The sequence below is a fragment of the Paenibacillus sp. MABNR03 genome (assembly GCF_050455445.1).
GTDB lineage: Bacteria > Bacillota > Bacilli > Paenibacillales > Paenibacillaceae > Paenibacillus > Paenibacillus xylanilyticus.
This window is the reverse complement of record NZ_JBCIYR010000006.1, coordinates 115343-230685: the sequence shown is the minus strand read 5'-3', so window position 1 is coordinate 230685 and position 115343 is coordinate 115343. Positions and strand designations below refer to the sequence as shown.

Here is a 115343-nt window from a genome sequence, read left to right as displayed (position 1 = left end):
AACCGTATCCCACAGCCTGTAACCTGCAAATTGCCACATGTTGCAAATAATGAGCTTACACGCCACTCACATGACCAAGCGTTCAGGTGCAACAATTTACCAAGTTGTCCCGTCTGTAAGAATGAGCGCAGCCCTAATTAGGAGTTTACCGCGATATAACCAAGATTAGAAGGGATGATCAACAATGAACAACAACATGAAAAAAGTAAGTGCCCTAATGGTCCTGTCCTTGGCCCTGAGCGGAGGAGCAGCATACGCAGCAACACTCGACACGACACAGTCTGGTAACCAAACTTCCGTAACAACGGATAGTTCATTATCCGCAGCTGTAAAAGTGTCCGTGAACGGCACATCGATAGCTGATGGCTATTGGAATAAAGATGGCAAGGAAGCCATGATCGCACTGCGTGATCTTACGGATGCACTTGGCATTGAGTTGAAATGGAACAAAGAAAACAAGTCGGCCGAGCTGACAAAAGGCACCCTATGGACACTCGTCACAACAGACAAGGATCAGTATTCCATCAATAAAATGCTGCTTACCCTGGGAACTGCCCCTCAAATCACCGATGGCAAACTGTTCGTACCCGCTTCTTTTGCAGAAAAGGTACTACATACCCAAGTAAACACAACGGGTAACCAAGTCACGATTACAAATGAAGAGGACGTGAAAAACGTTACGGAGCGTGGTGTCATTACTGGAATCAACCCGGATCCGAAGTATCCATCCATTCATATCGGGGGTACAGGCACCGAGGGTCTGGTACTTAACCTTGGCGAGGATACGGTCATCAAGTCTGCAGATGGCAAGGAGATCGCACTTGCCGATCTGACCATTGGCATGACTGTGGAAGCTGTACATGCACCAATCATGACGATGAGCCTCCCACCGCAAACACCAACCTACCAAGTTACTGTTCTGGATACCGTTTCTGCAGATGCTGAGGCACAACCCAAAGAAGTCCTCGGTACTTCCGGTACGATTGAAAATGTAAGAACAACAGAAGATCAGGTGACCCAAATCGAGATTTCTGGCACTCGTTTAACCGAAACAGCACCTGACCACGTCATCCTCAATATTTCGGAAGATACCAAGCTGGTAAATCAGAATGGTAAGGCCATCAAAGCAGAGGAACTGACGAAAGATGCAAAAGTCATCGGATTCTATAGTCCTATGTTGACTCGCAGTCTGCCTCCAATCGGAAATGCCTGGAAAGTCGTTTTACAAACTTCCGATGCAGAGGTTGTACCATTTCAATAAGCTAAGCAACATAAGTAGTTAAGTGAACGGTTCATTATACAGTTCATCATGCAAAAATAACCTGATCCAGTCTGTTCTAGTGCAGGCAGTGGATCAGGTTATTTTTTCCGTTCTTCATTCTCCTTCAGAATCCGTTTCAATCATGGCTTCTACCTCAATCTCGACCATTAGCAAAGGATCAATAAGTGCACTCACCTCAACCATAGTGGCCACAGGCTGGATCTGGCCAAAAAATTCGCCATGAGCCCTGCCTACTTCCTCCCAACGGGAGATGTCGGTCACAAACATGCGGGTTCTTATCACATGTGACAAATCTGCGCCGAGTTCATTTAATGCCTTTTCAATCGTTTGCAAAACAAATCTTGTCTGGGCATAAGGATCTCCCGCACCGACAACAACACCATCCTGCATGGCTGTTGTCCCTGCCACCTCGATCCGGTTCCCGATCCGGATGGCACGACAGTAACCTACAAGTGGTTCCCACGGAGAACCGGTAAATACCTGCTGTTTGCTCATTGAGGCCACCCTTTCTCTACTTGTCATTTTCGTGGATAATCTCTGCATTATAACAAGCAGGGAGTATTTCGCATACCAAAATTTGGGTTATCGATCGTTATGTAGACAAAAAAAGCCTCGTGCATAAACCAACTGCTCAGCAAGTGGTAACATGCACGGGACTTATCACGCAGATGCAGGCGTCAACACATGAAACGTTCTGCCTACAGTTTAATATTAGCCTCATCAAAGTATTCCTCAAGTGTCAATCCGCTCTTCACAATGTCCGGTGCCAGATCGGTTCCGACATACCGAATGTGCCAAGGCTCATAGACGTAACCCGTTATATCCTCCTCACCTTTGAGATAACGGATGACGAAGCCGTACTCTGCAGCGTGTTCTGCCAGCCACTGGCCTTCTTTCGAGGTTCCGAATACTTCTTCCAGCGCGTTACCTACACTCGGACTGGATACATCGATCGCCAGACCGGTCTGATGTTCGCTTCTGCCCGGCTTAGAACTCACACGGTCCGTGTATTCTTGACCTTTGGTTTTGACATTGTTGTTGTAGATGGAAACCTGACGCTCGTATGAACGGTAACCGGATACGGCGCGCAGTTCAATGCCGTCCGCCTCGGCCCCGGCAAACAGCTTCTCCAGCGCTTCTGCGGCTTCCTTCCGCATATGGCGCTTCTCATGAGGACCGTCGAAGGAAAACGGCACATTCGGCTCTACCAGATCACTTGGTTCATAGCCTTCAGGCAGGCTGCGCTGCTTGTTCACAATGACAGTCATCGCTTCTGCATTGGTTACGACGGATTGGCTGTCAATCGTATTTTGCATAGCGCTGACGCTGCGCTGCTCCATCAGGGAGTCGTCCGTTGCCGTTTCATTGCCAGCATCCGCAGAACCCTGCTCTTCATCCGTTGAAGCACTGCCGGAATCCTCGCTGTCACCAGATGGTGAACTGTCAGCTTCACCGTCTGTCTTGGCACCATCATCTCCAGTGTCCTCGGTTAAATGAACGGTCGTCCCGTCCGCCTCCTGTTGTGTACCGCCTGCCGCATTCAGATTCTGATTCTCCTCTGAACCCGAGCCATCCTGGCAAGCGGACAGCAATGCTCCGCATATCATCAGTGAGGACAGCAATACCGCAATGTGGCGCTGTCTTCCTGTTCGTGATTTCATATAAAAAACTCCTATCGCAAAATAATCATAACAAAAATTGAGTACGCTCTGGGGCATTTCTTCCCCTGCGACAGTATAACATCAAATTGCATTGAAGCTCCACCTCTACAGACCTCACTGGCAGGGAATGACCCTCGCGTGAAGGAGGGTGTGCGGGCTATACGTCCGTTTTTCGGACGATTAGAGCTTCATCCCCATCTTTAATCAACAGATCCAGAATAACATTTTGGATAGATATCCTTTTCAAAACATGCTTATGCAGATGCCACACCACAAACAAGCGAGGGTGATCTAAGATCTCCCCCGCTTCGATGCGTGCATCATTTGGTTGCCGGGCTGTCCTTCTTCTTCTGGACAGCCTGCCAGATCCGCGCGGCTACACGCTCGCGGATCATTGTCAGCCCGGCTGCTACGGGTACTCCCGGCAGCAGCGCGGCCAGTTCCGGCGTTGCCGGGGGCTTGCCCGGCTGCGCCAAACGCACTTTCACGGCGCCGAAGCCAGGCCCCGGCTGGTGCATCGCGCCGTCTGCGGCCGCCTCGGCGATCCATTCGCCGACGGCTGCGCCGCCTTCGCCGCCCCGCGCCTGCGGGCGGCCGGCTGTCTCCGCTGCGCGGCCCGCGCCGCTTGGATCATGGGCCAGCTCCTCTGCCCATGATCCAAGCACGCCGGCGAGCAGCGCTTCGCGCGGCAGGCCGGCGTGCGCCAGCTGCAGCAGCGGCTCGGCCGCGAAGCGCGCAGCGATGGCCTGCTCCGCGGCCGCAGCATGCGCGCAGTCCTCGCGGCCGCAAGTGCACGCCGCAGCGGTCGCAGCCGCAGGCAGCAGCCCCGCAAGCTCCGCCGGTGCGGGGCCACCGCGCAGCAGCGCGTACAGTGCCAGCGGCCGCTTGCGCAGCTGGGCCAGCATGGCCTCGCGTGCGGCTTCGCTGAGCTGCGGCAGCGTACCGGTTACCGTGAACAGGCTAGCTGCTGTTCCGGCCCGATCCACGTCTGCTGACACATGTTGACGTGCTTCAGCAGACTCACTTACCTCTGCTGTCCATCCATCGGGGGACATATGCAGCTCTACATTCCATTTTTCGCTCATAACCTTCCCCCTTCCCGTTTATCGCCCACCATTGTATTCATCAAGCTTATAACCACGTCTCACCCTGAAGTGAAATAAGTCCGCGCAGTTCGTCATCCGACATTTCGGTCAGCCAGTTTTCACCGGAACCAACCACCTGCTCGGAGAGTGCCTTTTTGCTCTCAATTAATTCATCTATGCGTTCTTCCAGCGTACCCTGACAGATCAGTTTGTGCACCTGCACATTGCGGTTCTGTCCAATTCGGAACACCCGGTCCGTTGCCTGATTCTCCACCGCCGGATTCCACCAGCGATCATAGTGAATGACATGACTGGCACGAGTCAGATTCAGACCCACACCGCCAGCCCGGAGTGATAAAACGAACAAAGATGGACCCTCGCCCTTTTGGAACGTCTCCACCATCTCGTCCCTCTGGGTCTTGGACACGCCGCCATGGAGGAAATAGGGCTCTTCCTCATAACGCTGTTTAAGACGTGATACCAACAACTCCCCCATCGCTACATACTGAGTGAAAATGAGTGCCGATTCCCCGTTGTCCCGGATGGCATCAACCAACTCCAGCAGGCGCTCCATTTTGCCGGATGCCTCCACCTTCGCATGATCCTTGCGGCTGCTGTCAGCCAGTACCGGATGATCGCAGATTTGCTTCAGTTTGGTGAGCGACGATAATACAATGCCTTTGCGGGCAATGCCGTTTCTGCCGTCAAGTCCACCCATCAGATCATCGACCACACGTTGGTATAGAATGGTTTGCTCTGGTGTTAACGAGCAGTACGATTTCAGCTCCAGCTTCTCTGGCAAATCCTTGCGGATGTCCGGATCACTTTTGAGCCTCCGCAGCATAAATGGCGAGACTAGTCGGTGAAGCTCCCGCAGTGACGCGCTGTTTTCTTCGGATGTCCCCATTCCTGTATAACGCTGACGGAACGATGAAGCTGTTCCGAGATACCCCGGATTGAGGAATTGGAAAATCGACCACAGCTCACTCAGCCGGTTCTCGACCGGCGTACCGGTCATGGCAATCCGATGAGGAGCCGATAAGCGCATTACACTTTGCGCCTGCTTGGTGCGATAATTTTTAATATATTGCGCTTCATCAAGGACCACTGTAGACCAATGCAATGATGCAAGATCCGGTCCGTCCCGGCCAGCCAGATGATACGTCGTCAGTACGATATCATGGGCCTGTGCCTCGTCTTGAAATGCGCTCCCATGCAGTCGTTGTCCCCCATGATGGATGTACAGCGACAGATTCGGGGCGAATCTTTTCAGCTCGCGCTGCCAGTTTCCGAGCAGAGAAGTCGGGCAAACAATAAGTGCAGGCAGGTGTACATCCTGTGAAGGGATATCCTCGCCAATCTCCAATGGATGGTCTGCCCCGTACCTCTCATTTTCTCGCGCCTCTTCAGCCGCCGCCTGCTGCTCCTCATGTTTCAGGTCCAGCAGGCAAGTAATCACCTGAATCGTCTTCCCGAGACCCATATCATCTGCAAGACATACGCCGAATCCAAGCTCGCGCATTGCAGACAACCATTGATAACCCCGCTCCTGATATGGCCGGAGCTCCCCGTGCAGCTCTGCGGGCACCTGTCGGGGCTCGATACTGCGAAGCACCTGTCCGTCCAGCAGGAAGGACAGCAAGCCTTCGGATTCCGCCCCAAAAACAGACAGCCCTTTCCAGGCTGCATCTTCACCTTCCTCTGCAGCCAGATGCAGCCATTCGGATAACGGCATATATTGTTCTTCTTCTTTTTTCATATAACGCAGAACCTGGCGAATCTCTTTGGTATCCACTTCGATCCATTCGCCGCGGAACATGACATAAGGTACGGTCGCTTCTGCCAACGCAGCAAGTTCCTCTGCTGTAACGGGTTTACCGTCCAGCATCGGCTCTGCCTTAAAGGCTACCAGCTGTTCCATCCCCAATGCATTCGGAGCACCAGGCGCCCGTTCAGTCCCACGATTCAGCATTTGCAACCGCAGCCCGGCACGCCGTTTTCCGGCACGACTCCAGCGGGATGGCATCAGCACAGTTATCCCTGCCTTCTGCAACCGAGGCACCGCATGTGTCAAAAATTCAAAAAACGGCTGCTGCTCCAGCTTCATTCCTTCCGGGCGTGGTTGAAGCAGGGCGATTTCCAGTTCAGGTGCCAATTCACTGGCTTGACCCAGTGCCATCAACAGCTGCTCCGCCGCAGATACGTACCGTACCTTTCCCCGATCCAGGTCACGTTCGGGGTGGGCCCAGATGGTGCGTGCAGGCAATCTCAGTCCAGACTCCTGCGCACTATCTGCCCAGAAGGTTATTCCCCATAATGATTCGTGTTCACCAAGAGGGGGCTCAAGCCGCAGCACCAGTTTCAGCTCGCCTTCCGTGGGAGCTGTCTCCTCACTGCCCACGACCGGCATCTTCGTGCCCCCTGCTTCTTGCAATGTTTCGATAAGTTCTGCCATTTCCTCCGTCGGGCCCTGCACAGTCACGGGACGGAACATGGAAATCAGACTATTCCACCACAACTCGGCTACAGGAGAAGATCCACGCCGAAATTGAGTACGGTACCGGGACAAGTCGCTATCCATACTTTCAAGTTCCCCTGTTACAACAGCGTGAATCATGCCACTCATGAATGAAAATAAGACAGCAGCGCCAGCCTCCTCCCGCGATTCCGGCTCAGAGGAAGCATACGCACCAGGGGCAGACAAACCGATCGGCGGCATTGCTTCCGCCAGCTCGCGAAAACGCTCTACATCGGCTTCCTGCGACAGACGAGGGCGCCAAGTTCCTGTAAGCGTCTCTTGACCCGTACGCCGCCGCGCACCGGTTTTGGCCGCGAACTCAGCAGAAGGAGCAATCTCCCCGCGCAGCAGCAGTTCCTGTGTGAACTGTGCTGCTTTTATCCAGTAGCGGATCTCCTCCCCTGCCTGAATCCCTGCGGCCTTCAGTATGCTGTCATCCCAATGGAGCAGCAGTTTAAATGTATCTTTGGGTGAGATCGCCAATCCTTCCAGCGTCCGTCCAAGCAATTGGCGCCGCTTCGTACCCTTGGCTTCCGCAGCATTACGCATCGGATTGGGCCAGCGCAGCTCCGCAAGACGCAGAGCGGCAGGCTGAAACAGACGACCCCCGTCGCCAAAATTCAGCCTCCTTACCACGTGGGTCCAAGCATCTACACGTGGTTCCGATGTTTCACCGGAAAAACAAAAAAATACGTCACCAAGCCATACTCCATACAGCGATTGCATCATTACAGTCTCCCGTCATCCCTTCGCATTGTTACTCTCCATCATATACGAAAATGCCCGGATTTAAAAACCTTTACGCACAAAAATTGCTTTAACCTTCTCCTGATACTCTCCTTACAGGAGGAATCCGCATAAAAAAATGTCCCTTCTCCCCTATAAGGGATTAGGAACATTATGATTTTAGGCAGGGTGTCCTCTGCCATTGCATTAAAAATGAAATTGCTTATACGCCTCAGCTCGTCAGCATGCCCAACAGTACATCCAGATTCAAAATACCCGCAGTATGATCTTCGGCATGTCCAATCTCCCTAAATACGCCTGTCATAAAACGCTTATGCTCTTCCGCAGGTTCTTCGAATCGGTCGTACGTCACCACAGAATCTACCGTATCCACAATCAGAGGCACAAAACCTCCTTTGTATGGTACGACAATGATACGCGTAGAAGCATCATCTTCCCGATCGGGCATTCCCAGCAAAACCCGCAGACTAACGACGGAAACCACCTTGCCGTATAAAGATCCAAAACCTCTGATTTCCGGGCTGCCGAACGGGACGGTGGTTACGGGAATCATCCTGATAATTTCATGAACTTCCTCAATGCGAAGCGCGAAAAACTGATCTCCGACCGTAAAATTAATGTATTGAACTTGAGCTTCCTCATTCATAGTTGTCTCCATACCCTCTCACTTTTAAAGTGTTACTTGGTGTATCGGCTATTTTCCATGAAATATTTAGAGCTTCGTCCATTTTGGCAAGCTGCAGCAATGATTTCAGTACTCTAAAAAAACTTGATAGAAAATTCATATCGAGGTCGATTCGATTAGAAAGGACAGTCTTTCTTTTTTATAGTTCAATTTTCCTATAATCACTCTATAAAAAACGCGAAAAATGTCGATATACACTATACGTTCTTTTCGAATCAACACCTTCTGTAACGAACCTATTAAGAAATGAGGAAAAACATGACACTTAAAACCAAAGTCATCGTCATCGTCACCACCATTTGTATTTTGCTCGCAGCTCCATTAAGTTATATCGCTCTCCTCGTGATTGAGAAGCAAGCTACGGAGTCCGTGGACAACGAGCTGCAGAGCACAGTTCAGCTCGCAGTTTCTGAAGTAAACGGGTGGGCCACTGCCCAAGCCAAAGTTATTGAAACTCTCGGGAAGGTCATTGAAGACACGGTACCTCTGAATGAGATCGGGATGGACCATCTGCAGGCATTTCAAATGCCGTCCAACAAAGAAGATATCGCCACCATATATTTCGGCCTTGAAGACGGAACCTATATGGATGGAGCAGGCTTTATGCCCGATGCGACCTTCGATGCTCGCGAACGGCCCTGGTACGTGGAGACCAAAGCCTCCAATCAGCTTACATTTAGTGATGCTTACGTAACGAAGGCAGGTATCCAGTCCATTTTTATTGGCGTGCCTCTGCATGACACAGACGGAAACTTCCAAGGAGTCATCGCCGAAAATATCTCGCTGGATTCCATCAAGGATGAAATTAACTCCATCCAAACCGACAACGGTTTTACCTTTTTGCTGGATCAGACCGGGGTCGTGCTATCCCACCCCAATCAGGAGTTGCTGAATACCCCGCTTGCCGATCAGAGTGACTACACTGATATCGTGGGCACGATGCTTACGGAACCAAGTGGATTATCCGAATATACGTACAATAACGATCGTCAGTTAATCTATTATGAGAAAATTCCAAACACGAACTGGATTGTTGCTACATCTATCTCCAAGGCAGCAGCCCTGGCTGAATTTACGAAGACAAGACAGTTGTATCTTGCATTTATCGTGGTGTTCACAGTGATCCTGGCGGCTCTTGCTTATTTCTTTGCCATAAGAACAATCAAGCCTTTGCTTGACATGAAAAATAGTGCCAAGCAGCTGGCGGCCGGGGATCTTACCGTGCATGTGGCTGTAAAGGGCAAAGACGAAATTGTACAGCTGGGCTCATCATTTAATGAAATGTCTTCCTCACTACGCAGTTTGATTCGACAAGTCGACCAATCGGCACAGCAGGTCCAATCTTCGTCCCAGACCATGTTCAAAGATGCTTCCAGCAGTAACGAAATTGCTGGGCAGATCTCGACGGTAATTGAGGAAATTGCCAAAGGTGCGGGAGAACAAGCCGAATCGATTCAAGCCGGAGCTGAATTGGTGTCCGGAATTAACGGAATCATTGATCAGATTACAGACGAAGCCCGGCAGGCTTCCGAAACGATATTGGACGTTAATCACGCGATGGAGAGCGGCAAAGACGCCATTGCCCGTCAGACAGATCTTTCCCAGGCAGGACAGGAATCCACCAGTCGGGTTGAAACATCCAATGAGCTGCTGCTCAGCAAAATTGGCGAAATATCCGCCATTACAGGCAGTATTCAGAACATTGCAGCACAAACCAACCTGTTGGCCCTTAATGCATCAATCGAAGCTGCACGCGCCGGAGAGCATGGCAGAGGATTTGCCGTTGTGGCAGGAGAGGTGCGTAAGCTTGCAGAACAATCTTCGCATTCCGTGGCTGAAATCGATCAGTTGTTGAACGATTTGAATGCAGCAGGTCAACAAAGCGCAGCAGAACTGGAGCAATTCCGCCTGAATAGCTCAGCTCAGTCAGAGTCCATGGTCGAGACATCGGCATCCTTTGACCTGATCCGTCAGTCTGTAGATGAGATTATACACAAAATCAGCTCCATTACTTCGGGCATGACGGAGATCAAAACAGGTGCAGCCCAAGTATCTGACGTGATCACAGGGCTCGCAGCTGTGGCAGAGGAGAGCGCTGCTTCAACCGAGGAAGCTGCATCTTCCACGATGGAACAATCCCTGTCCATTCGCAACATCTCGGAAGCAGCCAAAGCTTTATCCGATCATGCAGATCAGCTGCTGCGTGAAGTCAGCCGTTTTAATACGAAAAACAAATAAACTAAACTCATACACCCCATATGAAAAAAGACCAAAGGGTTGGCAGTATGCCAAATCTTTGGTCCTTTTTCATCCTAATATCTGTGGATAACTTTTATATTTCAATAATTAGAGTGAATTTCCACAGTGAAAGTACAAGTTATACCCCTTTTGTGGATAAGTTGTGCACATATTGCACACAGTTTGTGGATAAATACGTATTTCTATGTGGATATACAATAATTTAATGTGGACATGTTGTGTATTTGTTTGCAAATCTCACGTAAAATCTTAAATGCCCACTCCAATTATCCCTCACTGTGGACATACTGTGGATTGCAGAATCCACCGTTTCCATCAGTCCCGTTATTCAACCAACTCGCCTCTGCGCATAATCAGCCTGTCATCGATATAAACATCCGGCTTTTGCACAACCGCATCAATATGTACCCCCGCCGCAATCGTTCCACCGAACGTGTTATTGCTGCCGAAGGCAACATGAATGGTTCCATACACCTTCTCATCTTCCAGAACAACTCCCGTAATTCGAGCCTTATTGTTGGTGCCAATGCCGAATTCACCGAGGTAACGACCATCCTCTTCACCCAGCATCGCCAGCAATTGCTGTCCGTTCGGGCCTTCTGCTGAAACCAGCCGTCCTTCTTGTACTGTTAGAGTCATCGGTTCACGGAGTGCACCGATTCCGGCTACAGATCCATCTACAACAATGATGCCTTCACCTTGGCCTTCAACCGGAGCAATGTACGCTTCACCCGAAGGCAAATTTCCCGATTCGCCAGGATTCAAATACATTCCCGTACTGGGCACTCCACTTCGATCCTTGATGGAGAACGCCAGGCTGTGTCCGTCCTTTTCGATCCGAACCTGGCTGCCGGCAGTTAGTAAAGCTGTCACCTTCTCGGTCAACGCCTTCACCTGTGGGTATTCGGCTGTGATGGCACCATTCATGAACATATCTTCCGTCATGCCGGGCATGGTGGCCACTCGTGTTCCTGATGCAGCCGCTTGTTTCCGGGCCTGTGTATGGGTTAATGAATATCTCGTCACACATACGGCAACATCGGCTTGCATCATGGCTTGTGCAACCGCTGCTGGCGGTTCTTCTCCGGATCTGCTCCGTTCCTCCATGATCATCAGTACAGATTCTGCACCAAGTGCTTTACCCGCCTCATAAATGGATTCAGCCAATTCCCGTTTGGCATCATCCGCCACGACGACGAGATTCTCTCCCTCACGCAGCCCCAGACATTCAGTTAGTACATTTTTACTGATTTCCACACGTTGCTGATTCATTTCACTATCTCTCCTGTCTTTGGTTGAACTCAGTTGGACTCCTTAACCCTCGACTTGACCCTTTCGACAATCCGGATGGAATTCCTGCACGCCCCAACTTGGACAGGAATTTGAACTCATCTCATCGTAGCGGACCATTCTGCGAGAATTGCAGCCGTTTTCCGGTATTGAAAGACTGGAAAGTAATGACCATAAGGCACATCTATCCGGTTAAACTGTGGATTCAAATCCTCTGGGTAGTGATATTCCGGATCTTCCTTGGCCCATACTACTAATGTATTGTTAGCTTGATCGACTCGGTACCACATTCTCCCCCATGATGATGTAGTACCCTTTATTTTGCCGGAGTGAATCCACCGCAACAAGTCGGTATGCGCTCCCGCTATCCGCGGGGATTGCAGACTGGACTGGATTCTCTTAGCCAGTACAGCCTCCGTAAGACTGCCTTCTTCTCGGACGCTGGATGTACTTAACATATGCCGCCAACTCTTCTCCGACCTTCGACTAAGAAGGGTGCGCATAATGCCTCTTGGCAAACGGGAAACCCACCGCAGCATATTGGGATCTGTATTGTCAGCGACCGGCTGAAGCAAACCAAGCCGGATATCCTTCCTCCCACTGCGCAGCATCGCCGCAGATGCAATCGCAGCACCTATGGAGTGACCTACCAGCTTCATCGGACCTTCAAACTCTGCTATGGCCGTAAGCAACGTATCAACCTGACCTTCAAAAGTTTCATCCCCCTGATGTACAGGGGAACGTCCGAACCCTGCCAGATCCACAAGCCAAACCGGGTTACCTGTCAGCACATGCAGCTGCTCTCCCAGAGGTAACATTTCATCAGCACAATTCAGCAGACCATGCACGATCAGCCATGGTTCTCCTTTCCCTTCCCAGCCAAGCGCCGCCAAGTTCCCAATGCGGGTTCTGGTCCAACCGGAAGGCCTTTTTTCATAAGGTTTATGGATTAGGCGATAATCCAGATCGGCTGTCACAAACGGAAGCTGCTCCCGGATATCCGGCCATGATTGTCCCATGCGTTTAAATAAATCTTCCGTCTCATCCACATGAAATATTCTGTCTGTAATAAAAGAAACGGATTCGGCCGGCACACCGCTGACCCGTGCCCCGCCTGATCTCATTGCAAACTGCATCCATGATAACGGAACAGCCCCGTTGGGCTTCGGCACATCCAGCTGTTGCGCAAGAAGTTGGAGCAACTCCTTCATGTTGGGACTGTTTTCTTTGCGTGCCAGGAGCGGATAGGTTCCGCCTGACGGAGTTGATTCTTTGGTCAGGAAAACCAGCGTCCGCGCAACCACATCATTCTCAACTAACGGCAACCAATAAGATGATCCTCCGGGCACAACCGGTATGAGCCGTTTTTGCATCGCCTGAATGAGCAGGCCGATACCACCTGTTTGCTCGGTCTCACCCGTTGGACGCGGTCCAACCACTGTGCTCGGGTTCACAACAGACAATGGATATTGATGCTTTTCTGCATGCTCACGGAGGTATAAATCAGCATGAAACTTCATTTCTTCATATGCGCTTTCATTCGAAGCCATTTTGTCGATTGGCATGACCTCGCCCTTTTCGTTACGCAGCCCATAAGGACTCATGAATCCAACCACATGGATAACATGTCTCAGGCCATGCACGCGCTGAATCTCCTCAGCCAACACGGCTACTTCCTTTGCCCCATTCATAAATATCTGCTCCGCAACTTTGCGCTCCAGAGTTACGTCCATTGTCCCGCCCGCATGAATGATGACATCCGCTCCCAGAGCACGTTCCCGATCCGCTGTCGTGAGTCCAAGTCCCTTCACCGACAAGTCTCCTTGTAGAAATGTGATTTTGCTAAAATCTGTTATGCCATAAGAATCCAAGGCACTCCTGGCTTTGGATTCAGAACGGACAAGCAGTACTAATCGTACGTTTTCTTCCACCAATTGCTTTACGGACTCCTTTCCGATAAATCCAGTACTGCCTGTCATAAAGACAACGCCCGATGCCTCTGAGTCCACCTTGTTTGTATGTTTCGAGTCGTTTGCTGCTATGTATGTAGAATTTACGTTCATGACTCCACTCCCCTAATTAGTACCATTTAGTACTAAACATATTTAAAAAAAGAGCTTCGCTTTAACGAAGCATCTGGCAAAACGTACGTGCGGACTGTTCGATAATCCTGGTATCCTTAGCGGTCTCCGCCAAAACCAATGAACCTTCCAGTGCGGCTACAAAGAGCGAAGCAGCAGCTCCTGGATCAATAGTTTGACGGAATTCGGCACGATCCAGTCCCTGCTGAAACAACTTCTCGATCATTGGCTGCAGCTCACGGAAAAATCGGGATATGCTGGCCTTCACCTCGGGCGCACTGGCGGGTGTCTGCATATAAAGAGTTATAAAAGGACAGCTTCCTTCATAATTACGATCCTCAATTCCAGCAGACAACGACGATATAAACGTGTTAATGCGTTCTTCAACGCTTCTTTCTCGCTGACTGAGCAACAGGTATACCTGTGACTCGTACTGGGCGATCCAGTATTGTACAACCGCTTGAAGCAGTTCCTCCTTATTTTTGAAATGATAATAAATATTGGACTTGGACACCCCGCTCGCCCGCACGACTTCATCCATGCTGACATAGCTGTATCCCTGACGCAAAAATAATTGTGCCGCTACTTCGACTGCCTTGGTCCGGTTAACCGGATTGGAACTTCTGGATTTAGCTGAATTAGAGCTTGATGTTGGTTTTGTCATAAATAGAACTATACAGTACTAAATATACATATACAAGTTTTTCGGCTAACAAAGATGAGAATCTCCACATGAAATCCTCACACTTGTCCACATTTAGAACCGTATACACACAGGATATCCACATATAGTGTTAGCCTGGTGTTAAACATGTCAATGAGCCATCTAATACTCCCGGGTTATCCACATTTCAGGAGCGGCTTTTCGTTTTATTGGCTTCAAAGTGCAATAATTGAGTCAACACACAAAAATAGGCCAACCAGAACGCAATTCTGGCTGACCTATTTGAGCTGACAATAGATTTAAACTTTTCCGAAGGGCTGCAGTTCCTGTGGATACCCCTTTTATGTGGATAACCTCTCAAGGGTGAGAAAGAATGCTCCTATTTTACGAATGTGGTGAATTGTTGATGGGTTTACTTTTTCAGACTATCCCAGTTTTGCTGCAAGGCATCAAGCAATCCGGCTTTATCCGATTTGCCTGCCACATATGCCTGAATCGTGCTGCCGTATTCCTGTGGGACACCTTCCGGGAAGCGGTTGAAGTTCCAGCTCAATGTTTTATTTTCCTGACTGTACTTCATGATCTCTGTTGCCAGATCTCCCAGATCCTCTTCCGACGCCTGGATCGAGCTGAACGCCGGGATAAACTTGAATTCTTTGGTCATGTACTGTTTCCCGATGTCAGATGTCACGAGCCATTCCAGGAATTCCTTCGCTTCCGGCTTCACTTGCGAATTTTTGTTCACAACCCAGTAGTTCGGTACACCGACAAACAATTTGTCATTTGGTTCATTCGTGATTGGCATTGGCAACATACCAAGATTCAGATCCGGATTAATTCCATCAATCTGCACCTGTGTCCAGTTCCCTTGCTGCATCATTGCTGCTTCCCCACTGGCAAACAGGGTTACCTGCGTATTGTAGTCCGTTGTAAGCGGGTTTTTGTTGCTGTATTTCAGCGTTAGGTCAAGCAGGTTCATCCAGTCCGTAAACACTTGATTGCCCGGGATTTTCTCTGTACCTTCGTTAAGACCCTGAATGAACTTCACCGGGTCTGCCTGATTCGCAAACGCCACGTTTACATTATGATTGCCGAGCACCCACCATTCCTGATATCCGTTCGAAAATGGCGTAATGCCTGCAGCCTCAAGTTTCTGTGCAGCCTGATCCAATTGTTCCAGTGTTGTTGGAATTTCGGTGATGCCTGCTTTTTCGAAAAGGTCCTTGTTATAAATGAAACCATAGCCTTCCAGTGCCAAAGGCTGTCCGTACAGCTTTCCGTCTTTGGTCATCGGCTCTTTGGCTACTTCAAGCACGTCCTTCGTCCAAGCTTCACCCGACAGATCTTCCAGATATTCAAGCCAGGTATCCAGTTCACGATAACCACCAACGTTGAAAATATCCGGTTGTTCGCCAGCCGCGAACTTGGCTTTCAATGCAGCGCCGTAGTCACTGCCGCCGCCAACAGTTTGAATGTCCAGCTTGATGCCTGGATGGGACGATTCATATTCCGCTTTGAGGCGGTTAAGCGCTTCCGCAATTTCGACTTTGAATTGAAAGATCTTAATGGTTTTGTCCCCTGCAGCAGCCTCTCCGCCAGTTTGAGCATCCGTATTGACCGGACTGCCGCTTTTGTCCCCGTTGCCACAACCTGCGAGCATTACCGAAAAAGCAATCAGCATAAGCAACGTCAACTTTGTCATTCTTTTCATACATACACTCTCCCTATAGTAGTTTCAGTATAACAACTTGTTGGCTATATTCAGCCACTGGGGTGCAGGCGGCGATTGATTCACAACCGATCCTGCCCCGGTGCGCCCGCCCTTGCATACCTCTTTCTCTTACAGATTCTGGTTTTACATCTTTTAGTTTTGGTATTTTTTCTCCAGGAGTCAGGCCCAGATCATGAGGGTATGACTCCCTTTCCACCCTCTATGCGAGTGGGAGCGGAGGGTTCATGGTGCACTGGAGAAGCGGAGCGTTCGCCTTTGATACCCGGTGGCTTCCTCTACTCCAATTATTCGGCCACCGGGGAGCAACAGCGATCGGAAGTGCACATGATCCCGGAGCGACCCGCCCCTCGCACCTACCCTTTAACGGAGCCAGCCGTAATCCCCTGAATGATGTACTTCTGCATTAGCAGGAAAAAGATAATGATTGGCATGATGCCTAGCACGAGAGCAGGCAGTGCCAAATCCCATTGCTTCGTATATTGACCGAATAGCGCAAAGGTCGCAATCGGGATCGTACGCAAGTTTGAGCTTTGCAAAATCAGGGATGGCAGCAGGTAGTCATTCCAGATCCAGAGCGTGTTCAGGATAATGACCGTAACATACATCGGCTTCATGAGCGGGAATACAATCCGGAAGAACACTCCGTAAACGGAACTGCCATCCACTCGTGCCGCTTCCTCGATCTCAACCGGGACCGATTTAACGAACCCGTGGAACAGGAACACCGACATGGGTGCACCAAATCCGAGATAACAGATGATTAGTCCGCCAAGACTGTCGATCAGGCCAAGATTACTGGTTACCGTAACGAGCGGAATCATGATAGACTGGAACGGAATCACCATCGCGGCAATGAACATGCCGAACAGAATCCGGTTGAAGCGGGTATCACTGCGAACCATCCGGTAGGCAGCCATGGAGCTGATCAACACGAGCAGCAGGTTGCTGACCACCGTGACGATAAGCGAGTTCATCAGTGCCGAAGGAAATTTTATTTTCTCCCAGGCGTTTGCATAGTTGCCCCACTGAAACACTTCCGGCCAGGCAGCCGAGTTCGTAAGCAGGTCACCAAACGTTTTGACCGAATTGACAAACAGGAAGTAGAACGGAACCAGGAACAGGAGTCCAATCAGCACCATAATAATCTCGGTTATGATCGTACTGAAGCGGTAGTTTTTTGTCGTTTCCATCTATGCCTCTACCTCCTTGCTCTTCGTCAGACGTACCTGGATCATCGTAATGATCGCAACAATCACGAAGAAAATGAGTGCTTTCGCCGTACCAATACCGTAGCGGTTATTCACAAATGCCTCGTTGTAAATGTTGAGTGCTACGGACTCCGTCGATCCAAACGGCCCACCTTTGGTCAGGGACAGATTGAGATCGAACATTTTGAATGACCAGGAGATCGCCAAGAAGAGGCAGATCGTTACCCCCGGCATAATGAGCGGTAGAATGATGCTCCGCAGTACCTGCCAGCGGCTTGCTCCATCAATCTCAGCGGCTTCCAGCAGATCCGGTGATACATTGGTCAAGGAAGAGATGTAGATTACCATCAGATATCCTGCCGTCTGCCAGACAAATACAATCACGATTCCCCAGAAGGCGGTCGGTTCGTCTCCCAGCCAAGGGAGGTTGAAGAAGGACCACCCGGTTACATCGCCAACTGCTGAAAACCCTTTCACAAATATAAACTGCCAGATAAAGCCGAGCAACAGTCCACCGATCACGTTAGGCATAAAAAAGATCGTGCGCAGAATGTTTCTCGTCTTAAGCGGTTTGGTCAGAAAGTACGCCAGGAAAAAACCAATGACATTGGTTAATACCACACCAACCACCGTGAAACGTACCGTGAACCAAAACGCCGTTTGGAACTTGGGATCATTCGCAAAAATATGCAGGAAGTTGTCGAACCCTACCCAATTAATATTCTCCGACACCCCGTTCCAGTCTGTAAAGGAGTAATACATTCCCAGCAGGAAAGGGACCACGATGATGAGAATAAAAAACACGATGGAGGGACCCACGAACACGAGCTGCTGTAACAGCTGTGAAGATTTGCGATGCTTCATATCGTTCTCCCCTTCTATAGATGGATGGAATTGGTCTCTTTTTCTATTAAACCCCAATCTTGCCCTGGGAAACACCGACCCTTGTGAACAGTTGGGTGTAAAATATTGTCCTTTCTTAACCTGCAACCAGAAGGGGTGTCCTGATGTCAAAATACTACAGCATACGCACCAAGTTAATCGCTTTTATGCTCATTGCAACCACACTTCCACTGCTGGCCTCCATCAGCATGACGTTCATTCAGACCAAAACAGCCCTGCGCGAACAGGCCGTTGCCGAGAACAAACGCCTCATCTACCAGGCATCCACCAATCTCAACAACTATGTGGATAATGTGGCACGTGCTTCGCTGGCGGTATACAGTGACCCCAACTTTTTGCGCAACTTGGCGAAAATCCCTGGGGATTACCGCGCGGTGGCCGAGGTGTATACAACGCTGCAGACCATCCGCTCAGCTGTACCGGATGTGTTCCAGCTATACTTGCACTCGTTCGCAGCCAACCAATCCACGCTGATTATGAGCCCTTTTCCGAAGCGCGAGGAACGCAAACAGGCTTATTCCGACTCCCTTCATGGAAAAACAGGCGGTGAAAGCCCGGATATATGGGTTGAATCAGCACATATGAGTCACACTTATGGATTCAAGGCTGCTTCCGCTGATGACCCTGCAAGAACAGTAATCACCTTGCATCGTGTAATCAAGGATGTTCCATCCACCGAGCGTCTGGGTGTGCTCGCCATTGACCTCAACATGGATACGATTGCAGCGATCTGCAGCAGACTGTACGATCCGGAGAAGGAACAAATCTATGTCGTGGATGGTCAGAACCAGATCATATACCAGGGACATTCTGAAATCAGTGGAACAGACCAATTACGACAGGAAGCAACCGCCAAGCTGAACATAGCCCGCACTGGTGCCGGTACAGGTACGCGTCCAACCGCTGCAGGAGATTTTGAACAGGAGCATTCCATGTATGTTTACCAGCAGATGGGCAGTACTTTTGCCGATTGGACCATTGTTAAACAGATTCCGAATGAAACGCTCTATGCCAGGGCTAACACCCTGACATGGAATAACGCCATGATTGCCATCGCTGCTCTGCTGCTCGTGATCGTGGCCACCCTGTTCATCTCGATCCGCATCACCGGGCCACTCAAGCAATTAATGAGATATATGAATCAGATTCAGGCGGGTCGTCTGCATGTGGATATTCGGCTAACGAGCCGGGATGAGATCGGTGTACTTGCCCGTCATTTCCGGGATATGATGGATACGGTAAACAATCTGATTTTAAGGGAATACCGACTGGAAATTGCGAATAAAACCAATCAGCTTAAGGCGCTGCAGGCACAGATCCATCCACATTTTCTGTACAATACGCTGCAATCCATAGGTACACTCGCCCTCCAGCATCAAGGGCAGCGAGTGTATGTGCTCCTCTCTTCCCTGTCCAAAATGCTGCGTTACAGCATGCGGGATCAAACCTGTGTAACCTTGCGGGAGGAAGCCGAGCATGCACGGCTGTATCTGGAACTTCAACAGGAGCGGTTTGGTGACCGCCTTGAAGTACAGCTGGATTTTGCGGACGATACGTTACGTACTGAAATGCCGAGGATGACCCTGCAGCCATTAATTGAGAACTACTTCAAACATGGGGCGGACGTTCAGCCTGGTAAAGGTTACATTCGTATAAGCAGCCGCAAAACATCAGATCACTGGGTTGAAATTCAGCTTGAGAATAACGGCCCACCCATTCCGGAGGATAAACTATCCGAAATTCAGGGATGGCTGAGCATGGTTCATACCTCTTCCGGTTTTCCTACTCATGATCCGGTCGAATCAGAGTCCATCGGCCTTCGGAATGTGATGCGCAGGCTTCAACTGAACTCGCCGCCGGATCATATGGCTATCCTGGAGATCCGCAATTTGGAGACGAGTGGTGTCATCATCAAGCTTAAAATTTACGCGGGGGAGTGAACAACATGAAAGCACTTATAGTCGATGATGAAAAGCACGTCCGCGATGCCATCCGCCTGCTTGGGCACTGGGATGAACTAGGGATTGATACCCTTCTTGAAGCAGCAGACGGTCATGAAGCCGCCACAGCAATCTCTTACCATCAACCGGAAATTGTCCTCAGTGATATGCGCATGCCTGGTCAGGATGGCATGGCCCTGCTGGAATGGATATCGGTTCATGCTCCGCATAGCAAGGTACTGGTGATCAGCGGATACGATGATTTTGAGCTTGTCAGGCATGCCATTCGATACGGGGGCATGGATTATCTGCTCAAGCCAGTGGAAGCGGATGAACTGAATGCTTCCTTGTCCAAAGCGGTGAACGCCTGGCAGGAAGAAGAATCCGTCCGTTTGCAGGCAACACGCCAGTCTATTGTGGTCAACCGCATGCGCCCCCATTATCACGACAGGCTGCTTACAGAGCTTGTGGTTGGACGTGGCAATAGCCATGCCCAGATTCAGCGGCTGCGGGATGAGCTGAATCTTCCTTTAAAGGCTGGAAGATGCAATATTGCAGTCACCAGCCTGTCTCATTTGGACGCGGATTGTCTGGCAAAATACCGCAGTCATCCGGATCTGCTTGTATTCTCTGTACTGAATATCTGTGCCGAGATGTTATCCACACCTGAAGAAGGCGTGGCCTTCCGCCATTTGGATCAGACCGATGAAGTGGTACTGCTGCATTGGGGAAATTGTTCCGCTCTTCAGCCCCTGCTGGAAAAGGTAAACGATGGATTACAGCAAACCATTCAGCGCCGTCTTCATTTTGGCATCTCTGCCTGTGAAACGTATCCCTCGGGAATCGCGGCTGCCTATCAGGAGGCAAGCCTCCGGTTATGGCGGCGCAATGTTCTCCAGAACGCTCCAAGATTCCATGATTCATTGGAAACGTTGTCCGGGAACAAGGGCATGCGTTTAACCACTTTTGTAGAACCCATGCGGCTCGCTGCGATGAGCGGGCGTGTCTCCAGTGTAGCCGCTGCTGTAGCAGAATGGATCGATCCCATCACGCAGCTTCAGGTCGTCACTGCGGAACAGGTTCATCAGTGGATGGAAGAAATGGAATGGATGCTTGGGCGCTGGCTTGATGATGCAGCCGACTCTCCGCCAGCGAATGAAGAAGATGTAGCGGAGGAACATTCCTTCCCGTTTGCCGAGCTGCCATTTGACTCCGAAGGACTGTTGTCCTTGTCTCTCCTTCGGTCGTTGCTGGAACAGCGTTTACTCGCAGCCGGGAAAGCTCTCACATTCACTCCTCACGCCAGCCCTGATCCGATGACTGACATCGCACGTTATACGGATGCCCATTATCAGGAGGATCTGTCCCTGCAGCAGATCGCTGCACGCTTTTATCTCAGTCGTGAATATATATCACGTAAATTTAAACAGCAATTCGGGTTGAACTGGTCGGAATATCTGGGAAAACTGCGAATTAACAATGCCAAACTGCTCCTGCAGAACCCTTCACTGCGAATCGTCAAAATCTCGGAGATGGTCGGATACCAGGATGAGAAATATTTCAGTAAGGTGTTTAAAAAGATGGAAGGCATAACACCCGGTGAATACCGTAAATCGTTAACGGAGGCGAATTCCTAGCAAAATGAAAAGGGTTATTCTGATTACAGGCATGTCGGGCACAGGGAAATCAACGGCTCTGACTGAACTGGCCCGGAAAGGGCATCGTGTGGTGGATACCGATTACGGGGAATGGAGTGAAAACTTAGATGGCACCGGTTGGTTATGGAATGAAGATCGGATCATGGCACTTCTTATGGGGCATAACGAAGGGACGCTATTCCTTTCCGGCACCGTATCCAACCAAGGAAAGTTTTATTCCATGTTTGATGCAATTGTCTTATTAAGTGCACCACTTGACGTTATTTTGGAACGAGTCTCTTCCCGTCACAACAATCCTTACGGAAAGACTCAGGCTGAACGGGAAGAGATTATTCATTATGTGCATACGGTAGAGCCGCTGCTGCGTGCCGGATCGACGTTTGAGATCGACACGCGCAAATCCATCGAGGAAGTGACCCGCGAACTTGAACAGATAGCTACCTCTCCATATTAACGGAGTATTTCCCTGAATCATATCTCATGTATCTCTCATGAAGAATGATGGCACCAAACGAATGTAGATCAACTCCCCTGCCAATTCGACAATGGTTTGGGTTACGATGGCTGCGGCAGCTATTGTAGCCCATTCTCCAGGGAGCGCAAGGGCAAGCGGCAGCACAACGAGTGAATTGCGGGTTGCCGAGCTGAAGATCAGAGCACGTCCAGCACCGATGTCCAGTCGGAACAGAAGCGCAACCAACCGAGACAGAAAAGGCATCAATATAAGAAAAGCCACGTAAATGGGAATCACTTTTACAATAATTGCAAAGTCTGAATAGACCTTGCCGATCTGCGACGCAACCACCACCATTAAAGCAATCGCCATCATCGGAACGGGCAGCCAGGCCGTTGCATTCATTAACTGTTCTCCTCCAGCTATTCCCCTCGACATGACTTGTGTAAGGATTGCCAGCAGCAGCGGTATAACAATAAGAAACAGGAAGGCCTCCGCAAAGGGTCCCACCCTCATCAACTCTGCTGCTTCCTTTCCGGTCATTAACCATAGATAAACCGGCAGTAGTACCATCTGTACAACGAACAGAATTGGCGTTACAGCCAGCATGAGTTTTTCATTCCCCCGGCCAAGCTGCGTAAACACAATAACATAATCAATGCACGGGGTTAGCAACACCAGATAAACGCCGATTAGAACCGCCGGTGATTGCGGAAATAGCCATGTCAGTAACCATACGACCACAGGCACAATGATAAAATTGGCTGTCAGTACAGCTCCAATAAATCTTACGTTGGACCAGGATTGTTTCAACTGCAAAAAAGGAATCTGAGCAAACATGCTGTATAGCAGAATGGCCAGCACAGGTGAAACGGTATAATGCAGCGCAGACCCCCATTCAGCGTTTCCCAGCCCGATTGCGGCACCTATAAAAAGCGCTGCGACATAAAACCATGTTTGTTGCTTCTCCATCGTTTCTCTTGTAAACAATCCTCATCCTCCTTATGGGGTATATTCCTCTTTCCTTCAGCGTACATTGGACAGAATGTGAATCCGGTAGCGGAAAGCGCAGAAACATACAACGTATCCTGTGAATTTTTTGCGGTCCCTTATTAGAATGTGGAAGAACTGGGTATATTCATTGTAGACTGACCCGTGGTTCATTCATTTTTTTGTAAACCAAGGAGGATGTGCAATGTCTCGTAACAATCCGTACAAATGGCTCAATGCGATTGGTTTTATCGCCGTTATTGTCGTGAACTATCTGTCGAATTCGCTACCCATCGGCGGGAGAACCAACAAGGAAGTATCCGATATGTACCCCGTGCTGCTTACACCCTCAGGGTACGCTTTCTCCATCTGGGGATTAATCTATCTGCTGCTCGCAGGCTTTGTGGTCTATCAGTTTCTTCCGTCATCGTGGAAAAGGGATTCCATCACCCGGCTCGGTTACTGGTTTCTTGCAAGCTGCGCCTTTAACGTAGCATGGATATTCGCTTTTCAGAACCTCCAGATCGGTCTCGCCCTGCTTATCATTGTATTGCTTCTGTTGTCCCTCATTATGCTGTATCTCAAAACACGGGCCATCACCCTCCCGACTACAGCAGAGATTTGGCTGGTTAAGCTGCCGTTTAGCATCTATCTGGGCTGGGTCAGTGTGGCAACCATTATTAATGCGGCTGTTCTATTATACAAAATCGGGTGGGATGGTTTTGGTATCAGCGAACCGGCCTGGACCGTGATCATGCTAATTGTAGGTCTTGTGCTGGCGGTATTGGTCAGTTTCCCTTATCGGGACAGCATCTACCCACTTGTGTTTACGTGGGCATACATCGCTATCGCACTCAAGCAGAAGGATGTTTCCTCCGTCTATTATACGGCGATTATCATTGCGATTGTACTGGCGATCTATGCTGTATGGCTCTTCTTTGCCCGCAATCAGGACCGGGATTAACTCGAAACATACTCTCGCTAACATAAGAAAAAAGCCGATCCCGGTCGTATGACTTGGAATCGGCTTTTATGTATTTTACCCCTTAAAGAATTCTACTTCAGGGCAATAACTTCGATCTCCACGAGTGCATCCTTCGGGAGACGAGCCACTTCAACCGCACTGCGTGCCGGATAAGGCTGTTCGAAAAATGTGCTGTACACTTCATTCACAGGCACAAAGTCGTTCATGTCTTTCAGGAAAACCGTCGTTTTTACGACTTTATCCATACTGGTGCCTGCTGCTTCCAGAATCGCTTTTACGTTACTTAAGGACAAACGAGTCTGTTCCTGTACATCTGCGCCGAACTCTCCCGTTTGGGGATTCAGGCCAAGCTGACCGGACGTGTAGATGAAATCGCCTGCAGCAACAGCCTGGCTATATGGACCTATAGCGCCTGGAGCCTGATCTGTAGAGATTGGTTTTTTCATGGGCTGGTTCTCCTTCATGTTCTCAAGTTTTGAAGCCTATTATACCATGATCCCCTACTGGCAAGAAACTGTTCAAGAATCCTCGGTGCCAAGGACATGAATCACTTCATTGGAGTAAACATGGTTACCTTTGGTTCTTACAAGTGCCATGTTAATCATTGCACGTGCGATGGTTGAAGCATGGATGGCACGATACTTGGCAGCTCTGCCCCTCATCCATCGATCCAGGAACTTCATGAGGTGAGCGGCAAGCTGTTCTCCAATACGTGTCTCGCTGCGGTCACCAAGAATCAGGGAAGGCCTAAAGATATGCAAAGAACGAAAACCAATCGAGGATAGAGCTTCCTCCAACTCCCCTTTGGTTCGACTATAGAACACTCGCGAGCTCGGACTTGCACCCATGGAGGAAATGACGAGCATTTGTGTTACCCCCTGATGAATCGCAAGTTTTGCTGCCTCTACAGGATAGTGATAATCGACTTTGCGGAAATTTTCCTGACTACCTGCCTTTTTGATCGTTGTCCCCAAACAGCAGTACAAGTCATCCATCCCCCTAAACAAATCTTTGGCATCCTCCAGTCGGTCCCAATCCACAAGATGTTGTTCAAGCTTCGGATGCTCAAGCTCCAGCTGCTGCCTGACGAAAATACGAACCAATCCATATTCTGGTTGGCGCAGCAAGCTGTGAACGAGTATGCTGCCAACCAGGCCAGTGGCCCCGATCACGATGGCTTTTCGTTCGAGAATTCCCATACTCATCCCTCCATTTCACTTCTCCCATCACGATCTTAGAAGCACACGCCGTCCAAGTGTAAAAGCAAGAAGCAGCATGGCGATACCTATACCTACCTGAAACCCATAGGTAGCCATCCATGTCATTGCTTCCGGCCATTTCTCCATTTCCTCATATAACCAACCGCCAATCAGCGGTCCGAGGAATGAGGTCACCCCAGTTAAGGCCGAGTACACAGCAACAAACATAGGCCTTTCACTTTTCGGTGTATCCCCGATGGTAAAGTTAAAGGCGAGTTGGTTAAACCCTCCGACACCTATACCAAGAAAGATATGAGACAAAAAGAGCGCTATCAAAACGGGCATAAACGACATCAAGCCCCAGGACAGGCAGGAGAGTGCGATAATCGGCAGTGTCCAAAATAATAAGGTTTTGTTACTGAATCGTGCATTTAAATTACCCCAGATATAGAATCCGGCCATCATGACAATAGTCTGCACCACCGTTATTAAAGAAACCATCTGATAATTAATGTTAAGCAAGTCGAGCATCACGTAAGAATAGAGTGGAACAATCAAGGTTTGAATCAGTAACCAAGCCGCGAGGAATAGTGCAGCCTTCAGAAAAGATCGATCCTGGAACGGCTTCTTCAGCATCCGCCAAAAAACCGTCTCGGTCGAACGTTCAAATGGAACATCCGGATAAAAGAAATAGATGACGATATTCGCTATTGCACAGATCCACACCGGAATGAATAGAAGCAGGAAACCCATTTCACCCGGGAAGCGGTCCAAAACAATTCCTCCCACAAACAGGCATACGCTTCCAAGCGCATTCAGGATCGTGTTTCGAATGCCGAAATACCGTCCCCTTACCTTGGCATGTACGAGGTCCCCAATCAGGGAAGTCCAGATCATGCCCCCGATGGTGTTCGATATAAATGCAACCGTGTACATTCCAATGTAAACGCCTACCCACCACTCCTTGGGAAACAGGAACGGAATTAGCCCTGTTGCGCTCCACAAGATGCGATGTAGCCCGACGAATAGCAGCAGCATCCGTTTCCGGCTGCGAATACGCTGCATCCAGAAGGCTGCACCAATCTGGGCAATATTTACGAACGTTGTTATGGCGAGCACAAAACCAATATGTCTTGACCCGGCCCCAAGATAGAGCAGAAATCCCGTTAAGAATGGTCCACCCAGCAATGTTTGCAATATAATTGCCGGTACACCCTCCCATGTTGCGATCGATAAATTGATGCGTTGTGTCGAACCCTTGCGCCTTGGTTTGCCAGCAAACGAGGGAGGGTTAACTTTGACCATCTTCTGTATGGGGATACACTCCTTAGACCGGGATTTGAATGCCGGCCGATGCTAGTTATCACCCCAAATTCTACTCACAGCAAGATGGTTGTCAACTCATTTTTTCATGGTTCAGCGGAAGGTACAGCCGGAAGGTACTTCCCTTGCCTTCAGCACTTTCCAGTTGGATCGACCCATCCAGCAAACGTGCCAAATCCCGGCTGATGGAGAGACCCAGTCCTGTGCCCCCAAATTGGCGGCTGATCGACCCGTCGGCTTGTTGAAAAGCTTCAAAAATGGAGTGGTGTTTGTCCTCCGGAATCCCGATTCCTGTGTCTTTAACCGAGAAAACCAGCCATTTCCCCAAATTTCCGGGCTCGTCCGACTTTTCGGTGCTCACCGTTAATTGCACGGCCCCTTTATGCGTAAATTTGATGGCGTTGGACATTAGATTGCGCAATATCTGCTGCACGCGTTGGGAATCAGACCACATAGTCTCCGGTGCGTTAGGGTTCTTATGCATAAACAGCTGTATTCCCTTTTTCTCAGCCACCAGCTGGAAGTGGCTCATTACGTCCTCGGCAAGCTGCATCACACTGATTTCCTCAAATGCGATTTCCAGCCGGCCAGCCTCCACTTTCGACAAGTCAAGAATATCATTAATCAGGGTAAGCAGTTCCTGACCGGAATGGTCAATCATCGTTGCGAACCGAACAATATCCTCCTGTTCCATCGTGTCACTGTTTTCACTAATCATCTGTGCAAAGTTAATCACACTGTTCAGCGGTGTACGCAGCTCATGCGACATGTTGGCCAGAAATTCGGACTTGTACTGTGAAGCCAGCATCAGCTGCTTGGCTCGCTCCTCCAATACAATTTGAGCCTTCTGCAGCTCTTCTTTCTGCACGGACAATAATCGGTTCGTACTTTGAATAAGCAGAATCCGATTCTGTTCATTTTGAAAATCCCTTAAAATAAACGCAAAAATAAGGCTAAGTACAATGCCTAACGGAAGCGTATAGGGCATAATATGGGCAAAAAAGTACGTTGGAGGAAAGACACCAAGCAGAGCAATATTGACACTGTTGACAACATTCACGATGACTGTAACGAGCACGACCTTGATAACAAGTCTGTAGTCACTGCGTCTCATCCATATATTTAATCCCGCACATAATACACCCAGGATTGCCATATTCCCCAGTCCCGCTAGCGTAGCTTCATTAATCCCAAAGGTTAATCGCAACAACCCAATCCCGATACCAATAATCACCAAACTATAAGACTGCCTGAAGGTCAGAACGGCAATAATTAATGGAACAAATCGAAGATCGAAAATGACTTCATCCGTTAGCTGAAAACCAAATACCGTACTAACCCAGCCCGCAAAAATAAGGACCAGCACGGAGCTCCATTGTTTAAATCGGGTGGAAGTACGTATCACAATATATTTATAGAACACACTAGCCAGATAGGCTAAGGTTATAAGCATACCCATATTTAATACGAACATCTTAGAAAATTGCATTCACTCACTCCTGTTGTCCCGGCTTTGTTCGCAGACACATCATTAGTCGTATGTACGTCTATCATATCATGCCCATACAATCTTCGACATTCCTCGCTCGTCAAAAAAATACACAAAAATACACAAATCCGGATTCAATTTGTGTTAAAAACATAGTAGAATATAGTGTTGTTTAATTTTATTGCTGTGATCCACTTCCTTGACGGGTGTGGGTGAAAGGAGAAACGTTGTTGTGCATTCGTTAAAAAGTAAATCCTATTGGCTGTCATTAAGCTTGATGCTTTCTCTGGCTGTCATGGGACTGTTATATGATGTTCTTAACAGCCCTGAGCGCGGATTCGCCGTCCTCAATTCACCAATCGACCGGCTTATCCCTTTCGTACCCGGCATGTCCCTTCCTTACCTGGGCTGGTATCCGTTTGTATTTGGCGTGCTCGCGTACCTCTGTGCCAAAGACAGACTTACCTATTATCGTGTACTGTTGTCCATGAACATCTGTGTCTGGATCTGCTACCTGATTTATTTCAACTTCCAAACTTCTGTTCCTCGACCGGAAATCACGGGTACAGGAATTGGTGCGTCCGTCCTAGGATGGCTCTACAGCCAGGATCGCCCTTATAATTGCTTCCCGAGCATTCATGCACTCCATTCCTATCTCGTTATGCGTGCGGTCCTCTCGGTACAGAGCATCCGCCGTTATGTCAAATGGCTCGTAGCCGCTGGGGCAACGCTGATTGTGCTGTCCACCCTGCTGATTAAACAGCATGTGATCTATGATGCTCTGGGTGCTATCATCCTCGGTGAATGCATCTTCACCATCATCACCGGACTGTCCTTACACCGGCGGCGCCGGAAAGGTTCGAAGTGGACAGAGGGGATCAACTGACCCCTCGCTCCGATGAACCGTGGAGATGTTCTCTCCTTCTCCACTCCTCTATAAACAAGCCTGCAAAATAAGGGTCCCACTGGGTCCCTTTTCCTTCTTCCAGGATGGATAGCGCTTTCTCATGACTCATGCCGTTTCGGTACGGACGATCGGATGTCATGGCGTCGAAGGCGTCAGCCACTGCAATGATACGTCCAAAGAGGGGAATATCCATACCTGCCTTGCCATCGGGATATCCTTTCCCATCATATCGTTCATGATGAGACCTCACTCCTGGCAAAAAGTCAGCCATGGCATCCATGGGTTCAACCTGTAATAAAATGCTCTCGCCCAGAACCGGATGAGTCTGAATAATTGCAAATTCTTCCTCACTAAGTTTACCGTCCTTGAACAAAACCTCATCGGGTACCCCGATTTTACCAATGTCATGCAAAAGTGCAGATTTATACAGCAAATCAGCTTGTTCCTCACTCATGCCACTCAGTTTGCCAATCATCAGGGAATACTCGGCCACACGCATCGAATGCCCGGCAGTGTACTTATCCCTCGCGTCCAGTGCAGCAGCCAGTGTGGAAAAATAGCTCTGCAGCAGCTGCCGATTGCGTTCCTGCCTCATCTCAAGCCGGTTAATCATCATATTAAAACCGGATATCAGTGCAGAGAACTCATCCGCATAGAGGTCAGGAGCTCTCCTTCCAAGATCCCCCTCCTGAATTCGGTTCATCTCCTTGGTTAGCTCCGCTACCGGATCACGCACATCACGGATCAGCAGCCAGCTGCCTACAAGGGCAAACCCAGCCCCCAACACGACAACGATGATGCCCCACAGGATATACTCTTTCGCAAACTCATGATCCATATACTGAAGCCGGATAAATGTAGCCAGGAAGAACAAAAACAGCGGGAATAATCCGATTAGAGCTGTACTCAGCTGAAATTTTCGCTGAATCGATACCAACACGCGCCCTCCCAGTGATGGCTCGGTGCCATGCTGCTGTTTGCCTCTGCGGCGGGCCTCCATCAGTAGCGGCCTAACTGCCCGAACGGTCAGGAAATATTCAATTAGCGCATGCATGATGGCGATCAGGATGGCACAGGCAGCTGCCACGGCGACATAGTTGGATGGGAACTCCAACCAACCTGCCGATATCATCCACAGCGTCAGCCCTGCAGCGGGTATCGAAAATCCCAACAGATGCGGCCCCATAATCCGGTAGATGGTCCGTCCAGGAAAACGATGAATATTCTCATACATTTGGCTCAATTCAGCCCGTTCGTGACGCTCTTGAGCGAAAAATTTCCTGATTGGCCCTAACTGCCTCCGCAAGGCAATTCCTTCGGCTGCAAGCATAAACAGAAGGGAAACAACCACAATCAGAATCAGAAGTACAAATTGAATATTCGGTATTTGCAGGGTTGCTACCATCATCACTGTGCCGATAACAAACACGGCTGAGAGTGAACCGACCAGATAATTGCGCACCAGACGAAAGATAAATGAACGGTATATTTCCACCCAAACCCCTCACTCTCTATGTGCAACCAGTTCTCCCGATTAATTGTAAGGGGGAGACTAAGGGTATTGCCTTTATTTTTTATCGGTTAACCTGTGTAAAAAAATTAATGAACTTCTTCATCATCCATCTCGGGCATATTACAATATGTGCATATCTCCATTTATAGTCGTATTGCAAAACAAAAAGACTGCCCCCAGAGGAACAGTCTCATGTATAGAGCTTTGATTAACCTTTAATCTTGGCAGCCAGAATCATCTTCCCTCGCGGCTGGTCGCCCATCGCGTCCCGCTCCAACGTTATGGCTACAGTATCATAGTCATTGACCGAGTACAGTGTATAGTACACAGCTCCGGTGCCATTATGACTCAGGAAGGTTCCCGCATTTTGAGGGGTATCCCCCTTGTCAGGCTTACAATGAAGCAGCTCCAGAAGCTGCTCTCCGATATTGGATTTGCAGCCGGACGTGGGAAGGGAGGGCATACATCCATGATGGAACGACATGAGGAGTGGTCTAATCTGGCACCGATGTATGTGCTAGGCGGACTGGAAGGAGAGGAAGTGGATGCATTTGAGCCCACATGGCTACATGTGAAGCTTGTCCCCAGGAAGTGAAGGAATTGCAGGAAGTCACTGACTTCCCTACGCAAAATCATTTGAAGTGGATTCCCTTCTAGAAGAAAAAATATGAAGGCCTTTCGCAAATTGTTTTATAAAAACCTTTGGCCTTCCTTTATCTTGCAAAAACTTACAGACTGTGGTATACTCTTAAAGTTGGTATTAAACCTCAACTGATTTTCTATCTTCTTTTAACCCCGGAATATTTTCTTCATGCTGCGACCGCAGCGAATATGTACAACTAACCTATGGAGATTGAAGAACCTGATTCACATTGACCCGGTATACAGAGTTTCACAAGATTTTCCCATTCACACTGGCGCGGTCATCGGAGCCGCAAGGACAAAAGAGAGGTAGGGCTTTTGTTGTTTTGGAAGTCACTTATTCTTGAGAAGATTGAAAACATACACAAACCAAGCACCCGGAATTGGGTTCCGGGTGCTTTTCCATGTTTGCATACATATTATTTTTTCGAACAACTCCAGAACTTGCCGGAATGCCTTTTTTAGATAAACATTGTTTTGGAGATAATGACAAGCAGGATGAACAGAACCAGAATGGTGCCCATCGATCCCCAGCTTCCGCCACCGTGACCATAAGACGTTCCACAACCCTGTTGGTAACCATGCATGACCGGAGCCTGATTTGCGTGATGTCCGTATCCGTACCCGTATCCAACCGGCATTGTTCCGCAGCCATAACCGTACATTTCGTGACCTGTGTATTGATAACCATACATGTGATCTTGACCTCCCATATGTCCGTATACGTGTCCCTGTCCGTTCGGTGAATTCGGTTTAACTTCGCTCATTGTTCATTCCTCCTTAGCATTTGCCTACACCCCTAAGCTATGTACTTTGCCTACTTCTGGACCGGGCTATGGCCCTCATTTGGATAAAATGGGCGAATCCCCGATAATATCTGACGTGATCGTTCGCCTCCATACTCTCCTTTGGTCTCTGTATTTGGTGTCTGCCCGAGCTATGCTTCCAGCTTGTCCATAACCTAAAAAAACCCCGCCGGGTAACCGGCAGAGTTCGCTATATTATACCCAGAAAGATTTAGTGATGATTACGAGAAGAATGAACAGAACCAAGATGGCTCCAGTCGATGTCCATCCGCCGTATCCTGCGCCTCCGACTTCGCTCATGGAGAACCCTCCTTTACAGAGTATTTCGCATTTGGGGGCTCAATAATTCTATTAAACCCAGAAAGATTTAGTGATGATGACCAACAGGATGAAGAGAACCAAAATGGCACCAGTCGATGTCCATGCACCGCCGTATCCACCTACAACTCCACTCATGTAAAACCCTCCTTTGATTTGAGGTACAGTTCACTATATGCAGAAGTCTTTTCCCAGACCGGGCTCTGAACAAAAATGGGCAGCTGTATACTCGCTTAAAAAGCGATTTCTTTATTCAAGGTAACCATATTGATGAAACAGTGTTTTATCCGTGCAGTTTCAGGCTTCTGAATTGCGTACTTCTATAAACAAATAGTTCTTTTGACATATACTTCTCTGATACTCAATGATCTATCTACATTGACGATAAGTACAATTTTAAAAAACGATGCTTAAAAATTACCATAATGGTATTGTTTACAGGTTAATCGTTTTGTTATCCGTTTCAAAGTTACCTTTTCGGTAATTAAGTATTCTCGTTTATTGAGTAATGTTATTATTTTACTATTCAAGCGGAAAGGAGTCTCTATGCCTACTTTGGGTGAGCGTATTAAACAGTTAAGAGAAATGAAGGGGTATTCACAGAAGGAATTGTCAGAAAGGACGAATCTCACAATAGTTCAATTGTCCCGGTATGAAACTAATCACAGAAAACCTGATCCCGAGGCTTTATGTCGTTTGGCGAACAATCTTGGGACAAGCGCTGATTATCTTATCGGTCTAAGTTCTGAGCCATTACAGTCTCCAGTTAGGGAGCTGGATCAGGAATTTTCTTCATATCTGGAACATCCCATTCACGGAGTATTCCTAAGGAACTTCTTTAATGCACCCGATCAACTCAAGAACGAAACGCTGCAATTTTTCAACTTCGTTATGAGGAACTATGATAGTTCAGATCTGGAGTAGGGGCACACGATGACTTAAGAAAAAATCCCAACCGATGGGAAGCACACTAGGAGATATTAGAAATTATGAAGAAACTAATTACGATTTTGGCATTAACTGCATTGCTCAGTGCTTGCGGTAACTCAGAAACAACCAAGACAGTCGATACACAAACTTCAGAGACAACAAACGGAACTGAAAATGTCTCTGCCGAGTCAAAAGCCACAAAATACACTACATACAGTGGAGAGGGTTTCACGTTCTCATATCCAGATCACTGGAAGAGCGTAGATACAAGTCAAATGAACGAAGCAGTTAAAGCAGCTTTTTCAGATCAGTCGACATCAGCGCAATTTGCAGATAACATTAATTTTACTATTGAAGCTAATCCTTCGGGCTCCATTGATCCTGAAGAGTTTGCTAATAACGTCGTGGACTATTACACACAAAACGGTGCATCTATCGGCATCTCCAATTACAAGAAAATCAGTTATACAAACAAACCCTACAAAGATTATAATGCGGGTGTTTTGGAAGGAAACTATACACATTCTTCCGGCACGGATATAGTTCTGGTTCAATATATGCTTCCGACAAACTCTCAACTCTACACCATGACAATAACTTACGCTAAAGATTCCTATAATCAAGATACAGCCAACGAAATACTTAATTCCTTGAGTATCTCTGCTCCCTTGGAACAAACAGCCGGAAGTACGGTTGCTGAAAGTACAGCTGCCGATTTCTTCAATGATTTAACACCGCTTATCACATCTAACACTGCTGTATTGGATCAGACTTCTTATGATTTCTTTGCCAATAATAGCGATCTATTTCCTGCCAATACTGCGGACCTTCGCAAAAAGGCAAAAGGCCTTGTTGACTCCAAAGTTACCACCCGACATCTGAATAAAAATGTGGCTAACTATTTTGAAGATTTCGTAAACGTTAGTGGACAAGTAATTCAGGTTGAAGAAGATAACTCTCTAGGATCGACTTTCTCAATCGTTCTCGTTATGGATGATAATGGAAATTATATTACGGCGATATACCCCTCAACAACCGGTGATCTTCTTGATGGAGACTACGCAACCGTGATTGGTGCCCCTATTGCCAACTACTCTTTCCAAAATGTCGGAGGCGGTTTTACGAATTCCACTTTGATTGGCGCCTCATTGGTTATCGCTGAATAATTCCCCTTGCGCAAATAAGAACTCAACCTTAGTAGGTTGAGTTCTTTGCATTTTCCCGGTCACTTTTGGTTAGCACAAGTACGAAAGCACATAGTCCCCTCGTCATACTTACACTTTGGATAGTACAAATCATTCGAACCAATTTTGCATCCCGATTATATATTTCAGTTTATTTATAAGCTTAACTTGCCATGTTAAAGCGTAAACATTTGATTCGTAAGAAGCAAAAAAATAATAGCTTTCACCCGTGTCAATCATCCCTGATTAGGGTATTATTCTCAGGTATAACACAATTACATAGGAGTTGATGATAAAGGTGAAAATGAAAAAAGTTATTATTGCTTTATCCATAGGTATGTTGGTTGGTTCTTCTTCTATGGCCGTAGCTGCTACATCCAAAAAGGTTCAAGCTACTTTAGCGAACTTTAAAGTGATCGTAAACGGTCAATCCAAATCTGTAACTTCAGATCAATTGCTTTATAAAGGCAATACATACTTACAACTTCGTGAAGCTGCCAAAATTCTTGGCTATGAAGTGAATTACGCAAGTGCGACCCGCTCCATCGAGTTTTCTGCAAAAAGCCAATCTCAAGCAGATTGGATTACCCTAATTGATTTATCCGCCTCCAATGGATATGACGTTGCTCTCAAAGGAGACTCTGCGGATGTTTACAACGTTTCAAAAGATCTAAAAACCATCCTCAGTGTTAATGCAAATGGTCTTAAGGAAAACGAAGAAAAAGTGGTAGCCGATCCATCGGGTAAAACAATCCGGTACAAGAAATTGCAAGGTTCCCTGGTATTGAATCGTGGAGATCTCAAAAAAGCTGGTCTGATTAAATAATCCACATAAATAAAAGGCCTCGTTGGAAGTCATTCCAGCGAGGCTTTTTCCCGTGTTATACTTTTGCCAGAAGAACAACAGTCAAGTTTCCCGAAATAAAAAGAAAAGTTTCACTTTTGTAAACCACTTGAATAATCCCTTAATTCGGACGCGCCTCACGGGACGCCAGCTTTTCCTGAACGGATTGCAGTTTCTGTATGCTGGAAGCATCCGGTTTGTCCCGCCGATCGTCAATCTTGACGGATGTGGAGACTCGCTGGGCTCCCGATAGAAACGGAGCTTCATGCAGAGCCGCAATGGCTGTGAATACCTCATTCAGCGGACCTTCGATAATGGTGCTCATTGAAGTCAGCTGATATGTAATACCGCGCTGGTTTTCCAAAACGTTTTGCATATCTGCCACGTAACTGCTAAGACTGGTTGTCCCCGTTCCGATTGGAATTACGGTTACTTCTGCTATTGCCATCCCGCTCCTCCTCCCTTGGCTCCGTGAATTACCGTTGCCGCTCATATTTAGTGCAAATTTGGCTATTTTTATTTTACCAGTTGAAGGCGTCACAATTCAAACTGACGTGAAGACGTCATTCACTTCGAACGAAAATTTTTTTTGAATAATCTTCAAATCTTCCAGTCCTTTTCCTTTGCGGATTCATGGCGTAAATGGTATACTCGGAATTACGTTTTAGTGTGCTGAACCTGTTTACAAACACAAGATGTTGGGTTAGAGTATGGTAACAGCAACAAAATGTAGTGACAAAGCGTTTCCCCACTTCTGAAAGTCATCTTCTGTAATCTCGCGAAAAACAGGATGGAATCACCTCCAAAGGCACGTCCCTGTAGGTGTAAATCGCTTTCTCGAAACAGAACTGACGCCGAGGCCAACGGGGCTGTTTGGACTGCACCCGGTTGCCTCTATGACAGTCGCAACTAGATATGGACACACAACCTTACATAATAGCACCTTTCGGTCGACATCTTATACCTGCGACTGTCAGGAAGCCAAGGCATTCATGGGCATTTTCAGGCCGTCAGGCGGAGAGTGCTTTTTATATGATCATGTTCTTAGCTGCTCCTATGTTACGGGGTCTTTCCGTGCGCAAACTGTTACCACCGCAGTCCATCGTATGTATTTGTACTTTACTCACCGTAAGAAGACACTCAATTCTTTATATAAGAATTTCTCCAATTAATCTCTTAAACATGCGAAAGCGAGGAATATTCATGCCACAAGTTGTGATCAAGCCGAACAACCGCCAGCTTGCCTTTGACGATATGCGTATCTCGGTATATGCCGACCGTATTCTGGATGGACTGGACATGCTGGACAAGGAGCGTTTGGTACGCGGGGTTAACAGCAAACTTCGCCGTGACGAAGTAACCGGAGACGAGATCAGTAACGCTTTTATGATGAGCGCCCTAGAACTGGTAACCAAAGAGGAGCCGAACTGGAAATTTGCAGCGGCACGTTCCCTGCTCACTTCCCTTTACAAAAAAGCGGCGACTAACCGCAGATATAAATCGTACCCGGACGAGCCTTATGGTGCATTCCATCCTCTCCTTGTCGATCTGGTGAAAAAAGGCATCTACCGTGAAGAATTGCTGGAATGCTACACCAAAGAACAGATTGATGAACTGGCAGAATGTATTGATTACCGCAACGATCTGCTCTTTGACTACATCGGCTTGCTTACACTGGCAGAACGCTACCTCGCACACGACTTTGATGGAAAAGTAATGGAGCTGCCTCAAGAGCGTTACATGGTTATTGCCATGTACCTGATGCACCAGGAGCCTGAAGAGAACCGGATGCATTTGGTCAAGGAAGCCTATTGGGCAATGAGCAACATGTATATGACTGCTGCAACACCAACGATGTCCAATGCGGGCAAAAAGGTAGCCGGACAACTCTCCAGCTGCTTCATTGATACCGTGGATGACTCGCTGGAAGGCATCTTCGATTCCAATACGGATGTAGCCAGACTGAGCAAAATGGGCGGCGGTATCGGCGTTTACCTCGGTAAAGTCAGAGCCCGTGGTTCGGATATCCGTGGTCACAAAAACACAAGTTCCGGCGTTATCCCTTGGATCCGCCAACTGAATAATACAGCCGTTAGCGTAGACCAGCTTGGAACACGTAAAGGTGCGATTGCTGTATATCTGGACGTCTTCCACAAAGACATTCTGGCCTTCCTGGATCTGAAGCTGAACAATGGTGACGAGCGGATGCGTGCGCATGACGTATTCCACGGCGTTTGTCTGCCTGACCTGTTCATGGAACGCGTAGCCAGCCGTGGTGAGTGGAGCCTGTTCTGTCCGCACGAAACGAAAAAAGTAATGGGCTGGAAAGATGAAAACGGCCGTCCACTCGGACTGGAAGACTTCTATGATGAGTCCTTCGGTGAAGGCACGTTCCGCGAGAAATATGAAGAGGCTGTGAACCACCCACTGCTGTCCCGAATTACGGTACAAGCCATCGACATAATGAAACGCGTAATGAAATCCCAGCTGGAAACAGGTACGCCTTATATGTTCTATCGCGATACGGTTAACCGTTCGAACCCGAACAGTGCTCATGGTATGGTGTACTCTTCCAATCTCTGTACCGAAATTATGCAGAACCAATCTGCTACAGTAGTCGAAAAAGAAGAGCTCGTAACCAAAGATGGACAAACACGTATCGTGATTTCCAAAGTGCCTGGCGACTTCGTTGTCTGCAACCTGAACTCCATTCACTTGGCGCGTGCTGTGCCTCATAACGTACTGGAACGTCTGGTACCGATTCAGGTGCGCATGCTGGACAACGTTATTGACATCAACAACATTGAAGTACTGCAAGCCCAATATACCAACAGCCAGTATCGTGCCGTAGGTTTGGGTACATTCGGACTTCACCATCTGCTTGCCCTTGAAGGCATTCGTTGGGAGTCCGATGAAGCGGTAACCTATAACGATAACCTGTACGAAAAAATCAACTACCTGCTTGTGAAAGCCAGCATGGAACTGTCCAAGGAAAAAGGACACTATCCGAAGTTCAAAGGTTCCGACTGGGAAAGCGGTAAATACTTCGAGCAGCGGGATTACACCACGGGTGAGCGCGTAGGCGAATTCGTAACTACCGAACAATGGAAAGAGCTGCAAGCCGAAGTTCAGCAAAATGGTGTGCGTAACGCCTGGTTGTTCGCGATCGCTCCAAATGGATCAACATCCATCATTGCCGGTTCTACAGCTAGTATCGACCCGCTCTACGAGTTGTTGTCCTATGAAGAGAAAACAACATACAAGATTGCTAACCCGGCACCGGATCTGTCGGACAAAACAATCTGGTACTACAAAACGGCCTTCCTGGTGGACCAGCATGCTTCCATCAACATGGCTGCTGCCCGCCAACGTCACGTCGATCAGGGACAAAGCTTCAACCTGTACGTTCGTCCTGATATCAAGGCAACGGAGTTCCTGGAACTACACCTGCACGCTTGGAGGGCAGGTCTGAAATCGACTTATTACGTTCGCAGCCGTGCATTGACCATTGAAGAATGTGACTCCTGCGCAAGCTGATCGATAGATTACTAGTTTCACGATGACCACCAGGGCATCCTGTTTTGATTGCAAAATGGCGCTGCCCTGGTACTTTTTTGCCCAAAATACGATCACAGCATCCAACCGATGTTGATATAGATGCCTTATGACTTCACCTGACATAAAAAGTTTTAATTTAAGGAGTGAACGGAATATGCAAGTACAGAAAATTTTCAATACCGAAGCGCCTAACCAATCCACCCGAATTATTGAAGGTGAATGCTCCGGGATCCTGAACTGGAATGACATTCGCATGCCTCATATGTACAAGCTTTACAAAGTGCTACTGCTCAACCACTGGATCGCTGATGAAATTCCAATGTCGAAGGATGCATCCCAATTCGCCCAACTGGATCCGGAAGAACAGCGTACATTCAAAATCAACATCTCCCTGCTGGCCGTACTTGATTCCATGCAAACGATGTTTGTGGGTGACGTAAAACGTTACTTTACCGATTCTTCGCTCGAAGCAATCTCGGCGATCATTGGACAACAGGAAGTGGTTCATAACCAATCGTATTCTTACGTTCTGTCCTCCATCGTGTCTGATCGGGAGCAAAAAGAGATCTTTGAATATTGGAAACATGATCCTGTACTGCTCGACCGTAACCGGTTCATCGCTGATATCTATCAAAGCTTCCGGGATGAGCCATCACCACAGACATTCTTCCAGGCCATGGTAGCCGATCTGGTGCTCGAAGGTATTTTCTTCTACAGCACATTCGCCTTCTTCTACAACCTGGCCCGTGACCAGAAGATGATGGCAACCAGCCAAATGATCTCTTATATCCAGCGTGACGAGAATCAGCACTGCTACTTCTTCGCTGAAGTGTTCAAACAGCTGCTTGTTGATTTCCCAGAGCTGAACACACCTGAGAACATGGACTATGTCTACAAAACCATCGACCGTGCCGTGGAGCTGGAAACTAACTGGGCACATTACACACTCAGTAATGTCCGTGGTATCGATCTGAACGAGCTGGAAGATTACATCAAGTACATCGCCAACAAACGCCTGCGTCTGATGGGCATGGATAAAGCATACGAAGGTGTGGATGTTAACTGCATGCCTTGGATCAAACCTTTCTCCGATGAAGCACTCAATGCTACCAAAACAGACTTCTTCGAAGCTAAGTCCCGCAACTATGGTAAAGTCGGCGACGACAACGGATTTGACGATTTGTAAGTTTAATCATACGGTACAGAAAACAGCATATCTTCATACAACACTCCCTGCATGGGAGTGTTTTTGTTACGTTTTGTACCCTCTGCCCCATTGCTGAAACTTCTAGGATATAATGGAAGAGGTTCATATTTTCCTATTGAAATGAGGCATCGTATGGAACAAGAACTGTTGGATCAATTGAACTCCTGGCATGAGCAGGATCAGTTCGGTCTCATTGTTGAACGTATTGAACAGATTCCCGTATCTGATCGGGATTACGACCTGACAGGTCATCTTGCGAGAGCATATAACAATAGAGCACTTTACCGTGAGGCCACCCAGCAGCTCCAATCCATTGAAGAGCAAGGCAAATGGGATCCCCTGTGGCAGTTTCGACTGGGTTATGCCTATTATCATATGGCCTTGTATGATCTGGCATTGCAAGCCTTTGAACAGGCTGATCGGCTTCAGCCTTATGACGAATCAACACTCGATTTTTTGAAGTGGACGCGTCCCAAAGCTGCAAAAATGCAGCGTGATCGGCAGCGCCATCAAGAAAAACTGGCTGAGTGGGAACAAAGCGGGATGCAGAACCATCTTAGAGCTGCTTCAGGCTCCTATCATCCCTCCACATTTTGGGAGCAGAGTGACTATGCGCTGAGCAGTTATGTATCCCCGCCTTTTGATGAGAACGAAATTGTCTCTACCGAGCAGGAACTGGGCTACAAATTGCCTGCTTCCTATATTCAATTAATGAACACTCAAAACGGCGGTGTTCCTGCACGTACCGTTTTCCCTACAGAGGAAGCCACTTCGTGGGCAGAGGATCATATTGCCATTACTAGCATTCTAGGCATTGGAAATGTGAAGTCCTATTCTCTTACTGGAGACATGGGAAGTCGCTTTATGATTGAGGATTGGGGATACCCTGATCTGGGCATTGTGATCTGTGATTGTCCATCTGCGGGTCATGACGTCGTTATGCTTGATTATCGTTTCTGTGGTCCGCCAGGCGAGCCATGCGTTGTACATGTTGACCAGGAGGATGATTATGAGATAACCTACCTGGCACCCAACTTTGAAGCATTTATCCGTGGACTGGTAGATGAGGAAGCGTTCGACCTGGAAGAAGAGGATGAGGACTAAAAACGCAGGAGGCCCTTATGACAACCCGAATTTATTTTGCAACCAACAAACTTGGCGACGTTGCATTCTCTTCACTGCAGGAGGCACTACATGAATTCGACCTGGGAACCCTTGAGGAGTATAAACGAACCGACGAGGGAGTAATGGGACAGACACTGCTTGTCCGCACTTCTCAAGGGGAATACATTCTGAAAGGCAATCCATTGTATGTTGGACAGCTTCTGGAAGAACAATTTTTCGTCGAACAGCTATCGGAGCACACCACTATTCCTGTCCCCGTCCCCTACCTGCTGCAAAAAGACACGGACTTGCTGGGTTGGAGCTACGCGATCATGCCTCGTTTACCAGGAAAACACCTGTATGATCCGGCAGTCCAGACTGCACTCGGACAGGATGAGCACGAAGAGATTGCCACCATGCTCGCACATAGCCTGATTGAACTGCATCGATGGAAAGTGCCGGATGCTGGTGAATATGACCCTGTAGCGGAACGGATCGTTCCATTTGCCGGAACCTATCTTGACTGGCTGTACGGAACCATCCGTCACTGGCTGCTGGACGCGCAGAAGTACTCTGTCATCACGGATGAGGATATCGAGTGGGTGGATAAGCAGCTCATGAATGCAGAAACCGCGTTCCAGGCCATGCCTGTTCCTGGATTTGTTATGGGAGATTTCAAGGTAGAGAACTTTGTTATTCAAAAGGAAGGCGATCATGCCTGCGATTGGCGAATTAGCGGCCTGTTTGATTTTACTACCTCGTATTTTGGAGACGGTACAGCAGATCTCACCAAAATGACAGCCATGTACATACAAAAAAATCAGCCTGAACTTGCTAAACGCTTTCTATTCAGCTACCGGGAAGTGGTCTGCGCAAACGATGAGGAACGATGTAAACAATTTGCTGCCCGCCTAGGGATACATCTGCTGTATCAGCGTATCTTGTTATGGGGCGAAGCCAAAGCAACCAACCGGGTCACGTGGGAAGCAGATTTGCCTTTTGCGGCCTGGGCACAGCAATATGTGGACTCGGTGCTTGAGCTGCTCGAATAAAAGCACACGTATCTCAGCACAATGAAAATCCATGACACCAAAAAAACGGCCGAATGGGAGAGATCTCTCTCTCATTCGGCCGTTTTGTTTTCATTTCGATTCCATTAAACTGGTTCTTTATCAAACGTTTAAGCTTGAGGAACCGCTGCTTCCTGATGCTTTTGCAAAAATTCCAGCATTCGCCGATAAACCAGAACCTCATTCGCTCTTCTGGAGAAGCCATGTCCCTCATCATCCAGAACGATATATTCCACATCAACGCCTTTGTCCTGCAGCGCCGCCACAATCTGATCCGATTCAGCTTTTACGACCCGTGGATCATTCGCTCCTTGAATAACCAGCATCGGGTTCACCATCTGGTCGAGATAAGTGATCGGTGAATCTTTCGTTAGCCGCTCACGGTCGCGGACCGGGTCCCCCAGCCAGTTATCCATCATCGGTTTCCAATCCTCCGGTACTGATTCCAGAAACGTAAACAGGTTGCTTGGCCCAAAGATATCGACTGCTGCACGGAACAATTCCGGATGACGACCTGCAAGCAGTAGAGTCATATACCCGCCGTAACTGCCTCCCACGACAAACAGGCGATCTGCCGAAGAGATGCCCTGATCAAACAGCCAGTGAATTCCGGCAACACAGTCGAGCCTTGGTCCCTCGCCCCAGTCTCTCTCCACCATTTTCACAAACTCGGCACCATACCCTGTGCTGCCTCGGAAGTTTGGTGCGAAGATATGGTAGCCCTGGGCCAGCATCAGCTGGAACATGGGGCGGAAAAACTTCGCTTCCGAAGCCTGTGGCCCGCCATGCGGCCAAAACACTGTGTAACCATTGGCTTGATCCGGCTTGGCCTTGAAGAAGAGAGCCTCGATTTCCAGCCCGTCATATGACTTGTACCGAATCACTTCAGGATAAACCAAATCACTCGGATCAAGCCCGGTTACCCGGTTGGCAGTCAGGGCTTCCCAGGAATCGCCGCCAGCAGGCAGACGATAAATATTATGCGGCTGAATTGCTCCCCGACCAAGGATGTACACATTACCAGCTTTGGTTAAGTGCGTGTGTTCTACCGTGTCCAATGGCATATCCAGACGACGCGGTTGCTCCGCATCTTTGCCCAGCATATACATCCGATTCTCCGTACCAGTGAGCGTCCAGAAATACAGCGTCTCCGATGCCTCATGCCAGCGGATCATCTCCACATCCTCGCCATCGATTTTGCACAAAGGTTGGAACTCGCGGGTATCCATTCGGTACTCGGCCACATAGGAATAAGCTTCATTATCATTGGTAACCATCAGAAGCCGATCATCATCTGCAAACAGGACATCCGTCACCTGACTCTGACGCCTCGAGACGGGCAGAATCAGCTCCACCTCACCATCCCGATGCAGATGTGCCGTCTGATACGTATTGGAATACACTTTCAAAATAACAAAGCTCTTCTCATTGGGACTTACCGCCATCAAGTGGCTTGTTACCTCTTCCCCGCTGTATAAAAGCACATCTTCACCCGTCTCCAGGTCAATTCGGCGTGAATTCAGATAATTTAGGTTACCCGCACTGGTCACATAATAAAGGCGCTGTCCGTCCTTGGACAACTCAGAGAAATAACAGCGGTCATTCGGCTCTGCCGATACGATCTGCAGCGGCACGCCGCCTTCCGGTTTAAGCGCATATAGGTGATAATTTTCGTCGCCGTCCCGATCAAACGCCGTAAGGATGTGACGTCCTTTCGGGTCGGGTTTGATAAACTGACTGCTCTGGTTCAAATACGTCAATGGATACGGGTATCCACCTGGTAAATCCATAGCCCAGATATTTGGTTCACCGTTCAGATTGCTGTCAAAAAATAAACGTTTCTCGTCAGCCGATACAGCAAAGTGCGAAATTCGATACGTTTGGAAATATTGCTCTACATCCGGTTTGGGAAACTGAATCATGACAAACCTCCTTGAGAATGAACAAAAGTATTTAACAATGGTAAATTAAGGGCCCATTTGTCCATATTACAGGAAATTCCAGTGTTTACACAATGGTTATGTCAGGTTTCCCAATACAGGTTCTAACATGTTACGTATAAAAGGTCATGTGAGGTTTATCTTCACGATAATAATCCAGCCTTTGCTTCATGGTACCTGTGTGCAGTTCAAACAGATGACCATCGGGATCGCTAAAATAAACCGAGCGTGCATCTCTAGGATCGCGTGCTCTGCCAGGAAGAATATCCGCCCCGGCAGCTCGCAGCTGCTGTACAGATGCGTCGAACTCCTCTTCTTTTACCGTGAATGCAATATGTGTATAGGTTCGTTCCGTATAATTGCGAATAACATCCTCCTCCTGATTCAAAGCAATCCAGAGACCTGCCAGATCGAAATACGCGAGCTTGCGTCCCTTCACCTGAATTCGGGCACCGAGAGCCTGTTCATAGAAGGTAATGGACCGTTCCAGATTGGATACGGAAAAGCACAGATGATTGATTCCTTGAATATTCATTGGACTCCTGACACCTCCATTATTTTGTTCACCCACATCCTTATTATGGTATATTTCCTATTCAAAAAACAAATGACTTCTTTCCTCAGCCGCACGTTCTTCTGGGCGAATGCATAGTTTAGGCGTATCAATGAATGTTCGAGGAGGATGTAAAGCGAATGAATCCTGTCTACCCTTTTTACGGTGAAAAGACGGTCTGCAAAGAGCAAAAACTGGCATTCCCACCCCAGCATCAGGACCAGCAGCCAGGTCTGGAAACGCTCATGGTGCCTGAACCCATCAGTGAGGACCCCGCCTATATCGGCAGCTGCAAACTGGACGGCAAAGTGGCCATCATCACTGGCGGGGACAGCGGAATCGGCAGAGCAGCAGCTATTGCTTATGCCAAGGAAGGTGCCGATGTTGTCATTGCTTATCTATATGAACGGACAGACGCCGAGTGGACTCGTAATCGCATTGTAGAGCTGGGACAGCGCTGTCTGCTCATCGAGATTGATCTTCGGCTGAAGAAAAACTGTGATGCTGTCATCCGTACGACGATGGAGACCTTCGGGAAAATTGATATTCTGGTCAATAATCACGCAGTGCAGTATGTGCAGCCAAGTATTGTCGACATTACGGAGGAACAGCTCTACCATACGTTTCAGACGAATGTATTTTCCTATTTTTTTCTGATCCAGTCTGCTCTCCCGCATATGTGCAAAGGGGCTTCCATCATCAACACCGCTTCCATTACAGCCTATAAAGGCAATGTGCAGCTGATCGACTACTCCTCCACCAAAGGGGCTGTTGTCTCGCTGACTCGTGTACTCGCCAAATCGCTCGCATCTCAGGGAATCCGGGTCAATTGCGTAGCTCCCGGACCCATCTGGACGCCGCTCATTCCCTCCAGCTTCTCTGCCGAAGATGTACAGGTATTCGGAACAGAAACGCCGATGGGGCGTGCAGGCCAGCCGTATGAACTGGCTGCCGCCTATGTCTATCTCGCCTCGCGCGACTCCTCTTATGTAACCGGTGAATGCATTCATGTAAACGGCGGCGATATGGTGACCACCTAACAGAACGCGTGGTGATTAAGCAATCGGGCACCAAAATAATGTGTCCATCCCGCTTGTTCGCTTATGTCAGGTTGGATTTGGCAGGTTCAGCAGGAGATTGGCTGCCTCGTTCCGAATGAGGGTTAGGAGTATACGAACCGGTCAAACCGGAACCTGACATCTTGGGACAAGGAGCTGAGCCGTCTGATGAACTACGATCCACTCTATCAACCGTACCCTTCTTATCGCGTGCCTGTTTATGCCAAAAAGGGCGTCGTCGCCACTTCGCAGCCTCTCGCAGCACAAGCCGGTCTGGATGTGTTAAAAAAGGGCGGCAATGCCATTGATGCCGCCATTGCAACCGCTGCTGCACTCACCGTGCTGGAGCCAACGTCCAATGGCATAGGGGGCGATGCCTTTGCCCTCGTCTGGACCGGGGGCAAGCTGCACGGCCTGAATGCCAGCGGTCCTGCGCCTCAGGGCATATCCATTGAGGCGCTCAAGGCGGCAGGCCATTCGGAGATGCCGAAGCTTGGGGTCATCCCGGTGACGGTGCCTGGCGCACCGGCAGGTTGGGCTGAGCTGAGCCGCCGCTTCGGGCGGCTCACGCTGGCGGAAGCACTGGAACCGGCTGTCCGCTACGCGGAGGAAGGTTATCCGCTTGCGCCGGGGCTGGCCCGCCACTGGGCACGGGCAGCGGACATTTATGCACGCCAGGGCGATGCAGCTGCCGGGCGTGCGTGGTTTGAGACATTCGCTCCAGACGGGCGTGTCCCAGCCGCGGGCGAGATGTGGCGTTCGCCGGATCACGCGGCTACGCTGCGCCGAATCGGCGAGAGCAGCGCGCGCGACTTTTACGAAGGAGAGCTGGCAGAGCGCATTCATTCGTTTATGGCAGAGCATGGCGGCTACCTGACCAAAGACGATCTGGCAGCATTTCAGCCCGAATGGGTCGATCCGATCTCGGTCTCCTATCGCGGCTATGATGTCTGGGAGATTCCGCCGAACGGTCAGGGCCTCATTGCCCTGGCAGCGCTCAATCTGCTAAAGGGCTTTGATTTTGAAGAAAAGGAATCCGTAATCGCCTACCACAGACAGATGGAAGCAATGAAGCTCGCATTTGCCGACGGAGAGAAGTATATTACCGAGGAGCGAAAGATGGGCGTTACCGTAGAGGATCTCCTGTCCGAAGCGTATGCGGAAGAGCGGCGCAAGCTCATTGGTGATGCAGCACGTTCCCCTGAGGCAGGAGATCCGCGGGGAAGTGGAACCGTCTATCTGGCGACGGCAGACGGGGAAGGCAATATGGTTTCCTTCATTCAAAGTAATTATATGGGCTTCGGCTCCGGGCTGGTTGTCCCCGGAACAGGCATCGCTCTGCAGAATCGGGGTCATAATTTCTCGCTTGATCCGGACCAGGCGAACGCGCTGGAGCCAGGCAAACGGACATATCATACGATCATTCCGGGATTTCTTACGCGCGGAGATGAGGCAGTCGGGCCATTTGGGGTCATGGGTGGTTTCATGCAGCCGCAAGGCCATGTGCAGGTCGTCATGAATACGGTGGACTTTCACTTGAATCCCCAGGCAGCACTGGATTCTCCGCGTTGGCAATGGACAAAAAGCAAAACAATACTGGTGGAGACCGGCTTCCCGCAGCATATTGCACAAGCACTTGCCCGTAAAGGGCATGATATTCAGGTTGCTCTCGACCCATCCATGTTTGGGCGCGGCCAAATTATATGGCGTGACCCAGGCAGCGGAGTATTATGCGCAGGCACCGAAAGCCGGACAGACGGATCGGTGGCTGCATGGTGATCCAGTAAAACGGGGTTTGGGCAGTGTGCGGACAGAAGCAATCACATGCTGTTCATGTGCTTCGGCAGGCAGGAGTAACCGTTGATATATAGAGGATGGCGGAGCATCCAGAAATCGCTGCTGTCCTCACCTTATATTTTAATCATACAAAACAGGCAAAGAAGAGATCCTCACATGGATCATTTCTTTGCCTGTTTTGGTTAGGAGATCTGTATTGGATACGGCACACATTGCTCTGAATTCCACCAGCATTTGTAACAACAATGTATAATTCATGAAATCAATTAAGATTTTCGTAAATTTTCATCATTAACCATAATACCGACCCTTCTTCTGGCCGATATAAATATAGGGCAAAAGGCTCACCTCACACATCACTACTTATATAGAAATGAGGGTATTACACATGAAAACAAAAAGGGGCACTCAAGTTGTATTGACCGTGATTTTGGTTTTAATGGTTTTGATGCTGGGAGCATGTTCATCCACAGAAAACGAAACTCCAGCTGACCAGCGGACCAAAGTGGGCATTGTTCTTACCGAGGTCGGCCTTGGCGACCGTTCATTTAATGATGCTGCTTTTGAAGGACTGGTTCAGGCCAGAAATGAGAACACGATTTTGTTTGACTATAAGGAACCCGGGGACGACTTAACCGCCCAAACTGCATTTGAGCAATTCGCACAACAGGGTGTGGATTTGATTATCGGCCTTAGCGACACCCTTCTGCCTGACCTGGAGAAGGTCGCTCAGAAATATCCGGATCAGCAATTCCTTATTGTCGATGGTCACTCAGAGCTGCCCAACGTGACTTCCATGTCATTCCGCAGTGAAGAAGGCAGCTATCTTGCTGGTATGATTGCCGGCTTTGCGACCAAAGACGATCACGTAGGCTTTTTGGGTGGAATGGAGATTCCCCTTCTTCGCGATTTTCAGCAGGGCTTTGAACAGGGAGTTCATGCCGTTAATCCCGATGCAACTGTTCATGTCGTTTACGCTGGAGACTTTGGGAATTCAAAGCTCGGTGAGGAACTGGCCGCACAGATGATTCAGGAACAAGGTACGGATGTCATTTATGTTGCAGCAGGCCTCACTGGGGTAGGCTCACTTACAGAAATTCAGAAATTAGGAAAATACGCCATTGGCGTGGATACCGATCAGTTCTTTTTGGCGGAAAAAGCAATCCTCACGTCCATGCTGAAAAATGTCAATGTATCCATCTATAACGCCGTTAACACGTTCACTAAAAATAATCACTCTTTCCCGGAGAAAAACATGATTGAGGGACTGGCTGAAGATGCCGTAGGTCTGACCGCTCTACATAACATCACACTCAGTGAGGAACAGCAGCAAACCTTCGAAGACTTGAAAGCACAGATCATATCTAGCAAAACCAAAATTACGCTTGAACCATAATTCAACGGATCAGAGGAGATACGCTTATGAAATTGCAAGGCAAACTGATCATTAATGCGTTAATTTCATTACTTTTATGTCTCGTACTGGTAGCCTATATCATTTATCAGCTGTTGGGCATTAATGCCAAAAATCAAAACCTGGTACCTGCCATGCTTAAGGTCAGTGAACTTAAAGCCAATCAAATTCAGACCCAGCAGGCGCTGGATGTGTTCTCTTTCTCCATGACGGCAGGCAATCAGGATGCCGTACTCCGTTTATTGGACGAAGGAAAAACGATGATTCAGCAGCTTACCGAAGGCTTGCTGGAAACCGATAAACAGCTTCAGCTGATCGGGTCCATCCAAACGAAACTGACTGCCCTGGACCAGGGTGCCACTGAAGCAATGACGGCCCTGGACAGTTCGGAAGCCAAGCGATACAGCACACGTGTTCAAGGCATTCAGAATGATATTTACATGCTCGATGAAATAACCAAGGAACGATATGACCAGTACACGATCCATCTGGAGCAGGATATCCAGCAGACCTGGCAAATTGCGCTGGGCGGCGCTGCCTTCCTGCTCGTCGCAGCCATGCTGTTCAATATGTATACTTCACGGAAGTTAGCCAAACGTATCCGGGTGCTGAAGGAAGCTGCCGGACAGATCGCAGACGGTGACCTTACCCAGCAGCTGCCCGAAACCCGGGGCAAGGATGAACTGGATGAGCTGAACCGCTCCTTCCGTCTCATGACAAATAACATCCGTAACATCATTCAATCGATTGACCACGCCGGAAAACGGGTAGATGGAATGGCTCAGGACATCGATCGTGGCAATGACACCATGCAAGCCATTGTGCAGCAAGTCTCCCGGACGACAGAAGAGCTGTCGATTGGCAGCCAGAAAATTGCGGAGGACTTGAGTGAAACCGTTATGGTCGTGGACAAAATGCAGCAGACCTTCGAGAGTAACCTTCATGCCACCTCCCAATCAGCGATTCATGGCAATGAGGTTTTGAACACGGTTCAAGAAGGACACACAGCCATTCAAGAGCAGCTGCGTCTGGCTGAAGTGAATCGGACAGCCATGTCGGAGGTTGAACAAACGGTGCTGGAGCTGGAGGAAAGCGCGGCCCGCATTACAACCATGACCGGCTATGTGTCGGAGATCGCCAAGCAGACAACGCTACTGTCCCTGAACGCTTCCATTGAAGCGGCTCGAGCGGGAGAAGCCGGACGAGGTTTTGCCGTTGTGGCAGGAGAAGTCAACAAGCTCGCAGAACAGTCCGCACAATCCGTCCAGCACATCTATGCAGCCGTAGGTGAGATCACAAGCGCCATGGATAAGGTGAAAGGTTCTGTGGCACAGAGCATGCAGCTCTTCGCGGAACAAGAGCAGGCGACTGGGCAAACCCGGGACTCCTTCTCTGCCATTCGTGACAGCGTGGAACAAATTAGCACAGGCATCAACCAGCTTGCTGAAGACATGCAGCAATCAAGCCAGCTGAGTACCCAAGTACAGCAGGCCATCGAAAACATAAGTGCCATTACGGAACAGTCGGCAGCCAGCAGTGAAGAGATTACGGCTTCAACGGCTGAGCAGCAGCGTTCATTCGAAGAGGCCAGCAGCAAGGTTAAATCGCTGCGAGATATCAGTGAGGAAATGCATCAGGAGCTGCAGCGTTTCCGTCTATAACTGATGGGACGAACATTTCAGAGCATAAGAAACCTCCATTTCTCTTGTTATGAGAGAAACGGAGGTTTTTTGATAACGGAGCGTATTGACCGGGCTTATCCTTCATAGGATAAAATTCTCGACAGAACCCCGTTAGAGCGCGTCGATGATGTCTCCCGCCAGCAGGGACGCCGGATCTCCACGCCGCAGCGCAGCCTGCTCTGCCGCCTGGCCGTGCAGATATACACCAAACGCGGCGGCTTGCTCCGCGCTGAGTCCTTGGGCGAGCAGACCGGCGATGATGCCGGTCAAGACGTCTCCGGCACCGCCAGTCGCCATGCCGGCGTGCCCGGTGGTGTTGATGTACGCCTCGCCGGAAGGCGTTGCGATGACCGTTCGTGCTCCCTTGAGCACAAGGGTCACGCCCTGCTCGCGGGCGTATCGTGCAGCGTGTCCAATCCGGTCACGCTGCACTTCGGGGGTCGGCATGCCCAGCAGCCGGCCCATCTCTCCGGGGTGCGGCGTCAGGATGGTCGCCGCACTTCGCTGGCCCCAGTCGCGAGGCCCGGCTCTGCCAGCGTCTGCGAGCATGTTGAGGGCGTCCGCATCGATAACGAGCGGACGATCCGTCTGCTGCCACAGGCGGCGCAGCCAGCCGGTGTCGCCCTCGAAGCGGCCGAGGCCCGGTCCGGTCGCGATGACGTCGCGGCTCTCCGCGAGACGCAGTACGGCGTCCGCGGATGCCGCGTTCCACTCGCCGCTGTCCCCATCTGCAGCGACAGCGAGCATGAGCTCGGGCACGCTGCCGATGACATGCGGCAGCAGTGCCGCGGGCAGCGCCCATGTCGCGAGCCCGCAGCCGGCGCGCAGCGCGGCCTTAGCCGAGAGCAGGCCAGCGCCGCTCATCGGCAGACTGCCTGCAGCCAGCAGTACGTGGCCGTAGGTTCCCTTGTGGCCGTCCGGTGCCCGGAGGCGGTCTGTGTCCACGTGCAGGGAGCTGCGCAGCACTTCCTCAGTCAGCAGCCGGACGGAGGGACCATGCTCTGGCGCAAGCCGCGCAGGAATGCCGATGGAGCGCACCACGATGCGCCCCGCGGCTGACGCGCCCGGGTACTGCACAAGCCCGCGCTTCAACAGCGCAAGGCATACAGTCACCCGGGCCTGAATGCAGGGCTCGTATACCTCCCCGGTGTCGGCATTCAGCCCGCTTGGCACATCCGCGGACACGACCGGCTTGCCGCTGTCGTTCGCCGCTTCAATCAGCGCCGCGTACGCTCCCCGCGGCGCCCCCCGCGAGCCGGTGCCCAGCAGCGCATCCACGATGCCTGTGCACCGGCTGAAGTCCACGGCTTCACGCCCGTGGACCAGGGCAGGGATGCCGAGCTGCGCAGCGGCATCCCGCTGCACTGCGGCTTCGCCCCGCAGTGACTCGGGCCCCTCGGCGTAGACCAACGTCACGCCGAGCCCCGCCTCAAGCAAATGGCGGGCCGCAACCAGCCCGTCACCGCCATTATTGCCCTTCCCGATCAGCATGTACCAATGCTGATCTCCGGGGCGCGCCATCACCAGCGCCGGATCGGCGATGATGTCGCCCCCATAACCTTGCAGATCACCGGGCCCGGTGTGTGCCCGTTCAGCTTTTCCCGGCTCCCGATGTCCCTTCCGGTCAGCAGCCTTGCTGCCCATTCCCTCTTCCCGGCACAAGGCGATGACTTCCTCCGCTATGGCCCTGCCCGCGTTCTCCATCAGGCTCGCAGCAGGAATACCCAGCTTGTGGATGGTGTGCTCATCTACTGCCCTCATCTGTTCAGCGGTGACGATAAACAACGTCTATCCCTCCCCAGTGTTCGTTCCAGTTCAGCTTGTTGCATCACTCGATTCTTCTGGCTCGAGGTAAAATGTTCCCTTAATAGGCTACCGTAAAACGCGAACCAATAAATTGCGGATCATCCAGTTCGTCCACCAATGCTGCGGCAAAGTCACCCACCGAAATCGTGCTCTCTCCCAGATCATCTGTCACCAAACGGTTCATGCCGATACGGAAATGGCCTGTCCGCGGTCCAGAAGTGATCGTTGCAGCAGGACTCATATACGTCCAATGAATATCCGATTCCTCAATCAAACCATAGGCATCCAGATGGGCCTTAGCGAGTGTTCTGACTTCTTCCGGGAACCCCGGTGTATCCATCAGCATCTCACCGGAATCGGTTAGCAAACTGCCGGCTCCGCCAACGACAACCAGACGGCTCGCTTTGCCGCGGCGAACACCCTCAATAAGCGAACGTGTAACTTCCAGCAGTTCTTCCTCTTCCCCGAATTTCGGTCCATAGGCACTCACAACAGCTTCCTGACCCGCTGTAAAATCAGCCACTTGATCCGGATTCAGCAAATCTCCCTTTTCCACACGCAAACGTTCGTGAACCATTTCAACTTTGGACGGATCCCGCACAATCGCTGTCACTTCATGCCCACGGTCCATCAGCTCCCAAAGTATCGTCTTTCCAATTGCTCCGGTTGCTCCAAAAATCGCTACTTTCATATGCAATCCCTCTTTTCAGTAGATGTCATCCAGTCAATATACCGTTATTGTAATACTTAATCCCATTGTTATATACCTTAAACGGCTCACGCCATCTTAAACCGTATGTGACCACTTGTAAACCAATCGTGGTAAGCAGACACGAATCTTCCAAACTTATGTTTGGATTTGAACCCATTTCTAAATCATAACGTTGGTTACACAGCAAAAAGCCGCTATCGCGGCCATAAGGGTTGAATGACGTATTTATTCCAGCCCATTCTCCCCTTGTCTCCACCACATGCCTTCTGATTTCGGACCAGTATAAACGAAGCCAAATTGGGAGTATAAGCGATCTGCAGGAACATCAGCGAGCAGACTAACCAGACCACGAGCAGGCACATGTCTACGTAAATAATCCATAATCTCGCCCATGATTAATTTGCCATACCCCCTGCCCTGGTATTCGGGGTGTACAGCGATATCCACCACCTGAAAGAAGCAGCCGCCATCGCCAATGACCCGGCCCATTCCTACAAGCCCCTTCTCTTCCCGCAAACATACAGCAAACAGGCTGTTCGGCAGCCCAATCTCTGCCCCCTGTCTGCTCATCGGACTAAGGCCTGCAGTGTGCCGCAAGGCAAGATACTCCTCTGCTGCAGGTGGTGTGTGTTCAATATTTACATGCTCCATTGAATTGTGCCCCTTTCTGCTTGAATTCATCTACTTCCTGTGTAATAGTGAGAGAAAGCTTACGTGAAGCGTGTTTCAAAGATACGTCAAGTTCGCGCAAAGGAGGAACAAGTGTGTTTCCACGTTGGATGGAAGATCTAGCATCTCGCCCAGGCGCTGAAACTGTGCTGCTTGGAGTCTTGGCTTTGCTCCTGGTCATTTACATATGGTCTGCCACTGAAGTTCGTCGCAGCCATGAAAGGCGAATGCACAGGATACGAGATACATTATACATAAGCACAACCCTTTTGGGACAACTTACCATTCATGAAAATCGAAAATATGAATGGTCAGAAAACGAACATAATGATCTGTTAACTGCCATGTTGGCCTGCAAATCGGCAGCTTGCCTCTCCTCTCCGTTACAGGATCAGATCCGGGACTGCATCAAGGACCATGATCCTGCCAGACTCGCACTGATGCACAAAGCAATGGAACGAGAGTGTACAGCGTTATCAGATGAACTCGGCCAAAATACCCAAGCGGATCATTGGGGCAAAGCCATCTGGACGATCCTTCGGCCTGCAGCCGAACCGGCCGCACTGGCAGCTACATGGTTTCTGCTCGCTGATCTCATGTTCCGTCAGCGACTGTTGGACGTTTCCGTCGAATCATGGGAGAACACGCTGCCGTGGTTACGTGTGATTTCCCTGATGATCACCATAATGTATGGTTATCTGCTCTGGGCCAGCCCGCGCCGGGGTACACGAGGTACAGTAACCAGAATGCTCTCCTTGCTGATTGCACTTTGCTCGCTGCTCCATCTGATTGGACTTGAGGCTGCTCCCTATGCCTTGGGATTACAGCTCGTCCTGTTCATTTCGGGTTTCAGGCTTACCGGAACCCGCCCTCGAAGTGATCGCCCTTACGCAGGACATGCCGAGATCGAAACAACGAAGGAACTCTCTACGGAGATTGAAGTGAAGCCATTACGTAAATCTGGTGCCTATACTGGCGAATAACTTACGCATATCGCATGCAAAAAGTGCTGAACTACAACGTAGTTCAGCACTTTATTTTATTTTGCTACAACATGTGCAATGATACGATCCCTTTCGTAAGTGATTTGAACGTCATAACCATCCGCAGTTACTTGATCGAATTCACCTTGGATTGCATTAGCCGTAATCAATGTGATATCTTTGGAGCCTTTATAGTTGGACAAGTCCAGCTTGAGACTTCCTCCATCGAGATACAGCTTTTTGCCAACATGAATTTGACTGTGATCATCGTCCATAACCAGTTCCAACGTTCCACTGTCCATGGTAAAATTTCTATTTAATTTTAATGCGCCATCTGCATTAACGACAACCGTTCCATTTTCCACATAAAGATCACCCTGACCAAAGGCAGCTGCAGACTCAGCCACCAGTGTTCCTGCTTGCAGCAAAGTTCCGCCTGTGTAACTGTTGTTCCCTGTCATTGTAAGTGTTCCTGTTCCCTTTTTCGTCAGCATTCCACTGCCGGAGATGTCGTTTCTCCACCAATCCTCTGCATTAAAGCGCCCTTTGGAAGCATCCATATCCACGGTTACGTTGTCCAGGAATGCACCGTAGCCATCCGCTGCCGTCACTAAATCCAGTCTGCCCCAACCTTTTGATTCGTCCAGTACCGGATAACCGGAGTCAATGGATGTGGTATACAATACTTCTCTGCGCTGCTCATCGGTCAAATAAGGCTGACGTGTTTTTAATAGAGCCTCTGCACCTTGCGGTACCACGGGAGCTAAACCTTTGATTCCTGTTTGCGGCAGACCATACGTGAGCTTTTCTCTGTAGAAGGCTTTATTCGCGTCATGATCTTCCCATTTCTTTTCATCATAAGCACTTTTGAACGTATAATCCTCTGTTACCGTGTGTGCATATTCGTACAAACTCATATTTTCTTCCTGTGCTAGTGCTCCAAATACCTCTCCAGCATTTTCATATGCCTTTTCCATCAATTCCTGGTTCTCTTCCTTATTGAATGCATAGGCAGTCATGGCTGTAGCCTGTATTCTTGCACCGATCACATCAAGCGGCGAGTGCATCCCCGTTACAATTCGATTTTCACCCATTTGGGCTGCTCTCGTTAAGAATTCAGAGAATCGTTCTGGTGTAGCGTAGGCAAAAGGAAGTACGGACAAGTACGAAGCACTTGTATGTCCGCTTGGATATGCTCCATCCTTTCCTCGTCCATCCTCCGCTATTCTTCTTACATAACTTAATGCTGGAATAATTTCAACGTTACTTTCGTATTGTTGGAAATGCTTTTCTCCTGTTGTTTTGGTTCCTCCTGAAGCCAAAGGCTCTTCTGTCACTTCACCTTTACCTAAAGTTTCCCACACGGCCAAACCATTCTCATCGACTACCTCTTTCACCTCTCCGTTTGAATTCATTCTCCATGGTCTTGGAGACGAGTAGAAGTATTTTGAGGGATTGGAGGAGGAAGGGATTTTGAATCGAACCAAATCCACCAGAGCTACCATGTCTGCAAGCTCTGTCTTCGCCCAATCACTTCCAATTCCCTGGCTTTGGTCTTCCGCCGTTTCTTCCGTCAATACAACATCCATCTCATTGATATCTCTTTCGACACTTGTCGTTGGCTTGACGATATCTACATAAGTGTTAGCCAGCGGCCCGAAAGCTTCCATCATACTGTAGATCTTATCTCTTTGATCATCATAATAGGCGGCTAACGCTTCTTCATCCGTGCGATTTTGCGTAACATCTTCTACATATTTGATATTAGCCACCCAAGTCGCCTTATTACGGATTTCTTCGTTCGCGAATGTTTTCTGGTCTGCGACGGCTGTTTTTGGATCATTTTTAAAGCCATCATAATAAGGGGTCGGTCCATCTCCATACTTGGCAGCCTCTCCCTTTGCTCCCGGCTTCGCTGCTGCTGTCCCATCTCTCCAATCCGATTGGTTCATGGACCAAACTTGTTCAAAACCGTCCAAAATATCAATAAACGGATTCGTTGCCGCGATATTTTTCAACGTGCCGTCTTCCGCATTGGCTCCATCCTTGACTGCAGATAAACGTGCCTCTTCGGCAGGGGCTTCAACATTCAGCACGCTTGTTGTTCCCTTTGGCTTAGATGGTTTAGCATCCGTATTGGCGTCCATTTCCAGAGCATTCACAAGTGCACTTACGGCTTCTGCACGAGTGATCGATTGAAGAGGTTTGAAGCTTCCATCTGCATATCCAGCTATAATTTCTGCCGCTGCAGCTCCACCTACAGCTCCTTTGCTCCATTCCGCAATAGAAGAAGAATCACTGAAGGCATTCGCAGCTTCCTCATTCAGTTCCAGGTTGAGAATTTCAACTATAATCTTTGCCGCTTCTTGACGTGTGATCGGATTTTGAGGCTTCATCGTTTGATCCGCATAGCCATCCATATATCCAGCCGCATTAGCTGCGGAAACAGTCTGGTAATACCATGCATTCTCAGAAACATCGTTAAAGTTAATTGTAGCTTGTCCTGTATATCCAAAAGCACCATTCACCAAATTCATAAATTCTGCTCTCGTAATGAAGTTGTTCGGTTTGAAGGAACGATCCAAATAACCTTGAATCAGTCCTTTATCACCCCAAGCCTGAATGTTTGCTTCTGCCCAGTGTCCCTTAATATCAGAGAACTGAATATTCGAATTGGCTGCATAACTCTGATCGGCAAACGTCGGGCTCACCATAGACAACATTAGAAGTAATGCGAGTGATTTTTTTAGTGGTTTTCTCATAGCCTGCAAGACACGCTCCCATATCGTTAATTATTTTTTCGATTGCACCAGCTTTTCGACTGCACCAGCAACTGATGAGATAGTCTCCATCCAGATGTCTGATCTGCCGTTACTGTAGCATTCGGGGGAGTCCGGTATCTATAGAACAAATTCCGTTTTATATCAAAATCGTACGATTCGAAGCTCTTATTCCAAGAAAAATAGAGTGAATATCACATTCGTCATCTAGACTGTAGTTGTTTGTAAATTTTCATTAACTGAAGGTAAATTTTCAGGACTGATTTTGTTAAATTTCGATCAATATGATTTCTCGTTCTTGGCCTATTATATAATGATGAAGTTGTCCAGAAACTTATTGTGAAGGAGGAAAAGGGATGCGCCAATACTTCCAGTCCGTGAGATTTAGGATGGTTCTTTCCTATCTTGCCATCGTCCTCGTGATCGCGCTTCTTTTCGGTTCAATCCTGTATCTCTTCTTCTCCAATCAATACAGCAAAGAGATTAGAAACGCCAAGCAGCTTTCGCTCAAAAATACCGTCAATTACATAGAAAGTTCCGTCATCCAGAAGGTGAATCAGGTCTATCTGTCCCTGGCATTGGGCAGCTCTGTCAATATTGATCTGGATCGATTACAAGGAAACCATGGCAAAATTCTGGACATTGAGCAGTTACTCAAAAAACAGGTCCAAAATTATTCCGACCTGATCCAAGCCATTCATTTGTACGATACGGAGAATCATTTCATGATCTCATCTGTATACGGACTCCTGCTCTATGAGAGTTCATCCTCCAGTGAGGCTAATATGGCCGATTGGATTGTTGCGATGAAAGAGACCGAAGGGAATTCTTTATGGATGCAGACTCGCATGGTTCCTCAGGATGTTTATATCCAATCACCTGAACCAAACAACATGAACTCTCTAATCTCCTATGTCCACAGTTACCCATTTCAATCTTCAGGACAAGACAGTAAGGTCATGATTGCCATTGATATCAAAGAATCTGCGATAAGTCAGATCATTAAAAATATGCTTCCTGCTGACTATGAAAGTACATTTATCATCGATCGGGATGGAATCGTTATTTCTGCAGCGGATAAATCCTTGCTGGGCAGCTCGAATACAGAGAATCTGGTTCAGTCGCTGCTTTCTGATCATTCTTCGGACGGGAGCTTTTCGCCTATAATTGACCATGGCTCTTATGTCATCTCCCAAGATCAATTTAAAGGCACTGGATGGAGGATTTACACGACTACACCCAATAAAAACTTCTATTATAAACTGGACAGCTTGAAGGAGGTCTCGGTCATTCTTTGCTTACTCGCTGTTGCGGTCGGGATTGCCATGTCGTCCATCTTTACAGCTGCCAACTATAGCCCTTTGAAGCGACTCCTGAACAATATTAAGAGCCGGATGGATAGCCCAACCAGCTTAAAGCAGGACGAATACCGGTTTATCGATACAGCGATCAACAGTCTGTCCAGTAAAGTCGATAGTCTTGAGGAAACCCTGCAGGCCAATCACAGAATGATTAAGCACAGTATCATGCTGAATATGTTACATAACCGATTCACACCGGAGGAGCTTGCTGAGCAGCTGCAATCGGTTCAAATTTCAATGGCATACTCCCGCTTCCGCTGTATCGTCATTGACCCCGTGAGTGAAAAGTGGAAAAAACTTCAGCCGCGACAGCTGCAGCATACGTTGTACACGATCATCCAGCAGCTGGAGATAACAAATATCGATGAAACTAGGCTGCTGGCAGAGGAATTGCAGGATCATAAAATAGCGGTGATCATCTGTACCAATCAACCTGGGGAACCTCTCACCGATCACATTGTGGGATCTATTCACGCTGAGGCGAAAAGCCAATTCGATCTTGAATTTGCATTATCATTAGGCGGTTGGGTAGACCATTTCACGAAGATTCATACAAGCTACCATGAGGCCAACATCCTAATTAAATACAGCTATTTCTTTCCGGCTCTGTCTGCCATACAGGATCTTGATCTTCTGAACCGGGAAACCAGCACCTTGGAAATACCAGACTCGTACCTTGCAAACGTTGAAAAGAAATTGCAGTCCCGTGATGTGGATGGTACGATCCTGGCCATTCAGGACGTGGTATCAACCATCAAGGAAGGCATGTATTCAGCCGAGTACAGTCACATTATTTTGTTAAAAATGATTTCCATCTACGCTGACTGCATCAGTCAGGTGCGTTGGCAGCCCGCTGAGGCCAGCTCAATGAATTTGTACAAGCAGTATTCATCGCTCTACAATATCGACCGGTATTCGGAATGGCTGATTCATCTCGTAACCGAGTTTGTTACGCATATGGAGAAGCGAAGCGAGGTAAGGAGCGTTGACACGATCTCGGCCGTTAAAACCTATATCCGCGAGCATCTTTCGGGTGACCTCACCCTGGATCATGTGTCTGAACAAGTGTTTATCAGCCCCAAATATCTCAGTAAGATTTTCAAGGAAGAAACCGGTATCACCTATTCCGAATATGTTACGAATCAGAGAATGGAACGTGCACGGGAACTCATTGCACAACGAGAATTTACCATCGAACAGGTCGCGAGTACAGTCGGTTACCGTACGCCCGCTTATTTCATCAAGAAGTTCAAAGAAATTCACGGCTGCACGCCGAAAAACTTCATGCGCAGCCTGATGCATTGATGCGCCGATAAGTCATCACGTCATTGGACATTATCCAGAAATCCAAAAATGAGAAGGAGCTGCTATGAACCCCAACCTTTCGAGAGCTCTATGTCTATTTATTACATCCCTTGTCCTCATCGTATTCATAAGCGGCTGTGCCGATATAGGGGAACAAGGTCCACAAGTACAGCTGCCGAATCATGTGGAGAACTCTGAGAAGGAGACCGAGCCACGTTACACCATGTCCTGGACAATGCATCAAAATGCGCCTGTTCCTGAGGATGCAGAGATGATTGCATATATTGAGGATCTTTTTGATGTCAATCTGGAAGTGTGGAACCTTGAGAACAAGCGCTATGAGGATCTGTTGGACCTAGAGCTTGCTCAAGGGAACATACCGGATCTGTTCCGGATCAGGCAGCCACAAGATTTGCTTAAATATCAAATGCAAGGGGTGTTAGCAGAAATTCCCCAGGACGTACTTGAAGAACATGCACCTAACATTGTAAAGCGAATCCGTGATTATGATTCACGTTACTTGGAGTACGGAAAAATAGACGGTGCCTTATATGGAGTTCCGGTCGTCAATCAGACCAACATCTACCGGACCCCTGTCGTATATCGAAAAGACTGGCTGGAGCAACTCGGACTGGATATTCCGACAACATTAGAGGAATTCGAAACGGTCATGTATGCTTTTGCCAAAGGTGACCCTGACGGAAATGGGAAAGAGGATACGTATGGGTTATCCAAAGAGGGTTTGAATGTCGTGTTTGGCGCCTTTGGACAGTCCGTTTTTACCGAACAGCTGTATTTTAATGAAAAAGATAACCAACTCGTGATCGGCGCTTTGGAGCCTGAGATGAAGCAAGCCTTGGCTTATCTGCAAAAGTGGTATCAGGACGGGATTATCGACCCTGAGTTTATAACTGGAGAAAATAAAGGGGGCTATAAGCATTTGTCTCATGCTTTTATTAAAGGCAAAATTGGGATGACCTCCATGGGGAATTATTATCATTGGACTCAAGACGGAGATTATAGCATCCTCAATGAAAGGGGCGAAGAAATCCCCGTAGGAGCCATGTTCAACGTTCATGAACTCCTACAGAAGAACGCATCCGCAAGCATTGAATTCGGTCCTCCTGTTACAGGGCCTGATGGACTCAGCGGCTCAAAAGGTTACAATCTGCTGATGAGTTTTATTACGATTGGAGCGGATGCGGCGAACGAGCCTGGTAAACTGGAAAAAATTCTTGAAATACTCGACTATGTCAGTGCCAACTCCGATCCGCTGGAGCAGATCCAAATGGAGCATGGACTTCAAGGCAAGCACTGGGACTGGAGCACTGCATCTTCAGGGGAGTTTCATATTCTCCCCCCATATAACCGTATGGAGAATTACACCAATATGATCGGCTCCAATATTGGCATGACTGTTCCAGGTGTACCCTCCGGCAAACGGGAGCAGTGGGCTGCATCTGAGGGACTGACGGAAAACGGTATTTATAATCAGCTGCAGGTAGCAACCCCTGCACTGATTCAATATTCAACGGAGTTAATCAGCATGAGAGACAGGGCATACATTTCCATCATCACCGGCGATCAGCCTGTCGGGAGTTTTGATACCTTCGTGAAGGACTTCCTCGAAGCAGGTGGTGAACAGGTGCTGACTGAAGGAAATGAATGGTATAACGGCCATATGGAGACAAGTCCCGCGCAATAGGTTGGCGGTATTATAAGCATGAACTTCCCATGGTTTTCTGAAAGCGTACGTTTGTGTTTCGGAAAATATATGGGTAATTCACACCAAGACATTCTCTGTCACCATCCCTGCTCCCTGATCCCGCCTCACTCTCTACCCCTTGGCGTTCGCATTGGATCCGCGCAAAGAACGGGGTGAGGTACTTCGTGGAGTGCTGCCGGATTTGGAGGCGCTGCCAGAGGGCGTGTTTTCAAATCGCTTGCGTTCCGTCCGCTCCATCTGCACAATCTGACCTTCATGTACAACGATGTGAAGCGAGCCAAACTCCATGTCATTCAGTTGTCCGGCAATTCGATCCATCCAAACCTCATCCACTTTTAACGGCTTAGCCATATTGAGCCGCCTCCTCTTCCCGGGCTGCTGCCCACTATAATATTAACACTTCATCATTCGTTCGATTATAATTCATTCTTATCCAACCTATATACTTGGTTTATACATTAGCAGGGCTTCCAGTAGCTGTCAATCTGTATTTCCAAGAAACCTAACTGAATTTTCAAGACCTCAGCAGCTCGCCCGAAAAAGTTGGATTGGCTCCCGTTTTCAAGCTCTCGGTCACTTCTCTGAAACTGTTCTATGTCCCAGCCAGCTCTTGAGCAGCAACGTAGCCAAAGCCAGGATCAGCAGCAGGGAGGCGACAGCAAATGATGCCGAGAACTGATACTCGTTATACAAAATCTCGACATGGAGCGGCAATGTATTCGTCTCTCCGCGAATATGTCCCGAGACCACAGATACGGCTCCGAACTCGCCCATCGCACGGGCATTACACAGAATGATGCCATACAGCAGACCCCATTTGATGTTGGGCAATGTGACATTCCAGAAGATTCGCCAGCCGGAAGCTCCGAGTGTAACGGCTGCTTCCTCCTCCCGCGTACCCTGATCCTCCATTAACGGAATGAGTTCCCTCGCAACGAAGGGAAAGGTAATAAACAACGTCGCAATCACAATGCCGGGCAAGGCAAAAATAATTTTGATATCATGCTCTGCAAGCCACGGTCCAAACCAGCCATTTGAACCAAATACCAGCACAAAGATCAACCCGCCCACAACAGGCGAGATCGAAAAGGGTAGATCAATCAGCGTGATCATGAGTCCCTTTCCCTTGAACTGGAACTTGGTAATGACCCACGCAGCAGCTACACCAAATATCGTATTCAGCGGTACGGTAATTGCCGCAACCAGCAGTGTGAGCTTCAACGCCGACATGGCATCCGGTTCAGTAAGAGCTGCGATGTACACGCCCCACCCCTGTTTCAGTGCTTCCATCATCACCATAATTAATGGCAAAATGAGAAGCCAAAGCAGCACCAGACTTGCCAGTCCAATCAGAAGCCATTTGACCCATGGAGCCTCCGTAGTTGCCCGGTTTCTCTCCGGCCCGCTTCGCACGCGGGGGGCAGGCGTTAATGGAACGGAACCCGCCATAATCTGTTCCTCCTTTTGGTTTATATAGGTTAGCCTACGATAATCTAGGCCCGGCCTGCCTTCCTGCTCCATCGCTGAAGAGAGTTGATCACCAGCAGCAGGACAAAAGAAACCAGGAGCAGCAGCAGAGCTACAGCCGTGGCTCCCGCGTAATCGAACTGCTCCAGCTTCGCCATAATCAGCAGAGGTGCAATCTCCGTTTTCATCGGCATGTTGCCCGAAATAAACACGACCGAACCATATTCACCTATACCTCGGGCGAACGCCAGCGCAAATCCGGTCAGCAGCGGCGGGATCAGGTCGGGAAGCAAAATGGTCCGAAAGATTCGCCACCTTCCCGCTCCCAGCGTAGCCGCAGCCTCTTCCACCTCTGCCTCCAGCTCCTCCAAAACCGGCTGCACCGTACGTACAACAAACGGGATGCCGATAAACATCAGCGCCAGGGTAATACCTGCCTGCGAATAGGCCAGCTTGATGCCCAGGGGCTCCACAAGCTGCCCAATCCAGCCATTCCCTGCATACAGTGCCGTAAGAGCAACACCCGCCACTGCAGTAGGCAATGCAAATGGCAGGTCAATTACCGCGTCAAACAGACGCTTGCCTGGAAACTCATACCGGACCAGCACCCAAGCCAGGAGCAGCCCAAGGACCAGATTAATCAAGGCAGCCGTGCCTGCAGTCAGGAAGCTGACCTTGAAAGAAGCAATCACCCGAGGGTTACTTGCCGTTTCAATCAGCGTGGCCCACGTCAGTCCCGTGGAGTTGAAGATCAGTGCTGCCAGTGGAATAAGTACAACCAGGCTCAGGTAGAACACACTGTACCCCATGGTTAATCCAAAACCCGGCAGTGTGCGTCTTCGGGCCACCATCAACTTGCTCATGGACGTTCATCCTCTCTGCCTTCAGCCGGTAGGGCTGGTTGGCCGCTTACATGGTCGTGCGCTTTGTTTGTATCAAGCATTAGCTGCCTGGAACGTAAATCTGATCAAAAATCCCACCGTCATTAAAATGTTTGGCCTGGGTATCCCGCCATGTGCCGAATACATCCTTCAGGGTAAACAATTCAACCTCCGGGAACTGGTCTTTGAATTTCTCCTTCACACTATCCAGCGTTGGGCGATAATAATTCTCCGCGGCAATCGTCTGCCCCTCTTCGCTATACAGGTATTTCAGATAGGCGTCTGCCACTTCACGGCTGCCCTTTTTGTCTGCATTTTTGTCCACAATCGCAACCGGAGGTTCAGCCAAAATACTAACGGAAGGCACAACAATATCGAATTTGTCCGGACCCAGTTCTTTTACCGACAAGAAAGCTTCATTCTCCCAGGCAAGCAGCACATCACCGATCCCACGCTCTACAAACGTTGTCGTAGACCCGCGTGCCCCGGAATCAAGTACAGGCGCATGCTTGAAGAGTTCACCAACGAATTCCTTTGCCTTCTCCTCGTCATTGTTGTTCTTCTTCAGCGCATATCCCCATGCCGCCAGGTAGTTCCAACGTGCTCCGCCGGAGGTCTTCGGGTTCGGAGTAATAACCTGGGTATCCCCCTTGATAAGATCATCCCAGTCCTTGATGCCTTTCGGGTTGCCCTTGCGCACCAAGAATACGATGGTTGAGGTATACGGGGAGCTGTTATGCTCATATTTATCCTGCCAACCCGCATTAATCAGCCCTTTATCTTCGATTGCATCGATATCATATCCCAATGCCAGCGTAACGATATCCGCATCCAAACCGTCAATCACGGAACGACTCTGTTTGCCTGAGCCGCCGTGCGACTGCTTGATCGTCACTTCCTGGCCTTTCTCTTTTTGCCAATACGCCGCAAACGCCTTGTTATACTGCTCATACAGCTCCCGCGTCGGATCATAGGACACATTCAGCAGCTCGATGGCTTTTGCACCTTCTTTACCACTGTCCTGCCCTCCTGATGTTCCAGCCGCATTGGAGCCACCACTTTCTGCCCCGCATGCCGCCAGTACCCCTGTTAACACCAGTGCCAGACCAACCAGAATACCCTTATGAATTCTCTTTTTCATAAACAACACTCCCCCCAGAATAGATCTGCAATGACTACCTCAGGCAGGCTGAACAGCATGGAACGCACCGAAAAAAAAACAAAAGACGGAGGAACCACCCGCACACTTCTCCCTCACAAAGTCATGCCGACACTCGGTCGTGCATGCTTCATCCAGAGATGATGTGCTGCGGTGTTCCTCCGTCCATACGGTTAGAACGTTATTCTGTTCAGGTTGCTCTCATCTGACTGTAAATGACCGCTTCCGCAATGGTTAAAGCAATCATTTTTATTATTCCTACCTGTTTAGTAAGTTATATGCATATCATAAGGGCAGCCCATTGGCCTGTCAAACGTTTTTTCCGATTTCTACCGAATTCACAGACGATTTGCAGTAGGCAAAAAAGAAGAACAACAGACGAATGCCGTTGTCCTCCCTGTCAGCAGAATAACTTATCTTGAATAGCTACCTGCCCTGCCCTTCCGTGCCTGCCATGGATCACTCTTTTCTCCTATCTGCCTGCATAATGAATATTGGGTGCCGGAGGTGTACTCATGCCCTCTCCCAAATAAAAACCAGTGTGCGGCGGTTGGTTGTATGCCACATTTTGCCAAGCAATACCCAGCCGGTACACCGGGTCATGCATCAGGGTGTAGATGCGTTTATCCGTAACCGCCGTTGTGGTGTAGATCCGCAGAGCAGAGCTATCATTAGTACGCCAAACCACTTCCTCTCTCCAATCCCCGAACAGGTCAGCCTGCAGATTCGGTGTAGACTTCGTTCCATTATTGGAGGAAACACCTGAGGCCGTCAGCAGATTAACGGTTTTACTGTTCGCATAGTCCCATTTGTCGATTCGGTTGCTGTCCAGCAGCTCCCGCAGCAGATCCCCATCCCACCAGATGCCAAAATTCGTGGATGAAGGCAAGGTTGTCCCAATCTTCTGTCCTTTGGCCGTATACAATCCGCCGTCTGCCCAAACTTCGGCACCTTTGTACCTTGGATCAATATCCGCTGCCATGCCGCGTCCGATATCCTTCGTTGTTGGTATGCCCCAGATCAGCTGCCCTGTACGTGCATCACGGAATTCAACTCCCGCATTGGATGGTGTCTCATGGACCTGGAATACTTCAAGCCCCGCACGATCCGGGTCCAGATCACTCAGATGCATCGCGTCCCCATGTTTGAGTCCTGTCGTGTATAATCCCTTTCCGTTATCATCCACTGCCATTGCACCGTAAATGATCTCATCTTTGCCATCGCCATCCACGTCTGCCACACTCAGATTATGGTTGCCCTGCCCGGCATAACCCGAGTTCCCGGACGTGTTGGAATCAAATGTCCACTGCTTCGTCAGCTGCCCGTTCCGCCAGTTGTAGGCGACGAGCACCGTACGCGTGTAATATCCACGTGCCATAACCAGACTTGGACGTTCTCCATCCAAATAGGCAATCGCTGCAAGAAAACGATCTACCCGGTTGCCATAATTGTCTCCCCAATCGGAAACATTTCCACGCGCCGGTTCATAGTTCACCGTGGAGAGGGCTTTACCCGTCTGACCATTGAAGATGGTCAGGAACTCGGGCCCGGATAAAACATAACCGCTTGAGTTGCGGTAATCCTTGCTGGCATCGCCGATAACCGCGCCCGTACCATCCTTGCTGCCATCAGCCGTTTTCATCGCCACCTCGGCTTTACCGTCTCCATCCAGGTCATACACCATGAACTGGGTGTAATGAGCACCAGCGCGGATATTTTTGCCGAGACTGATCCGCCATAAGCGTGTCCCGTTCAATTTATAGGCATCGATAAATACTTCCCCGGTATAGCCGCTCTGGGAATTATCCTTGGCGTTGGAAGGGTCCCACTTCACGATCAATTCATACTCACCGTCTCCGTCGAGATCGCCTGCACTGGCATCATTGGCGCTATACGTGTACGCTACTCCATCCGGTGTAGTCCCTCCAACCGGTACACTGAGGGGTACAGACAGGTAGTTGTTACCCCAAACGCTGGCTGCCGCCGAAGCAGCTTGTTCGGTTCCGTTTACTACGGCTCGAACCGTATATTTGGAACTGCTTGTCCCGCTTGCATCCTGAAGATTCGTGCTGTTGGTTACGGGTGATGCGTTTACTTTGGTTCCATCCCTATACACATTGAACGAAACGTTGGATCCTTCCGTACCCAGAAGACGCCAACTGACAAATACACCTGTGCCCGTCTTCACCGCAACCACCCCACGGTCCAGAAACTCCATCTGACGCGTACCCGCCGCCTGAGTTACAGGGGCATTACCCAACCCAAACGAAGTAATCAACATCGCTGAGCTCAGCAGGGATATTCCCGCAGTCCGTAAGGCACGTCTCCATGATCGATTTAACATAGAATAGAAGCCTCCCCAAATAGATTGGTAAGCCCGTTGTCCCATTAGCGTCATCTTTATGTAAGCGCTTTAATACATTTATTTTAAATTAAACATATAATCCCATCTATAGGTCTAAATTAGTAATTTTAAAATACAGATCAGAAATTCCTTTAGGATGTTTCCATTTAAAAAATGGCAAGGCCATGCAGGAATCGGATCCATGCATGACCTAGAGGTTAATCCTTTTCATATCAAACTAATCTTCCATGCTGTGTTTATACCACAGGGGTAATACATACCGGACGGGACACTTCAAGCTTGAATCCATTGTGCGTCAGACGCCCATCTTCCTCATTGATCTGGAACGCAACAATGTTGTTGCTATCCTGATTCGCCACGAGCAGGATGCCACCTGGCAGCAAATTGAAGTTACGAGGTGTCTGACCGATCGTCGAAGTCCACTCCACGGCTTCCAATTTCCCGGATTCCTGATCTATATGATACAGCACGATACTGTCATCGCCGCGGTTCGAAGCATACAGGAAGCGGCCACAAGGGGATACCCGAATATCTGCAGCCGTTCCTTCTCCCGAATGCCCTTCAGGCAGTGTGGAGATATGCTGCAGCGTATTGAACTCGCCTCTCCGCTCATCATACATGAATGCGGAAACCGTGTTGTTCAGCTCGTTAACGACATATGCCCACTTCCCGCTTGGATGGAAAACCAAATGTCTCGGGCCGGAACCAGGAGGCTGATTCGTCTCACGGTGTGTCACCAGACGTCCTTCTTCCATCCGGTAAACGATGATCTGATCCAGACCAAGGTCACATACGACGGCATACTGTCCGGACGGGTCCGGCTGTATGGAATGAGCATGAGGTCCTTCCTGACGATCATCATTCTTCCCTCTACCGGTATGTTCAACGAGTGCGCTCATCTCTTCAAGCGTTCCTTGATCCCCTACCGGGAAGACGTTCACACTTCCGCTGCTGTAGTTCGAAGTCAGAACCCATTTACCATCATTCGTGACCGATACATAGCAGGGAGAAGCCCCTTTGGTCAGCTTGCGATCCATCAGATGCAGTTCACTCGTTGCCGCATCCCTGCGATATACCAATACCTCTCCCTCATCGGTCTCACTCGCGGCGTACAAGCAGTTAGCATCCGGACATAATGCGAGATACGATGGATTGTCCACACCCTCTGTGTGACTGACGATCCTCATCTCGCCTGTATCTGCATCCAGCGCACACAGAACGATACCTGGTTGATCCGCTGACGCATAAGTTCCTGTATAGAAAAATGTTTCATTGGTTACTGTTGCTTCCATATCTCTCATCTCTCCTTCATCTCATATAATTCTATGTCTATCTTGCTTCATGATTCGACGCACACTCTAGATTGTCCGCTTCACTATGATGTACTTACCCAATTCATCGGCTTCTGCTTCACTCGATTATACGCTGCACCATGAATACCATGATGATTTTGTGAACGCTTGCATATCAGTCATTGACTCGCCCATCCTCCCTCACCATAATACAAGTATGAGACCTTACAAGCGAACAACCACACTGCGCAAATCCGTTGGATTCCCTATGCAAAAACTCCTTGTACTGCCTGATCCTCTACTTGCAGAAGCCGCAAGGTACCCTGTCACTTCAGGGCTGTATGTTACCGATATCGGATATTTTCATGAAGCGGATCACCACTACCGGGATCGGCCTGAAGGATGTGCCTCCCATATTCTGATGTATTGCGTTCAAGGAACCGGATGGTACGAATTAGATGGCAGCAAACCCCATGTTGTACATGCAGGTGACCTGGTTATATTGCCTGCACATATGCCCCATGTATACGGGGCTAATGCGGCTGAACCCTGGAGCATCTATTGGATTCATCTGCGCGGTGAACACGCGCTCACATACATCGAACCGCTGATGTCGAGCAAAATTTCGGCCATCCCCCCTTCCAAGGCCCCCAAATGGCTGGAGCTGTTCCATGAATGTTATGATGCACTGGAAACCGGGTACTCCCTGCAAGCCATGACATATGCCTCACAGATTATGGGCTATATGCTCGGAATGCTGGCCTATGGTCAGAGCACAGGTGTCATCATGGTCAGCAGCAAACGGGCGGCAGAACAGTCTGTCCAGTATATGCTGGAGCACCTGGAGCGCGCAGTGACTTTGAAAGAGCTTGCCGCACAGGCCCAATTATCGGCACCCCATTATTCACAGTTGTTCAAACAGGCAACCGGACATTCACCCATCGATTATTTTCTGCGACTCAAAATCCAGCATTCCTGCCGTTATCTTGATTTTACCGATTGGACCGTTAAACAAATCAGTTCGGAGCTGGGGTTCAAGGATCCCTACTATTTCTCTCGCTTGTTCAGCAAAATGATGGGACGTTCGCCCACAGAATATCGCAACAAAACCAAAGGTTAGATCGGCAGCCCCTGTTACCTGAGATTCAATCTAAATTCATTGGAAAATTGAAGCAACCTTTTGAAGATAGGGGTCGTCTATAGGGGCAAATAGCTTTTATACAAAGGGAAATCCCCTGGAAAAGTGAGGCGACTCCAACATGAACAAAAATATGATAGCCACTTTAACTGCCGGAGCACTGCTCACTCTCTCTCTGAGTGCTGGCCCGATTAGCGCTGCTCAAGCTGGATTTACTGACATTCAGGGTATTGCGGGGGGCGACAAAATAGAAGCCCTGCATCAGGACGGATTGATCAAGGGAGTGAGCCAAAGCTTGTTCAAGCCGGAACAGCAATTAAATACCGCGCAAGGAGTACAGCTTATTGCAGATGGACTCGATCTGAACCTGGATGCAATCCGTTTTGTCAAACAGCCGCTCCCGAGTGATACCTTCAGCAACGTCAAGGACGGCGTATGGTACAGTGATGCCTTCGTTCGTGCCCAGTATAATGGAATTCAAATGGCTGAGGACATTGATCCAGCCAAGGAACTGACGCGTGAACAATTCACCCTCTTCCTGATGCAGGGCATTGAAGCCAAAGGCGGTCTGCCGATGATTAACATCAAACCGGTGGATATTACAGATGAACAGGAGCTTACTCCTGAATATCAGGGCGCCATTCAGCGTTCTTTGGTACTAAAAATCAATACGCTCGATGCGGACGGCAGCTTCAATCCGAAGAAAACCATTACCCGTGCAGAAGCTGCGGTCATGATGTACAACGCCATTGAGTATATGGAAAATTTTAACGCACCGAAGATCCCGGAAACACCTGAAAAGTAGAACATAAAGTCAACGGAAAGCATTGAAGATTGCTCGCCTGAGCCATGAAACCCTTCCTCGCCTTCCATAGCAAACAGCCGCATGCTCCCCGAAGGAACATGCGGCTGTTTATATTAAGTCTATACCTTAGACGAATACAAGATTATTCTTTTTAGAAAGAGCCTCTAACCACTACGTCAGACAACGGGAAACGACCCGCCGGACGAGCTGGTTGTGCTGCTTTACCTACCGTGATTAACAATGTAGGTATGTAGCGTGCAGGAATGTTGAATGTTTCGATCAGTTGCTGCGGGTTATAACCACCCATTGGGCATGTATCATAGCCAAGGGAACGTGCAGCCAGCATAATGTTTTGCGAAGCAAAAGAAGCGTTGCGGATGGCTTCATCACGAGCTATTTGCGGGCTTTGATAAGCACCGTTGATTTGGCCAACCAATGCGTCGCGAATTTCAGGCTTTAAGTGGCCTGCTTCGACAGCCTGATCATAGATCACGGCATTGCGATTGGCTTCGAGGTCTCCGAGTACGGCGATCGTAACGGAGCTGTCTGTGATTTGACTTTGGCCATAGGCGATTGGCAGCAATTTTGCCTTATCCGCCTCGGATTCAATCACGAGGAATTTCCAGTGCTGCAGGTTCCATGCCGACGGCGCTTCGGAAGCTGCAGTCAGGATTGCTGTGAGATCCTCCTCTGGCATAACAAAACCGGCTTCGTATTTCTTGACTGAATGACGTTCGTTAATCACGCGCAGTGTTTCATTGTTTTCAATACTGGACATTCATTCCACTCCCCAAATGTTTTTTTATTATATCTTGCCATTCCTATGATTTCATTTTATGTTCGCAAGGCCATATCAAGTGATCTCTACGAGGTACCCACCTTCCGAAAATAACATCAGCGCAGACGATCGCACCCATCTGTGTTCACGTTATGCCCGGAATCTTCTGAAACATCCATGAATCTCATTTCACCGGGACAACGTCCATGCCAATTAACCGTTCGACGACAATTCATTCTTGGACGAAGAGCATGCTCCCCCATCTCCGATACGATGCTTCACATCCTCAATCGATATACTGTCGAAATAGGAAGTCAGCGCTTCCTCACCGCCATCGTAAATGCTCCCCATGACATCCTGCATGTTAGAGGAGACGATACAATTGGAGCCCGACTCTCCGGAACACCAATTGGGGCCAAGCGAGCCGCCTGCAACCAATCGGTACAGTTCCCCAAGCTTAATCTCATCGCTCGGCCGACTGAGCAAGTATCCGCCGTGAGCGCCTTCCTTCGTGGTCAGATAACCATTCTTCCGCAGCACACTAAGGACCTTGCGTACTCTCGCCGGATGTGTACCCACACTCTGGGACAAGTCTTCACTGTTCGCCATGCATTCATCCTTCATGGACAGAAAGACAAGACAATGGACGGCAATGGTAAATTCACTGTTCATCACTTACTCCCTTTCCCGGCAGCAATCACCGATGTGCTTCAACCAAGGTAAGTTCAACTGTTATTATAGGAATAACAGTTATGTTTGTCAACTTCTGCTCTTCAGGACTTCTATAGCCTGATTTCCCTGCTACATCAGTACTTGTGGACTTGAAAAGAACAAGGTCATTATACGAAACCCTTCGTGTTTCTATTCAAAATGAACAAAAAAGTGAGCCAATCGCAATCGCGAATGGCTCCAAAAAAGATAGACATATGAAAGGGCTTACGTCATCATTATAATCGGTAATCATCATTTTGAAAACGCTTTTTTTGTAAAGAAGTGCATTCCCTCAATTTTTTTTATTTTCCCAAAGATCTTGCAAAAACTAATCCCATTAGTTATATTACTAATACCATTAGTTTTCAGGAGGTTTTTTCGATGAGATTAACCCGTGAGCATGACGTTATTCAAATTTCATTCCTTCCTCGTCTCTTCCCTGTGAACGTTTATCTCGTGGAAGAGGAAGAGGAAGAGGGTTTAACCCTTATTGATGCAGGGATGCCGTTTAGTCTGAAAGGAATTTTGGCTGCCGCCGAATCCATTGGCAAACCGATCACCAGAATCATTTTGACCCACGCCCACGGGGACCATGTTGGTGCTTTGGATGGCCTTAAGGATGCTTTGCCCTCAGCAGAGGTCATCATCTCCAAGCGTGATGCCAAGCTGCTCATGGGAGATGCCACCCTGCTTCCGGGGGAACCACAGACTCCGGTACGCGGCAGTGTGCCCAAAGGAATCCGCACCCGTCCGGACCGGCTGCTGGAAGACGGCGATCGCATCGGCTCCCTGATCGCCATAGCCACTCCAGGCCATACGCCAGGGCACATGGCCTTCATGGATACGCGCAGCCGCGTGCTTATCGCAGGCGACGCGTATCAGCTGCATGGCGGCCTCGCCGTGTCCGGCCGCGTGCGCCCGCTCTTTCCGTTCCCCGCGCTGGCGACGTGGAACCGTGAACTTGCTCTGACCAGCGCGAAACGCCTGGCCGAGCTGGAACCGTCCGTGCTGGCTGTAGGCCACGGACGGATGCTGCGCCAGCCCGCGACCGCCATGCGTGCGGCGGCGGCTGACGCGGAGCAGCGGCTGCGCCCTGCCGGAGGGCACCTGTGAGCCCGCGGCAGGGGCTGGATCGCGGCGCACTGCTGAGCGCCGCGGCCCAGCTTGCTGACAGCGACGGCTTCCAGGCGCTCACGCTGGCGGCACTCGCCCAGCGGCTGGATGTGCGCTCTCCGTCGCTGTACAACCACATCAGCGGTCTCCCCGGGCTTCGCCAGGAGCTGGCGCTGATGTCTGTCGAGCAGCTCAGCCAGGCACTAGCCTCGGCTGCCGCTGAACACACTGGCGACGAGGCCATTCAGGCCATCGCCGCAGCTTATATCGGCTTTGTCCGCCAGCATCCGGGGCTGTACGAAGCCTCCTTCCACGCTCCGGATCGCGATGAACCGGAGCTCGCAGCTGCCAGCACAGCTACACTTGAGATTCTGTTGCGGGCATTACAGCCATACCCGCTCTCCGAAGCCGAAGCCCTGCATGCGGTACGCGGTTTAAGAAGTCTGTGCCATGGCTTCGCATCCATTGAAGCGCAAGGCGGGTTCAACATGGACTTCGAACCCCATGAAAGCCTGCGCCTGACCGTTAAAGCCTTCATTCATGGGCTTCAACATCTGCATCAAGACTGATCCGCCTACTATCATACGAAAAAAGGGAATACAGCTCATTGCTGCATTCCCTTTTTACCTCCAACCGTTCCTTCAGAACGGTTTTTCTCTATGGCCAGACAAGTTCTTCGGCTTGAACCTCCTCCAGAATCTGTTTCATAACAGGCACATACACCTTCCAGTAAAACATATCCGGTATTCCTTTCTGATTCGGTGTAAGCCATCCCTTGATAACATCCCACCCCTTGATTCTGCGCCAGAACGAGTAATGCTCCAGCTCTCCGAATGAACCTGTCATATAGTAAGCCCGATAATTCATGTCATTACGCACGATAGCCGGAAAATCACTCGGGATACCCGCATTGACGAGCTTCTGCCGACCTTCCTCGGTCAGATCGACTTTGTACCTCGCCAGTACAGCATCCGGTTGATCCGGCACAACGACATCGAACCAGCTGCTGTACCGAATCTCCTGATGAATTCCGCTCCACTGTCTGCCTATCTCAGTAAAGGACAGCCTGAGCTCACCCGACCGTACATCCTTCCCGCCACGCAGCACAATAACCCGGCCATCTTCATGAACAAGCAGAATGCCTTGTCCGTAGTAGGGCCACTCCTGTCCCGCAATGCGCTCATAATCAATGCGTACCTGTTCAGGCACTTCAATCCGACTTTGCAGGTTGGATACATATTTTCCCCGCCAACCACTGCTCTTCAAGCCCAGGATGGGGTAGAGCTGCTCCCTGACATTATTGGATGTCCAGAGGGACTGTGCATTGTATTCCGCAACAACCGTTACCCCTCTGTCGGCTGCTTCCCGAATTTTATGGGCATCATATATCGTTAGCCCTTCATCCCCCTCGTTTTTAGACTGTTTGGGACTAACATCCGGTCCAAGGTTGATTCTCGATGAGGTCAAGTAGATCAGATCCGTTTCGGCTATCTCATCCTGGGGTGTTCCTGTTACAGGAGAAACACCATTCACCGTGCTATCCTCGTCATTATTTTCGTCATAGAAGTACCGTTCTCCGGTCCTCTGCACAATTTTCTGCTGATTCAGCAGCCATACCAAGCCTTTATATCCCGGATAAGGTGCTTTCGGACTCGTTTTGTCGATAATCATGATGTTCAGCAGCACCGGGGCTTGAGACTGCCACCAGATCCAGGGAACAGCCAGAGCCACCGATATCACTGTCAGACAAGCCAGCAACCATAAGGTTAATGGCCTGTGGTTTCTTTTCATGCTGTGTCTTCCTCCCAGGGTGTCTCGCTCTCTTCATGCATTCGTATAGTCCATGGTTTACCTGATTTGCCCTTGCTTGCATAAATGAACCTGCAGTGGACAAAATAGTACAAATTTTCAATAATCAAATGGTGCTAATCACGTTATGATGAGTTCGTGCAAATTATGCACTATGCATTCTATCGGCTTTATTGGTTTGTGATATAATAGAAACAACAAATTCTGAGATTCGTTTGATCATCCGAATAGCCGGATCATATATTATTCCAGAAAGAGGGATACTTTCGTGGCTCAAATCAGTCCGTATTACCTTCAGATCGGCGCAACCCTGGGTATGCTTGTCATGGCATTGCTTGCCATTTTCATTCGTATGAAGGCCAGTCACCGGCCGGTAACCATTCGAAAAATACTTATTCCGCCGCTGGGCATGAGTACCGGATTCCTGATGTTTGTTGTACCAGAGACCCATGTTCCGCTGCTTTGGGCATTCATTGCATTGCTGGTTGGTTGGTTTCTCTTCTCTTATCCTCTCATTCGCAGTACCCGGTTTGAAAAGATAAACGAAGAGATATTCGCCACCCGATCCCGCAGTTTCGCCTTTATTTTGCTCGGCTTGCTGGCAGTACGTCTGATCCTGCATGAGGTCATTCAGCAGTACATCACCATTCCGCAGACAGGTGGATTGTTCTTCCTTTTGGCCTTCGGCATGATTGTGCGCTGGCGGGTATATATGTACAAACACTATAAGGAAGTCGTTGCCACAGCGTCTTGATTGTGACTGAATCATTAAAAAAGACACGTTCTCAGCATGTGCTAATGCGAGACGTGTCTTTTGTTATTGTTTACATGAACCTGTTTGCCTGGCATGCATAAATAATGCGACTTTACTCGGGATCTGCAACTTTCACCAGCTGTTTACCTAGATTATCCCCCGAGAACAGGCCCATAAAGGCTTCCGGAGTCTGTTCGAATCCTTCTACAATGTTCTCCTCGTACTGAATGAGGCCTTCCTTCATCCATTTCGCCAGTTTAGCACGTCCTTCCTTGAAGGATTTCGCATAGTCACCAAGCAAGAAACCCTTCATTAACGCTGTGTTGGTCAGCAGCAATGTCTGTGGTCTCATGCCGATGTCCGGCTTCTCCAGATTATAGGACGAAATCTGCCCGCACAGCGGAATGCGTGCATTCCGATTGATATGTCTGAGCACAGCATCTGAAATATCTCCGCCAACGTTGTCGAAATAGACATCTACACCGTCTGGACACACCCGTTCAATGGCTGCAGACATATCGTTCTCCCGCTTGTAGTTTAGGACGACATCGAATCCGAGCTTTTCTTTTAAATATGCACATTTTTCATCAGAACCTGCAATGCCGACCACTCTTGCACCTACGATCTTGCCGATCTGACCGGCAATCATGCCTACAGCTCCCGCTGCGCCTGACACCACTACCGTTTCGCCATCCTTCGGTTTGCCGATATCCTCCATGCCAAAATAGGCCGTTAACCCCGTCAGGCCAAGCGCACCGAGGTATGCTGTAAGGGGCGCCTCCTCCGTATCAATAAGGGAGAGATCTCCCGTGTTGACTGCTGCATACCGCTGCCAGCCCCACATGCCTGAGACAAAATCACCTTTGCGCAAATTGGGTTCCGAGGAGTCTACCACTTGTCCGATGGCCCCGCCTTTGATGACTTCATTCAGCGCATATGGAGGTGCATAAGACTTGGTGTCTTTCATACGGCCACGCATATAAGGGTCAACCGACAAATATAGTGTACGCACCAGAACCTGACCTGCTTCCGGTTCAGGGAGCGGAGTGTGAATGAATTTGAAATTGTCTCGGGATGGTGCACCTTCCGGACGTGATGCAAGTACAATCTGTTCATTTTCAGACAACTTAATGACCTCCTTGTTGCCAGTGGCCTGAATATAACCTCTATCATCATATATGTTATACCACCAGCACAATATGTTATCTCTTCAAGCATGAAGCTCGCCCGCGGGTTCGGGCTGTTCTTCAGGAATTCAATATTCCCCGAAGCTCCCGTTATCACACAGTGCTAAATGCTGACTCTTAATAGTTTAAACCGAAACAGGCGGATCACAAACGTGGGCCGCCTTGAAAACATCAAATATCATTTTATTGCCACGATCGACGAATGAATCACTACTCCTGTGCAGTCAAAATCACAGGACCATCTGCCGTAATGGCAATGGTGTGTTCGTATTGAGCAGACAGGCTTCCATCCTGTGTACGTGCGGTCCAGCCATCGGCATCCAGCTTGCTGCGGAACGTTCCGATGTTCAGCATCGGCTCAATGGTAATCACCATGCCTTCCTTGAGGCGGGGACCACGATGCGGTGGGCCATAGTGAGGAACTTGCGGCTCTTCATGCATTTTTTCACCAATACCGTGACCGATAAACTCCCGTACGACAGACAAGCCTTCTCCTTCAGCATACGTCTGAATGGCATTGGAAATATCACCGATCCGGTTGCCGACTACGGCAAGCTCAATGCCTTTGTAAAGGGACGTTTTTGTGACATCCAGCAGATGCTGGGCTTCCGGTGTCACTTGTCCCACCGCATAAGACCACGCGGAATCGGCCAGCCAGCCATTCAAGTTCACCACCATGTCAATCGTGACGATATCGCCGTCCTTCAGTACATATTTTCCCGGAAAACCGTGGCAAATCACGTCATTTACAGACGCACATGTCGCATATTGGTACCCGTTGTACCCTTTTTGCTCCGGTGTTGCACCATGTTTCTTCATAAAAGCTTCTGCGAACTGATCGATCTCCTGGGTGGTGATCCCTGGACGGATCATTTTCGCAATTTCTTTATGGCACGCAGCGAGAATTTCGCCCGCCTTTTTCATATTCTGGATCTGCTCTTTGGTTTTTAACGTAATCATTACAACTTCTCCTGTCCGTTATAATCTTATCCTGTCTTCTATTGTAGCGCGAAACGCTCAAAATAAAAAATTCGTGTACCCCGCAAACCATCAACATCCTATTATACGCCAACCATATGTACAATGAATACCACTTTCCATAAAAAACTCGAAACCCTCCTCTCTCAGGCTGCGTATATGCTTAAAACGGAAGACGAAAGGGTGATCATGCATGTTCAAAAAAATAATTGGCAAACTCCTTGATTCCAAATCTTCATCACACCGAAGGCGCTATAGCTCCTCGGACAGACGCTCCTATAAACGTTACAGCAGTTCCTCAGGGAAGCGCGGATATAAACGCTATTCATCTTCAGATATGAAATACCGGGATAACCGCCACGGCTCGGGGTATTACAAAAGCAGAAAATACAGCTCCAGCTAATATGGTGCTGCAATGAGTATATATGCAAATAGGGGATGTTCAGCCAGCCGAATCTCACGGCAGCAGAACATCCCCTATTTGTGTACCCTTTTCACTTGAATAGGAATCCAATACGCGCTTCACTTCCACCTGTAATTCAGGCGCACCCGCTGTGTATCCTGGGCGAAGCCCCAGCAGTCTCTCCAGCATATGGCGCAGTTCAGGCGTAAGCTCCAGCTCCTCCTGCCAACTTGCAGGTGCCTTGCCCTTCTCTGGCTCATATGCCGAGTACAGCATAAACAGAAGAAAATGACCCAGATCCTGCAAATCCTGATCAGGTGAGGCAGGCTCATCTTCGGGCTCGGGCAGTTCCCGCATCCTGCGCTTCAGCTCAGGCAGCAACGGCTCCCCCATACGCCGCGCCAGGCCAAAGTCAATTAAATGTATCTGCCCCTCACGCAAAATAACGTTCGGAATGCGCACATCCCCGTGAATATATCCCTGCTCGTGAACATGGACTAGTGGTGCCAGCAATTGGATAGCAAGTGCCAGACATTCCTGCTCTGTATACTTGAGGCCCTGCTCAAATATACACTGTTCCAGCGTCTCACCGCGGATGTATTCTGTAACGATGCAGCTTCTTCCCTTATATTTAAATGCATGCAGCAGCTTCGGAATTGCCGGGTGATTCATCCGGTTCATCACGTCCGCTTCCCGATCCAGCAATCGGGCGGAAAGTCTGCCTTTGCTGGGTTTTGATTCTTTTAATGCCACTTCCTTGCCGTTCTGCTCGTCTACACATAGATAGGTGAGTCCATAGCTCCCCATGCCAAGCAGCTCTTGTATCCTGTATCGTTCCAGGATCAATGAGCCCTCCCGCCGGGGACGGTCTGTCCACAGACCAAGTAACCTTTGCCAACTTCGTTGCAGCTCCACATGTCCTCCCACACCGGCATCCCGAACTCCATGCGGCATTCCATATGCCCACACAGCAGATCAAGCAGCCCGTTTTCCTGTTGTGATATGGAGCTTATTATATCAGGCTGCCTGCGCGAAATCACGACAGACCCCTTCTTCTTTTCACGCTTCCTTGTGCTTCTTGGGCAGCAAGCCAAACAGCATCCGCAGCGAAGTTCCTTTTGGTTTGCGCTTTCGGCCCTGGAAACTGCGCAAATTGGTCACCAGTTCACGATCCCGCTCCTCTTCCAGCTTCTCGTTCATCCATAGACGCTGCTTCTCGATCTGGTCCTGCAGGGCCGTATGGGTATCAGCAAGTTGCTGCAGTGTTAACTCCAGCTCATCCACTCGCTGCTGCAGTATTTGCACCCGATCCTCTTTTGGCTCAACGGCACCGTAGGTCACTTCATTTACAAGCTGGCCCAGACCCTCATAGGACCTGAGACTGGCGGCTGGCTCTGTTCCTTCAGGGAACATGGCAGGTATCGCGGCTGCCGCACATTCCTTCTCCGAAGAAATCCCTTCCGCGCTTACGGGCACCTCTGGTGACAAAACGGTCACCACGGCATCCGCAAGCGGCAGGTTATGCTCCCTGAGCTCTGTCATTAACCGTTCAATGCACTCAATATCGTCTGATCTGAACAATCTGGATTTGTTGGCGGAACGCTCGAATCGATACCCCTGCTCTTCCAGTGCTGCCGCATATTTACGAAGAGTACTGGCTCCTATGCCCAGGCTCTTGGCCGTTTCCGTCGTTGCTCCTGCTTCTTCAATCATTATTATTCCCTCCCGGAATGAAGTCTTTTGGATTCAAAAATAGTGGCTTCAGCGTTCCTTTCTGGAACTGTCATCGGATCGGGTCAACCTGTCTCATGGACCAAATTGCATTTTGATTAGCTTGCCAATAGGTATTCGTCGGCTCATGCAGAGATCCCTTTGACGGTTTTGTTCTGTTTGTGCGGATTCATAAGAACTTTTGTCAGGTCTCTTATTCGTAAAAATCCCCCTTGATCCGACAAGCAGGAGGAATGATGTCAGGTCGAATCGTGCTGATGCAAACGCCGTCGTTTTCTTGAAAATACATTATTCATGTCAATTTTGTTAACTCCATTACTCCAATACGCTCCCGCGATAGAGGATATCATTGCTGTACAGCTTTTCCATGTGTTATCTTATGTAACGTAAATACGGATTTTGGCATAAATTAAAGGACTATACTTGACATATGTTTGAAGTACGGATGAAAAACAAGTGGATATGGGGGCTGAACGACAGTGTTAGGCAAATCAGGTAAAGTAGCGGTCATCGGGGCGGGTCTTGTAGGCTCAAGTTGTGCGTATTCCATGATTAATCAGTCCATATGCAGGGAAATCATGATGGTCGATCGGACGTATGACCGCGCCGTTGCGCAAGCGCTGGACTTCTCGCATTGCATGGATTTCACACATAATCGTACCAAAGTATACGCGGGTACTTATGCAGATTGCGGAAACATGGATGTCATTGTCCTGACTGCAGGGGCGAATCCCAAACCGGGTCAGACACGGCTGGATATTCTGGAGGAAGCTGAATCGATTGCCAAGGACATTGTTTTCCCTATCATGGAGAGCGGATTCCGCGGTATTTTTGTCGTCGCTGCCAATCCGGTTGACATAGTAACTTATATGGTATGGAAGCTGTCCGGGCTTCCGCGCGAACATGTCATTGGTACGGGGACCTCCATTGATTCCTCCCGGCTCAAAACGCTGTTATCCGAAGTGTTTTCGATCGATCCACGCAGCGTGCACGGATATGCGCTCGGGGAGCATGGAGAGTCGCAGTTTGTAGCCTGGTCGCATGTGACCATCGGAGGCAAACCGATTATGCACATTATGGAACAGCATAAAGAACGTTTTAAACATCTGGATCTCGATGATATCGCCCGCAAAACCAAAGATGCCGGATGGGAGATTTTCACCCGCAAAGGTTCCACCCAATTCGGAATCGGGAATGCACTGGCTCACATTACACGTTCCATCCTTAATGATGAACACAAAATCATTGCTGTCTCGGCTATTCTGGAGGGAGAGTATGGCCAAAGCAACGTCTGTGCCGGTGTTCCGGCGATTATAGGAGGGAATGGCATTCAGGAGATCATTGAGTTGAATCTGGATTCGTCCGAGCTTGAGAAATTCGAGCGTTCCTGTGCGATATTATCCGGCAATATTAATCGACTGACTTTGGCATAATGCTTCCCTTCGACCTTTTTATGAAATATTCTTAAATCGGATAATCTTGATAAACCAAACAGGCCAGCGGCCTCCTGCTCGGAGACTTCACTGGCCTGTTCGGTTGTTGTACTGGATGCTATATCATTAATTCGGTGCGAGCTGAGGCTGATCTGCTGGCCCCCACTGCTGAAGCACCCGCTTCAATTCACTGAGCATCACCGGTTTGCTGATGAAATCCCGCATCCCAATTTCGAGACAAGCTTCCTTGTCCTCCCGTTTGGCATTACCTGTCACGGCAATAATTGCAGGAATACGGTCCTGTGGAATGAGCCGGTGTACAAGATCGGTCGCCTTAATCCCGTCCATAACAGGCATGTGAATATCCATAAGCACAATATCATAGGCATTCTGCGAGATGGCTTCAATGGCTTCAACCCCATTGGTACAAACATCAGCTTCATATCCAAGCTTTTCAAGGTACTCGGTCAAGATTTTCCGGTTCACCGGATGATCCTCGGCTACCAGAATACGCATCGCGACCTTGTCGCTCTGGCGAGTGCGGTCATGGGAGAATTGACGTGCTGTGTCTTCGGCAGCATCATCCACACTTGTGGCAGGCACAGCAAAACGGAAGGTTGATCCTTTTCCGTCCTCACTCTCCACACTGATACTTCCGCCCATAATCTCCACAAGCCGTTTCGAGATCACAAGACCCAGCCCTGTGCCTCCATATTTGCGGTTAATCACCGGATGCAGTTGAGAGAAGGATTGGAACAACTGATCCAGCTTGTCCGCAGGTATTCCGACCCCCGTGTCTTTCACCGCAAAATCCAGTACGCTATCTTCAGGCTTTCTGCCCTTAACGATATCCACATTGACATCAATACTGCCCTGGTCCGTAAACTTGAGGGCGTTACTGACCAGATTAACCAGAATCTGACGGATACGCATCGCATCACCCAACATGAATTCCGGAATATTGGGATTCAGACGGTACCTGATCTGCAACTGTTTCTCTTCTGCTCGAACCTTGAACAGCTCTGCAACCTGTTCCAGCATCTTGCGGAGAGAAAACGGTTCATAAGCAAGAGCCATCTTACCGGACTCCAGTTTGCTGAAATCCAGAATATCATTCAGAATATTCAGCAGCGCGTCTCCACTCTCTTGGATAATCTGGGCATATTCCCGCTGTTCTTCCGACAGATCCGTTCCGATCAGGAGTTCGGTCATGCCAACAATTCCGTTCATCGGTGTACGAATCTCGTGACTCACCATCGATAAAAATTCCGACTTGGCCTGCGCTGCGAGCTCGGCTGTTTCCTTGGCACGTACAATTTCACGTTCATCTGTTACATCATTGAAGACAATGACTACACCCTGTATTTGCTCCTGATCAATAATCGGTGTAACCTGATATTTCACCAAAAAGCTGCTGCCGTCCTTACGCCAGAACACATCCTCCTTCACGGAGCGGCGCTGTCCATCCATTACAGTCATGTGAATTGGACACTCTTCTTTTGGAAAATAGCTTCCATCAGCACGGGAGTGGTGGATGATGGGATGGGCATTTTTGCCGAGGAACTCCTCCACTTCGTAACCAAACATGGATGCAGCCGCCGGATTCATAAACATGGTGGTCCCTTCCGCATCCAGTCCGTATATGCCTTCTGTAACAGAATTCAGAATCAATGCATGCTGCTTGCTGAGTTCCTGAATACGCTCCATATACTCCTTGCGTTCGGTTATATCAGATAATATCCCGTACACGCCAACCAATTCCTGATCGACAATAATGGGTACATTAATGATGGAAGCGTCAAACTTCTTCCCCATGGCATTCACAATTCGCGTTTCATAATGCTGCGGTTTGCCCTGCTTCACCAGCTCAAAGTAGGTTTCGCCACGCCCTACCTCACAAGAATCCAGATTGGACAGAAAGGACTGTCCGATCAGCTTATTGCGAGGGATGTTCAGCAATTTGACCAAATTGCGGTTCACCGCACTATATTTACCTTCAAGATTCAATGAATAGACCGCAGCCGGATTATGTTCGAACAGGGATTTGTAGCGCTGTCGACTCTCTCTCAAACGTCTGTCCGCATCCTTGTGCTGGGTAATATCCCGACTTATGCTTACAATCTGGACGCCTCTGCCCTTCGCTCCAGCGACAGGCTTCGCCAAAGTCTCCATCCAGACATAGTGGCCTTTCTTGTGCAGGACACGCATTTTGCAGCCATTGCCAATCTCCGATAGCTCCAACGGATCAGGGTAATCTCCGGGATAACAATAATCCTTGAAAAACTTGCCTGTCACTTCCTCCGGCTGATATCCCAGCAAAGAGTACACTGAAGGAGAAACGTACAACAGCTCGCCTTCCAATGAGCTAGTCGTTATCAGGTCCTGGGCGTGATCCGCAAGCACCTGATACTTTTCTTGCGTTTCCTGGAGTTTCCGCTTCACTGCCACGATCTCTGTCACATCTTTGGCTATGCCGTAGATTCCTACGACCTCTGCTCCAGCTGTTATAGGCACGTAGGTTATTTCCGCCTGTCGTACCGAACCACTTTTATGATAAAACGATAGAGTGTTGCTTACTGAACGCCCAGTAATAACCTCGTTAATATATTCCTGCCTCGAATGTTCACTGTCAGGTGGACAGATCTGATTGGGGTTCATACGAATCAAGTCATCCAGTGTATACCCTGATATCCGCTCTACTGATGGATTGGCATCAATATAATTTCCATGAATGTCCATTACATATATGGCATCCGGATGATTGAAAAATAATGATTGGTAAGAACTTCCCTCAGAAATAATCCGTTTCAGGGTTTCCGTTTTATTAGTATTCAAGGCTTACCCCTCTTTTCTCAGCCTTATTCTTCTTCTAACAATGCCACTAGGCATTTTTAGTATTAAGTGTCTACCCACGAATAACCATGTAAGGCTAACAAGAAACAGCTTTTTTTATTTTACCAGATTCCAGATTAATCTTGCTTACAATCTCACACTAAAATTGTAATATTCCCATTTGAAAATGATGGAATTTTCATTTTTTTAATTAAAGCAAATTGCTATGAAAGTCGCTGTATGCAAATCGGCTTTGAAAATATGGATATTAGTTACAATGTCTCAGATACATTTTGTATCAAATAGGCTATAATCGATACACAAAGGACGTGCCTGTACAGGTATACGAAACCTATCTCATTGCTGAATTCAACAGGACGTTGCTAGATATGGAGAGGATGGAGATCATGCTGCCGAACAGAGTTAAAGTTGCTTACGGGAAGGTTCGGGGAATGGCTTTGTTTGGAAAAATTCAGCCATCGCTTGGATTATTGCCACGTATAAGAGGCAAGGTGTATTTAAATAAATTCGGTGATCTCCATGTGGGCAAACGACTCAATATCATCGGAAAACCCTGGGGGACGCAGCTAACTGTTGTTAAAGGGGCACGGTTAATCATAGGGGATGACGTTGTGATTAATGCCGGCGTGGGAATTGCAGCCAATATTGAGATCACCATTGGCAATAACGTGATGATCGGACCACGAACGAGCATATTTGATAGTGCCTACCATCGGATTGACTCCCTTGATGATGGAAGCAATATGGCCAAAAAAATTGTCATTCACGACAACGCTTGGATCGGAACCGGATCATTAATTCTTCCTGGCGTTATCATCGGAAAGAATGCAGTGGTCGCCGCGGGGAGTACGGTTACCAAAGATGTACCTGAGAATACGTTGGTTGCAGGAACGCCAGCGAAGGTTGTTCGAGAACTCACCATTCATGATGGCTGGGTCAGAAGATGAAATAAATCCCCCGCGGCCACACGAATATATACTCGGATGGTGGCTGCGGGGGTATTAATTCTAACGAGAATTAGAATGGCATATAGGAATCTTTATATTTCTTTTTTTCTGAAGTAGAGAACTCCAATTAAAATGAAGACCACTGCGCTCCCTCCAACGACAGTAAGGAGTGTACCAAGTGGAACGTTATAGGCTCCGAACCCTCCGCCTTCCGTCGGTGTCATTAGCAGCATCGGCTGAGCCCACGGATAAAAGGGGCCGAACGTAGCCGAGTTCACAATCAGTATATTGGGCACGGTTAAGGCAAAATTCAAAGCCAGTGGTGCAGCGAAGCTGCTCCATATCAGGGAAACAAACATTTGCAGTGCAGCAAGAGGCAGACAGGCGAACAAACCAAGCAGCAATTTGCCTCCTATAAATGCCCACGGCACAGGCTCCGTTAAGCCCTGAATCCATCCGGCAAGCAGTATGGATCCCAGCAGCAACACTTGAGTTCCCACCAAAAGCAAAAGGACGATGGTTAACTTTCCTGCATAAACACCTGTGCGGGTGAGTGGCAGTACCAACATTTGCTTCCATCCCCCGCCTGCATGTTCAAAGCGACAGACAAACGAGGTGAATACGCCGGTCAGGATTGGCATGAGCAGCATTCCATGCAAAAAGACCATCGTGCTCATCAGCACTTCCCATTGACCTGATGGCTCACTGAGCAGCCCAATCAGCAGGGCCAATAATGGACTCAGCAGAATCAGGAGCCATACCGGAGACTTGCCCATTTTCAGCCGTTCAGCAGACAGGATTCGGAAATACGCCGTAGTAAAGTTCACCCTAGGCCACATCCTTCCGGCTGAAATGCATCATTCCAAGGAGCATAATCAGGATTCCCGCAGCTAACCCCATCCCTGCATACATGAATGGATTCGGTCCATTCCATGCCATCTGCGCCCATGCGAGCGGGAAGCTTGGCGAGAGACTAAGAGAGAACATCCCTGTGATGGCAAGCACAATACCAAGGGTAACCGGAAGCGCCTGATTTTTGGCAATCATGGTGAGCCACAGCTCTATCGACAATACGGGGAGTGCTCCAGCCAGTGGAAGCAGCCCCAGCTTGATTGCCTGTCCCCACGGGATTTCTCCCGCGTCGAAGCCGAACACCAGACCCAGAATGACGATTCCGGCTGTTAGGAGCAGACAAGAGATGACAAGCAGCACACAAGCCAAAAGGAATTTGGCCAGATATACCGCCGGTCTCGGAATCGGCATGGCCAGAAGCTGCTTCCAAGAACCCTGCTCATGCTCAATATTCGCAATCATGGAGCTCAGGATTGTTGCGCCCAGCATCAATGAAAGCGGCACAAAAACAACCACATTTTCCAAAAGCCCGTTCCACATGTCATCGCCAAATACCCCTTTTAGATAATCCAGACGCAATCCAAAATTCAGCGCCTGCATTAACGTAAGTCCAATGGGGGCAAGAAAAACAAGAAACCAGATACCTTTGCCACGAATTTTGAGCCAGTCTGACGATAGTGCACGTCCCGTCATACCATTGCCCCCTCACCAATCACCCGCATGAAGAGGTCTTCGAGCGACTGACGGTGCTCCTCCACCCGGTAAATGGCGTGATCCTGCTCAACCAGCCTGCGCACCAGCAGCGCTATCGCACTGTTGTCCATGTACGGGAATGTAAGTTCAGACCCCTGCCGCTGACCGAATTGCCCCTGCTCTCTCGCCAGCTTCATGGCTTCTTCTGGCTCAGAGACGGTCAATCGAATAGAACTACCTGTTTGGCTATGCAGATTGGCAATTGTGTCCTGAAGCACCATCTTACCTTCACGAATAATGCCAACCCGGCTGGCCATCTGCTCCACTTCACTGAGCAAGTGACTGGATACCAGCACCGTAATACCATGTTCCAGCGGCATGCGTTTAATTAACTCCCGAATCTCCTGAATCCCCGCTGGATCCAGCCCATTCGTAGGCTCATCCAAAATCAGCAGTTCCGGTTCGCCCAGCAGAGCACTTGCAATCCCCAGCCTCTGCTTCATGCCGAGCGAATATCCTTTCACCGAGCGCTTCGCATCCCTTGTCAGATCGACAATGGACAGCACCTCGGCAATTCTTGATTTCGGCACGCCCAGGATCCGGCGCAAGGCTTCCAGATTCTCCACCGCATTCAGATGACCGTAGTAGGACGGGTACTCCACGAGCGAACCGACCCGGCGCAGGATATCCATGCGATCCTTCCGAATGTCTTTATCGAAGACACGAATGACGCCTTTTGTCGGTTTGATCAAGCCCAGCAGCATGCGGATGGTTGTTGTTTTACCCGCACCGTTAGGCCCCAGGAAACCGTAGATATCCCCTTTCTTAATATGCAGATCCAATTCGCGAACCGCTGCACGATCCCGATATGTTTTCCATAAGTTAGCCGTTTGAATAATGTTATCACTCACTGTTTGATCACCTCGGATATCATCGTAACCGCCCAAGGTTAAATCTAAAGTGATCCGAAGTTTAAGTTTAGTTTAAATCGTGGTTTCCACCCCACCTATTCGAGTCAGTAGATAAATATCCGGACGCCCTCCGGCGAGCTGTCCACCTTCTTGCGCAGCCCCATCTCGCGGACGAGCAGATCTACAATGGACAGCCCAAGACCTGTACCTTTTGCCCCTATTTCATGCTGCATCCCAGGCCCTTTATCTCGAATCACCAAGGCTGTTCTTTCCTGAATTCGTTCTGTGGATATGCCGATGTACTTCCCATCCCCCGCATACCGGATCACGTTCTGTAACAGGTTATCCAGAATACGACGCATGCCCTGTTCATCGACCCGCCAGATCAGCGGTTCATCCGGCAGGTCAATATCGATATCAAACTGTTCCTTCTCCCATACGGGGTACCATGCCGCGGCCGTTTCCCTAACGATTCGAAGGACATCCTTCTCCTCCAGTTTCAGGGTATACTTTCCGCTTGCAAGCAGATTGTACGATAACATGTTATCAATAAGTCCACTTAGATCATCCATCTTGGCTTCCATGCGTGCCAATGAGCTGCTGCCCTTATCGCTGAGCGCTTCCTTGTTCAGGGCATGCATGTGTCCACGGATGACCGTTAGAGGCGTGCGCAAGTCGTGAGACAGCCCTGCAATGAGACGTTTTCGGAACTGTTCCTCCTCGCGTTCCCTGAGACGGCTGTCTGTCAGCTGATACACCATCTGGTTGAATGAATCCTCCAACTGACCAATCTCGTCCGATCTCCGGATATCGACAGGAAGCGGAATACCTTCCTTGCCTGGAGTAATCATGGCTGTCTGCAGACGGATAAGCCGTTTGCGAATCCGTGCAAAGAACAGGATCGACATCACAATAAATACCAGAAAAATGATGGTCATAACCAACCCGAGATACAGGAGTTCCATCGGCCAGTTGCTTTGAGGCTTTTGCAGTAAATATCGCGGTACTTCAATCACCATGAAGCCTTTTCCCTTGTTCTGATCCCCTCCACCTATAAATGAAACAACAGTCAGCGGATCACGGTAGTTGGCCTCCTTCATGAATTGCAAGGTGTGGGCTACGTCCCATACTGCAGGAATTCGAGTTTCTTCCTTCTTCTGATTATTCAGCGTCCATTTCAATATAGTCATTGTCGTTCCATTCACCGGAGATTCAGATACTTCCACACCTTCACCCCCGAGGATAAACGCGGTCTCCCCTTTTTCGTTCACCCGGTACATTGATGATTTGGGATATTTGGCTTGTAACTGCTTCATGCGTTTATCGATCTGGGCAGGCGCTGCCTCATCCAGCTTCATCGATTCTTTCGACCAGAGATTGGTTATATGGGTAACATCACCGTAGGGAGCCTGACTGCCTTTGCTCGTATTGTTCACCACCACCACATAAATGATGGATGTGATTGGAAGAACGACGGGAACAAACAAAATGGCACATAAAATCAGAATCATATAACGGGACATGAGCGAGCGACCAAATCGAAGCTTACGCTTTTCAGGCTCCTTCCGTTCCCTCTGACTTTTCCGTTTCCCCTTCTCTTTGAACCGCCCGATCATGGTTTCTTCACACGGTATCCAACCCCGCGCACGGTTTGAATCACTGACGGATTCGCTGGATCAAGTTCAAGCTTTTCGCGCAGGTGGCGAATATGTACCATTAATGTTTTGTCTCCATCGAGATAGGGCTCATTCCAGACCGCCTCATAAATCTGCTCTTTCGTACGGATCATGCCCATATGCCTGAGCAGGTACGCGAAGATGTGAAACTGTTTTCCCGATAAAATGATCTCCTCCCCCGTCTCCTCATTCACGATCCGATTGTCCTTCTCATAGATGGACAGGTGATCCAGTTTCAGAGCAGCATCCGAGGAAACCGTAGTCCCTGCCTTTCGCAGCTGAACTTCAATTCGCGCAGCGAGTTCATCGGGGTGAAAAGGCTTGGTTACATAATCATCGGCAAAATCAAGCCCGTGCAGCTTGTCATCAATAGACGTTCTGGCCGAGAGCATGACGATCGGCACTGAAGGATGTTCCTTTTTTAGCCGCTGCCCCACCGTAAATCCATCCAGCCCTGGCAGCATGACATCCAAAATGATCAGCGAGCAGTCCCCGGCAGCTTCAGCAGCACCTTCTCCACTTCCCAGCCATACGACCTCATAACCACGCTCCTCCAGGTCGGCTCTGACCCATGTCGCGATTTCCGTATCGTCCTCAATGTATAGCAGTTTTGTTTTCATGCGTAAATTCGTTTCCTTTCTGCACCCTTTTGGTTAATTATATATCTGAACATAATGGAGTAAGCTGTATGTATAAACGAAACGATACTCCTTAGATGAATACTCCGTTACCTTTAATTTTCATTATACCTTAATCTGCAACTTCAGAAATGCCATGCCATGAGGTCTATAAAGTACATACCGTATGTGAAAAGGGGAGGAATTTAAGCATGCTGCTGGAAGCCATCTATCATCAACCCAAACGAAACTGGGCGTACGCCTACGATAAGGATTCTGTTCGTCTGCGTCTGCGTGCCAAAAAGAATGATCTCACCGAGGTATACGCCATGACGGGTGATAAATACGCATGGGAAAACACCAAAGAGCTGATTCCTTTGGCCAAGTTCACCTCCGACGCCATGTTCGACTACTATGAGGGTGAAATAAAACCTCCGTACCATCGCCTGAAATACTCCTTTTTGCTGAAAAGCGGAGACGAGCAGATCTGGATGTCCGAAACGGACTTCCAGGAAGACGAACCGGACGATCCAGGGCAGATGTTTCAGTTCCCCTATATTCACCCGGGTGCGGTCTTCACGCCGCCTGAGTGGGTCAAGGATGCTGTTTTCTATCAGATCTTTCCCGAGCGGTTTGCCAATGGAAACCCTGACCTTAATCCGGAGAATGTTGAGCCATGGGGCGGCGATCCTACACCGTCCAACTTCTTCGGAGGCGACCTCCAGGGTGTGATTGATCATCTGGACTATCTCAGCGAGCTGGGCATTAACGCCATCTATTTTACCCCTATCTTCGAAGCGACCACCAACCATAAATATGATACCGAAGACTATCTCCGGGTAGATCGGCATTTCGGTGATGCAGATACAGTGAAACGGCTGGTTAAGCTGTGTCATGAACGCGGCATTCGGGTGCTTCTGGACGCGGTATTCAATCATTCCGGGAAGACGTTTGCTCCCTTTGTGGACGTGCAGGAAAACGGGGAAAAATCCAAGTATAAAGACTGGTTCCACGTACACGAGTTCCCGCTGGATGTGAAGGATGGCATCCCTACGTATGAAACCTTTGGATTCGAGCCGCACATGCCCAAGCTGAACACGGAAAATCCCGAGGTGAAAGACTATCTGCTAAAGGTTGCTGAGTATTGGATCAAGGAAGTGGGCATGGACGGCTGGCGACTGGATGTCGCGGACGAAGTGGATGATGCATTCTGGCGTGATTTCCGCCGGGTGGTGAAAGCTGCGAATCCGGATGCGTACATTCTCGGTGAGATATGGAATGAATCCTCGGCCTGGCTGCAAGGAGACCAGTTTGATGCCTCCATGAACTATCCGTTTACCGATGCCGTGAATGGTTTCTTTGTGAAAAATAAAATGAATGCCGAGGCGTTCGCGAACTCCATCGGCCGGCAATTATCACGTTATCCGCTGCAAGCCAGCGAAGTGGCGTTCAACCTGTTGGACAGTCATGATACACCAAGGCTGCTGACGCTATGTGAAGGTGACCAGCGCAAAATGAAACTGGCGGCGCTATTCCAGTTTACTTACATAGGTACGCCGTGCATCTATTACGGAGACGAGATTGGGCTGGATGGTGGAGCTGATCCGGGCTGCCGGAAATGCATGGAGTGGGATGAAGCGAAGCAGGACCGCGAGTTGTTAGCCTTTTATCAACAGCTCATTGCGCTTCGTCATGCTCACCCCGCTCTGCGCGCAGAAGGCAAAGTTCGATTCCTGCAGGCTCGGGCAGAAGGAAGCCAGCTGGTCCTGGAACGGCAGAGTGATGAGGAACGTATTCTCATTCTGTTCAATCGTTCGGAGGAGACGGCGATCATTGAACTGGATGCAGGTACAGGCGAATGGACCGAATTATTGGACGGCAACCATCGTACAGCCAAGGATGGCGATGTTCTGGCCATTGAACTGCCCGCTTATGGTTATGCCGTACTAAGTACGGAGATCACTCGAGAGCAGAGCAAGTAGTCACTTGGTATGCATTGTAGATCACACGACCTTCCCCCTACTTATTCATACCAAAGGAGCTAATTAGATTTCCTGAATCGAAAACAAGCGTCCTGTATGACCTGTAAAAGGGCAGTGGACGCTTGTTTTATTGGTTTTCTATGATGAATGCTCGCCTTAGCTGCTCGGTTCTAGGCCTGCTCTTCCGAATTTCCCTGCGCGTTCCCCATCTCCTCCTCAGGCTCTGCACGCTTCGCCTTCGGTTTGGCCAGCTTCTCCATCATTTTCCGGCCCGTGGGCGTCTGGGCCAAGCCGCCCTGGGCCGTCTCGCGGTGCCTGCTCGGCATGGCACTTCCGACTTCCAGCATGACGTCAATGACTTCGTCCGACGGAATGGCACTCCGTACCCCGGCCAGTGCCATGTCGGCCGCAGCGAGAGCCGTTACGGCACCCAGTCCGTTACGGACGATGCATGGGATTTCCACGAGGCCCGCAACCGGATCGCAGATGAGGCCCAGTGTATTTTTTAACGCGAGACCTACCGCATGAACAACCTGCTCGGGTGTCCCTCCGCGCAGTTCAACCATGGCACCGGCAGCCATGCCGATCGCAGAACCGACTTCAGCCTGACAGCCGCCTTCAGCACCGGAGATAAACGAGTTGTTAGCAATGACATATCCAATCGCACCTGCACAGAATAGGCCGTTGACCAGATGCTCATCACTCCAGCCGAATCGCTCTTGGGAGCTGATAAATACCCCCGGAATAATGCCACACGAACCCGCTGTCGGCGTAGCCACGATCCGGCCCATGGAAGCATTGACTTCAGACACACAAAGGGCATAGGCCATCGCAAGTGCAGAAGCATCACCCGAACAGGTTTCGCCTTGACGAATATACTCCGCCATTTTCTTGCCGTCTCCGCCGGTCAAGCCACTGCGTGAAGTCGTATCCTCGGTAAGCCCTTTTTGCACAGCTTCCTTCATCACCTGATAGTACTCTGACATCTGCTGTACAACGTCTGCTTCGGGCGTATTGGTCTCCTGAACCTGCTCCTCAATCATCAGCTTGGCAATGGTTTTCGATTCAGCCGTACAGATGGTATTCAGTTCGTGCAAGTGCTTAAACCGCATCCGGTTCCACCCCTTTCTTCAAATCAATAACGCGAATATCCAGCACATGATCCAGTGACCGCAGGCGGTTCAACATTTCCGGACTTGGCGCTCCATCCATTTCCATCGCTGTCAGCGCTTCGCCATCCCGGGCTTTCCGGTCCACTTGCATGTAACCGATGTTAACACCTGACGAACTGATTGTAGACGTAACCGAAGCGAGCACCCCTGCTTTGTCCGAATGGCGCAGAACCAGTGTTGGAAACTCTCCACTGATCTGTACACGGAAATCATTGAGCGAATGCACCGTTACACTGCCGCCACCAATGGAAGCACCAATCAGCGAGCATTGACGCTCACCGTACCACAACTCAATCTTGACCGTGTTGGGATGCGGAGCAGGTAGTCCACTCGTAAAGAATTCAACCTCCATACCCGCTTGCTCCGCATATTCCTCGGCGTCCGGTATACGCGGATCATCCGTGGCATAGTCAAGCAAACCGCCGATCAGTGCCAGATCCGTACCATGACCCTGGTACGTATCAGCAAATGAACCGTATAATGTTAGCCTGGCACGTTCCGGGGTACATCCCAGCCACTGACGCGCAATTCTCCCAAGCCTTGCAGCCCCAGCTGTATGTGAACTTGACGGACCCGTCATCGACGGACCAATAATTGAAAAAACATCTTTAAACCGCATCCTGCACCCCTCCATATCGTCATATCCATCCAGACATGCACCATAATGTTCCTTCATTACTGAATGATGACATCAAAAAAGGACAGTAGAAGGCCTTAGGCCCTCTCTCTGTCCTCGTTACCTGAGAGTTTCATGATCAGGGGCAGCCGCAGTCGGCATACCGTTCTCATCATATACCCCTTGGGTGGCGCAACCTGCGCACTCTCCAGAGTTGCGTCCAACGATGGTACATTTACCTGAGAGATTAACCACTGCGCCGGGTGCGCAGCAGCTTGCTCCTTCGGTGCCTGGCAGCCCTATGGTTACACTTGGCCGGCTCAGGTCTCTCCCGCTCGTTCTCATCCGCTGTATGGTCAATACTCGTTCGAACACATATCAAACGCTTATCATTTTTAAATGAATCATTCATATAACAGATTAATATGCAACACACGTAATGTCAATAAAAGTGACGTATCATTATCATCTTGGGATTAGGATCAGGTAAAACGAATGGCATTCAGGTTTCGTGTCTCAACTGAGGCACTGGTTACGTTCGTGGCCGTTGTAAATTGGATACCTATCGTGTAGGCGTTATTTCCCGTTGCAATAGATGTATCGACGTAGGTATTAGATGAAAGAAAGCGTACCGTAGACGCAGTAATTCCCGTCCGGGAAAGAATCAGCTCGTTAATCAGAACTCCATTTCTGCGGAGTCGCATAGCGAATGTCACGCTCCAGTTGGCCGTAACCACAACGGCAATTTGAGCACTGTTATCAATCTTTACCCGTTGACCTACTACGACGGGGACATTGAGTGTCTGAATCGTTGTTTCCCCCGCAAGCGGTATAGCGAGTGCAGTTGTCTGACTGTCAGCAAATAGCGATGAACTCGCAGGTTCGGAAGCTCCCGTTGATCCCGTAACCCCAGTTGTCCCTGTAATTCCAGTCGTTCCCGTAGCGCCCGTCAGACCGGTAACTCCACTTATTCCTGTTGCTCCAGTTACCCCTGTTGCTCCTGTGATTCCGGTCGTTCCCGTAGCGCCCGTCAGACCGGTAACTCCGCTTATTCCTGTTTCTCCCGTGATCCCTGTCGCTCCGGTCACTCCAGTGGATCCTGTGACTCCAGTAAGTCCTGTAACGCCAGTATCTCCAGTAAACCCACTTTCCCCCGTGACCCCTGTTGCTCCTGTGATTCCAGTACTTCCCGTAGCGCCTGTTAGACCGGTAACTCCACTTATTCCTGTTTCTCCGGTGATCCCTGTCGCTCCGGTTACTCCAGTGGATCCTGTGACTCCAGTAAGTCCTGTAACGCCAGTATCTCCTGTAAACCCAGTTTCCCCCGTGACCCCTGTTGCTCCTGTAGTTCCAGTACTTCCCGTAGTGCCTGTTAGACCGGTAACTCCACTTATTCCTGTTGCTCCAGTGATTCCTGTTGCTCCGGTGATCCCTGTCGCTCCGGTTACTCCAATGGATCCTGTGACTCCAGTGATCCCCGTCGCCACTGTCACTCCGGTCGTTCCTCCCGGCGGGCCGGTAACACCTGTCATTCCTGTCACTCCAGTAATACCTGTGGGTCCCGTCGTTCCCACTATACCTGCTGTCCCGGTAGCTCCAGTAGCACCAGTCGCCCCAACTATGCCCCCGTACGCTCCCAGCAACTCCTCAGACACCAGACGGTGGGCTGTTACCAACTCCCCATTCTGATCCTTCCCCCATACGGAGACCTGAACATCAGCCGCAGCAGCATCCCCCGTAGTGAAGATGAATTCAAATGCATCCAAGTTTGCATAATAATCTTTTGTTATCAACTGATTGGGCAAAACATTAAACACTTCTTCCACATATAATGTACGAATGCCATTCAAGTAGTAGCCCTGAACCAGCACGGTTGCAAAGTTTGCTGGATCCCGATTGTCCACTCTTACCGTAATTCTCTGGGTAGGGCGTACACCGCTTCCCACCACGATACTATTTTCAATCGGCCCCGTTGATAAGACAGCCATTTTCTGCGATGCCCCCTTTTCCTAGCTTATGTCGCCGGATCGAGATCATCTTCTATCTATATGCGTCCTGTCACGGGATCGTTCAGTCGAAAACAGTATGATGCCTAACCACTAAATGATTTTTTGGAAGACTCATGTTCGCCATAAAATAGTTGTCTGGAAGGAAACCAGCTAGTAAGCCACAATAGGAGAGCACCCAGCATAAGAATTGCTGAAACAACCGTATACACCGTCCGAAGGGATATCACTTCAGCAACTCCCCCCATTGCCAAAATTGAGATGACCTGTAAAGCACTCAGCATCAGTCCAAGCACGCTGCTCATCCGCCCCATCAGGTCCACCGGAATATTATTCTGATAAAAGGTAACCAGACCCGTGTTCGCCAGTGCGGAACACAGCCCAAGCATAATAAAGGCGAATGCTGCAAGCTCGAACGAAAATGAACGAGCGAACAGGAAATAGCCAAGCGCGACCAGGAGCACACCACCGCCCATCATATGACGGATAGGCAAGTGTTTGGCGAATAACCAAACCAATAGAGATCCAGCCAAATAGCCAACTCCGGTAACACTCATCAACGCGCCATACTGCGATTCGGACAGGTTCATTACTTGACGGATAAACACCACTTCCTGCGCATCGAGCGACATGCCGATGACGAGAATGATCTGGAACAAAGCATAGACTCCGACCACATAACCTGATTGATGACTGAAGTGCAGCACGGCACGCCAATCCTGTGCAATCAGACGTGGGGTTAGCCTTGTCCCCGTTCCGCGGTTCTGCTCTCCAATGCCCAGCCTTGGCAAGAACATCAGGATCAGTGCAGACACAACAAAGGAAGCTGCATTGGCATAGATCGCGGCCACAGGAGACAGATAGATCAGCATAACTCCCGCTATGGCCGGACCGGTAATAAAAGCGCCTGAGCTGATCATCGCCTGCAGGGAATTGAATCGCTTTCGCCGCTCAGCAGGAACCAGCCGGGTAATATATACCTGTGAAGACGGCACAAATATGGAGGACGACATACTGACAAGAAACATGACGCCATACATCATCCATAGACTCGGCATCAGCGGAAGCACTGCCACGAGTACAGCTCTCACCAGATCGGCTCCAATCATCATCTGCCGCTGGTCATAGCGGTCGATCAGACTGCCTGACCAGAACTTGGTGCATACCGAGGCAATAGGGGAGATGATCCACAATCCTGCTACTGCTGCTGGAGACTGAGTCATGTTGAGCACCATCAGATTAATAGCCACAATGTAGATAAAATCCCCCAGATTGGATATGCCTACCCCACCAAGCAGCAATCCGGCATGTTTCCATCCACCTCGCCGGCTTGTTTCCGCTTCCCCCTTTTTGTGATCATTGCTCATCCATTACACCCCTCCTTAATGAATCATCTAATTACAGAAAGGAAAATTCCATTAAATGTATTATCCCCTATTTCATCTTCTTTCGCAGTAACAAAAGGATCATGCCAAACGTTGTTGTTCACGTTTAGTTAGCCTCCCAAACATAAAAAAGACTGCCGGCATTCCGGCAGCCTTAAATGGGTACATTCTTCGTGATATTCGATTTTCATCTCTTCATAAAGGCAGAAGCCTGCCGAAACCAGTCCTTAACAGCATTGGCCTGTTCCCGTTCCAGAAAAACCGCTTTAAAGCCGATTCGATTCACCATAAGTTTCGCCCGGACGGATAACAAGGATTTGCTTCGCTGCCCAGACGTAGCAACAGTATTCACCGTGACCACATGAGGCCGGCGCATTAATGCCGTACTGCGGGATATGGTCCGGTGGCGAAGTGTTAACAGCTTACCTTGAATACTCATCCCCTCATCTTTGAAGCATCCGTATCCCCACACGGCGCATAAGGGCAATAAGAGAAACAGCAGTGCTCCTGTTGGGCCCAGAAACACGGTTCCCGCCGTTCCGAGCACGGCTGCACCAAGCAATTTCCAGCGCATGAACAGCCAGAGGGCCCGCTTCGGAGGGCATGTAACGGGTGGCTGTAATTCGAATTGCGGTACGATTCGGGCAAGCAGCTCATTCACATCACGGAGCGGCAGCAGCGGATGCAGCATCATTTTTTTCTCCGTCTCTGAAGTCAGAACAAAAATCTCCACCTCGGCATAACCAAATGGCTGTCGCAGCAGCCCTTCCTTGACCTCCACTGCCTGTACCTTACCAGGAGAAAACACATGCTTTTTCCGGTCGAGCAGACCGGAGACAATGGTAATATTACCGCCTTCCTGTTCTACGGTAAATCCGGCATATTTGATCGTGAACAGCACTGCCGACAGTATCCAAGCCAGCAAAAACATGACGGGAACAAGTCCGAGCCACCAAATCGCTGACAGCTGTCCAGCCCGTTCAACCAGACTGCTGTAGAAATGATCCGGTAGCAGGTCATCTGCGAATGAGTAGACCCCTGTACCGAATACCACAACAAGCGGCAGATTCATCGTTGTCAATGCTCCGGCAAACAGTCTGCCGGCTGACAGCCGCAGCAGAACCCCCCGCTCTCGCCGCACAAGGGGAGCAGGCCCCTCCTGTATAACCCCCTCATTCTGCTCAGGAGATTCTCCCTCTTCATGGTGAGCATGCTCATGAGCATATTCGGCTGCGGCAGGTGCTTCCTCTTTCTTCGCAGCTTCACTTCGCTTCTGATATAGCCATTGCTCTACCCGCTCGGCCTCCGCAATTGCCAGAGCGGGTAGCACCCCATCCGCCTCTGCGTTGCCTCCAGGCGTCTCAATCTTGAGCTGAGCCAGCCGGAGGATCCGCTGAATCAGAGGCTGTTGTGTCTGGATGGAGTGAATCCGGCTGAAATAGATCGATTTCTCCTCCCGGACAAATATGCCCCGGCGCAGAACAATCCGATCTTCCTGCAGCGTATAGCTGAATTTACGCCATGTAAACCAACCATACAAGACAAAAGGCAGCACGATTACTACAATCACCGCAGCATAACCGTACCAGGGGAACTTGCTCCAGTTCACGCCTTTGATGATGAGCAAAATGAGGATTGGAATGATGGACTTCATTACGCTAAAAAGGGGGAATAAGACGTACAACTTATGTAGACGCTTCGGTTCATTCATCGTGATCTTCCACCTTGGCCAGATGTCCGATATTGCGCTTCAACTGCTCCGCTTCTTCCCTTTCTAGTCCGGCAATGTGAAGCGTGGCTGCTGCAGTAACGATGCTGACTTTGGCAAGCCCATACTTTCGCAGCAGCGGACCACTCTCCAGTTCCACCTGCTGTACACGTGTCATCGGCACAATCGTATCCGTCTGCCACAGCCAGCCGGAATGAATTTCCAACTCGTCTTCAGCAACACGGAAACTGAAATGCCGGTACCGCAATCCAGGCAGAATCCAGGTGTACCAGATTAGTGAAATGATGAAAAGCCCCACACCTATCCATCCCGGCCACTGCACCCACTCCTTAACCCATGCGACAATCAGATATGCGATGGCCAGAAGAGTCAACAGCCCGTTGACCATTAAGGCCGTCAAGGCTGTTGCTTGTTTGGCTTTGGGGTGGAGACGCCGCAGTTCTCCGTTATTATGCTCTGTGTAATCCATTGCTTCCATTGCTTAACTCACACTCTCCTACAATTCGAATTAAAGCTGATTGGGCAGTGTCAGATCCTTCGCCCAAGCTTGAAGCTTCTCCTTCGTCCATTCTTCGTTCTCACCCATGATGGAGTAGCGCAGTCCATTCTCGCTCCATGATATGTTCCGGATGCTCTTCATATACGAACCCTCGGTGTCCCGAACCTCAATCTTGGACTCATCAGGCAGCAGTGTATCATCACCATTTTCATCCGGCGCCTGGAATACCGTCAGACTCACTTCCACCTTGTTGTTGTTGACATAATACAAAGTCACTTCATCCCTGCCGAAATCTCCACTTGATGAATACATCTCAATCCGTGACAGTTCAAGCGCACCGTTCATATACTGCAGAAAGGGTTGTCCCAAAGCTTGTTCAGCTTCTTCCAGACTCACTTCCGAACTCTGGGTTAGATCATTCAGATCCTTCACATCAACCCCCTTGGGGATGTCGATCACGAACGTATCCTCAGAAAATTCAGGATCATATTGAATCGGATCATAGACCATTTCAGACTTTTCATCACCATATGTGCTAATGACTTTAACAATCATCCACGTTTTGGGGTCTACCCAATACTCGGAGGAGATGGATAATGTGCCTTCTTCTTTTGGCGTCAGTTTAATGTGAATGACATCCTGTCCGTGAAGCTTTTCCTGTCCCATCATATCCACATCATGGGAATCCCGCAACCGTTCCAGCTGATCCACCAGCATCTGCTTTTGAGTCTGTTCAGGCTGTTGTCCCAAGGCAGATACGTTCATCGAATAGGCCGTACCCGTCTCCTTTTCGTAAATGGTGATGTCCGTTCCGTTATTGACTGCGTAGCTTACGTTGCCATTCTCCTCTGTTTCTGTGCGCTTACGCCCTGTCTCTCCGTCGACCCATTCCTTGATGTGCATGGTGTGGTTCAGCTTGTCATCCGACCACACCTTCATGACACCTTCAGCGTAATACGAAGCGGGTTCCGTTTCTGCACTGACGACCTTCTCGATCATCTCATCACCAGACAGGCCGAGCATATCCTTCTCCGCACAACCCCCGAGCATTGAACCTGCAAGTATGGCCGTTCCTAGCATCATCCATCCTTTTTTCATCATACCACTCATCCTCTCTTATTTCGTTCAAAATCTCTACGTTTCAGGCAGTCGGCATGCTGCCAGCGTTCCGTATCCCTCGGATGACCACATGCGCATATCCCCTCCGTGCCTTATGGCAATCCGTTTGGCTATGCTCAATCCCAGACCCGAACCTCCTGCATAACCGTTCTCCTCCTGATTCTGATGTTGAACATAGGGCTCGAAAATGCGACCCAGCTGTTCTTCAGGAATAGCAGGTCCTTCATTTTGCACCAGGATCAATGTTGCCCCTGCTCTGTACTCATTCAGCTCCAAATCCAGCGAAGGCATGATCCATTCCGGCAGCGGCTGATCTGAAGCAATGACACCCAGCCCCATTACACCATTCGTCCTTGTGTGGCGAAGTGCATTGTTAATCAAGTTATCTGTCAGGCGCATCAGCTGTTCGGGATGAACCTGGTACAGGTGGTTTGTGCAGACAACCGTCTTCACGTCAATTTGTTCACGCTCGGCGAGTTCCCCATAACTCCCAAGAAGCATGTCGAAGAATTCTTCACCTTCCACCTCAACCATGGCCATCCCCGATTCACTGGAACCCAGCGCTGTATACATCTCAAGTTCACCAATCATCCGTTTCATCCGCTCCACATTACCAAACAGCACGTCCCGGTACTCCTGTCTCTCCAGTGGCTCTAAGGATGTATCAACACTAAGCGCCTCCGCATAGGCACTAATGGACATTAACGGTGTCTTCAGGTCATGAGACAGCGAGGCGACCATGAGCTCTTTCTCTTGCTGCTCCTTCTCCACCTCTGCCTGAGTCTGTCTGACTTTCTCCTGCATCGCATCAAATTGCTGCAGCAACGTACCCATTTCGTCACGACGTATCGGTACATCATTCATAGGAATTTCCCCCTGCGCAAAAGCATGCATTCTGCCCATCAGTTGTCTCATCGGGCGAAAAAGCTTTCTGGATAGCAGCCAGAGCACGGTGCCATATAACAGGATAAAGAAAACGGCGGCGGACCCAATGACCCAGGTTGTCCGAATAGAGATGCCTTTAAGCCACTCTCCACGGAGCATGGTGATTTCATAAATGCCAACCAGTTCGCCTTTTTCCCATACCGGTTTTTTCAGCGTAAACGTGCGATGACGAGTCTGCATATCGTACAGATCCCGATATAATTCCGAGCCCCTGACAGTATAAGCACCGGCAGACCAGGTATCCCCGCCAGATGTATACACCCGAATGCCTGATGGCAAATACAAATCAAAGTTCACTTGTTCATTCGCCAGTTTGGAGAGCGTAGCATAGGCATCAGCCGATTGCAGACGGTACAGACCCGGTTCAGATAATACCTGCTCAATAGGAGCCAGCCGTCCGGATAACTCCACATACTCCGTTACGGCAAGCTGTTCGTTATAGTAGTTGTACAGGGAGAATAGCGCCCAGCCTGCGGCGACAGGCAGCAGCATCACAATGAGAAAAGCAATCATCAACCAGTATTTCAGCTTCATTCCAAAGGATCCCCTACAAATCGGTATCCACTGCCCCATACAGTCTGAATCCAGCGTGGTTGGTGGGGCTCATCACCCAGCTTGGCCCGCAGGCTCTTCACATGGACGGTAACCGTGCCTGAGCTTCCCGCTACCGGCTGATTCCATACATGTTCATATAGTTCCGCCTTGGTGAATGCCCTGCCCGGATGAGAGGCGAGCAATGTGAGCAAGGCCCATTCCTTGTTGGTCAGTACGACATCTTCCCCATGAAGCTGCACCCGCTGATTCAATAGGTCGATCGACAACCCGTCGTTATATAGTTGATGGGTTGAGTCAGGCTTGTTGCCCTGATATCTACGGTATCTGCTAAGATGGGATTCAATACGGGCCGTCAGTTCCGCCAGGCTGAATGGCTTGGTAATATAATCGTCAGCTCCCAAGCCAAGACCTCTGACTTTGCTCTCTTCTTCGATGCGTGCACTCATCATGAGCAGCGGAACGTCGCTGATCAGTCTGATATTTTTGCATACCGTGAACCCGTCCATTTCTGGCAGCATCAAATCCAACAAAACCAGTTGGTAGGTCCCTTCTCTGAAATCTTCCCAGCTCTCCAGACCACTCGAAGCCCAAGTCACCCCGTACCCCTCACGCCGAAGATGGTCCATTAAAATGCGGGCAATTTCCGTGTCATCCTCCACCAGCAATATGTTTATGTTGTCTCTCATCGCTGTTTCATCCTCCCCATAACTGTATTGTAGTGAAGAATGTTCATCCCTCCGCAGAGTTTATACTTTCTTCATAAATGCGTTTCTTTGACATAAATACAGTAAAGCGTACGCAAAAAGAGCCCCCTGATCCCAGGACGCCCCCTCTTCCATTGGTTGACGCATGCTGTCGTTATGTCTTCATTTCTGATTACGAAATAGGCTATAGATCATAGAAGATTTGTTGATTCTGGATATATGGCCGGCAATACTTGCTGCAAAGCTTGGGCATCCGATCCTTCATCCACTCATGCCTGGACTCGTTTCCCATTTGGAAGGCAAAATAGCCAAACGTAAAGATCAGCATGAATCCTTCCATCAGCCTGATCTCTTGTTCCGTGAGCGGGGCCCTTTGTTTCGTATACCCGGACAGGAACACATCCCGTTCTTCCCGGTTGAAGATCAAGGCCGCACCTCCAGCATCAAAGAGATAGTAACCATAACCGTACAAACAGAAGTCTATCATGGAAATCCCCTGTTCCGTCACCAGCAAATTGCCCCGGGTGATGTCTCCGTGAATCACTCCCCATGTCTCCGCATGGTGGGGGTATGCTTCCAGCTGTTTGTTGATATTATCGAATGTCTCACGTATCAGTTCAAAATCTTCTGGAGTAAAAATGCTTAATCTAACGCCTTCCTCGAGCTGCCTGAGCATGTTCAGATTTTCCTTGATGCTGCCGTAAGATGGGCGAACATCGGTCTGGTCTGCCCGAAAAGCTGCCTCTTCCGATCCCTGACCAGAAGTCTCAGATGTCTTATGTACACGACCATACTGATGAAGCGTCTGCATCTGCTCCCCCAGGTCATGAATTTGCTCCGCAGTCAGTCGCTCTCCTTGCTGAATGTCTCTGCCTTCAATCCATTCCAGCACCGTGCAACAGATCTCTTCCCCACTTTCCGAGAGCCAGACCGTAACCCAATCTCCAGATGAATTACGAACGGGAATCTGAACACGTAATCCGGCAGTTGACTTCAATTCATGGAGAAGATTCATCTCCGCTTCCAGTGCCGGGCGTGTATGCTGAATCCCCGTCATGCTCGCAAAAGCAGCCTTATGTATACGCAGCAGAAACTTCTGTCCGCTTGCCTCATCAACGACTTGATACGTCAGGTTTTCATTGTGACGGATAAAAGAAACTAATGGATTATTCAAGGGGTAGTGTGTTATAACCTCAGCTGCCAAGTTGTCTAGCGATCGTTCATGGGGCGTCGCCACAGTTAACAACTCCTTCGGGGTTTATAGGTGATCGGTCTTCCATCGCTAATCCTTTGAATGTAAATCTGCAAACGTGAAAAGTCAGCGTAACTCTGGTTATCGTAGCATGATTGTTTTTACCATGGCAAACTCTACCATTATTAAAATATAAAAAGCATAACCCCAAACTTTGTCGTTTGGGTGTTATGCTTTCGTCTCTAGTTATCTTTTTTATTACACTCTATCCAATGCAATGCACTTCAAACTTCAATTAACCGAAACGTCCCATAATGTATTCTTGCGTCAAACGGTTGTCCGGGTTGGTAAAGATATGCTCCGTATCCCCATGCTCAATCATGCTTCCCAGGTAAAAATAAGCTGTGTAATCCGAGATGCGTGCCGCTTGCTGCATGTTATGGGTTACGATGACGATCCGAAGATCCTTCTTCAGCTCGGAAATCAATTCCTCCACTTTACCGGTAGATACCGGGTCCAGTGCAGATGCCGGCTCATCGAGCAGCAAAATTTGAGGATCAACAGACAATGCCCGAGCAATACACAGACGCTGTTGTTGTCCACCAGAGAGGGACAGGGCCGACTCGTTCAGTCTGTCCTTCACTTCATCCCACAGCGCAGCGCGGCGCAAGCTTTTTTCCACAATTTCATCCAGATCCTTCTTACCTTTAATACCGCGGTAGCGGGGGCCAAACGCGATATTGTTATAGATGGACTTATGAAAAGGATTTGGCTTCTGCCACACCATCCCGATTTTCTGGCGTAGTTTAATTACATCCGTGCCTGGCTCGTTCAAGTCTTTACCATCCATCCAGATGTGTCCCTCTGTGCGGGAGCCGGAAATCTCATCATTCATGCGGTTGAGGGACCGCAAGAACGTGGATTTCCCGCAACCTGAAGGTCCGATCAGCGCTGTTACACTGGCTTCAGGAAACGTCAGACTGATCTGCTTAACCGCCTGAAAATGTCCATAATATATGCTTAACTGTTCCGTACCGAAAGGTATGGCCATGTTGGTTCCTCCTTATTTCGAAGCTGTCATGCGGCGGTATACAACCCGGCCGATCCAGCGTGCACTCAGATTGAACGCCAGCACAAGAAGAACGAGCACGGCTGAAGCGCCTGCTGCCACTTCCTTGGAATCTGGCCCAATGCCTTCACTGTTGACTTTCCAGATATGAACGGCAAGTGTCTCTGCCGGACGGAACGGATTGAGCGGCGATCTTGGGCTCGTCGGATTCCAGTCTGTGAAGTCCAGTGGCGGACTGCTCATTCCAGCCGTAAACATCAGGGCTGCTGCTTCACCGAAAATCCGGCCGGAAGCCAGGATTGTACCAGTAATCAAGCTTGGCAGCGCCACCGGCAGCAGGATGGAGGTAATGATCTTCCATTTGGACAAACCAAGTGCCAGTCCTGCTTCCTTCTGTTCCTTCGGTACAGCCCGGAAAGCCTGCTCCGTAGTCCGCACCATGAGCGGTAAGTTGAATATCGCGAGCGCCATGGCTCCCGAGATCAGGGAGAAGCCAAGACCGAACGTATTAACAATCAACAAGAGACCGAACAAACCGATAACGATCGACGGGAATGAGGACAATACCTCGACAACCAACCGGATGAAACTTGTAATCTTACCTGGCTTAGCGTACTCCGCCATATAAATTCCTCCGCCCCAGCCGAGCGGAATGGTAATAATCAGGGTTAAGATCAGCAGGAAGATCGAGTTGAAGAGCTGTGGACCAATTCCGCCGCCACCTTTGAGCAATTGCGGTGCACTCGTCAGGAAGTGCCAGTTAATTTGTCCCACGCCCCGAAACAGGATAAATCCAAGCAAACCAAGCAGCAATACGACGATGAACAGGGCTAAAACAACAATGACAGACGTAGCAATTTTATCTACCGTTTTCGCCTTCATTTTCATACCCGGTTCCTCCTTTCGAGCAAGCGAACCAGAATAACGAATACAAACGTCATCACAAGCAATACAAGCGCCATACTCCAGAGTGCATTATTATGAACAGAACCCATCGTGGTATTACCCATACTCAGGGTGATTACACTTGTTAAAGTGGAAGCTGATTCAAGCAGGGATGTCGGTACATGCGGAGCATTACCAATAACCATCTGTACTGCCAGTGCTTCACCAAAGGCACGCGCCATCCCCAGAACGATCCCTGTCAGCAAGGCTGGCAGAACCGTTGGAATAATAACACGGTAGATCGTCTGCCAGCGCGTAGCGCCCAGAGCATAGGACGATTCACGCAAGCCTTTGGGCAGAGCAGACAGAGCATCTGCCATGATACTTGTTACGGTAGGCAGAATCATAACAGACAGAACCAAACATCCGGCTGCAATCCCGATGCCGGCTCCGCCGAAGATGCTGCGCAATAAAGGCACGATAACACTCAGACCGATAAAACCGTATACGACGGACGGAATACCGGACAACAATTCAATTGCAGGCTGTAGGATCTTTTTCCCTTTACCCGGAACAATCTCCGTCATAAAGAGTGCCGCACACAAACTGAGCGGGCTTGCAATCAGGGCTGCCAGCAGGGTGGTTGTGAAGGAACCGGTGATGAACGGTAATGCTCCATAGGCTGCTGGTTCTGACGATGGACTCCACGTTTTGCCGAACAGGAATTCACTCAGGCTTACGCCATCCTTAAAAAAGGTTGAGAGACCCTTGGACGCTACAAAAAAAACGATGGAAAACATGACAACGATCAATAACACGACACAAATCGACGTATAGATCCGTCCTGTCCACTCTTCCCAGAAATGTTTCTCTCTCAAGGGCCGGCGTGACTTCAACTTGCTGTTCATTACCGTTCCCCCTTCGGTCTGTTCCATAACAACCATCCTTCTATAATAGAGTAATGTAAAATATGGGATTATTTCAGTTCAAACCGCGCAAAGAGGCAGGACCTTAGTCCGCCTCTCTCGCTGTATGCGCAAGTTCAAAGATTATTGACTCAAGTTACCCGCTGCATCGCGTTTCACTTTCATACCGGATACCGGAATGTAACCCAGCTCCGTTACGTCGTTTTGTTGAATTTCGTCACTCAACATATAGTCGAGGAATGCTTTAGTCGCTGCATCCGGCTCACCTTTAGTGTACATGTGCTGGTAAGCCCATACTGGATATGTTCCAGCTTCTACGTTCTCAACTGTTGCTTCTACACCTTCGTATTTCAATACTTGCAAGCTGTCATCCAGGTAAGACAGAGCCAGGTAACCAATTGCTCCCGGAGTCTCGGACACGAGCTTCTTCACTGTACCGGAGGAATCTTCTTGAATGGATCCTTGGATATCTTCTACTTTCGTTCCCAGAGCGAAGTTCTCGAATGTTGCACGAGTACCGGAGCTGCTAGGACGGTTAACGATAACGATCGCTTGATCTGCACCGCCAACATCTTTCCAGTTTGTGATTTTACCGGAGAAAATGTCGATCAGTTGTTGCTTCGTCAGGTCTTCTACACCTGCATCTTTGTTGCTTACTGGCGCAATAGCTACAACAGCTACTTGGTGATCAACCAGTTCTTTTGCTTTTGCTTCGTCTTCCAGCTTCTCTTCTGCAAATACGTCAGAGTTACCGATTGTAGCTTGTCCGTCGGATACTTGAGTCAGACCCGTACCACTACCGCCACCTTGCACTTGAACTGTTACATTTTTATATTCATCAACTGCCATAAATTTTTGTCCAGCTTGCTCTACCAGAGGTTGCAGTGCTGTTGAACCAACAGCCAGGATGTTTCCGCTAAGCTCAGCAGCTGCTTCGCCTGATCCTGAACCATTGCTTGCGGCGCCCTCTGTACCAGCGTCATTTTTGGATCCGCATGCTGCGAGTACCAGTACGAACGTTAAGGTCATCAAAATAAACGGCAACTTTTTAAACATGTTTTGTTTTCCTCCCCCAATGTAGTGATGGCGTTTTGTGAATTTGTTTGTTCACCATCAACTCTTTTATCATTGTAGTTTCGGTATGTCATCTCAAAATCAATGTTTTGTAAACGCAATGTTAAAATTATGGGCGGTGTTTTGAAGTATATGGAAGACAAAGATCAACAATCGAGCGACCGTTCCCGTTCCGGATCGTTCTTCCGATCGCTGTATTGGCTCGGCCTCACGTAAATTACATAGTGCCACTACGCTGACAGAACAATCTTCCGATCGCTGTTATCCCCGGATTTCATTCATTTTTTCCCTTTGGTAAAAATCCGGTGATAAAGGCGAGCGCTTCGCTTCTACAGATTATTTCTGTCCTCTCCGTTCCAATGTAATGTTAAAAACTCCAGGCAGCAGGCGAATGCTTCGCTTCTTCAGAATCGATTCCGTCCCCTCCACTGCTTCGGTGTTGTTTGGTCGCTTCCAGACGTTTCAATCCACCGTCTGGGGGAGGTAAGAAAATAAAATAGACCAGCCAATAAAAGGCTGGTCTTGTTTAACGTCTTTTTGTAAATAATATTTAAACTTCATATATAGAAGAAAATAAAAAAACTGCCTCTCCTCAGGTGCATGGTACACCAGAGTGAAAGCAGCCTTTTACGAAAGATCAACCAACAATACTATTGACGAAATAAGATGGACTGGCCTATTTACACGAGAACAAAGAGTGCTGAACCAATCTGGAGAAGGTTTATACTAACCCATGATCCACAGCCATAATGCCAGTCCAGCCAGGGTGATTAACAATGTAGGGATCGTCAGGATCACACCTGTCTTGAAGTAATATCCCCATGTAATCTTAACGCCCTTCCGTGACAACACATGCAGCCACAACAATGTGGCCAGTGAACCAATCGGAGTCATTTTTGGACCCAGATCGGATCCGATCACGTTGGCATAAATCAACGCTTCTCGAACAATGCCTTCGGTGTGTGCCCCCTGGATCGCCAGTGCATTAATCAGGACGGTTGGCAGGTTGTTCATCACCGATGACAATACCGCAGCAATTAAACCCATGCCAAGCGAAGCAGCAAATAGGCCATGTTCTGCAATGGCATCAAGCCAGCGGCTTAGATGGTCTGTTAACCCTGCGTTACGCAGCCCGTACACCACGATATACATGCCTACCGAGAATACCACAATCGACCATGGCGCTTCCTTGACGACACGCTTCAGGTCAACCGCTTCGCTCTTGCGCGCCATCATGGCAAACAGCAGAGCGACTGCGCCAACGATAACCGATACCGGAATCGGCAGAAACTCACTGGAGATGTAAGCAACCAGCAGCAGCATAAGCATCAACCAGGCAATACGGAACATCCGCGGATCGCGAATGGCTTCCTTGGGGTCACGCGCAGCGGAGATCTCGTAGCACAGCGGTATGCTTTTACGATAAAACAGAAACAGCATTCCCGTACTCGCCACAATGGAAAACAGATTGGGAACCATCATCCGCGCGGCATACTCTACAAATGTAATACCGAAATAATCGGCAGATACAATATTCACCAGATTGCTCACAATCAGCGGCAGTGACGTTGTATCGGCAATAAATCCGCTTGCCATGACAAACGCAAGTACCATGCGTTCATCGAATTTGAGCGCTCGCACCATGGCAAGGACAATCGGAGTCAAGATGAGCGCCGCCCCATCATTGGCAAATAGAGCGGACACGGCTGCTCCGAGTAAAATGGAATAAATAAATAATCTGCGTCCGTTTCCTCCAGCCAATCTCGCCATATGAAGGGCCGCCCATTCGAAAAACCCGGTCTCATCCAGGATCAATGAAATCATAATAATGCCGACAAATGCCAGCGTTGCATTCCATACAATGGATGCCACATCGGCGGCATCATTCAGGCTGACGACACCACACAGCAGTGCCAGCAAGGCCCCGCCTGAGGCAGACCAACCGATCCCCAGTCCACGAGGCTGCCAGATCACCAATGTAACCGTCAATGCAAAAATTAGTATTGCTGCGTATGTCATAAATCCCCCTGTACCTTTAGCCTATCATTACTATTATAAATACACCGCAATTGAAGCGAAAAACCAGACGATATAGTTATACAGGGCAGCAGGAGGATTGTCTATCTTTATTTTTTATATGAATAGGTGCTCTCACCGGGTTACGCTTGATTCTTGTTTTTTGATGTTTCTTCCACCATCTTGAACATGCCCAGCAGTCCTTGTAACTGTTCCGCCATACTGTTCAGATGTGCCGAAGACGAAGCGATCTCTTCTACAGAGGCCAGCTGTTCCTCGGAGGAAGCCGAAACTGATTCCGTATTCGCAGCACTCTCCTGGGTTACGGTGGAAATATCATTCATGGCTCGCGCAACACGAGCCGCCCCATCCTCCAGCTGTTTCGTTGTTTGAGACAGATCATCAAGTGTGTGGGCCGCATCTTCAACGGCCTCCCGGATCTGGGCGAATGACTGTCCTGATGTGTTTACTGCCTGAATTCCGTCCTCCACTCGGGTTTGGGCAGCTGTCATGGCGTTCATCGCAGCATCCATGTCCAGGCGAATATTATGAACGAGCTCACCAATTTGTGCTGCCGAGCTGCCCGATTCTTCCGCCAGCTTCCGAACCTCTCCCGCTACCACGGCAAAACCACGACCCGCGTCACCCGCTCTTGCCGCTTCTATAGATGCATTTAATGCAAGCAGATTGGTCTGTTTGGATATGGACGCAATGATATCAACCATATTGCCAATCTCTGTGGACCGCGCATTCAGAGACTGAACCACCACTGCCAGTTGTTCCACCGTCTCCTGAATGCTGGCCATTTGTTCCATAGCCTGTCCTGCGGCTTCATTCCCTGAATAAGCTGCTCCGGATGTATTCCGCATATTCGCTGTAATGGACTGCATGCGTTCAGACATTATGCGAACATCTTCAGCCATACGGCCCATCTGTCCCGATCCGTCCGTTACACTTTTGACTTGCTGCTCAGCGCCTTCCGCAAGCTCCTGAATAGACTGTGTTGAATGCTCTATGGCTTTGGTTGTTTGCTCCGCACTTGCGGACAATTGCTGGGAGGAAGCCGATACTTGTTCCGTCGTTTCCTGCACACCCAGAATCATCATTCGGAGGTTATCTACCATACGTTCAAAATACTTGGCGAGTTCGCCTACCTCGTCTTTTCGTCCGGTTTCCATTTTGACCGTCAGATCGCCCTTACTCACCGCTCTGGCAGACTCTTGCAAACGCCGGATTGGACGCAGCATGGAACGCGTAAACCAGATAATAAATATCAGCGTAAGGAAAGTTGCAGCCAAAATAACGATTAACGTTGCCATACGAATGTCTTGGCTGGCATGGGACAGTTCACTTTTTTTCATCGTACCGGCAATTTTCCAGCCCGTTGCTTCATTGGTTGAGAAGATCATCATTTTGGATTCACCATTGTAGGTGTAATCAAACGTTCCTTCTTTGCCTGCGTACATGGGATCAAGTTCTGTGGACGTTTCTTGTGTACCGGATTCCACCACAGGTGAGGAGATATAGTTTTTCTCCGCATCCAGGATGATGACATATCCTTCCTTGCCCACCTTGATGGAAGCCTGCTCGCTAAGATCCGTCAGATCCAAGGACAACCCCACCACACCGGATTGATCCTCTAACGTTTTGGAAATAAAAACAACGGTTACTCCATCTGTATTCTTGGATACAGCCGAGACTGCAGGAGTTCCGGGGCTCTCCATTGCAAGTTTGTACCAATCCCGTTCCCGTGGGTCATAATTGGATCCCTCCGCACTGCCTGCTGTTTCTTTTCCCCGAATCATAATGCCATCTTCAGTTCCTACGAATATATTCATCGCATCAGGATGCAATCCCAAATATTGCTGAAGTTTCACCTCGGCCTCAGAACTGCCATTTTCCCTACTAAGCAAGTCCGTTCCAATCAAATCGGCAAAATAATTGATATCATGAATCTTCGCATTTACAAGGGTGTCAATCATTGAGTTAGTCGTGCTTACACTTTGTTTGGCACTATCCATCAGTTGGCCCTCCACCGTGCGATCCGCGATCATTAACGTAATCATCCCAATGATCAGACTGGGCACCAGTAATACAGCCAGAAACGATACCAGTAATTTATTGCGTATACTCCAGACGAAGCCCTTCTTCTTGTTCTTCTTTTTTGCTTTATTCTCTTTCTGTTTGGCTGGTTTGGCAGCACTTTTCGCTTTCCCTTGATCCAGAGCTTCACCCATCATGCTTCTCCCCCTAAAAATATGAATCTGTCTTTTTCTGTATGTAGGACCCTCTCCATGTCAAGCTAAACCCTTATTTTATAGACCTGAATGGATGTACAGGCTTATCTTTTATATCGGCTAAAAGTTCGTATTTATTTGATTGAAAAAAATGACATGACATATCAAACAAGCCACCCCGTTTATCCGAAGTGACTTGTTTATGTATTCTATTATCGAGCCTATGTATCTAGGCAGACGTTTGGCGATATGGACCCTGCGGCGGCTGAGCTGATGGTTTGCCAAAGTAGTATCCCTGAGCCAATTCAATGCCTATCGAACGACAAAAATCAAATTCCTCCATTCGTTCGATCCCCTCCGCGAGCACACGTCCCCCAAACCGGCGTGACATCTCGACAATATCGATAATTTGCTGTTGTTTGACCTGATCGGTATCACATTGATCGATTAAACTTCGATCGATTTTGACAAAATCCGGCTCCAACCGATTCATTAATTCAATGGTCGAATAACCGGCCCCGACATCATCCAGTGCAACCGACATTCCACGGGAACGATACACCGAGAAGATATGCTGCAGGATGGACATATGCTGGATCTGTTCCGTTTCCACCACTTCAAACACAAAATCCTTGGGATCCAGTGCCAGTCGCTCAATGGCTTCAAACGTATGGGTCAGGCAATATTCGGGATTGTATATAGAGGAAGGCAGGAAGTTGACAAAGCGTTTAACACCATGAGGCAAAAAAGCTGCACTTGTCTCGATCGCCGTAATCCTTGCGGTCCGATCCAAGAAGGAATGCAGACCAGTATCGCGGGCAACCTCAAACAAATCATAAGGACTAAATGGTACTCCATTATCGGCAGGTCGCAGCAGGAACTCGAATCCGATAATCTGTTCCCTTGCATCGACAATGGGCTGCATGTGACTGCTGAATTGATTGTTCAGAATGATAGACACCAGATCTGCATGCTTGAATCGGGATTCCAGCATCTGAGAACTAATCCAGCCTGTCGGAGCAGCTGTTTCATGGATCGGAGTTACCTGTACTGTAATGGACTCTGCCAGGGTCTTTTCGAGCTCCTGTATCTCCTTTAGCCAGTTGAGTACTGAATCAGAACTCGAATAAGCCATCCAAATTGCTTCTTCCGAATGTTCAACATGCACACCCAACGTTCGCAGCGCTTCCAGCAAAACAGGGGAAACGGGACGCAGATACAGAGTACCTTGATCCTCAATTGGATAGATTGGACTGCAGCCACTGCAATTCATGTAGAACCCCCTTGCCGGTATATGATTCTATTTCAATTAATCTTTACTGGTATATACCCAAAGTTTGTAAATATTATAGCATGGGTCATAAAATTAATCTCTACTGTTTTGATGACTTCCTGTATGAACGTTATTGCTGCAGTCTTAAACATATTTGCAGAAAAAAACCGACAGTCTGATGACTGTCGGTCTTCATTTTCCGCTTATTAATTATGAAGCGGGAATTACGATTTTCTGTCCAACTTTCAATTGGTGCACATTTGAAATTTTGTTGGTTGTAGCCAGCTTGCGCCAGTCCACACCATACTTCAACCCGATGCGGTACAGGTTGTCCCCTTTTTTCACCACATACACGACTTTACCGCCTGCTGGTTTCTCAGGTTGCGGCACAGGTTTAGGTGTTGGTGCTGGTGTCGGAGCAGGCGTTGGCGTTGGAGCAGGCTCCGTCGTACCCGGTTCTGGAGTTGCTGTCGCTTCTCCAGTCAGTTTCAAGCCATACTCAGCAAAACCGTCATCATTGGTACCAATGAAAGACATCGCAGGGTTTGCTTCAACCAGCCCTTTGGCATCCGGTGAAGATGCGAACACCACTTCAAGATCGTTCAGCGCTGCTGCAGTTACACTTGCCGAAGGCTTGATTGGCGCCAAGGACCAGTTGCCATCCGCTGCCGGATTGATCGTTTTGTTATCACGGATATAGTCAATGATCACTTGGCGATTCTCGTCCGGTGCAGCCAGAACGATACGTTTGCCGTCCGGATTGGCCAGTTTGGACGAGGAAGCACGATAGTTGTTCGTCGCCACGATGAACTTTTGCTCCGGATCAATCGGTTTGCCATTAAAGCTCAGATCTTTGATCCGGCTTGCCGATGCATTAACAACGGTTGCTTTTGCATCATATTTTGCTGGCTGTGTCACATCAATTTGATAGGTTACGCCGTCGATGACATCGAAGTTATACGTTGGGAAATCCATGTTGATCAGCTGCTGTTGTCCACCCTTGGACGGGTCGATCTGGTTGAACTGGCCTGCAGACCATTCGAGCCATTCCTTGATTTCGGCGCCGTTAACCAGAACCGCATGTACCGTATTTGGGTAAACGTACAGATCTGCTACATTCTTGATCGCAATAGTTCCTGCAGGGATGTTGGTGTAATACGAAGCACCTGAACGGCCGCCGGCTTTAAACGGAGCTCCAGCAGACAATACCGGGATATCTTCATATTCTGTTCCCTGCATATGTTTCTCCACATACCATTTCTGTGCATTTGTCACGATCTGAATGGATGGATCGTCCTGAACCAATGCGAAGAAACTGTTGATTGGTGCAGTCGTCTCTCCAACCGGGCCACGCACATATTCAAGTGTGCCTTCATGTTCCTCA

95 protein-coding genes and 2 riboswitches (1 of these 97 cut by a window edge) are annotated in these 115343 nt (G+C 49.1%); of the genes, 30 read left to right on the top strand and 65 right to left on the bottom strand.

The features are described 5' to 3' along the window. Positions 1-184: 184 nt before the first annotated feature. Positions 185-1261 (top strand): copper amine oxidase N-terminal domain-containing protein, encoded by a 1077-nt coding sequence (locus tag AAIH57_RS25250; RefSeq protein ID WP_175394899.1) that lies wholly within the window; start codon positions 185-187, stop codon positions 1259-1261. Between the two features lie 114 nt (positions 1262-1375). On the opposite strand, the gene AAIH57_RS25245 is transcribed toward AAIH57_RS25250, so the two are convergent. From AAIH57_RS25245 to AAIH57_RS25225, 5 genes are all read right to left on the bottom strand, one after another. Beyond that, a complete protein-coding gene (locus AAIH57_RS25245; protein ID WP_175394900.1) occupies positions 1376-1777 on the bottom strand; it encodes a RidA family protein in 402 nt (133 codons plus the stop codon). A gap of 203 nt (positions 1778-1980) precedes the next feature. Beyond that, complete coding sequence (locus tag AAIH57_RS25240; protein ID WP_430023465.1) at positions 1981-2943, bottom strand: D-alanyl-D-alanine carboxypeptidase family protein; 963 nt, start codon at positions 2941-2943, stop codon at positions 1981-1983. A gap of 320 nt (positions 2944-3263) precedes the next feature. Beyond that, positions 3264-4028, bottom strand: coding sequence for a hypothetical protein (locus AAIH57_RS25235; RefSeq protein WP_430023464.1), 765 nt, complete (start codon positions 4026-4028; stop codon positions 3264-3266). Positions 4029-4074: 46 nt separating this feature from the next. Then, positions 4075-7275 (bottom strand): DEAD/DEAH box helicase, encoded by a 3201-nt coding sequence (locus AAIH57_RS25230; protein ID WP_175394903.1) that lies wholly within the window; start codon positions 7273-7275, stop codon positions 4075-4077. A gap of 229 nt (positions 7276-7504) precedes the next feature. After that, on the bottom strand, positions 7505-7939 hold the full coding sequence (locus tag AAIH57_RS25225; protein ID WP_175394904.1) for a chemotaxis protein CheW: 435 nt from the start codon (positions 7937-7939) through the stop codon (positions 7505-7507). Positions 7940-8236: 297 nt separating this feature from the next. Here AAIH57_RS25225 and AAIH57_RS25220 point away from each other — a divergent pair, with 297 nt between their 5' ends. After that, the gene (locus tag AAIH57_RS25220) at positions 8237-10216 is read left to right on the top strand and encodes a methyl-accepting chemotaxis protein (RefSeq protein WP_430023463.1); all 1980 of its coding nucleotides are present in this window, start codon (positions 8237-8239) and stop codon (positions 10214-10216) included. Between the two features lie 345 nt (positions 10217-10561). Here AAIH57_RS25220 and AAIH57_RS25215 read toward each other — a convergent pair whose 3' ends face one another. From AAIH57_RS25215 to AAIH57_RS25190, 6 genes are all read right to left on the bottom strand, one after another. Further along, the gene (locus AAIH57_RS25215) at positions 10562-11509 is read right to left on the bottom strand and encodes an aminopeptidase (RefSeq protein WP_430023462.1); all 948 of its coding nucleotides are present in this window, start codon (positions 11507-11509) and stop codon (positions 10562-10564) included. Between the two features lie 116 nt (positions 11510-11625). Beyond that, on the bottom strand, positions 11626-13590 hold the full coding sequence (locus AAIH57_RS25210; protein ID WP_430023461.1) for an alpha/beta fold hydrolase: 1965 nt from the start codon (positions 13588-13590) through the stop codon (positions 11626-11628). A 61-nt stretch (positions 13591-13651) separates the two neighbouring features. Beyond that, positions 13652-14272, bottom strand: coding sequence for a TetR/AcrR family transcriptional regulator (locus tag AAIH57_RS25205; RefSeq protein ID WP_175394908.1), 621 nt, complete (start codon positions 14270-14272; stop codon positions 13652-13654). Positions 14273-14684: 412 nt separating this feature from the next. After that, entirely contained in the window at positions 14685-15983 is a 1299-nt protein-coding gene (locus AAIH57_RS25200) for an ABC transporter substrate-binding protein (protein ID WP_175394909.1), read from the bottom strand. A gap of 374 nt (positions 15984-16357) precedes the next feature. Next, the gene (locus AAIH57_RS25195; RefSeq protein ID WP_095291844.1) at positions 16358-17194 is read right to left on the bottom strand and encodes a carbohydrate ABC transporter permease; all 837 of its coding nucleotides are present in this window, start codon (positions 17192-17194) and stop codon (positions 16358-16360) included. Beyond that, on the bottom strand, positions 17195-18076 hold the full coding sequence (locus AAIH57_RS25190) for a carbohydrate ABC transporter permease (RefSeq protein WP_175395760.1): 882 nt from the start codon (positions 18074-18076) through the stop codon (positions 17195-17197). It abuts the gene before it with no gap. Between the two features lie 143 nt (positions 18077-18219). Here AAIH57_RS25190 and AAIH57_RS25185 point away from each other — a divergent pair, with 143 nt between their 5' ends. Genes AAIH57_RS25185 through AAIH57_RS25175 form a run of 3 tightly spaced genes read left to right on the top strand, consistent with a single transcriptional unit; the run spans position 18220 to position 22167 of the window. After that, the gene (locus AAIH57_RS25185) at positions 18220-20055 is read left to right on the top strand and encodes a histidine kinase (protein ID WP_430023458.1); all 1836 of its coding nucleotides are present in this window, start codon (positions 18220-18222) and stop codon (positions 20053-20055) included. 5 nt (positions 20056-20060) lie between these two features. Beyond that, complete coding sequence (locus AAIH57_RS25180) at positions 20061-21692, top strand: response regulator transcription factor (RefSeq protein WP_430023456.1); 1632 nt, start codon at positions 20061-20063, stop codon at positions 21690-21692. A gap of 4 nt (positions 21693-21696) precedes the next feature. Then, complete coding sequence (locus AAIH57_RS25175) at positions 21697-22167, top strand: AAA family ATPase (protein ID WP_217506404.1); 471 nt, start codon at positions 21697-21699, stop codon at positions 22165-22167. A gap of 24 nt (positions 22168-22191) precedes the next feature. Here the strand turns inward: AAIH57_RS25175 and AAIH57_RS25170 are convergent, their stop codons facing one another. Continuing rightward, complete coding sequence (locus AAIH57_RS25170) at positions 22192-23139, bottom strand: arsenic resistance protein (RefSeq protein ID WP_430023493.1); 948 nt, start codon at positions 23137-23139, stop codon at positions 22192-22194. Positions 23140-23362: 223 nt separating this feature from the next. Here AAIH57_RS25170 and AAIH57_RS25165 point away from each other — a divergent pair, with 223 nt between their 5' ends. After that, the gene (locus AAIH57_RS25165) at positions 23363-24121 is read left to right on the top strand and encodes a TspO/MBR family protein (protein WP_175395763.1); all 759 of its coding nucleotides are present in this window, start codon (positions 23363-23365) and stop codon (positions 24119-24121) included. 92 nt (positions 24122-24213) lie between these two features. On the opposite strand, the gene AAIH57_RS25160 is transcribed toward AAIH57_RS25165, so the two are convergent. The 4 genes from AAIH57_RS25160 to AAIH57_RS25145 all read right to left on the bottom strand — a co-directional run bounded on the left by AAIH57_RS25160 (position 24214) and on the right by AAIH57_RS25145 (position 28153). Next, positions 24214-24588, bottom strand: coding sequence for a RidA family protein (locus tag AAIH57_RS25160; protein ID WP_175395764.1), 375 nt, complete (start codon positions 24586-24588; stop codon positions 24214-24216). Between the two features lie 72 nt (positions 24589-24660). Continuing rightward, positions 24661-25341 (bottom strand): oxidoreductase, encoded by a 681-nt coding sequence (locus AAIH57_RS25155; protein ID WP_430023453.1) that lies wholly within the window; start codon positions 25339-25341, stop codon positions 24661-24663. A 27-nt stretch (positions 25342-25368) separates the two neighbouring features. Next, on the bottom strand, positions 25369-26529 hold the full coding sequence (locus AAIH57_RS25150) for an MFS transporter (protein WP_246310871.1): 1161 nt from the start codon (positions 26527-26529) through the stop codon (positions 25369-25371). A gap of 208 nt (positions 26530-26737) precedes the next feature. Further along, positions 26738-28153: a sensor histidine kinase gene (locus AAIH57_RS25145; protein ID WP_430023451.1), complete on the bottom strand. Its 1416-nt coding sequence runs from the start codon at positions 28151-28153 to the stop codon at positions 26738-26740. 232 nt (positions 28154-28385) lie between these two features. Here AAIH57_RS25145 and AAIH57_RS25140 point away from each other — a divergent pair, with 232 nt between their 5' ends. Beyond that, entirely contained in the window at positions 28386-29039 is a 654-nt protein-coding gene (locus tag AAIH57_RS25140) for a phosphatase PAP2 family protein (protein ID WP_430023449.1), read from the top strand. Here AAIH57_RS25140 and AAIH57_RS25135 read toward each other — a convergent pair. Then, on the bottom strand, positions 29032-30555 hold the full coding sequence (locus AAIH57_RS25135; RefSeq protein ID WP_430023447.1) for an HD domain-containing phosphohydrolase: 1524 nt from the start codon (positions 30553-30555) through the stop codon (positions 29032-29034). The genes AAIH57_RS25140 and AAIH57_RS25135 overlap by 8 nt on opposite strands. A gap of 226 nt (positions 30556-30781) precedes the next feature. After that, positions 30782-31036, bottom strand: a complete 255-nt coding sequence (locus AAIH57_RS25130) for a hypothetical protein (protein WP_430023445.1) — start codon at positions 31034-31036, stop codon at positions 30782-30784. Positions 31037-31042: 6 nt separating this feature from the next. On the opposite strand from AAIH57_RS25130, the gene AAIH57_RS25125 reads away from it, so the two are divergent. Beyond that, positions 31043-31168 carry a hypothetical protein gene (locus tag AAIH57_RS25125; protein ID WP_430023443.1) on the top strand — a complete coding sequence of 42 codons (126 nt, stop codon included), beginning with the start codon at positions 31043-31045 and terminating at the stop codon, positions 31166-31168. Positions 31169-31676: 508 nt separating this feature from the next. On the opposite strand, the gene AAIH57_RS25120 is transcribed toward AAIH57_RS25125, so the two are convergent. The 3 genes from AAIH57_RS25120 to AAIH57_RS25110 form a co-directional block, all read right to left on the bottom strand. Further along, positions 31677-31982 carry a hypothetical protein gene (locus tag AAIH57_RS25120; protein ID WP_430023441.1) on the bottom strand — a complete coding sequence of 102 codons (306 nt, stop codon included), beginning with the start codon at positions 31980-31982 and terminating at the stop codon, positions 31677-31679. A 234-nt stretch (positions 31983-32216) separates the two neighbouring features. After that, on the bottom strand, positions 32217-32321 hold the full coding sequence (locus AAIH57_RS25115; protein WP_217506405.1) for a YjcZ family sporulation protein: 105 nt from the start codon (positions 32319-32321) through the stop codon (positions 32217-32219). 51 nt (positions 32322-32372) lie between these two features. Next, positions 32373-32477, bottom strand: coding sequence for a sporulation protein YjcZ (locus tag AAIH57_RS25110; protein ID WP_192262833.1), 105 nt, complete (start codon positions 32475-32477; stop codon positions 32373-32375). A gap of 408 nt (positions 32478-32885) precedes the next feature. Here AAIH57_RS25110 and AAIH57_RS25105 point away from each other — a divergent pair, with 408 nt between their 5' ends. The 3 genes from AAIH57_RS25105 to AAIH57_RS25095 all read left to right on the top strand — a co-directional run bounded on the left by AAIH57_RS25105 (position 32886) and on the right by AAIH57_RS25095 (position 35279). Continuing rightward, positions 32886-33263 (top strand): helix-turn-helix domain-containing protein, encoded by a 378-nt coding sequence (locus AAIH57_RS25105; RefSeq protein WP_430023438.1) that lies wholly within the window; start codon positions 32886-32888, stop codon positions 33261-33263. Positions 33264-33328: 65 nt separating this feature from the next. After that, a complete protein-coding gene (locus AAIH57_RS25100) occupies positions 33329-34435 on the top strand; it encodes a PsbP-related protein (RefSeq protein WP_430023436.1) in 1107 nt (368 codons plus the stop codon). 322 nt (positions 34436-34757) lie between these two features. After that, positions 34758-35279 (top strand): stalk domain-containing protein, encoded by a 522-nt coding sequence (locus AAIH57_RS25095; protein ID WP_430023492.1) that lies wholly within the window; start codon positions 34758-34760, stop codon positions 35277-35279. 139 nt (positions 35280-35418) lie between these two features. On the opposite strand, the gene AAIH57_RS25090 is transcribed toward AAIH57_RS25095, so the two are convergent. Next, the gene (locus AAIH57_RS25090; RefSeq protein WP_430023434.1) at positions 35419-35745 is read right to left on the bottom strand and encodes an MTH1187 family thiamine-binding protein; all 327 of its coding nucleotides are present in this window, start codon (positions 35743-35745) and stop codon (positions 35419-35421) included. A 755-nt stretch (positions 35746-36500) separates the two neighbouring features. On the opposite strand from AAIH57_RS25090, the gene AAIH57_RS25085 reads away from it, so the two are divergent. From AAIH57_RS25085 to AAIH57_RS25070, 4 genes are all read left to right on the top strand, one after another. Next, entirely contained in the window at positions 36501-38834 is a 2334-nt protein-coding gene (locus tag AAIH57_RS25085; protein ID WP_175395772.1) for a ribonucleoside-diphosphate reductase subunit alpha, read from the top strand. 175 nt (positions 38835-39009) lie between these two features. Beyond that, a complete protein-coding gene (locus tag AAIH57_RS25080) occupies positions 39010-40041 on the top strand; it encodes a ribonucleotide-diphosphate reductase subunit beta (RefSeq protein WP_095291792.1) in 1032 nt (343 codons plus the stop codon). A gap of 153 nt (positions 40042-40194) precedes the next feature. After that, a complete protein-coding gene (locus AAIH57_RS25075) occupies positions 40195-41166 on the top strand; it encodes an SMI1/KNR4 family protein (protein WP_430023431.1) in 972 nt (323 codons plus the stop codon). 17 nt (positions 41167-41183) lie between these two features. Beyond that, positions 41184-42218 (top strand): phosphotransferase family protein, encoded by a 1035-nt coding sequence (locus AAIH57_RS25070; protein WP_430023429.1) that lies wholly within the window; start codon positions 41184-41186, stop codon positions 42216-42218. 128 nt (positions 42219-42346) lie between these two features. Here AAIH57_RS25070 and AAIH57_RS25065 read toward each other — a convergent pair whose 3' ends face one another. Together AAIH57_RS25065 and fosB are read right to left on the bottom strand one after the other, a co-directional pair. Next, on the bottom strand, positions 42347-44158 hold the full coding sequence (locus AAIH57_RS25065) for a S9 family peptidase (protein ID WP_430023427.1): 1812 nt from the start codon (positions 44156-44158) through the stop codon (positions 42347-42349). Between the two features lie 130 nt (positions 44159-44288). Beyond that, a complete protein-coding gene (gene fosB / locus AAIH57_RS25060) occupies positions 44289-44711 on the bottom strand; it encodes a metallothiol transferase FosB (RefSeq protein ID WP_175395776.1) in 423 nt (140 codons plus the stop codon). A 158-nt stretch (positions 44712-44869) separates the two neighbouring features. On the opposite strand from fosB, the gene AAIH57_RS25055 reads away from it, so the two are divergent. The 4 genes from AAIH57_RS25055 (at position 44870) to AAIH57_RS25040 (ending at position 50659) form a co-directional block, all read left to right on the top strand. Further along, entirely contained in the window at positions 44870-45769 is a 900-nt protein-coding gene (locus AAIH57_RS25055; RefSeq protein ID WP_430023425.1) for a glucose 1-dehydrogenase, read from the top strand. A 186-nt stretch (positions 45770-45955) separates the two neighbouring features. After that, positions 45956-47566 (top strand): gamma-glutamyltransferase family protein, encoded by a 1611-nt coding sequence (locus AAIH57_RS25050; RefSeq protein ID WP_430023423.1) that lies wholly within the window; start codon positions 45956-45958, stop codon positions 47564-47566. 406 nt (positions 47567-47972) lie between these two features. Beyond that, positions 47973-48980 carry a BMP family lipoprotein gene (locus tag AAIH57_RS25045; RefSeq protein ID WP_430023421.1) on the top strand — a complete coding sequence of 336 codons (1008 nt, stop codon included), beginning with the start codon at positions 47973-47975 and terminating at the stop codon, positions 48978-48980. Between the two features lie 26 nt (positions 48981-49006). Continuing rightward, positions 49007-50659, top strand: a complete 1653-nt coding sequence (locus tag AAIH57_RS25040) for a methyl-accepting chemotaxis protein (protein WP_175395780.1) — start codon at positions 49007-49009, stop codon at positions 50657-50659. A 132-nt stretch (positions 50660-50791) separates the two neighbouring features. On the opposite strand, the gene AAIH57_RS25035 is transcribed toward AAIH57_RS25040, so the two are convergent. The 3 genes from AAIH57_RS25035 to AAIH57_RS25025 all read right to left on the bottom strand — a co-directional run bounded on the left by AAIH57_RS25035 (position 50792) and on the right by AAIH57_RS25025 (position 53849). Further along, the gene (locus tag AAIH57_RS25035) at positions 50792-52465 is read right to left on the bottom strand and encodes an NAD(P)H-hydrate dehydratase (RefSeq protein WP_430023419.1); all 1674 of its coding nucleotides are present in this window, start codon (positions 52463-52465) and stop codon (positions 50792-50794) included. A gap of 79 nt (positions 52466-52544) precedes the next feature. Beyond that, a complete protein-coding gene (locus AAIH57_RS25030; RefSeq protein WP_175395782.1) occupies positions 52545-53177 on the bottom strand; it encodes an NAD(P)-dependent oxidoreductase in 633 nt (210 codons plus the stop codon). A gap of 246 nt (positions 53178-53423) precedes the next feature. Then, the gene (locus AAIH57_RS25025; RefSeq protein WP_430023417.1) at positions 53424-53849 is read right to left on the bottom strand and encodes a GNAT family N-acetyltransferase; all 426 of its coding nucleotides are present in this window, start codon (positions 53847-53849) and stop codon (positions 53424-53426) included. A 113-nt stretch (positions 53850-53962) separates the two neighbouring features. Between AAIH57_RS25025 and AAIH57_RS25020 the strand changes: the two genes are divergently transcribed. Beyond that, entirely contained in the window at positions 53963-54850 is an 888-nt protein-coding gene (locus AAIH57_RS25020) for a hypothetical protein (protein WP_430023415.1), read from the top strand. Between the two features lie 56 nt (positions 54851-54906). On the opposite strand, the gene AAIH57_RS25015 is transcribed toward AAIH57_RS25020, so the two are convergent. Continuing rightward, complete coding sequence (locus tag AAIH57_RS25015; protein WP_430023413.1) at positions 54907-57612, bottom strand: S-layer homology domain-containing protein; 2706 nt, start codon at positions 57610-57612, stop codon at positions 54907-54909. 374 nt (positions 57613-57986) lie between these two features. Here AAIH57_RS25015 and AAIH57_RS25010 point away from each other — a divergent pair, with 374 nt between their 5' ends. Together AAIH57_RS25010 and AAIH57_RS25005 are read left to right on the top strand one after the other, a co-directional pair. Next, positions 57987-60296, top strand: a complete 2310-nt coding sequence (locus AAIH57_RS25010) for a helix-turn-helix domain-containing protein (RefSeq protein WP_430023412.1) — start codon at positions 57987-57989, stop codon at positions 60294-60296. Between the two features lie 64 nt (positions 60297-60360). Continuing rightward, on the top strand, positions 60361-62001 hold the full coding sequence (locus AAIH57_RS25005) for an extracellular solute-binding protein (RefSeq protein WP_430023411.1): 1641 nt from the start codon (positions 60361-60363) through the stop codon (positions 61999-62001). 132 nt (positions 62002-62133) lie between these two features. Here the strand turns inward: AAIH57_RS25005 and AAIH57_RS25000 are convergent, their stop codons facing one another. The 6 genes from AAIH57_RS25000 to AAIH57_RS24975 form a co-directional block, all read right to left on the bottom strand. Then, complete coding sequence (locus tag AAIH57_RS25000) at positions 62134-62373, bottom strand: YezD family protein (RefSeq protein WP_175395791.1); 240 nt, start codon at positions 62371-62373, stop codon at positions 62134-62136. Positions 62374-62595: 222 nt separating this feature from the next. Continuing rightward, positions 62596-63471, bottom strand: a complete 876-nt coding sequence (gene cysW / locus AAIH57_RS24995; protein WP_175395792.1) for a sulfate ABC transporter permease subunit CysW — start codon at positions 63469-63471, stop codon at positions 62596-62598. A 44-nt stretch (positions 63472-63515) separates the two neighbouring features. Continuing rightward, positions 63516-64352: a sulfate ABC transporter permease subunit CysT gene (gene cysT / locus AAIH57_RS24990; protein WP_430023410.1), complete on the bottom strand. Its 837-nt coding sequence runs from the start codon at positions 64350-64352 to the stop codon at positions 63516-63518. A gap of 79 nt (positions 64353-64431) precedes the next feature. Then, positions 64432-65511: a sulfate ABC transporter substrate-binding protein gene (locus tag AAIH57_RS24985; RefSeq protein ID WP_430023409.1), complete on the bottom strand. Its 1080-nt coding sequence runs from the start codon at positions 65509-65511 to the stop codon at positions 64432-64434. Between the two features lie 490 nt (positions 65512-66001). Then, entirely contained in the window at positions 66002-67810 is a 1809-nt protein-coding gene (locus AAIH57_RS24980) for a rhamnogalacturonan lyase (protein ID WP_430023491.1), read from the bottom strand. Positions 67811-68130: 320 nt separating this feature from the next. Continuing rightward, positions 68131-69186, bottom strand: coding sequence for a lactonase family protein (locus AAIH57_RS24975; protein WP_430023408.1), 1056 nt, complete (start codon positions 69184-69186; stop codon positions 68131-68133). An 85-nt stretch (positions 69187-69271) separates the two neighbouring features. On the opposite strand from AAIH57_RS24975, the gene AAIH57_RS24970 reads away from it, so the two are divergent. Beyond that, on the top strand, positions 69272-70306 hold the full coding sequence (locus tag AAIH57_RS24970; RefSeq protein ID WP_430023407.1) for an AraC family transcriptional regulator: 1035 nt from the start codon (positions 69272-69274) through the stop codon (positions 70304-70306). Positions 70307-70445: 139 nt separating this feature from the next. Further along, a complete protein-coding gene (locus AAIH57_RS24965; RefSeq protein WP_430023406.1) occupies positions 70446-71129 on the top strand; it encodes an S-layer homology domain-containing protein in 684 nt (227 codons plus the stop codon). A 151-nt stretch (positions 71130-71280) separates the two neighbouring features. Here the strand turns inward: AAIH57_RS24965 and AAIH57_RS24960 are convergent, their stop codons facing one another. Next, positions 71281-71907, bottom strand: a complete 627-nt coding sequence (locus AAIH57_RS24960; RefSeq protein ID WP_175395798.1) for a nitroreductase family protein — start codon at positions 71905-71907, stop codon at positions 71281-71283. Positions 71908-72120: 213 nt separating this feature from the next. Next, positions 72121-72579 (bottom strand): Rrf2 family transcriptional regulator, encoded by a 459-nt coding sequence (locus tag AAIH57_RS24955; RefSeq protein WP_175395799.1) that lies wholly within the window; start codon positions 72577-72579, stop codon positions 72121-72123. 420 nt (positions 72580-72999) lie between these two features. On the opposite strand from AAIH57_RS24955, the gene AAIH57_RS24950 reads away from it, so the two are divergent. Together AAIH57_RS24950 and AAIH57_RS24945 are read left to right on the top strand one after the other, a co-directional pair. After that, a complete protein-coding gene (locus AAIH57_RS24950; protein ID WP_430023405.1) occupies positions 73000-73731 on the top strand; it encodes an MBL fold metallo-hydrolase in 732 nt (243 codons plus the stop codon). Continuing rightward, positions 73728-74300, top strand: coding sequence for a TetR/AcrR family transcriptional regulator (locus tag AAIH57_RS24945; RefSeq protein WP_430023404.1), 573 nt, complete (start codon positions 73728-73730; stop codon positions 74298-74300). The genes AAIH57_RS24950 and AAIH57_RS24945 overlap by 4 nt, the downstream gene beginning before the upstream one ends. Before the next feature lie 88 nt (positions 74301-74388). Here the strand turns inward: AAIH57_RS24945 and AAIH57_RS24940 are convergent, their stop codons facing one another. Further along, positions 74389-75522 carry a hypothetical protein gene (locus tag AAIH57_RS24940; protein WP_430023403.1) on the bottom strand — a complete coding sequence of 378 codons (1134 nt, stop codon included), beginning with the start codon at positions 75520-75522 and terminating at the stop codon, positions 74389-74391. A 286-nt stretch (positions 75523-75808) separates the two neighbouring features. Here AAIH57_RS24940 and AAIH57_RS24935 point away from each other — a divergent pair, with 286 nt between their 5' ends. Continuing rightward, positions 75809-76294: a CcdC family protein gene (locus AAIH57_RS24935; RefSeq protein ID WP_175395803.1), complete on the top strand. Its 486-nt coding sequence runs from the start codon at positions 75809-75811 to the stop codon at positions 76292-76294. 112 nt (positions 76295-76406) lie between these two features. Here the strand turns inward: AAIH57_RS24935 and AAIH57_RS24930 are convergent, their stop codons facing one another. From AAIH57_RS24930 to AAIH57_RS24915, 4 genes are all read right to left on the bottom strand, one after another. Next, positions 76407-77420 (bottom strand): NADP-dependent oxidoreductase, encoded by a 1014-nt coding sequence (locus AAIH57_RS24930; protein ID WP_413037085.1) that lies wholly within the window; start codon positions 77418-77420, stop codon positions 76407-76409. Between the two features lie 271 nt (positions 77421-77691). Further along, positions 77692-78441 (bottom strand): type I methionyl aminopeptidase, encoded by a 750-nt coding sequence (gene map / locus AAIH57_RS24925; RefSeq protein ID WP_175395805.1) that lies wholly within the window; start codon positions 78439-78441, stop codon positions 77692-77694. Positions 78442-78916: 475 nt separating this feature from the next. Beyond that, positions 78917-79816, bottom strand: coding sequence for a serine/threonine protein kinase (locus tag AAIH57_RS24920; RefSeq protein WP_430023402.1), 900 nt, complete (start codon positions 79814-79816; stop codon positions 78917-78919). Between the two features lie 105 nt (positions 79817-79921). Further along, positions 79922-80575 (bottom strand): hypothetical protein, encoded by a 654-nt coding sequence (locus AAIH57_RS24915; RefSeq protein ID WP_175395807.1) that lies wholly within the window; start codon positions 80573-80575, stop codon positions 79922-79924. A gap of 497 nt (positions 80576-81072) precedes the next feature. Between AAIH57_RS24915 and AAIH57_RS24910 the strand changes: the two genes are divergently transcribed. After that, positions 81073-82026: an L-lactate dehydrogenase gene (locus AAIH57_RS24910; protein ID WP_175395808.1), complete on the top strand. Its 954-nt coding sequence runs from the start codon at positions 81073-81075 to the stop codon at positions 82024-82026. Between the two features lie 126 nt (positions 82027-82152). On the opposite strand, the gene AAIH57_RS24905 is transcribed toward AAIH57_RS24910, so the two are convergent. Continuing rightward, positions 82153-84861 carry a PAS domain S-box protein gene (locus AAIH57_RS24905; RefSeq protein ID WP_430023401.1) on the bottom strand — a complete coding sequence of 903 codons (2709 nt, stop codon included), beginning with the start codon at positions 84859-84861 and terminating at the stop codon, positions 82153-82155. Positions 84862-85265: 404 nt separating this feature from the next. Between AAIH57_RS24905 and AAIH57_RS24900 the strand changes: the two genes are divergently transcribed. Continuing rightward, a complete protein-coding gene (locus AAIH57_RS24900; RefSeq protein WP_175395810.1) occupies positions 85266-85826 on the top strand; it encodes an acyltransferase in 561 nt (186 codons plus the stop codon). A 92-nt stretch (positions 85827-85918) separates the two neighbouring features. Here the strand turns inward: AAIH57_RS24900 and AAIH57_RS24895 are convergent, their stop codons facing one another. The 5 genes from AAIH57_RS24895 to AAIH57_RS24875 all read right to left on the bottom strand — a co-directional run bounded on the left by AAIH57_RS24895 (position 85919) and on the right by AAIH57_RS24875 (position 90578). Beyond that, on the bottom strand, positions 85919-86665 hold the full coding sequence (locus AAIH57_RS24895) for an ABC transporter permease (protein WP_430023400.1): 747 nt from the start codon (positions 86663-86665) through the stop codon (positions 85919-85921). Then, positions 86655-87371 carry an ABC transporter permease gene (locus tag AAIH57_RS24890; protein WP_175395812.1) on the bottom strand — a complete coding sequence of 239 codons (717 nt, stop codon included), beginning with the start codon at positions 87369-87371 and terminating at the stop codon, positions 86655-86657. Before AAIH57_RS24890 ends, AAIH57_RS24895 begins: the two co-directional genes overlap by 11 nt. Then, positions 87368-88282 (bottom strand): ABC transporter ATP-binding protein, encoded by a 915-nt coding sequence (locus AAIH57_RS24885; RefSeq protein ID WP_175395813.1) that lies wholly within the window; start codon positions 88280-88282, stop codon positions 87368-87370. Before AAIH57_RS24885 ends, AAIH57_RS24890 begins: the two co-directional genes overlap by 4 nt. Positions 88283-88386: 104 nt before the next feature. Next, positions 88387-89898 carry a histidine kinase dimerization/phospho-acceptor domain-containing protein gene (locus AAIH57_RS24880; RefSeq protein ID WP_430023398.1) on the bottom strand — a complete coding sequence of 504 codons (1512 nt, stop codon included), beginning with the start codon at positions 89896-89898 and terminating at the stop codon, positions 88387-88389. Then, positions 89895-90578, bottom strand: a complete 684-nt coding sequence (locus AAIH57_RS24875; RefSeq protein WP_430023397.1) for a response regulator transcription factor — start codon at positions 90576-90578, stop codon at positions 89895-89897. The genes AAIH57_RS24880 and AAIH57_RS24875 overlap by 4 nt, the downstream gene beginning before the upstream one ends. Positions 90579-90787: 209 nt before the next feature. Here AAIH57_RS24875 and AAIH57_RS24870 point away from each other — a divergent pair, with 209 nt between their 5' ends. Continuing rightward, a complete protein-coding gene (locus AAIH57_RS24870) occupies positions 90788-92557 on the top strand; it encodes an alpha-glycosidase (RefSeq protein WP_175395816.1) in 1770 nt (589 codons plus the stop codon). A 170-nt stretch (positions 92558-92727) separates the two neighbouring features. Here the strand turns inward: AAIH57_RS24870 and sdaAA are convergent, their stop codons facing one another. From sdaAA to AAIH57_RS24780, 18 genes are all read right to left on the bottom strand, one after another. Then, positions 92728-93669, bottom strand: coding sequence for an L-serine ammonia-lyase, iron-sulfur-dependent, subunit alpha (sdaAA, locus tag AAIH57_RS24865; protein ID WP_430023396.1), 942 nt, complete (start codon positions 93667-93669; stop codon positions 92728-92730). Next, positions 93659-94348 (bottom strand): L-serine ammonia-lyase, iron-sulfur-dependent subunit beta, encoded by a 690-nt coding sequence (gene sdaAB / locus AAIH57_RS24860; RefSeq protein WP_430023395.1) that lies wholly within the window; start codon positions 94346-94348, stop codon positions 93659-93661. The genes sdaAA and sdaAB overlap by 11 nt, the downstream gene beginning before the upstream one ends. 106 nt (positions 94349-94454) lie before the next feature. Beyond that, positions 94455-94559: riboswitch (glycine riboswitch) on the bottom strand. Positions 94560-94563: 4 nt separating this feature from the next. After that, positions 94564-94689: riboswitch (glycine riboswitch) on the bottom strand. Positions 94690-94827: 138 nt separating this feature from the next. After that, a complete protein-coding gene (locus tag AAIH57_RS24855; protein ID WP_430023394.1) occupies positions 94828-96333 on the bottom strand; it encodes a collagen-like triple helix repeat-containing protein in 1506 nt (501 codons plus the stop codon). Positions 96334-96437: 104 nt separating this feature from the next. Beyond that, a complete protein-coding gene (locus AAIH57_RS24850; RefSeq protein WP_175395820.1) occupies positions 96438-97718 on the bottom strand; it encodes an MFS transporter in 1281 nt (426 codons plus the stop codon). Between the two features lie 205 nt (positions 97719-97923). Next, complete coding sequence (locus AAIH57_RS24845) at positions 97924-99447, bottom strand: PH domain-containing protein (protein ID WP_430023393.1); 1524 nt, start codon at positions 99445-99447, stop codon at positions 97924-97926. Beyond that, positions 99440-99943, bottom strand: coding sequence for a PH domain-containing protein (locus tag AAIH57_RS24840; RefSeq protein WP_430023391.1), 504 nt, complete (start codon positions 99941-99943; stop codon positions 99440-99442). Before AAIH57_RS24840 ends, AAIH57_RS24845 begins: the two co-directional genes overlap by 8 nt. Before the next feature lie 30 nt (positions 99944-99973). Beyond that, positions 99974-101065, bottom strand: coding sequence for a LolA family protein (locus AAIH57_RS24835; RefSeq protein WP_430023390.1), 1092 nt, complete (start codon positions 101063-101065; stop codon positions 99974-99976). 33 nt (positions 101066-101098) lie between these two features. Then, positions 101099-102562, bottom strand: a complete 1464-nt coding sequence (locus AAIH57_RS24830; RefSeq protein ID WP_430023389.1) for an ATP-binding protein — start codon at positions 102560-102562, stop codon at positions 101099-101101. Further along, positions 102559-103269: a response regulator transcription factor gene (locus AAIH57_RS24825; RefSeq protein ID WP_175395824.1), complete on the bottom strand. Its 711-nt coding sequence runs from the start codon at positions 103267-103269 to the stop codon at positions 102559-102561. Before AAIH57_RS24825 ends, AAIH57_RS24830 begins: the two co-directional genes overlap by 4 nt. Before the next feature lie 202 nt (positions 103270-103471). Beyond that, positions 103472-104524, bottom strand: coding sequence for a phosphotransferase enzyme family protein (locus tag AAIH57_RS24820; RefSeq protein WP_430023388.1), 1053 nt, complete (start codon positions 104522-104524; stop codon positions 103472-103474). Between the two features lie 250 nt (positions 104525-104774). Beyond that, positions 104775-105530 (bottom strand): phosphate ABC transporter ATP-binding protein PstB, encoded by a 756-nt coding sequence (gene pstB / locus AAIH57_RS24815; protein WP_175395826.1) that lies wholly within the window; start codon positions 105528-105530, stop codon positions 104775-104777. A 12-nt stretch (positions 105531-105542) separates the two neighbouring features. Continuing rightward, complete coding sequence (gene pstA / locus AAIH57_RS24810) at positions 105543-106430, bottom strand: phosphate ABC transporter permease PstA (RefSeq protein WP_175395944.1); 888 nt, start codon at positions 106428-106430, stop codon at positions 105543-105545. A 2-nt stretch (positions 106431-106432) separates the two neighbouring features. Next, a complete protein-coding gene (gene pstC, locus AAIH57_RS24805) occupies positions 106433-107368 on the bottom strand; it encodes a phosphate ABC transporter permease subunit PstC (protein ID WP_246310863.1) in 936 nt (311 codons plus the stop codon). A 114-nt stretch (positions 107369-107482) separates the two neighbouring features. Further along, complete coding sequence (locus tag AAIH57_RS24800; protein WP_430023387.1) at positions 107483-108415, bottom strand: phosphate ABC transporter substrate-binding protein PstS family protein; 933 nt, start codon at positions 108413-108415, stop codon at positions 107483-107485. Positions 108416-109159: 744 nt separating this feature from the next. Beyond that, positions 109160-110452, bottom strand: a complete 1293-nt coding sequence (locus AAIH57_RS24795) for an arsenic transporter (RefSeq protein ID WP_430023386.1) — start codon at positions 110450-110452, stop codon at positions 109160-109162. A gap of 140 nt (positions 110453-110592) precedes the next feature. Then, positions 110593-112689, bottom strand: coding sequence for a methyl-accepting chemotaxis protein (locus AAIH57_RS24790; RefSeq protein WP_430023385.1), 2097 nt, complete (start codon positions 112687-112689; stop codon positions 110593-110595). Positions 112690-112915: 226 nt separating this feature from the next. Continuing rightward, complete coding sequence (locus AAIH57_RS24785; RefSeq protein WP_430023383.1) at positions 112916-113959, bottom strand: EAL domain-containing protein; 1044 nt, start codon at positions 113957-113959, stop codon at positions 112916-112918. 210 nt (positions 113960-114169) lie between these two features. Continuing rightward, on the bottom strand, positions 114170-115343 hold the 3' portion of the coding sequence (locus AAIH57_RS24780) for a bifunctional 2',3'-cyclic-nucleotide 2'-phosphodiesterase/3'-nucleotidase (RefSeq protein ID WP_430023382.1). Its footprint extends 1088 nt past the window's final position; 1174 of the gene's 2262 nt are visible here — the last part of the coding sequence; the start codon falls outside the window, past its right edge; it ends in the stop codon at positions 114170-114172.

Excerpts from the sequence above, each read along its gene's own strand:
- AAIH57_RS25250 (WP_175394899.1), top strand. The coding sequence starts at position 185 with ATGAACAACAACATGAAAAAAGTAAGTGCCCTAATGGTCCTGTCCTTG.
- AAIH57_RS25245 (WP_175394900.1), bottom strand. The coding sequence starts at position 1,777 with ATGAGCAAACAGCAGGTATTTACCGGTTCTCCGTGGGAACCACTTGTA.
- AAIH57_RS25240 (WP_430023465.1), bottom strand. The coding sequence starts at position 2,943 with ATGAAATCACGAACAGGAAGACAGCGCCACATTGCGGTATTGCTGTCC.
- AAIH57_RS25235 (WP_430023464.1), bottom strand. The coding sequence starts at position 4,028 with ATGAGCGAAAAATGGAATGTAGAGCTGCATATGTCCCCCGATGGATGG.
- AAIH57_RS25230 (WP_175394903.1), bottom strand. The coding sequence starts at position 7,275 with ATGATGCAATCGCTGTATGGAGTATGGCTTGGTGACGTATTTTTTTGT.
- AAIH57_RS25225 (WP_175394904.1), bottom strand. The coding sequence starts at position 7,939 with ATGAATGAGGAAGCTCAAGTTCAATACATTAATTTTACGGTCGGAGAT.
- AAIH57_RS25220 (WP_430023463.1), top strand. The coding sequence starts at position 8,237 with ATGACACTTAAAACCAAAGTCATCGTCATCGTCACCACCATTTGTATT.
- AAIH57_RS25215 (WP_430023462.1), bottom strand. The coding sequence starts at position 11,509 with ATGAATCAGCAACGTGTGGAAATCAGTAAAAATGTACTAACTGAATGT.
- AAIH57_RS25210 (WP_430023461.1), bottom strand. The coding sequence starts at position 13,590 with ATGAACGTAAATTCTACATACATAGCAGCAAACGACTCGAAACATACA.
- AAIH57_RS25205 (WP_175394908.1), bottom strand. The coding sequence starts at position 14,272 with ATGACAAAACCAACATCAAGCTCTAATTCAGCTAAATCCAGAAGTTCC.
- AAIH57_RS25200 (WP_175394909.1), bottom strand. The coding sequence starts at position 15,983 with ATGAAAAGAATGACAAAGTTGACGTTGCTTATGCTGATTGCTTTTTCG.
- AAIH57_RS25195 (WP_095291844.1), bottom strand. The coding sequence starts at position 17,194 with ATGGAAACGACAAAAAACTACCGCTTCAGTACGATCATAACCGAGATT.
- AAIH57_RS25190 (WP_175395760.1), bottom strand. The coding sequence starts at position 18,076 with ATGAAGCATCGCAAATCTTCACAGCTGTTACAGCAGCTCGTGTTCGTG.
- AAIH57_RS25185 (WP_430023458.1), top strand. The coding sequence starts at position 18,220 with ATGTCAAAATACTACAGCATACGCACCAAGTTAATCGCTTTTATGCTC.
- AAIH57_RS25180 (WP_430023456.1), top strand. The coding sequence starts at position 20,061 with ATGAAAGCACTTATAGTCGATGATGAAAAGCACGTCCGCGATGCCATC.
- AAIH57_RS25175 (WP_217506404.1), top strand. The coding sequence starts at position 21,697 with ATGAAAAGGGTTATTCTGATTACAGGCATGTCGGGCACAGGGAAATCA.
- AAIH57_RS25170 (WP_430023493.1), bottom strand. The coding sequence starts at position 23,139 with ATGGAGAAGCAACAAACATGGTTTTATGTCGCAGCGCTTTTTATAGGT.
- AAIH57_RS25165 (WP_175395763.1), top strand. The coding sequence starts at position 23,363 with ATGTCTCGTAACAATCCGTACAAATGGCTCAATGCGATTGGTTTTATC.
- AAIH57_RS25160 (WP_175395764.1), bottom strand. The coding sequence starts at position 24,588 with ATGAAAAAACCAATCTCTACAGATCAGGCTCCAGGCGCTATAGGTCCA.
- AAIH57_RS25155 (WP_430023453.1), bottom strand. The coding sequence starts at position 25,341 with ATGGGAATTCTCGAACGAAAAGCCATCGTGATCGGGGCCACTGGCCTG.
- AAIH57_RS25145 (WP_430023451.1), bottom strand. The coding sequence starts at position 28,153 with ATGCAATTTTCTAAGATGTTCGTATTAAATATGGGTATGCTTATAACC.
- AAIH57_RS25130 (WP_430023445.1), bottom strand. The coding sequence starts at position 31,036 with ATGCCCTCCCTTCCCACGTCCGGCTGCAAATCCAATATCGGAGAGCAG.
- AAIH57_RS25125 (WP_430023443.1), top strand. The coding sequence starts at position 31,043 with ATGATGGAACGACATGAGGAGTGGTCTAATCTGGCACCGATGTATGTG.
- AAIH57_RS25120 (WP_430023441.1), bottom strand. The coding sequence starts at position 31,982 with ATGAGCGAAGTTAAACCGAATTCACCGAACGGACAGGGACACGTATAC.
- AAIH57_RS25115 (WP_217506405.1), bottom strand. The coding sequence starts at position 32,321 with ATGAGCGAAGTCGGAGGCGCAGGATACGGCGGATGGACATCGACTGGA.
- AAIH57_RS25110 (WP_192262833.1), bottom strand. The coding sequence starts at position 32,477 with ATGAGTGGAGTTGTAGGTGGATACGGCGGTGCATGGACATCGACTGGT.
- AAIH57_RS25105 (WP_430023438.1), top strand. The coding sequence starts at position 32,886 with ATGCCTACTTTGGGTGAGCGTATTAAACAGTTAAGAGAAATGAAGGGG.
- AAIH57_RS25100 (WP_430023436.1), top strand. The coding sequence starts at position 33,329 with ATGAAGAAACTAATTACGATTTTGGCATTAACTGCATTGCTCAGTGCT.
- AAIH57_RS25095 (WP_430023492.1), top strand. The coding sequence starts at position 34,758 with ATGAAAAAAGTTATTATTGCTTTATCCATAGGTATGTTGGTTGGTTCT.
- AAIH57_RS25090 (WP_430023434.1), bottom strand. The coding sequence starts at position 35,745 with ATGGCAATAGCAGAAGTAACCGTAATTCCAATCGGAACGGGGACAACC.
- AAIH57_RS25085 (WP_175395772.1), top strand. The coding sequence starts at position 36,501 with ATGCCACAAGTTGTGATCAAGCCGAACAACCGCCAGCTTGCCTTTGAC.
- AAIH57_RS25080 (WP_095291792.1), top strand. The coding sequence starts at position 39,010 with ATGCAAGTACAGAAAATTTTCAATACCGAAGCGCCTAACCAATCCACC.
- AAIH57_RS25075 (WP_430023431.1), top strand. The coding sequence starts at position 40,195 with ATGGAACAAGAACTGTTGGATCAATTGAACTCCTGGCATGAGCAGGAT.
- AAIH57_RS25070 (WP_430023429.1), top strand. The coding sequence starts at position 41,184 with ATGACAACCCGAATTTATTTTGCAACCAACAAACTTGGCGACGTTGCA.
- AAIH57_RS25065 (WP_430023427.1), bottom strand. The coding sequence starts at position 44,158 with ATGATTCAGTTTCCCAAACCGGATGTAGAGCAATATTTCCAAACGTAT.
- fosB (WP_175395776.1), bottom strand. The coding sequence starts at position 44,711 with ATGAATATTCAAGGAATCAATCATCTGTGCTTTTCCGTATCCAATCTG.
- AAIH57_RS25055 (WP_430023425.1), top strand. The coding sequence starts at position 44,870 with ATGAATCCTGTCTACCCTTTTTACGGTGAAAAGACGGTCTGCAAAGAG.
- AAIH57_RS25050 (WP_430023423.1), top strand. The coding sequence starts at position 45,956 with ATGAACTACGATCCACTCTATCAACCGTACCCTTCTTATCGCGTGCCT.
- AAIH57_RS25045 (WP_430023421.1), top strand. The coding sequence starts at position 47,973 with ATGAAAACAAAAAGGGGCACTCAAGTTGTATTGACCGTGATTTTGGTT.
- AAIH57_RS25040 (WP_175395780.1), top strand. The coding sequence starts at position 49,007 with ATGAAATTGCAAGGCAAACTGATCATTAATGCGTTAATTTCATTACTT.
- AAIH57_RS25030 (WP_175395782.1), bottom strand. The coding sequence starts at position 53,177 with ATGAAAGTAGCGATTTTTGGAGCAACCGGAGCAATTGGAAAGACGATA.
- AAIH57_RS25025 (WP_430023417.1), bottom strand. The coding sequence starts at position 53,849 with ATGGAGCATGTAAATATTGAACACACACCACCTGCAGCAGAGGAGTAT.
- AAIH57_RS25015 (WP_430023413.1), bottom strand. The coding sequence starts at position 57,612 with ATGAGAAAACCACTAAAAAAATCACTCGCATTACTTCTAATGTTGTCT.
- AAIH57_RS25010 (WP_430023412.1), top strand. The coding sequence starts at position 57,987 with ATGCGCCAATACTTCCAGTCCGTGAGATTTAGGATGGTTCTTTCCTAT.
- AAIH57_RS25005 (WP_430023411.1), top strand. The coding sequence starts at position 60,361 with ATGAACCCCAACCTTTCGAGAGCTCTATGTCTATTTATTACATCCCTT.
- AAIH57_RS25000 (WP_175395791.1), bottom strand. The coding sequence starts at position 62,373 with ATGGCTAAGCCGTTAAAAGTGGATGAGGTTTGGATGGATCGAATTGCC.
- cysW (WP_175395792.1), bottom strand. The coding sequence starts at position 63,471 with ATGGCGGGTTCCGTTCCATTAACGCCTGCCCCCCGCGTGCGAAGCGGG.
- cysT (WP_430023410.1), bottom strand. The coding sequence starts at position 64,352 with ATGAGCAAGTTGATGGTGGCCCGAAGACGCACACTGCCGGGTTTTGGA.
- AAIH57_RS24985 (WP_430023409.1), bottom strand. The coding sequence starts at position 65,511 with ATGAAAAAGAGAATTCATAAGGGTATTCTGGTTGGTCTGGCACTGGTG.
- AAIH57_RS24980 (WP_430023491.1), bottom strand. The coding sequence starts at position 67,810 with ATGTTGATTACTTCGTTTGGGTTGGGTAATGCCCCTGTAACTCAGGCG.
- AAIH57_RS24975 (WP_430023408.1), bottom strand. The coding sequence starts at position 69,186 with ATGGAAGCAACAGTAACCAATGAAACATTTTTCTATACAGGAACTTAT.
- AAIH57_RS24970 (WP_430023407.1), top strand. The coding sequence starts at position 69,272 with ATGATGTACTTACCCAATTCATCGGCTTCTGCTTCACTCGATTATACG.
- AAIH57_RS24965 (WP_430023406.1), top strand. The coding sequence starts at position 70,446 with ATGAACAAAAATATGATAGCCACTTTAACTGCCGGAGCACTGCTCACT.
- AAIH57_RS24960 (WP_175395798.1), bottom strand. The coding sequence starts at position 71,907 with ATGTCCAGTATTGAAAACAATGAAACACTGCGCGTGATTAACGAACGT.
- AAIH57_RS24955 (WP_175395799.1), bottom strand. The coding sequence starts at position 72,579 with ATGAACAGTGAATTTACCATTGCCGTCCATTGTCTTGTCTTTCTGTCC.
- AAIH57_RS24950 (WP_430023405.1), top strand. The coding sequence starts at position 73,000 with ATGAGATTAACCCGTGAGCATGACGTTATTCAAATTTCATTCCTTCCT.
- AAIH57_RS24940 (WP_430023403.1), bottom strand. The coding sequence starts at position 75,522 with ATGAAAAGAAACCACAGGCCATTAACCTTATGGTTGCTGGCTTGTCTG.
- map (WP_175395805.1), bottom strand. The coding sequence starts at position 78,441 with ATGATTACGTTAAAAACCAAAGAGCAGATCCAGAATATGAAAAAGGCG.
- AAIH57_RS24920 (WP_430023402.1), bottom strand. The coding sequence starts at position 79,816 with ATGCCGCATGGAGTTCGGGATGCCGGTGTGGGAGGACATGTGGAGCTG.
- AAIH57_RS24915 (WP_175395807.1), bottom strand. The coding sequence starts at position 80,575 with ATGATTGAAGAAGCAGGAGCAACGACGGAAACGGCCAAGAGCCTGGGC.
- AAIH57_RS24900 (WP_175395810.1), top strand. The coding sequence starts at position 85,266 with ATGCTGCCGAACAGAGTTAAAGTTGCTTACGGGAAGGTTCGGGGAATG.
- AAIH57_RS24895 (WP_430023400.1), bottom strand. The coding sequence starts at position 86,665 with ATGTGGCCTAGGGTGAACTTTACTACGGCGTATTTCCGAATCCTGTCT.
- AAIH57_RS24890 (WP_175395812.1), bottom strand. The coding sequence starts at position 87,371 with ATGACGGGACGTGCACTATCGTCAGACTGGCTCAAAATTCGTGGCAAA.
- AAIH57_RS24880 (WP_430023398.1), bottom strand. The coding sequence starts at position 89,898 with ATGATCGGGCGGTTCAAAGAGAAGGGGAAACGGAAAAGTCAGAGGGAA.
- AAIH57_RS24875 (WP_430023397.1), bottom strand. The coding sequence starts at position 90,578 with ATGAAAACAAAACTGCTATACATTGAGGACGATACGGAAATCGCGACA.
- AAIH57_RS24870 (WP_175395816.1), top strand. The coding sequence starts at position 90,788 with ATGCTGCTGGAAGCCATCTATCATCAACCCAAACGAAACTGGGCGTAC.
- sdaAA (WP_430023396.1), bottom strand. The coding sequence starts at position 93,669 with ATGCGGTTTAAGCACTTGCACGAACTGAATACCATCTGTACGGCTGAA.
- sdaAB (WP_430023395.1), bottom strand. The coding sequence starts at position 94,348 with ATGCGGTTTAAAGATGTTTTTTCAATTATTGGTCCGTCGATGACGGGT.
- AAIH57_RS24855 (WP_430023394.1), bottom strand. The coding sequence starts at position 96,333 with ATGGCTGTCTTATCAACGGGGCCGATTGAAAATAGTATCGTGGTGGGA.
- AAIH57_RS24850 (WP_175395820.1), bottom strand. The coding sequence starts at position 97,718 with ATGAGCAATGATCACAAAAAGGGGGAAGCGGAAACAAGCCGGCGAGGT.
- AAIH57_RS24845 (WP_430023393.1), bottom strand. The coding sequence starts at position 99,447 with ATGAATGAACCGAAGCGTCTACATAAGTTGTACGTCTTATTCCCCCTT.
- AAIH57_RS24840 (WP_430023391.1), bottom strand. The coding sequence starts at position 99,943 with ATGGAAGCAATGGATTACACAGAGCATAATAACGGAGAACTGCGGCGT.
- AAIH57_RS24835 (WP_430023390.1), bottom strand. The coding sequence starts at position 101,065 with ATGATGAAAAAAGGATGGATGATGCTAGGAACGGCCATACTTGCAGGT.
- AAIH57_RS24830 (WP_430023389.1), bottom strand. The coding sequence starts at position 102,562 with ATGAAGCTGAAATACTGGTTGATGATTGCTTTTCTCATTGTGATGCTG.
- AAIH57_RS24825 (WP_175395824.1), bottom strand. The coding sequence starts at position 103,269 with ATGAGAGACAACATAAACATATTGCTGGTGGAGGATGACACGGAAATT.
- pstB (WP_175395826.1), bottom strand. The coding sequence starts at position 105,530 with ATGGCCATACCTTTCGGTACGGAACAGTTAAGCATATATTATGGACAT.
- pstA (WP_175395944.1), bottom strand. The coding sequence starts at position 106,430 with ATGAAGGCGAAAACGGTAGATAAAATTGCTACGTCTGTCATTGTTGTT.
- pstC (WP_246310863.1), bottom strand. The coding sequence starts at position 107,368 with ATGGAACAGACCGAAGGGGGAACGGTAATGAACAGCAAGTTGAAGTCA.
- AAIH57_RS24800 (WP_430023387.1), bottom strand. The coding sequence starts at position 108,415 with ATGTTTAAAAAGTTGCCGTTTATTTTGATGACCTTAACGTTCGTACTG.
- AAIH57_RS24795 (WP_430023386.1), bottom strand. The coding sequence starts at position 110,452 with ATGACATACGCAGCAATACTAATTTTTGCATTGACGGTTACATTGGTG.
- AAIH57_RS24790 (WP_430023385.1), bottom strand. The coding sequence starts at position 112,689 with ATGATGGGTGAAGCTCTGGATCAAGGGAAAGCGAAAAGTGCTGCCAAA.
- AAIH57_RS24785 (WP_430023383.1), bottom strand. The coding sequence starts at position 113,959 with ATGAATTGCAGTGGCTGCAGTCCAATCTATCCAATTGAGGATCAAGGT.